General features: G+C 58.1%; 103 protein-coding genes (2 of these 103 running past the window's edge). 54 read left to right on the top strand and 49 right to left on the bottom strand.

Features of this window, described 5'->3' with window-relative positions; translation table 11 throughout:
- The 7 genes in view from G6N80_RS05230 to G6N80_RS05260 are tightly spaced (at most 54 nt apart) and all read right to left on the bottom strand, a layout consistent with a single transcriptional unit that may run on beyond the window.
- Nucleotides 1-614: the 5' portion of a sugar kinase gene (locus G6N80_RS05230; protein ID WP_165131808.1), read on the bottom strand. Its footprint begins 316 nt before the window's first position; the window shows 614 of its 930 coding nt (coding positions 1-614); the start codon lies at nucleotides 612-614; its stop codon lies beyond the left edge, outside the window.
- A gap of 6 nt (nucleotides 615-620) precedes the next feature.
- A complete protein-coding gene (locus tag G6N80_RS05235; RefSeq protein ID WP_165131811.1) occupies nucleotides 621-1676 on the bottom strand; it encodes an ABC transporter ATP-binding protein in 1056 nt (351 codons plus the stop codon).
- A gap of 43 nt (nucleotides 1677-1719) precedes the next feature.
- A complete protein-coding gene (locus tag G6N80_RS05240) occupies nucleotides 1720-2541 on the bottom strand; it encodes a carbohydrate ABC transporter permease (RefSeq protein ID WP_183898045.1) in 822 nt (273 codons plus the stop codon).
- Nucleotides 2542-2555: 14 nt separating this feature from the next.
- A complete protein-coding gene (locus tag G6N80_RS05245) occupies nucleotides 2556-3491 on the bottom strand; it encodes a carbohydrate ABC transporter permease (protein ID WP_062557123.1) in 936 nt (311 codons plus the stop codon).
- On the bottom strand, nucleotides 3491-4822 hold the full coding sequence (locus G6N80_RS05250) for an ABC transporter substrate-binding protein (RefSeq protein WP_165131814.1): 1332 nt from the start codon (nucleotides 4820-4822) through the stop codon (nucleotides 3491-3493). The genes G6N80_RS05245 and G6N80_RS05250 overlap by 1 nt, the downstream gene beginning before the upstream one ends.
- A 54-nt stretch (nucleotides 4823-4876) precedes the next feature.
- Nucleotides 4877-5536, bottom strand: a complete 660-nt coding sequence (locus G6N80_RS05255) for a GntR family transcriptional regulator (protein WP_062557121.1) — start codon at nucleotides 5534-5536, stop codon at nucleotides 4877-4879.
- A 26-nt stretch (nucleotides 5537-5562) separates the two neighbouring features.
- Entirely contained in the window at nucleotides 5563-6447 is an 885-nt protein-coding gene (locus tag G6N80_RS05260) for a dihydrodipicolinate synthase family protein (RefSeq protein WP_165131817.1), read from the bottom strand.
- 383 nt (nucleotides 6448-6830) lie between these two features.
- On the opposite strand from G6N80_RS05260, the gene G6N80_RS05265 reads away from it, so the two are divergent.
- From G6N80_RS05265 to G6N80_RS05305, 9 genes are all read left to right on the top strand, one after another.
- A complete protein-coding gene (locus G6N80_RS05265; RefSeq protein ID WP_165131820.1) occupies nucleotides 6831-7484 on the top strand; it encodes a TetR/AcrR family transcriptional regulator in 654 nt (217 codons plus the stop codon).
- Nucleotides 7481-7984, top strand: coding sequence for an anthrone oxygenase family protein (locus G6N80_RS05270; protein WP_165131823.1), 504 nt, complete (start codon nucleotides 7481-7483; stop codon nucleotides 7982-7984). The genes G6N80_RS05265 and G6N80_RS05270 overlap by 4 nt, the downstream gene beginning before the upstream one ends.
- A gap of 611 nt (nucleotides 7985-8595) precedes the next feature.
- A complete protein-coding gene (locus tag G6N80_RS05275; RefSeq protein ID WP_246251403.1) occupies nucleotides 8596-10155 on the top strand; it encodes an ABC transporter substrate-binding protein in 1560 nt (519 codons plus the stop codon).
- A 103-nt stretch (nucleotides 10156-10258) separates the two neighbouring features.
- Complete coding sequence (locus G6N80_RS05280; protein WP_165131829.1) at nucleotides 10259-11212, top strand: ABC transporter permease; 954 nt, start codon at nucleotides 10259-10261, stop codon at nucleotides 11210-11212.
- Nucleotides 11213-11214: 2 nt separating this feature from the next.
- Nucleotides 11215-12108 carry an ABC transporter permease gene (locus tag G6N80_RS05285; protein WP_062557118.1) on the top strand — a complete coding sequence of 298 codons (894 nt, stop codon included), beginning with the start codon at nucleotides 11215-11217 and terminating at the stop codon, nucleotides 12106-12108.
- Nucleotides 12105-13166, top strand: coding sequence for an ABC transporter ATP-binding protein (locus G6N80_RS05290; protein WP_165131832.1), 1062 nt, complete (start codon nucleotides 12105-12107; stop codon nucleotides 13164-13166). Before G6N80_RS05285 ends, G6N80_RS05290 begins: the two co-directional genes overlap by 4 nt.
- A gap of 4 nt (nucleotides 13167-13170) precedes the next feature.
- Nucleotides 13171-14133 carry an ABC transporter ATP-binding protein gene (locus G6N80_RS05295; RefSeq protein ID WP_062557116.1) on the top strand — a complete coding sequence of 321 codons (963 nt, stop codon included), beginning with the start codon at nucleotides 13171-13173 and terminating at the stop codon, nucleotides 14131-14133.
- A gap of 12 nt (nucleotides 14134-14145) precedes the next feature.
- Nucleotides 14146-14823 carry an aspartate/glutamate racemase family protein gene (locus G6N80_RS05300; protein ID WP_165131835.1) on the top strand — a complete coding sequence of 226 codons (678 nt, stop codon included), beginning with the start codon at nucleotides 14146-14148 and terminating at the stop codon, nucleotides 14821-14823.
- Nucleotides 14824-14882: 59 nt separating this feature from the next.
- Entirely contained in the window at nucleotides 14883-15722 is an 840-nt protein-coding gene (locus G6N80_RS05305; protein ID WP_062557114.1) for a MurR/RpiR family transcriptional regulator, read from the top strand.
- A 13-nt stretch (nucleotides 15723-15735) separates the two neighbouring features.
- On the opposite strand, the gene G6N80_RS05310 is transcribed toward G6N80_RS05305, so the two are convergent.
- From G6N80_RS05310 to G6N80_RS05330, 5 genes are all read right to left on the bottom strand, one after another.
- Nucleotides 15736-16398: a hypothetical protein gene (locus tag G6N80_RS05310; protein WP_165131838.1), complete on the bottom strand. Its 663-nt coding sequence runs from the start codon at nucleotides 16396-16398 to the stop codon at nucleotides 15736-15738.
- 124 nt (nucleotides 16399-16522) lie between these two features.
- Nucleotides 16523-16765 (bottom strand): hypothetical protein, encoded by a 243-nt coding sequence (locus tag G6N80_RS05315; RefSeq protein WP_062557112.1) that lies wholly within the window; start codon nucleotides 16763-16765, stop codon nucleotides 16523-16525.
- 38 nt (nucleotides 16766-16803) lie between these two features.
- A complete protein-coding gene (locus G6N80_RS05320; protein WP_062557111.1) occupies nucleotides 16804-17427 on the bottom strand; it encodes a hypothetical protein in 624 nt (207 codons plus the stop codon).
- Nucleotides 17428-17614: 187 nt separating this feature from the next.
- Nucleotides 17615-18337, bottom strand: a complete 723-nt coding sequence (locus G6N80_RS05325) for a helix-turn-helix domain-containing protein (RefSeq protein WP_165131841.1) — start codon at nucleotides 18335-18337, stop codon at nucleotides 17615-17617.
- 203 nt (nucleotides 18338-18540) lie between these two features.
- Complete coding sequence (locus tag G6N80_RS05330) at nucleotides 18541-22563, bottom strand: Pls/PosA family non-ribosomal peptide synthetase (protein WP_165131844.1); 4023 nt, start codon at nucleotides 22561-22563, stop codon at nucleotides 18541-18543.
- A gap of 563 nt (nucleotides 22564-23126) precedes the next feature.
- On the opposite strand from G6N80_RS05330, the gene repA reads away from it, so the two are divergent.
- The 17 genes from repA to G6N80_RS05415 all read left to right on the top strand — a co-directional run bounded on the left by repA (nucleotide 23127) and on the right by G6N80_RS05415 (nucleotide 45052).
- Nucleotides 23127-24302: a plasmid partitioning protein RepA gene (gene repA, locus G6N80_RS05335; protein WP_062557109.1), complete on the top strand. Its 1176-nt coding sequence runs from the start codon at nucleotides 23127-23129 to the stop codon at nucleotides 24300-24302.
- Nucleotides 24299-25285, top strand: coding sequence for a plasmid partitioning protein RepB (repB, locus tag G6N80_RS05340; protein WP_062557108.1), 987 nt, complete (start codon nucleotides 24299-24301; stop codon nucleotides 25283-25285). Before repA ends, repB begins: the two co-directional genes overlap by 4 nt.
- Nucleotides 25286-25442: 157 nt before the next feature.
- Complete coding sequence (gene repC / locus G6N80_RS05345; RefSeq protein WP_165131847.1) at nucleotides 25443-26780, top strand: plasmid replication protein RepC; 1338 nt, start codon at nucleotides 25443-25445, stop codon at nucleotides 26778-26780.
- A 123-nt stretch (nucleotides 26781-26903) separates the two neighbouring features.
- Nucleotides 26904-27992, top strand: coding sequence for an RHE_PE00001 family protein (locus tag G6N80_RS05350; RefSeq protein ID WP_165131850.1), 1089 nt, complete (start codon nucleotides 26904-26906; stop codon nucleotides 27990-27992).
- A gap of 84 nt (nucleotides 27993-28076) precedes the next feature.
- Nucleotides 28077-29219, top strand: coding sequence for a hypothetical protein (locus G6N80_RS05355; protein WP_246251365.1), 1143 nt, complete (start codon nucleotides 28077-28079; stop codon nucleotides 29217-29219).
- Nucleotides 29220-29225: 6 nt separating this feature from the next.
- Nucleotides 29226-31190: an asparagine synthase (glutamine-hydrolyzing) gene (asnB, locus tag G6N80_RS05360; protein ID WP_165131853.1), complete on the top strand. Its 1965-nt coding sequence runs from the start codon at nucleotides 29226-29228 to the stop codon at nucleotides 31188-31190.
- Nucleotides 31180-31434 (top strand): acyl carrier protein, encoded by a 255-nt coding sequence (locus G6N80_RS05365; protein WP_062557103.1) that lies wholly within the window; start codon nucleotides 31180-31182, stop codon nucleotides 31432-31434. The genes asnB and G6N80_RS05365 overlap by 11 nt, the downstream gene beginning before the upstream one ends.
- A 7-nt stretch (nucleotides 31435-31441) precedes the next feature.
- Complete coding sequence (locus G6N80_RS05370) at nucleotides 31442-32950, top strand: class I adenylate-forming enzyme family protein (RefSeq protein ID WP_165131856.1); 1509 nt, start codon at nucleotides 31442-31444, stop codon at nucleotides 32948-32950.
- Nucleotides 32951-32955: 5 nt separating this feature from the next.
- Nucleotides 32956-33936 (top strand): NAD(+) synthase, encoded by a 981-nt coding sequence (gene nadE, locus G6N80_RS05375; protein ID WP_062557101.1) that lies wholly within the window; start codon nucleotides 32956-32958, stop codon nucleotides 33934-33936.
- An 81-nt stretch (nucleotides 33937-34017) separates the two neighbouring features.
- Nucleotides 34018-34617 (top strand): ANTAR domain-containing response regulator, encoded by a 600-nt coding sequence (locus G6N80_RS05380; protein ID WP_376748636.1) that lies wholly within the window; start codon nucleotides 34018-34020, stop codon nucleotides 34615-34617.
- 40 nt (nucleotides 34618-34657) lie between these two features.
- Entirely contained in the window at nucleotides 34658-35941 is a 1284-nt protein-coding gene (locus G6N80_RS05385; RefSeq protein WP_425503861.1) for a CmpA/NrtA family ABC transporter substrate-binding protein, read from the top strand.
- 347 nt (nucleotides 35942-36288) lie between these two features.
- Nucleotides 36289-37590: a CmpA/NrtA family ABC transporter substrate-binding protein gene (locus G6N80_RS05390; protein ID WP_425503862.1), complete on the top strand. Its 1302-nt coding sequence runs from the start codon at nucleotides 36289-36291 to the stop codon at nucleotides 37588-37590.
- A gap of 69 nt (nucleotides 37591-37659) precedes the next feature.
- Nucleotides 37660-38556: a nitrate ABC transporter permease gene (ntrB, locus tag G6N80_RS05395; RefSeq protein ID WP_165131862.1), complete on the top strand. Its 897-nt coding sequence runs from the start codon at nucleotides 37660-37662 to the stop codon at nucleotides 38554-38556.
- Nucleotides 38557-38570: 14 nt separating this feature from the next.
- Nucleotides 38571-39371 carry an ABC transporter ATP-binding protein gene (locus G6N80_RS05400; RefSeq protein WP_165131865.1) on the top strand — a complete coding sequence of 267 codons (801 nt, stop codon included), beginning with the start codon at nucleotides 38571-38573 and terminating at the stop codon, nucleotides 39369-39371.
- Nucleotides 39372-39376: 5 nt separating this feature from the next.
- Nucleotides 39377-41827 carry a nitrite reductase large subunit NirB gene (nirB, locus tag G6N80_RS05405; RefSeq protein WP_165131868.1) on the top strand — a complete coding sequence of 817 codons (2451 nt, stop codon included), beginning with the start codon at nucleotides 39377-39379 and terminating at the stop codon, nucleotides 41825-41827.
- 25 nt (nucleotides 41828-41852) lie between these two features.
- The gene (gene nirD / locus G6N80_RS05410; protein ID WP_062557096.1) at nucleotides 41853-42185 is read left to right on the top strand and encodes a nitrite reductase small subunit NirD; all 333 of its coding nucleotides are present in this window, start codon (nucleotides 41853-41855) and stop codon (nucleotides 42183-42185) included.
- A 209-nt stretch (nucleotides 42186-42394) separates the two neighbouring features.
- Nucleotides 42395-45052, top strand: a complete 2658-nt coding sequence (locus G6N80_RS05415; protein ID WP_165131871.1) for a nitrate reductase — start codon at nucleotides 42395-42397, stop codon at nucleotides 45050-45052.
- Here G6N80_RS05415 and G6N80_RS05420 read toward each other — a convergent pair.
- A complete protein-coding gene (locus tag G6N80_RS05420) occupies nucleotides 45036-46205 on the bottom strand; it encodes an HPP family protein (RefSeq protein ID WP_246251366.1) in 1170 nt (389 codons plus the stop codon). The two genes, G6N80_RS05415 and G6N80_RS05420, sit on opposite strands and share 17 nt — an antisense overlap.
- 124 nt (nucleotides 46206-46329) lie before the next feature.
- Nucleotides 46330-47019, bottom strand: a complete 690-nt coding sequence (locus tag G6N80_RS05425) for a GntR family transcriptional regulator (protein ID WP_165131877.1) — start codon at nucleotides 47017-47019, stop codon at nucleotides 46330-46332.
- A 268-nt stretch (nucleotides 47020-47287) separates the two neighbouring features.
- On the opposite strand from G6N80_RS05425, the gene G6N80_RS05430 reads away from it, so the two are divergent.
- The 8 genes from G6N80_RS05430 to G6N80_RS05465 are packed head-to-tail and all read left to right on the top strand — an operon-like array spanning nucleotide 47288 to nucleotide 54832.
- The gene (locus tag G6N80_RS05430) at nucleotides 47288-48415 is read left to right on the top strand and encodes a BMP family ABC transporter substrate-binding protein (protein ID WP_062557092.1); all 1128 of its coding nucleotides are present in this window, start codon (nucleotides 47288-47290) and stop codon (nucleotides 48413-48415) included.
- A 17-nt stretch (nucleotides 48416-48432) separates the two neighbouring features.
- Nucleotides 48433-49578: an ABC transporter permease gene (locus G6N80_RS05435; protein WP_165131880.1), complete on the top strand. Its 1146-nt coding sequence runs from the start codon at nucleotides 48433-48435 to the stop codon at nucleotides 49576-49578.
- The gene (locus tag G6N80_RS05440) at nucleotides 49578-50504 is read left to right on the top strand and encodes an ABC transporter permease (protein ID WP_165131883.1); all 927 of its coding nucleotides are present in this window, start codon (nucleotides 49578-49580) and stop codon (nucleotides 50502-50504) included. The genes G6N80_RS05435 and G6N80_RS05440 overlap by 1 nt, the downstream gene beginning before the upstream one ends.
- A 21-nt stretch (nucleotides 50505-50525) precedes the next feature.
- Nucleotides 50526-51542 carry a formamidase gene (locus G6N80_RS05445; RefSeq protein WP_165131886.1) on the top strand — a complete coding sequence of 339 codons (1017 nt, stop codon included), beginning with the start codon at nucleotides 50526-50528 and terminating at the stop codon, nucleotides 51540-51542.
- A 10-nt stretch (nucleotides 51543-51552) separates the two neighbouring features.
- Entirely contained in the window at nucleotides 51553-52254 is a 702-nt protein-coding gene (biuH, locus tag G6N80_RS05450) for a biuret amidohydrolase (protein ID WP_062557088.1), read from the top strand.
- Nucleotides 52255-52285: 31 nt separating this feature from the next.
- On the top strand, nucleotides 52286-53830 hold the full coding sequence (locus G6N80_RS05455) for an ABC transporter ATP-binding protein (RefSeq protein ID WP_165131889.1): 1545 nt from the start codon (nucleotides 52286-52288) through the stop codon (nucleotides 53828-53830).
- The gene (locus G6N80_RS05460) at nucleotides 53830-54498 is read left to right on the top strand and encodes a cysteine hydrolase family protein (RefSeq protein WP_062557086.1); all 669 of its coding nucleotides are present in this window, start codon (nucleotides 53830-53832) and stop codon (nucleotides 54496-54498) included. The genes G6N80_RS05455 and G6N80_RS05460 overlap by 1 nt, the downstream gene beginning before the upstream one ends.
- Nucleotides 54491-54832 carry a cupin domain-containing protein gene (locus G6N80_RS05465; RefSeq protein WP_165131892.1) on the top strand — a complete coding sequence of 114 codons (342 nt, stop codon included), beginning with the start codon at nucleotides 54491-54493 and terminating at the stop codon, nucleotides 54830-54832. Before G6N80_RS05460 ends, G6N80_RS05465 begins: the two co-directional genes overlap by 8 nt.
- Nucleotides 54833-54892: 60 nt before the next feature.
- On the opposite strand, the gene G6N80_RS05470 is transcribed toward G6N80_RS05465, so the two are convergent.
- From G6N80_RS05470 to G6N80_RS05480, 3 genes are all read right to left on the bottom strand, one after another.
- Complete coding sequence (locus G6N80_RS05470; protein ID WP_165131895.1) at nucleotides 54893-57670, bottom strand: EAL domain-containing protein; 2778 nt, start codon at nucleotides 57668-57670, stop codon at nucleotides 54893-54895.
- A gap of 22 nt (nucleotides 57671-57692) precedes the next feature.
- Nucleotides 57693-59069: a FecR domain-containing protein gene (locus G6N80_RS05475; RefSeq protein WP_165131898.1), complete on the bottom strand. Its 1377-nt coding sequence runs from the start codon at nucleotides 59067-59069 to the stop codon at nucleotides 57693-57695.
- Nucleotides 59070-59628: 559 nt separating this feature from the next.
- Nucleotides 59629-60279 (bottom strand): GntR family transcriptional regulator, encoded by a 651-nt coding sequence (locus tag G6N80_RS05480; RefSeq protein ID WP_165132396.1) that lies wholly within the window; start codon nucleotides 60277-60279, stop codon nucleotides 59629-59631.
- A 149-nt stretch (nucleotides 60280-60428) separates the two neighbouring features.
- On the opposite strand from G6N80_RS05480, the gene G6N80_RS05485 reads away from it, so the two are divergent.
- The 9 genes from G6N80_RS05485 to G6N80_RS05525 all read left to right on the top strand — a co-directional run bounded on the left by G6N80_RS05485 (nucleotide 60429) and on the right by G6N80_RS05525 (nucleotide 70607).
- A complete protein-coding gene (locus tag G6N80_RS05485) occupies nucleotides 60429-62003 on the top strand; it encodes an ABC transporter substrate-binding protein (RefSeq protein WP_165131901.1) in 1575 nt (524 codons plus the stop codon).
- 56 nt (nucleotides 62004-62059) lie between these two features.
- On the top strand, nucleotides 62060-63001 hold the full coding sequence (locus tag G6N80_RS05490; protein ID WP_062557081.1) for an ABC transporter permease: 942 nt from the start codon (nucleotides 62060-62062) through the stop codon (nucleotides 62999-63001).
- The gene (locus G6N80_RS05495) at nucleotides 62998-63855 is read left to right on the top strand and encodes an ABC transporter permease (RefSeq protein WP_062557080.1); all 858 of its coding nucleotides are present in this window, start codon (nucleotides 62998-63000) and stop codon (nucleotides 63853-63855) included. The genes G6N80_RS05490 and G6N80_RS05495 overlap by 4 nt, the downstream gene beginning before the upstream one ends.
- A complete protein-coding gene (locus G6N80_RS05500) occupies nucleotides 63852-64871 on the top strand; it encodes an ABC transporter ATP-binding protein (protein ID WP_165131904.1) in 1020 nt (339 codons plus the stop codon). Before G6N80_RS05495 ends, G6N80_RS05500 begins: the two co-directional genes overlap by 4 nt.
- Nucleotides 64868-65854 (top strand): ABC transporter ATP-binding protein, encoded by a 987-nt coding sequence (locus tag G6N80_RS05505; RefSeq protein WP_165131907.1) that lies wholly within the window; start codon nucleotides 64868-64870, stop codon nucleotides 65852-65854. Before G6N80_RS05500 ends, G6N80_RS05505 begins: the two co-directional genes overlap by 4 nt.
- The gene (locus G6N80_RS05510) at nucleotides 65847-66473 is read left to right on the top strand and encodes a GDSL-type esterase/lipase family protein (RefSeq protein WP_165131910.1); all 627 of its coding nucleotides are present in this window, start codon (nucleotides 65847-65849) and stop codon (nucleotides 66471-66473) included. The genes G6N80_RS05505 and G6N80_RS05510 overlap by 8 nt, the downstream gene beginning before the upstream one ends.
- Nucleotides 66474-66563: 90 nt before the next feature.
- Nucleotides 66564-67823, top strand: a complete 1260-nt coding sequence (locus G6N80_RS05515) for a malonyl-CoA decarboxylase (protein WP_062557076.1) — start codon at nucleotides 66564-66566, stop codon at nucleotides 67821-67823.
- Entirely contained in the window at nucleotides 67816-69327 is a 1512-nt protein-coding gene (locus G6N80_RS05520; RefSeq protein WP_165131913.1) for a malonate--CoA ligase, read from the top strand. The genes G6N80_RS05515 and G6N80_RS05520 overlap by 8 nt, the downstream gene beginning before the upstream one ends.
- 269 nt (nucleotides 69328-69596) lie before the next feature.
- Complete coding sequence (locus G6N80_RS05525; RefSeq protein WP_165131916.1) at nucleotides 69597-70607, top strand: porin; 1011 nt, start codon at nucleotides 69597-69599, stop codon at nucleotides 70605-70607.
- Nucleotides 70608-70946: 339 nt separating this feature from the next.
- Here the strand turns inward: G6N80_RS05525 and G6N80_RS05530 are convergent, their stop codons facing one another.
- From G6N80_RS05530 to G6N80_RS05545, 4 genes are all read right to left on the bottom strand, one after another.
- Complete coding sequence (locus tag G6N80_RS05530; RefSeq protein WP_165131919.1) at nucleotides 70947-71708, bottom strand: ABC transporter ATP-binding protein; 762 nt, start codon at nucleotides 71706-71708, stop codon at nucleotides 70947-70949.
- Complete coding sequence (locus G6N80_RS05535) at nucleotides 71705-72727, bottom strand: FecCD family ABC transporter permease (RefSeq protein ID WP_165131922.1); 1023 nt, start codon at nucleotides 72725-72727, stop codon at nucleotides 71705-71707. Before G6N80_RS05535 ends, G6N80_RS05530 begins: the two co-directional genes overlap by 4 nt.
- A gap of 23 nt (nucleotides 72728-72750) precedes the next feature.
- A complete protein-coding gene (locus tag G6N80_RS05540; RefSeq protein ID WP_062557072.1) occupies nucleotides 72751-73782 on the bottom strand; it encodes an ABC transporter substrate-binding protein in 1032 nt (343 codons plus the stop codon).
- A gap of 91 nt (nucleotides 73783-73873) precedes the next feature.
- A complete protein-coding gene (locus G6N80_RS05545) occupies nucleotides 73874-74572 on the bottom strand; it encodes a FadR/GntR family transcriptional regulator (protein WP_062557188.1) in 699 nt (232 codons plus the stop codon).
- Nucleotides 74573-74728: 156 nt separating this feature from the next.
- Here G6N80_RS05545 and G6N80_RS05550 point away from each other — a divergent pair, with 156 nt between their 5' ends.
- From G6N80_RS05550 to hydA, 5 genes are all read left to right on the top strand, one after another.
- A complete protein-coding gene (locus tag G6N80_RS05550) occupies nucleotides 74729-75526 on the top strand; it encodes a transporter substrate-binding domain-containing protein (protein WP_165131925.1) in 798 nt (265 codons plus the stop codon).
- 63 nt (nucleotides 75527-75589) lie between these two features.
- On the top strand, nucleotides 75590-76261 hold the full coding sequence (locus G6N80_RS05555; RefSeq protein WP_165131928.1) for an amino acid ABC transporter permease: 672 nt from the start codon (nucleotides 75590-75592) through the stop codon (nucleotides 76259-76261).
- Nucleotides 76261-77010 carry an amino acid ABC transporter ATP-binding protein gene (locus G6N80_RS05560; protein ID WP_062557069.1) on the top strand — a complete coding sequence of 250 codons (750 nt, stop codon included), beginning with the start codon at nucleotides 76261-76263 and terminating at the stop codon, nucleotides 77008-77010. The genes G6N80_RS05555 and G6N80_RS05560 overlap by 1 nt, the downstream gene beginning before the upstream one ends.
- Nucleotides 77011-77037: 27 nt before the next feature.
- A complete protein-coding gene (locus G6N80_RS05565; RefSeq protein ID WP_165131931.1) occupies nucleotides 77038-78303 on the top strand; it encodes a cysteine desulfurase-like protein in 1266 nt (421 codons plus the stop codon).
- A gap of 12 nt (nucleotides 78304-78315) precedes the next feature.
- Nucleotides 78316-79728: a dihydropyrimidinase gene (gene hydA / locus G6N80_RS05570; RefSeq protein WP_165131934.1), complete on the top strand. Its 1413-nt coding sequence runs from the start codon at nucleotides 78316-78318 to the stop codon at nucleotides 79726-79728.
- A gap of 19 nt (nucleotides 79729-79747) precedes the next feature.
- Here the strand turns inward: hydA and G6N80_RS05575 are convergent, their stop codons facing one another.
- The 5 genes from G6N80_RS05575 to G6N80_RS05595 all read right to left on the bottom strand — a co-directional run bounded on the left by G6N80_RS05575 (nucleotide 79748) and on the right by G6N80_RS05595 (nucleotide 85019).
- Entirely contained in the window at nucleotides 79748-80656 is a 909-nt protein-coding gene (locus G6N80_RS05575; protein WP_062557066.1) for a polysaccharide deacetylase family protein, read from the bottom strand.
- Nucleotides 80657-80670: 14 nt separating this feature from the next.
- The gene (locus tag G6N80_RS05580; protein ID WP_246251367.1) at nucleotides 80671-82401 is read right to left on the bottom strand and encodes a dipeptide ABC transporter ATP-binding protein; all 1731 of its coding nucleotides are present in this window, start codon (nucleotides 82399-82401) and stop codon (nucleotides 80671-80673) included.
- On the bottom strand, nucleotides 82398-83273 hold the full coding sequence (locus tag G6N80_RS05585) for an ABC transporter permease (protein WP_062557065.1): 876 nt from the start codon (nucleotides 83271-83273) through the stop codon (nucleotides 82398-82400). Before G6N80_RS05585 ends, G6N80_RS05580 begins: the two co-directional genes overlap by 4 nt.
- Before the next feature lies 1 nt (nucleotide 83274).
- Nucleotides 83275-84246 (bottom strand): ABC transporter permease, encoded by a 972-nt coding sequence (locus G6N80_RS05590; protein ID WP_062557064.1) that lies wholly within the window; start codon nucleotides 84244-84246, stop codon nucleotides 83275-83277.
- 71 nt (nucleotides 84247-84317) lie between these two features.
- Entirely contained in the window at nucleotides 84318-85019 is a 702-nt protein-coding gene (locus G6N80_RS05595; protein ID WP_062557063.1) for a creatininase family protein, read from the bottom strand.
- Nucleotides 85020-85216: 197 nt separating this feature from the next.
- Here G6N80_RS05595 and G6N80_RS05600 point away from each other — a divergent pair, with 197 nt between their 5' ends.
- The 3 genes from G6N80_RS05600 (at nucleotide 85217) to G6N80_RS05610 (ending at nucleotide 88411) form a co-directional block, all read left to right on the top strand.
- The gene (locus tag G6N80_RS05600; RefSeq protein WP_165131937.1) at nucleotides 85217-85783 is read left to right on the top strand and encodes a MarR family winged helix-turn-helix transcriptional regulator; all 567 of its coding nucleotides are present in this window, start codon (nucleotides 85217-85219) and stop codon (nucleotides 85781-85783) included.
- The gene (locus G6N80_RS05605) at nucleotides 85780-87372 is read left to right on the top strand and encodes an ABC transporter substrate-binding protein (protein ID WP_165131940.1); all 1593 of its coding nucleotides are present in this window, start codon (nucleotides 85780-85782) and stop codon (nucleotides 87370-87372) included. Before G6N80_RS05600 ends, G6N80_RS05605 begins: the two co-directional genes overlap by 4 nt.
- A gap of 85 nt (nucleotides 87373-87457) precedes the next feature.
- Complete coding sequence (locus G6N80_RS05610; protein ID WP_165131943.1) at nucleotides 87458-88411, top strand: isoaspartyl peptidase/L-asparaginase family protein; 954 nt, start codon at nucleotides 87458-87460, stop codon at nucleotides 88409-88411.
- Nucleotides 88412-88456: 45 nt separating this feature from the next.
- On the opposite strand, the gene G6N80_RS05615 is transcribed toward G6N80_RS05610, so the two are convergent.
- Genes G6N80_RS05615 through G6N80_RS05625 form a run of 3 tightly spaced genes read right to left on the bottom strand, consistent with a single transcriptional unit; the run spans nucleotide 88457 to nucleotide 91220 of the window.
- Complete coding sequence (locus tag G6N80_RS05615; protein WP_165131946.1) at nucleotides 88457-89203, bottom strand: SDR family NAD(P)-dependent oxidoreductase; 747 nt, start codon at nucleotides 89201-89203, stop codon at nucleotides 88457-88459.
- On the bottom strand, nucleotides 89200-90222 hold the full coding sequence (locus G6N80_RS05620) for a ketopantoate reductase family protein (protein ID WP_165131950.1): 1023 nt from the start codon (nucleotides 90220-90222) through the stop codon (nucleotides 89200-89202). Before G6N80_RS05620 ends, G6N80_RS05615 begins: the two co-directional genes overlap by 4 nt.
- Nucleotides 90223-90269: 47 nt before the next feature.
- Nucleotides 90270-91220 (bottom strand): GntR family transcriptional regulator, encoded by a 951-nt coding sequence (locus G6N80_RS05625; protein WP_165131953.1) that lies wholly within the window; start codon nucleotides 91218-91220, stop codon nucleotides 90270-90272.
- A gap of 175 nt (nucleotides 91221-91395) precedes the next feature.
- Here G6N80_RS05625 and G6N80_RS05630 point away from each other — a divergent pair, with 175 nt between their 5' ends.
- Nucleotides 91396-92910, top strand: a complete 1515-nt coding sequence (locus tag G6N80_RS05630) for a carboxypeptidase M32 (RefSeq protein ID WP_062557186.1) — start codon at nucleotides 91396-91398, stop codon at nucleotides 92908-92910.
- Nucleotides 92911-92919: 9 nt separating this feature from the next.
- Here G6N80_RS05630 and G6N80_RS05635 read toward each other — a convergent pair whose 3' ends face one another.
- From G6N80_RS05635 to G6N80_RS05645, 3 genes are all read right to left on the bottom strand, one after another.
- The gene (locus tag G6N80_RS05635; protein ID WP_165132402.1) at nucleotides 92920-93846 is read right to left on the bottom strand and encodes an MYG1 family protein; all 927 of its coding nucleotides are present in this window, start codon (nucleotides 93844-93846) and stop codon (nucleotides 92920-92922) included.
- 139 nt (nucleotides 93847-93985) lie between these two features.
- Entirely contained in the window at nucleotides 93986-94948 is a 963-nt protein-coding gene (locus G6N80_RS05640) for a dihydrodipicolinate synthase family protein (protein WP_062557056.1), read from the bottom strand.
- Between the two features lie 99 nt (nucleotides 94949-95047).
- The gene (locus tag G6N80_RS05645; protein WP_062557055.1) at nucleotides 95048-95749 is read right to left on the bottom strand and encodes a GntR family transcriptional regulator; all 702 of its coding nucleotides are present in this window, start codon (nucleotides 95747-95749) and stop codon (nucleotides 95048-95050) included.
- Nucleotides 95750-95857: 108 nt separating this feature from the next.
- Between G6N80_RS05645 and G6N80_RS05650 the strand changes: the two genes are divergently transcribed.
- The gene (locus G6N80_RS05650; RefSeq protein WP_165131956.1) at nucleotides 95858-96277 is read left to right on the top strand and encodes a GNAT family N-acetyltransferase; all 420 of its coding nucleotides are present in this window, start codon (nucleotides 95858-95860) and stop codon (nucleotides 96275-96277) included.
- A 2-nt stretch (nucleotides 96278-96279) separates the two neighbouring features.
- On the opposite strand, the gene G6N80_RS05655 is transcribed toward G6N80_RS05650, so the two are convergent.
- The 9 genes from G6N80_RS05655 to murA all read right to left on the bottom strand — a co-directional run bounded on the left by G6N80_RS05655 (nucleotide 96280) and on the right by murA (nucleotide 106772).
- The gene (locus tag G6N80_RS05655) at nucleotides 96280-97395 is read right to left on the bottom strand and encodes an anhydro-N-acetylmuramic acid kinase (protein WP_165131959.1); all 1116 of its coding nucleotides are present in this window, start codon (nucleotides 97393-97395) and stop codon (nucleotides 96280-96282) included.
- A gap of 10 nt (nucleotides 97396-97405) precedes the next feature.
- Nucleotides 97406-98419, bottom strand: coding sequence for a serine hydrolase domain-containing protein (locus tag G6N80_RS05660; RefSeq protein ID WP_165131962.1), 1014 nt, complete (start codon nucleotides 98417-98419; stop codon nucleotides 97406-97408).
- A 15-nt stretch (nucleotides 98420-98434) separates the two neighbouring features.
- Nucleotides 98435-100186 (bottom strand): ABC transporter ATP-binding protein, encoded by a 1752-nt coding sequence (locus G6N80_RS05665; protein WP_165131965.1) that lies wholly within the window; start codon nucleotides 100184-100186, stop codon nucleotides 98435-98437.
- Nucleotides 100183-101025 carry an ABC transporter permease gene (locus G6N80_RS05670; protein WP_165131968.1) on the bottom strand — a complete coding sequence of 281 codons (843 nt, stop codon included), beginning with the start codon at nucleotides 101023-101025 and terminating at the stop codon, nucleotides 100183-100185. Before G6N80_RS05670 ends, G6N80_RS05665 begins: the two co-directional genes overlap by 4 nt.
- Nucleotides 101022-101984: an ABC transporter permease gene (locus G6N80_RS05675; RefSeq protein WP_165131971.1), complete on the bottom strand. Its 963-nt coding sequence runs from the start codon at nucleotides 101982-101984 to the stop codon at nucleotides 101022-101024. The genes G6N80_RS05670 and G6N80_RS05675 overlap by 4 nt, the downstream gene beginning before the upstream one ends.
- Nucleotides 101985-102006: 22 nt before the next feature.
- On the bottom strand, nucleotides 102007-103467 hold the full coding sequence (locus tag G6N80_RS05680) for an ABC transporter substrate-binding protein (RefSeq protein WP_246251404.1): 1461 nt from the start codon (nucleotides 103465-103467) through the stop codon (nucleotides 102007-102009).
- A gap of 124 nt (nucleotides 103468-103591) precedes the next feature.
- Complete coding sequence (gene murQ / locus G6N80_RS05685; protein ID WP_165131977.1) at nucleotides 103592-104515, bottom strand: N-acetylmuramic acid 6-phosphate etherase; 924 nt, start codon at nucleotides 104513-104515, stop codon at nucleotides 103592-103594.
- Nucleotides 104516-104640: 125 nt separating this feature from the next.
- The gene (locus G6N80_RS05690) at nucleotides 104641-105519 is read right to left on the bottom strand and encodes a glucosamine kinase nucleotide-binding domain-containing protein (protein ID WP_165131980.1); all 879 of its coding nucleotides are present in this window, start codon (nucleotides 105517-105519) and stop codon (nucleotides 104641-104643) included.
- Nucleotides 105516-106772, bottom strand: coding sequence for a UDP-N-acetylglucosamine 1-carboxyvinyltransferase (gene murA / locus G6N80_RS05695; protein ID WP_165131983.1), 1257 nt, complete (start codon nucleotides 106770-106772; stop codon nucleotides 105516-105518). The genes G6N80_RS05690 and murA overlap by 4 nt, the downstream gene beginning before the upstream one ends.
- 122 nt (nucleotides 106773-106894) lie before the next feature.
- Here murA and G6N80_RS05700 point away from each other — a divergent pair, with 122 nt between their 5' ends.
- Nucleotides 106895-107743 carry a MurR/RpiR family transcriptional regulator gene (locus G6N80_RS05700; protein WP_165131986.1) on the top strand — a complete coding sequence of 283 codons (849 nt, stop codon included), beginning with the start codon at nucleotides 106895-106897 and terminating at the stop codon, nucleotides 107741-107743.
- A 10-nt stretch (nucleotides 107744-107753) separates the two neighbouring features.
- On the opposite strand, the gene G6N80_RS05705 is transcribed toward G6N80_RS05700, so the two are convergent.
- The 8 genes from G6N80_RS05705 to G6N80_RS05740 all read right to left on the bottom strand — a co-directional run.
- Complete coding sequence (locus tag G6N80_RS05705; protein WP_165131990.1) at nucleotides 107754-108602, bottom strand: carbohydrate ABC transporter permease; 849 nt, start codon at nucleotides 108600-108602, stop codon at nucleotides 107754-107756.
- Nucleotides 108599-109519 carry a carbohydrate ABC transporter permease gene (locus G6N80_RS05710; protein WP_165131993.1) on the bottom strand — a complete coding sequence of 307 codons (921 nt, stop codon included), beginning with the start codon at nucleotides 109517-109519 and terminating at the stop codon, nucleotides 108599-108601. Before G6N80_RS05710 ends, G6N80_RS05705 begins: the two co-directional genes overlap by 4 nt.
- 62 nt (nucleotides 109520-109581) lie before the next feature.
- Complete coding sequence (locus tag G6N80_RS05715) at nucleotides 109582-110820, bottom strand: extracellular solute-binding protein (RefSeq protein WP_165131996.1); 1239 nt, start codon at nucleotides 110818-110820, stop codon at nucleotides 109582-109584.
- A 43-nt stretch (nucleotides 110821-110863) separates the two neighbouring features.
- Nucleotides 110864-111934: an ABC transporter ATP-binding protein gene (locus tag G6N80_RS05720; RefSeq protein ID WP_165131999.1), complete on the bottom strand. Its 1071-nt coding sequence runs from the start codon at nucleotides 111932-111934 to the stop codon at nucleotides 110864-110866.
- Between the two features lie 24 nt (nucleotides 111935-111958).
- A complete protein-coding gene (locus G6N80_RS05725) occupies nucleotides 111959-112597 on the bottom strand; it encodes an HAD-IA family hydrolase (RefSeq protein ID WP_165132002.1) in 639 nt (212 codons plus the stop codon).
- A 173-nt stretch (nucleotides 112598-112770) separates the two neighbouring features.
- A complete protein-coding gene (locus G6N80_RS05730; RefSeq protein WP_062557182.1) occupies nucleotides 112771-113568 on the bottom strand; it encodes an inositol monophosphatase family protein in 798 nt (265 codons plus the stop codon).
- Between the two features lie 11 nt (nucleotides 113569-113579).
- Nucleotides 113580-114641: an ABC transporter ATP-binding protein gene (locus G6N80_RS05735; protein WP_062557040.1), complete on the bottom strand. Its 1062-nt coding sequence runs from the start codon at nucleotides 114639-114641 to the stop codon at nucleotides 113580-113582.
- Nucleotides 114638-115343: the 3' end of an ABC transporter permease gene (locus tag G6N80_RS05740; RefSeq protein WP_165132005.1), read on the bottom strand. The gene runs 1526 nt beyond the window's last position; only the last 706 of its 2232 coding nucleotides appear in the window; its start codon lies off the right edge, out of view; its stop codon occupies nucleotides 114638-114640. The genes G6N80_RS05735 and G6N80_RS05740 overlap by 4 nt, the downstream gene beginning before the upstream one ends.

Here is a 115343-nt window from a genome sequence, read left to right on the forward strand (position 1 = left end):
TCCGCCAACTCCCGCACCAGGTCAGTCTCCGCCTTCGCTTGCGCGAGTGAACGGGCGGCAGGCTCGGAAAAGATAATATGATCAGCCACCTCAGCCAATAATAGAAGAGTCTCAACGGGCGCCACATCACCATCCAGAATGGCGGGAATACCCACGCGACGCGCAGCCTGCAGCACTTCACGGGCAAGCCTTGCCCAGCGCACATCGACCAGAACTGCATCGAAGCCAGCAATCATCTCATCGGAGATTTGCGGAATGGTGTGATGAAGGCGCGGGTCGTAGAACGGCACGATCAGCCGGTCGCCCCGGTCATCGACGAGAATGGTAGACAGCGCGGACGGCGCACCGGCCACAACAGTCATGGCCGTGGTATCGATCCCCGCTTGCGCGAGGTCATCGCAGATACGCCTTCCGGTATCATCATCGCCGACAGCGCCAAGAAGTGTAGCGCTGCCACCCAACCGCACAATGGCATAGGCTGCACTGGAGGCCATGCCTTCCGCAACCTGCACCATCTCGTAAGGCAGGATCTTGCCCTCCCCGCTTGGCAGAGCGCGAACGCGGAAGATGGTGTCGAGCACGGCAGCACCGACGCAAAGAATGCGCTTGCTCATTGCGCCTTAAATCCGACGACCGGTCTGCTTATCGAAAAGATGGACCTTCGACGGATCAATTTCGATGAAAACGGTATCGCCGAACCGGACATCGAAACGTTCGCGGAAAAGACACGCGATGTCTTCGCCATGGGCATCCAGACGCGTGAAGATTTCCGATCCCGTGCCTTCCACCAGCGTCACGCGGCCTTCGATGCCCTGCGTCGATGCCCGGATATGTTCGGGACGAATGCCGTAGACGAGATCCCGGCCACCCATCTTCTCCGCGACGGCTTGCGGAAGCGGCAGGATGAGCCCCTTTGTGGTGCGGAACACGCCCTCTTCCACCCGGCCGTCGATGAAGTTCATGGCAGGCGAACCGATGAAGCCTGCAACAAAGATATTGGCCGGGCGATCATAGAGTTCGAGCGGTGCGCCGATCTGCTCGATGAAACCGCCGTGCAGAACAACGATCTTGTCGGCCATGGTCATGGCTTCCACCTGATCATGCGTGACATAAACCGTCGTGGTACCGATACGCTGGTGCATGGTTTTGATTTCGCCGCGCATCTGCACGCGAAGCTTCGCATCGAGGTTCGACAGAGGCTCGTCGAACAGGAAGACCTGCGGATCGCGCACGATGGCGCGACCCATGGCAACGCGCTGGCGCTGGCCGCCGGACAATTGCTTCGGGTAGCGATCCAGCAGGGCTTCGAGCCCCAGGATTGAGGCGGCCCGCTTGACCTTCGCCTGGATTTCCGCAGCCGGAACCTTCTTGAGCTTCAGAGCAAAGCCCATGTTGTCCGCAACGGTCATATGCGGATAAAGCGCGTAGTTCTGGAAGACCATGGCGATGTCGCGATCACGCGCCGGCATATTGGAGACTTCGCGCGAACCGATATGGATCTCGCCTCCGCTCACCTCTTCAAGGCCCGCAATCATGCGCAAAAGTGTGGACTTGCCGCAGCCGGACGGGCCGACCAGCACGACGAATTCTCCATCAGCGATATCGATATCGATGCCGTGAATGACCTTCACCGCGCCGTAGTTCTTCTGGATGTTCTGAATATTGACGGTTGCCATGTGCGTTTCCTGAATTTGAGAATTGAGGGAGGGCGGCAAGCCCTCAACCTCCCTTGACGGCACCGGCGGTGAGACCGGCCACAATCTGTTTCTGGGCAAACATCGTCAGCAGCAGCACCGGCAGCGTCACGATGAGGGCGGCAGCGGCAAGCGGGCCCCAGCTGACCTGTTCAAAGGACAGCATGTTGTAGACCGCAACCGGTAGCGTGCGCGTTTCACGGTTGGCCAGCACGATGCCGAAGACGAAGTTGTTCCACGAGAAGATCAGCGCCAGAATGAAGGACACCACGATGCCGGGCTTGGCGATGGGCAGTGCCACCAGCCGGAAGACCTGCCACGGGGTGGCACCATCGATGCTGGCTGCCTCTTCCAGTTCCATCGGCGTCGTTTCGAAATAGCCAATCATGATCCAGACGACGATCGGCACCGTGACGACGAGGTGAATGATGATCTGCGGCCAGAGCGTGCCGATGAGCCCTGTCCACTGGAAGAGCAGAAACAGCGGAATGAGGAAGGAAAGTCCAGGCGTCATGCGGGCAATCATGATGACGACGGCAGATTTCTCAGCCTTCAGGCGCGCAATGCCGTAGCCGGAGGGAACGCCGATCACCAGCGCCAGCAAGGTCGCGGTTCCGGTCACCAGCACCGAATTCCAGAAGTAGAGAAGGAAATTGTTTTCCTCGAACACTTTCAGGTAGTTCGACCAGGCGACATTCTCGGGAAACAGGATCGGCGGATAGGCACCGTTATCGATCTCGTATTTGAGCGAAAGCGAGATCATCCAGAGAAAGAACAGGATGACCGGCGACACCATGATGAAGGCCACGAACAGCAGGCCCAGACTATCCAGCGTCTTGCGTCGAATAAGGCGCTTTGCCATCACTTCGTCTCCATGTCGGACCAGTTGGCGCGTTGCCTGACCATGAGCAGGACGAAGGAAAGCGCAATGATGATGAAGAAGAACACAACCGCCATGGCTGAACCGTATCCGATATCGTAATAGGCAAAGGCGGTGTTGTAGAGATAGATGTTGATCGTCTCGGATGCCGTTCCCGGCCCACCCTGCGTCATCGCATAGATGATGTCGAAGCTTTTGATCGCATCGATAGACCGGATGATGACGGCAATCATCAGGAAGGGCGCAATCATCGGCATGGTCAGATAACGGAATTTCTGCCAGGCATTTGCGCCATCGATTTCAGCGCTTTCGTAAGGCTCACGCGGCACGGCGGCGAGACCACCCAGAACAATCAGCATGACCAGCGGTGTCCACTGCCATGTCTCGACGAGCACCAGCGAGGGGATGACAGTGAACTGGTTGTAGATCCACTCCTGCGGTCCGATGCCGAGGAAGGAGAGAAGATAGTTCAGAACGCCAAGCTGCGGGTGGAACATCATCGTCCAGACCAGCGCGACGGCGACCGGTGTCGCCATCATCGGCATGACGAAGACACCGCGAAGAAGCCCGCGGAACGGAAACTTGGCATCGAAAATCAGCGCAGCCAAAGTTCCGAAGAAGAGCGGCAGCACAACCGAGAGCGCCGTGTAGGTCGCGGTATGCCAGAGCGATTCCCAGAAGCGCATATCCTGCGCCAACCGCACATAATTGGCAAAACCGATAAATGTTCTCGGTTGGCCAAGCGTCCAGCTATTGACGCTCATCCAGAGGGTGAAGACCCATGGAAAAACGATGACGGCAGACACGACAAGCAGGGCGGGCAGGACAAACGGCCAGTAGTTGGGAGCAAGCCGTGACGGCTTGCTCCTTTTCTGCTTGGCGTCAGCAACGCTGTTTTCGATACTCACGGATGCCATTATCCCTCGCTTCGCGCCAGAACCGGCTCGAACTGCGCTGTTGCATTCTTGAGTTCAGTTGCAGGATCAGCGCCGCCAATCATGTTGGTGAGAGCAACACCGTAGATGTCGCGGAACTCGGTGACGGGAATGACGACCGGCAGCGCGAGCTTGGAGATCTTGCCAGATCCTGCCACCGCATCCAGCCAGGCTCCCGGCATCTTCACGCCTTCGCGGACCTTGGCATCGGCCAGGATCGACTGGCGGAACGGAACGCCGGCACCGGCCTGCAACAGACGCGCGCCCATGTCATGCGAGATTGCCCACTGGCAGAACAGGTAAGCCGCCTCCTTCTTGGTGGAAGCTTCTACGACGCCGAGACCATCGCCGAAGGTGCCTGCTGCCTGCGCGGCCGGACCCTTTGGCATGACGCCATAGCCGGTCTTGCCAACAACACGCGACTTCTGCGGATCTTCGATCGGCGGCGCAAAGCCAACACCATCAAACCACATACCGATCTTGCCCTGCAGGAAAGCCGATTGCGCTTCTGCCCAGTTAAAGCCGGAAACGCCGGGAGGTGCTGCCTTGGTCATGAGGCGCTGATAGAGCTTGGCAGCCTCAACTGCTTCCTTCGAAACCGCATCAACCTTGCCCTGCCCGTTGATCGGGGCTGCACCATAGCCCAGCATGAAGGATGTCCAGACCGGCGTGTTGGCGTTCTTCAGACCGCGTGCGACGAAACCATAGGTGTTGGTGGACGGGTCGGTGATCTTTTCTGCCGCATTGACCAGTTCTTCGAACGTGGTCGGATAGGAAAGACCCTTCTTCTCGAAGAGTTCCTTGTTCCAGTAGACGATCCAGTAATCCACCGAGAAGGGCAGCGAGCGGAGTACGCCCTTGGAATCCTTGGCGAACAGCAGGCCTGCCTCGGCAAAATCCTTTTCCGTCAACGAAGCATCGGTCAGCGATGGATCCTTGAGGAAGCCGCTGATGTCTGCCAGCCAGTTGCCCTTTTCGAACTGACGCTTCTGTACGTGATAGCTGAGGTGCACAACATCGAAGCTCGGCTTGCCTGTGCTGAGTTCGATCACCGTCTTCTGGCGCTGTTGTTGTTCCGGCGTTGCCTCGGCATTGACCTTGATACCGGTCAGGCTCTCGAACTCGGAGAGATATTTGATGAGCGTTTCGCTGCGTGGGCTTTTCACGAGGTTGACGTTGATGGTCTGGCCCGAAAACTTTTTCCAGTCGACGGCAGCAGACGCGGGGCGGCCACCCAGCATTGCGGCACCGCCCAAGGCAGCGCTGGCTGCCAGAAACCCACGGCGGGTTGGCTTCAAGATTGAAGTCGTCATTTCTATCCTCCCGTTTTGAAAGTCGCATCTCCTCAGAGCGACAGATGAAAACTTCTAGATTGCGAGGGCTCGATCCCTTGCATTTCCGATATGCGCCACGAGGCGCTGAACCGCGTCATCCACGGATCGGCTTTCGATAGCTTCGAGAACAGCCAAATGCTCCCGCATGACGGGACCGACCCGACCCTCAATGCGGACGCGTTCCTGATTGATCAACCGCATCTTGATGGCATTGACCCGATAGGCATTCGAAATTATCGAATTGCCCATGGCGTCGATGAAGGCGTTATGCATGCCCCAGTCGGTCGCCTGCGCCCTCTGCTCGAGTTCAGGTGACGGACCGCTTTCCTCGATTTTCTGAGCAATCTCGCGATGCGCGCTTAAGAGACGATGAACCTCCTGATCGCTTGCATTGCGTGTGAACAGGGCAACAGCCTCTTTCTCAAGCAAGATGCGAAACTGAAAGGCCTCCCGGATCAGGCTGAGATCGATATGGGCAATCTGCAGCCCGCGTTGAGGAACAGTCTTGATCAGCCCTTCCGTTTCGAGCCGAGGGATCAACTCCCGGATCGCGCCAAGCGTCAGCCCGGTCAACTCCACCAACTGCCTTTGGGAAATGAACTGGCCGGGACGAACATCACGTGCCAGCAGGTGGCGTGTGAAGCTCTCATACGCCTTTTCCCGCAGTGGCACCTGTTCGTTCGTCTCGTCCATGACGTCCCCTCTTCGGCAGGTTTGAATCAGGCAGCCTTTTCGGAGAAAGCCTGATCGAATACGCTGCAAATCCTGTCGCGATCCTGAGCCGCAATTGTAATCAGCGGAGGCCGCACGTTCAGCCATACCCCGTTGCCGCTGGTGTGAGCAACCAGGACTTTGACGGCAGGCGTAACCGGATAGTTAAGCAGGACCTCGACAAGACCTGTTACCCGATCATCGTCACGACCATCCACCGCCATGGCCCGCACGTCTGCGCCCAAGAGGTTGGCCATGCCGGAAATCGCGCCCTGTCCGCCCAGACGGGTTCCCTGGGCCAGATGCCGCTCATCACCGATCATGATGGCAAGATCGCCGTGCTCTTTCAAAAGGCGCTCGGTGTGCGTCCAATCGCCACCGGAATCCTTCACGCCCGTGACGATACCGGGAAACGCTGAGCGTAGTCTTGCAACGAGGTCGACGGAGATCTTGACCATCGTGACTGATGGAATGTTGTAGACGATGATATCCCGAGCCTTGGACCCGAGACCGGCGAATACCGCCGAAAACCAGGTGAACAGACCATCATCCGATACGTTCTTGAAATAGGATGGCGGCGCCAGCAGAATGTTGCGCGCTCCCAGATCAAGTGCCTGGGCGGACTGTTCGACAGCGTCGATGACGGAATCGACCAGGACGCCAGCGACAATATTGGCGCCAGAAATTCCAGACGCCTGAAGAGCAGAGAGAACCTTCCCGCGTTCGCTATGCCCAATGGAGCTTCCCTCGCCCGTCGTACCAAAGACAGTCACGCTGTCGCAGTGATGGTTGAGACAGAAGCGAGCATGCTCGGTCAGCATCGGCAGAAGAATATTTCCGGTCTCATCGAACGGCGTGGTCAGGGCGGCCGACAGGCCAAACTTGCGGGACAATTCTGTGCTCCTCCAACTAACATCATCACCGTACTACGGTAACATGTTAGTCGTAAAGAGGCGATTGCACGCTTTTAACAATCTTTTCGAAGAGACTGATCTTTTGTTATGGGTCGGTACAGACAGAGGGCGAAATGACACCGTCAGGAGCGAAATCAGCCTTCGGCCCAAACCCGGCAGCCGCCGTCGCATAAGTCGGTCGCGAACTTCTGAAATTTGCACCTGTGTTTCGCAACGGAAATTCCCTCTGATATTCAGGCAGGGTCGATCTGTACCAGATCTCAGGAATTTTGCGACAAGACGCCGTTTCGCTGATCCTTTTCCATCTTACCTCATTGACAAAATCGTATATTTTTGTACGCTTTTGTCAATGAGGTAAGATAATGGCTACACCCAAGCAGATCGCTCGACGCGAACGCATAGAAGAAGCCGCTTATGCGGTGCTCAAGGAGGCCGGATACAAGGCCGCGTCCATGCTCGCCATCGCCCAGCGCGCATCAGTTTCCAATGAAACGCTCTACAACTGGTATGGCAACAAGCAGGCCCTTTTCCGATCGTTGATCGAAGCGAATGCCAAAGAGGCCAGGGAACTGCTGGAATGTGCGCTTCAAACGGGAAGCGATCCGCTCCAAACGCTCGCCGCACTCGGACCAATCCTGCTGTCCCTTGTAACCAGCGAGAAAGCCGTCGTGCTCAACCGCGCGGCGGCCGGTGACATCAGCGATACGAACACACTCGGCCCGGCGATTGCACAATTTGGACGCGATACCATTGCACCTCTCGTTTGCGACCTGCTGAAAGCCGCAGGCCGGTCCGGGCTCATCATCTGCGACGACCCGACCTCTAGTGCCGACATCTATTTTCGCCTGTTGATTGGCGACCTTCAGGTTCGCCGAGTTATCGGTGCCTTGGACGAACTGCCGCCCACGGAAATCGAGCAACGGGCGAGAGAGGCTATGGCCCTGTTCTTGGAACTTCATGCGCCCGCCGCTGGCGAGCACTTTTTGCCATCCGCTCACGGGAAACCTTCACAATGACGCTCTTCCTTTACGTTTTTTCACTGCTATCGCTGCTGTCGAGCGGGGCGATATTTGGCTTTTTCTATGCGTGGGTTTGTTCGACGATGTGGGGGCTGGATGCGGCCGATCCGGCGCTTGCGATTGGTGCGATGCAGGCCATGAACGCATCGGTCAGAAACATGGTGTTTGCGCCAGCTTTCTTCGGAACACCTTTTGTCCTGATCGCGACCGCAGTGCTTGCTTGGCTATCCCGGATGAAGGCCGCAAGCCTTATCTTCGCGATCGCCGGCCTGCTTTACCTATTCGGCGGCATGATCCTTACCATCATCGTAAATGTACCGATGAACGAAGCGCTTGCGGCCGTCGCCATCCCGCAGGATGCAGCCGAGGCGCAACGCATCTGGGAAAATTATTCGGGGCCTTGGCAATTCTGGAATACTGCCCGCACGATTGTCAGCGGCGTCACACTGGCGCTGACCGGCATCGCAATCTTCATATTGAACGCAAAGGCGGCATGATTGCCTGTCCGCAAATCTCCCGAGTAAAACGATCCCTGTTCTCCTGACGTTTGCAACGTCGAAGAATAGGGAGTTTTGCGACAGTCGCAATATTCGCCCTTTGCGGGAACCGGCCAGATGCGGGTTGTCCCAGAAGGACTACAGCCTGTTTGCGACGGTAACAAGGCTATGCAAACCAAAGCTTTCCAGCATTGAGATCCGCCAGGGTTCGATTGGGACAGCGGAGCGAAGGCTTACAGTGTTATTTGGCCCTCAACCTGAACCGACCGCTTGTTATGGAGACGTGGCGGAACTCCAGATGAGTACACGCAATTTATCGGGTGATTGTTTGTGCACTTGCTAACAATCCGCATAGAAAGATTGCAGTCGCCGATCCCACATTCGACGTGCCGAAACTGGTAAATCAACTAATACACTGATTAGTCGATGAAATTTCAGTTTCATCTGGTCTGGCATGAAATCTGCTTTGTTTTCGTCGACTGGGCAGAAGTCCGGCATCCACAACGAAAAGAGGGAACGGCATGACGAAGACACCATCCAAGCCCGAGGGCTCGCAAGCATTTTTCAAGCTGTTGCAGGTGAGCACGATCTTGGGCGCAGCCACTTTTGCAATGTTTGCGACGACGGTCCAGGCTGATGCTGCCGGCACGTTGCGGATCGGAATGACGGCGTCAGATATCCCCCTCACGACCGGTCAGACGGACCAGGGCGGCGAGGGTCAACGCTTCATGGGCTACACGGTCTACAATGCTCTGGTCGAATGGGATTTGACAAAGGCTGACAAACCGTCGGGCCTCGTTCCAAGCCTTTCGACATCCTGGCAGGTCGATGCGAGCGACAAGACCAAATGGATCTTCAAGCTACGGGATGGCGTGAAATTTCATGATGGCAGCGCCTTCACGGCCGAAGCAGTCGTCTGGAATCTCGACAAGCTTCTGAAACAGGATGCGCCGCAGTTCGACAAGCGTCAGTCTGCGCAGGGCAAGTCTCGTATTCCCGCTGTCGCATCGTATAAGGTCATCGATCCCCTGACTGTCGAGATCACCACCAAATCTCCGGATGCTACGCTCCCCTATCAGTTGAGCTGGATCCTGATTTCCTCTCCCGCAAACTGGGAAGCGCAAGGCAAGAACTGGGACAATGTTGCCCAGAAGCCTTCTGGAACTGGCCCCTGGAAGATGGAAGGCGGCTTCGTTCCACGCGAACGGGCCGAACTCACGCCCAACAAGGATTATTGGGACAAGGCCCGCGTGCCGAAGCTGGACAAGCTCGTACTGATCCCGCTGCCCGAGCCGAATACGCGCGTTGCGGCCCTGCGCTCCGGCCAGGTGGATTGGGTGGAAGCCCCTGCCCCGGATTCCGTCAAGTCACTGAAGGATGCCGGTTTCAAGATCGTCACGAACTCCTATCCGCACAACTGGACCTGGCATCTTTCCCGTGTCGAAGGCTCACCATGGAATGACATCCGTGTTCGCAAGGCCGCAAACCTGGCAGTTGACCGTCAGGGTCTGAACGAGTTGTTGGGCGGACTGTCCGTTCCAGCACAGGGCTACATGCCGCCCGGTCACCAGTGGTTCGGCAAGCCAAGCTTCAAGCTGGACTACAACATCGAAGAAGCCAAGAAGCTGATGAAGGAGGCCGGCTTCGGTCCTGAGAATCCAATCAAGACCAAGGTCGTCATCTCTTCATCCGGCTCCGGGCAGATGCTGCCGTTGCAAATGAACGAGTATATTCAGCAGACGCTCGGCGAAATCGGCATCAACGTCGAATACGAAGTGATGGACTGGAACACGGTCATCAATGTGTGGCGCGCAGGGGCCAAGGATGCGAGCGCCAAGGGCGCGACCGCCGTCAACTACAGCTATTTCATCCAGGATCCCTTCACTGCCATGATCCGCCAATCGCAGTGCAATCTGGCACCGCCAGCGGGCACAAACTGGGGCTATTATTGCGACAAGGATATGGATGCCCTGTTCGACAAGGTGCGCAACACCTTCGATGCGGCGGAACAGGACAAGGTGATGCAGCAGATCCATGAGAAATATGTCAACGATGCGCTCTTCCTCATGGTGACGCATGACGTTGCCCCACGCGCCATGACGGGCAAGGTCAAGGGCTTCGTCCAGGCGCAGAACTGGTTCCAGGACTTCTCGACCATCTCGATGGATTGAGTGACACACGGGCGCGCCGGTCTTCCCGATTCCGGCGTTCTGCTGCAGCCGCCCGGCGCGCCCGACTTGTTTGTGCCAATTCAACCGATCGAGTGAGACCCTTATGCTGCTTTATGCGCTCAAACGAATTTTGCATGTCATCCCGGTCACGATTGGCGTCAGCATTGTTTGCTTCATGCTGATCCACATCGCGCCGGGAGATCCCCTCGCGGCGATCCTTCCGTCGGATGCTTCCGCAGAGATGCAGGCGCAAATGCGCAGCTTCTACGGTCTTGATCAGCCACTTCCGGTTCAATATCTGCTCTGGGCATGGCATGCACTGAAAGGTGACCTTGGCACATCGATCGCCAGCGGACGTCCAGTCCTCGGCGAAATTCTCGATGCCTCGGTAAACTCCATCATCCTGGCTGTCGCTGCTGCCGGCATCGGCTTCATCACCGGTTCGGTGCTGGGGTTTCTGGCAGGCGTCTTTCGCGGAACATGGATAGATCGCGCGGCCTCTGCTGTTTCGATGCTTGGTGTCAGCGTGCCTCATTACTGGTTGGGCATGGTTCTCGTCATCGCCTTCTCGGTCACGCTTGGCTGGCTGCCGGCCATGGGCGGCGGTCCGGAAGGATCCACGGGACGCGGATTCAGCTGGGCCTATCTCCAGTTTTTGATCCTGCCTGCCGTCACCATGTCAGTCATTCCCATGGGCATCATCGCCCGCACGATCCGTTCGCTCGTTGCAGACATTCTTTCGCAGGATTTCACGCAGGCGCTCGCGGCCAAGGGGCTGATGAGCAGGCAGATCATGCGTCACGTCATTCGCAATGTCGCCCCAACGGCGCTTTCGGTCATGGGCCTGCAACTTGGATATCTTCTCGGCGGGTCGATCCTCATCGAAACGGTCTTCTCCTGGCCTGGCACCGGATTTCTTTTGAACGGCGCCATTTTCACCCGTGACCTGCCGATACTGCAGGGCACGATCCTCGTACTCGCGATGTTCTTCGTGCTGCTGAACCTTGCCGTCGACGTGCTCCAGAGCGCCATCGACCCCCGTATCCAGAGGAGCTGACCATGAGCGCAGTCACTGCAGAAATCGGCGCGCCTGTTCTCGTCCCCGTCGCAAAATCCCCTGGCTTCTGGAGCAATGTTCTGCGTCGGCTCGCCCGCGATCCGGTGGCCATGATTGCTCTGGCAATCATTGTCATTCTGGTTCTTATCGCGATTTTCGCGCCTTACATCGCACCATACGATCCATCAAAGGGCAGCGTAATCCGCCGCCTGAAACCGATTGGAACGCCCGGATATCCTCTCGGCACCGATGAGTTGGGCCGAGATATGCTCTCCCGCCTGATCCACGGCGCTCGCCTGTCCTTGATCATGGGCGTGATCCCGGTGCCGATTGCTTTCATCATCGGCTCCACCATTGGCATCATCGCCGGCTATGCTGGCGGCATCGTCAACACGCTTATCATGCGAACGATTGACGTATTCTACGCCTTTCCATCCGTCCTTCTCGCGGTGGCATTGTCGGGCGCGCTGGGATCGGGTCTGACCAATGCGCTCGTTTCGCTGACTGTCGTCTTTATCCCCCAGATTGCCCGCGTTGCAGAAAGCGTCACCACCCAGGTGCGCAAGCTCGACTACGTGGATGCCGCCCGCGCATCGGGAGCTTCCGCAGCAACGATCATTCGCGTTCATGTTCTGGGTAACGTACTTGGGCCGATCTTCGTTTTCGCGACCAGCCTGATTTCCGTCTCGATGATCCTCGCATCGGGCCTCTCCTTTCTGGGCCTGGGCGTAAGACCGCCCGATGCGGAATGGGGTTTGATGCTCAACACGCTTCGCACCGCCATCTACAGCAATCCGTTTGTGGCAGCGCTTCCCGGCGTGATGATTTTCATCACCTCCATTTGCTTCAACCTTTTCTCCGACGGGCTTCGTACAGCCATGGATGTGAAATCATGATCAACCTTGTCGGAGAACCCACACATCTCCTTCCCGTGGGCGAGAGGGGCGGTCCGGCTCAGCCTCTCATTTCCGTAAGGGGCCTGCTGAAGCATTTTCCGGTCAAGGGCAGCGGCTTCCTGAAGCCGAAAAAAGTCGTCCACGCAGTGGATGGCGTGAATTTTGACATCCTGAAAGGCGAAACGCTGGGTGTTGTGGGTGAGAGCGGCTGCGGGAAGTCAACCACCGCCCGCCTGCTGATGCAGCTCATCACGCCGGATCGCGGAGAAATCCTGTTCGATGGTGAGACGGTTGGCGAGACGCTACCGCTCTCGGAATACCGGCGTCAGGTGCAAATGGTGTTTCAGGACAGCTATGCCTCCCTCAACCCACGCCTGACGATCGAGGAATCCATCGCGTTCGCGCCCCGCGTTCATGGCGTTCCGGCCGCCAAAGCCATAGCAAGGGCTCACGATCTGCTGCACCGGGTAGGACTTGAGCCGGTTCGGTTTGCCGGACGCTATCCGCACGAATTGTCTGGCGGTCAACGCCAACGCGTGAACATTGCCCGCGCTCTGGCACTGGAACCGCGTCTGGTCATTCTCGACGAAGCGGTCTCGGCTCTGGACAAGAGCGTGGAGGCACAGGTTCTCAATCTGCTGCTGGACCTCAAGCGCGATTTTGGCCTGACCTATCTCTTCATCTCCCATGACCTTAACGTCGTCCGCTTCATGTGTGAGCGAGTGATGGTGATGTATCTGGGAAAGGTGGCGGAGATCGGCGAACGCGATGCCATCTTCGAACGGACTCGCCATCCTTACTCGTCCGCCCTGCTGGCCTCGATGCCGAAAATGGACCCCGGTGAGAGGACGCTCGAACCGCCTCTTTCCGGAGATCCGCCGAACCCTATCGATCCGCCTGCGGGCTGCCGCTTTCATACACGCTGCTCCTTCGCGGAAGATATCTGTCGCCAGACCCTTCCGCCCCTCGCCCGCATCTCTGGCGCACAATCCGCAGCCTGCCTGATGGCCATGCCGAATTCAGGCCATAGCGGCGCACCGGTACAAATGGAGGCATGACCTGATGACCGATCCAATGATCGATATCCGTAACCTCTCCGTGACATTCAACCGCGGACGAAAGCCGGTCAAGGCCGTCAACGGTGTCAGCCTTTCGGTAAACAGTGGCGAGGTTGTTGCACTTCTGGGAGAGTCCGGATCGGGCAAGAGCGTGACCATGAGATCGCTTCTCCGGCTCCATCCGAAGGGAACCAGCATAGAGGGGTCCATGCGCGTGGCAGGCAAGGACGTGACAGAACTTTCTGCGCGCGAACTCGCAGACTATCGCGGTGCGACCGTTTCCATGGTGTTTCAGGAGCCGCGCCTTGCGCTCGATCCGGTCTACACTCTCGGTCAACAGATTGAGGAAGCGATCATGCGCCACGAAGGCGTCTCCCGACGAGAGGCAGCTTCGCGGGCTCTTGGGCTTTTCGAAAAAGTCCGTATCCCCTCCCCCGAGCGAAGACTTATGAACTACCCGCATGAAATGTCAGGCGGCATGCTGCAACGCTCGATGATCGCCATGGCGATTGCCTGCAATCCGAAGGTTCTGCTTGCAGATGAACCGACGACGGCGCTCGATGCGACTGTCCAGATCCAGATTTTGCTGCTGATCCGCGAGCTACAAAAGGAATACGGGCTATCTGTCATTTTCGTAACGCACGATATCGGTGTTGCCGCGGAGGTCGCTGACCGGATCGCAGTCATGTATGCCGGGCGGATCGTGGAAGAAGGCAAGGTGGCCGACGTCATCCAGAATCCGAAGCATCCCTATACGAGAGGTTTGCTGGGCGCGCGCGTCGAGCTCGCACACGGACGCGACCGGCTGATCACCATCCCCGGCGCGCCTCCGGACCTCGCAGCCCTGCCGCCGGGCTGTGCATTTGCGCCACGTTGTGCAGAGGCCGCCGCACAGTGCCTCACCGATGTGCCTCGCTTGACAGCGATCGACGGTACGGCAAGTGTCGCCTGCGTAAGATACGCCTAGACGATCCTCGCCATGCCCCAAATCACCTTGATCAATCCGAATACATCGCAGGATACCACGGCGATGATGACGGAAATCGCGCGCAAAGAGCTTCCGCCGAGCTTCAGTGTCGAGGGAAGGACCGCTCGCCACGGCGTTGCCATGATCCTGAATGCGTCCCAACTTGAGGATGCTGCCGAAGAGACAATCTCGATCGGGCTTCTGGCATCAGCGAAAAGCAATGGCCTCATCATTAGCGCCTTCGGAGATCCGGGACTGCAGAAACTGAGAGCCGGATGCAGCATCCCGGTCGTTGGCATTTGCGAAGCGAGCATGATGGAAGCCACCATTGGAAAAAGGCGCTTTGGAATTGCCACGGTAACGCCGGAACTGGTTCCAAGTTTTGCGGCAAAGGCGGATGCCTTGGGTGTCGCCAATCGCTACACCGGAACCCGGCTGACACCGGGCGATCCTGTGGATCTGGCCGGATCTCCCGAGCGGCTGTTTGAAGCGCTGGAGAAGGCTGTGAGGGAGTGCGTTGAACTGGACGGTGCCGATGTCGTCATTATAGGCGGGGGCCCTTTGGGACAGGCCGCCCACGCGCTCCAGAAAGCTTTGGCCGTTCCCGTCATCGCCCCTATCGGATCGGCTGTCCGCTCTATCGTTGCCGAGATCACGAAACGCGCCGCTCCCGCAGAACATCCAACATAGACCTTGCGGCCGCTCGAATTGAGCGGGAAGATCCTGTGCAACGGCAGTATGGAGCGCGGATGCCAAAAGATCGATCTTTTCTTTTCAGGGTAAGGGAGGCCTTACCTGAACTGCGCCCTGCCGAACGACGTCTGGGTGAATTCGTTTGTGACTTTCCGGGCGAACTGGCCAGCTATTCTGCTCAGGAACTGGCATTGCTTGCCCATGTCTCCAAGGCGACGGTCACCCGTTTCATCCAGCGGCTGGGCTATGCCAACTATGAAGAAGCTCGACGCCATGCCCGGATAGACAAGCAGAGTGGATCGCGGCTTTTTCTGAACAGGGCTGAGGAACCGGGGAGACCGCAAACGATAGAAGCGCATGTTGCGCAAGCCATTTCCAACCTGGAAACGACATTCCTCACCATCTCCGAAAGTCAGATCGAGGCTGCGAGCCAGGCGATGATGACAGCCCGCAAGGTATGGGTGCTCGGGTTTCGCAGCAGCTTTCCCTTCGCCTCCTATCTGCAGTGGCAGTTGACGCAAGTTCTGGAGGAGATCGTTGCCATCCCCGGCCCTGGCCAGACACTTGGGGAACACCTTGTGAGTATCGCTCCCGATGACATGGTCGTATTCTTCGCGTTACGCCGCAGGGTGGCGCAGGGGGAAAACATTCTCGCGCATATTCGGAAGACCAAAGCACAGCTTCTCTATATTACCGATGAAAGTGCCCAGTTCGAGAGCGGGCCGACATGGCATTTTCAGTGCCAGACGCTGGCACCAGGGCCTCTCTTCAACCACACGGCTGTCATGACGCTCTGCCATCTGCTGATCACCCGCTGTCTTGAAAAGGCCGGCGTCGAAGGCAGGAAGCGCCTGCGGCAGATCGAGACGTTAAACGAAAAGCTCGATGAGCTGTAGGATCGAAACCACATCAGCTCGAAACTTCAAATTGACCTTTGGCATCGCTGTACGTGATGCTCTGTGTTGCATCGGATGCCGAAAAGCTCAACGTGATGGGAGGCTGCACGGTCACCCCCTCAGCGAGACTGATGTCACAAGTCGCGGAAGATGGGGGAAACGCATAGGTCGGCACTGCCATTCCGACTGCGGCATTTGACATGACCGTGACCATGATGTCGTTTGTTGGCCAGAAGGTCGCCAGACCTTGAACGAGAAGCGACATCGCGGTGGTAATTGCCAGTGATTGCGTTTGGCTGTTCACTGTGAAGGTATTCGCCAATCCAGTCGTGATCGTACTGCCAGAAGCATTCGTCAGCTGTACAATACTTTGCGCGCCTGCAGCTCCGGCGGAACTGATCAGACTTCCATTGAAGGTATAGGCATTTCCGAGAACAGCGCTCTCCCAGGAATTGATAGGGACGACCTGATTTGTCGAAAGCTGCGTCGATGACGTGTAGACCGTGAGGGTATCGGACCAGGTCACCTGAATGTTCATGAGCGGTGCAGTCAGGACTGCAACGACCTGATATTGGGATGAGGCTTGCGGCACGAGAATGGCAACTGAGCCACCCGTTGTGCTAAGCGCCTGGATTCCATCGACATCGAAGGCGATGTTCAGCAGGAAGTTTGTCACGCGTTCTCCTAATGGTAGAGGTGGCCGACCCCTCCCCCGAGAGATCGGCCACCAGCCCTGTAAACCCTCTGCCCGAAATGCCAGGTTTTCCGAGCAGGAAGCTCTAAAGCGTCAGGAAGACACTTTACCAGGACAGGGTCAGGTTATCGGGACCGGGCGCGGGTGTCGTATTTGACACCTTAACGCTCCGGCCACCGACGTTATAGGTATGGATCTCGCCCAACGGGATGACGTGCGGCTCAGGCTCTCCTTCGCCAATCGCGATGGTGTAGGGCGTCATGACGCCCGTCACCTGGAGTGGTCCCCGAACCTGCCCTTCCCTCAGAAAGGCAGACTGCCTGCGCGGCACTGTTATGACCGATAGCATGACCGATACCTCAATCCATTGATGCTTCGATTGCCGCCTCAGCTCATGATGAACTGATTGTTCTGGTCGTTATATGCGACGCTCGCAGTGGAGTTGGTGGTATAGGTTACCGTCAGTGCGTTGCCAGCAACCTGCGAGATGACGATACCGTTGTTCGAATAGCTGGACGTATAGATCTGAATCGTCTCGATCGGCGTGAAGATCGCCTGCTGATTGAAAAGGATGCCAACAGCGCAAATCGGAGCGGAAAGCGCCGCGCCGTTGACCGTCGCACCCTGTACGAGACCGCCGGTCACCATCGCCACGTTGTTGATCTTGAGGTTCGGATCGCCGTTGTTGATCTCATACTGCGTAGTACCGACAGATCCGGGGACACCCGCATCGAAATATCCAGCAGTGTTGAGGTTATAGCTGCTACCGGCAATCGCTGTTGCCTGCGAGCTGGTGATGATCTGGGCACCAGCCTGGGCATTGGTCGTCGATGCGTAGACCGAATACTGCTCCGTCCAGCTGACCACGTTGTTGAGCTGAGGCTGGAAAGTGATCCATGCGGTCTGGAGGCCACCAGCTGATTGCTTTGCAATCGTAACGCTCTGCCCTGCCTGGCTCAAAGCCTGCAGACCTGCCTGATCGAATGCAATATTGAGAGTATAATTTGGCATGGTAATATCCTTATCAAGACTTATGTTGGCGGTATGGGGAGGACTCCCAGGCGTCTCGTCATGAGCTCCTCCCCGTTGGTGGCTGCATTCCTTTAGATCAATCACTATGAATCAACCTAAAGGTTTTTTATTTGGATATGCAACCTGAAAGAGAAGCTAGAGGTCTTCTCTGACGGTTTCTTCTTCGTCAGTCATCCTGACGTTTGCGTGCTTCATCTCTTCGGTATTGAAGGGGTGATTTGCCGAAATGACGCTTGAACGCCGTCGCGAAGTTGTTCGGCGATGGATAGCCAAATTCGGCTGCGATTTCGGTGATCGAATCCATGCTTCGCATCAGACGGTAGGCTGCACCTTCCAATCTGAGTTTCCGTTGCCAGGCGAGAGGCGGAAGTCCGAACTCCTGCTTGAAAAGGCGGTTTATGGTGTTGTGGTTGCTATGGAAATTTCTGGCTAGCGACCGGACAGATACAGTCCGCTGCGGATCCTCGCTCATGAAGTTGCAGATGCGTTCTACAAGTGGGATGGGCGAGAAGCGGTGATATCCTCCTTCATGAGACCAGATCCCGCAACGACCGAGAATCCGAACGCTTAGTTCGTCCGGCGTTAGGGGCCATGCGATGAAGTCGGTAAATCCGGACGCATAGGTTGTTTCACGATTGGCCAGCGCGGGGGGTACGAGAGCTAGATTATGGACATTCGACGAAACCTTCGTGGGGAATTCGTGTCTGCAGTCGAAGATAGCAAAACCCCAGGACCTTGCCTGGTTCTGCGGTTCTCCGTGGTATAGCTGCAAGCCATTCAACGACTGGATTGCAGTGGTGATGATCCCCACGAGATTCTGGTCGGTCGAATGAATTTCGAGCGCGATGGAGGTTCCGGTAATTTTGTGAGTGAAATAGATTGAGTGCATGTTACTACCAAATTGCTGTTTAAACAATTTCTGGTAGCAGATTAGTTGTACTACTCTCGATAGCTGGAATCGATCAAATTTATCACTGGTTGCAATTTGCCGTTCTGCACATATGGAAAATCCGCTGCCACAGGGTGACAGCGGATAGAATAGGTCCGGTGAGAAAGACTGTCATGCGTCTCTCTAATCGCTCTGAGGTCGGCTCAATCGCCCGGCGCTTTGAAAAAGCCATAGAGTTTGCCGGGATTGCCGCGCCAGATGGAATTCTTCTCCAGAATTTCACCCTTCATGATGAAGCAATCCAGATCCGCAGTAGAACCTTCCTGCATGACGACGCCATAGTGAATGAACGCGCCTGTGGCCAGGGTGCATCCGTTGCCGATACGGATATGGTCTGATTTGAATGCCCCCTCCTCCAGAGAGTGAGCCTGGATGACACAACCTTCGTTCAACGTTACATCGTCACCAATTTGGACCAGCGAACGCTCGGTCAGATTCGCGCCGCCATCATAGACGCGCTTGCCCATTTTGACGCCAAGCGCTCTCAAGATCATGGGCCTGAATGGTGTTCCCGTAAACAGGTTGGTGATTGGCGAGTCCGCCAGTTTCCAGTGCCGTTCATGCCGCCAGAACGAGATATCATAGATCGTTGTCATGTTCGGCTTCAGAGGGCGGAAACGCAGGCTTGCCCATTCGATGAAGATGTGCAGCACAACGGTGACCCCGGCAGTCAGGACGACAGCGCCGAACAAGGCGAGGTGCCCCCAGTCTGTGTAGTAGTTCAGCGCGCGATCCCAGATTGCGAGCGTTGAAAACAGCATGATCCATTGAACCGCAAAGAATGTCAGGCCCGTTGCCGCATTGTGCCTGTTCTTCCTCGGCAGTTGCGCGCGTCGCTCGGCCTCGGTGACCCCTTGGATCAGGTCGACATCGCGTTGAACGATACGGGGGATTTCGAAGGGTGGGGAACCCAACAGTCCTGCATTCTCGCGCATCGGGCCATCAACCGGGATCATGACCTTGGTTCCGAGAAGAACATTCTCCCCCGTGCGGCCATTCGGCGGATAGAAGATGTTGTTTCCAAGGTAGTTGCGTTCACCAATCTTGGTCTTTTCCAGGCGGAACGCGGTTGCAGACTTGTTGACGTTGATCATGTACAGACCGTCCGAAACCATTGTCCCGGAGCCGATCTCGCAAAAAAGCGGGTTATCCTGCTGTTGATTGCTGCCAAAGTTGGAACCGGTCTGAACCACCTTGTTCAGTTTCCATCCAAGAGCTCGAATGTAATGAACGATGGCGGAGCTGTCGCCAAAAAGAAGGTTGAGCAATCGCGCATTGGTGACAACTTCAACAATGGACTGAAGCCAGAAATGGAAACCATAGAGCTTGTAGGTCCGGTTCGGTCGCAAGACGAAGCTGAATAAACGAGGCAGAATGAGCGCGGCAGCCAATAGACCCGCGAACAAGGCAACCAGCGTTACGGTCGTGCCAATCGCCACGACGCCGATGGATTCCTGGTAGTCGTCGGAAACATTCTGCCAATAGCTGTGGAACCACAGCGGGATAGGAGTGACAAAGACGAACAGCGTAATGACCTGGACGATTTCGTACAGAATACGGCGGGTCGTCGAAATTTGGACCGGAGGAACGGGGCAGTAATTGGCAGTCGTCTGGCTGGCAGGAGAGCCGTGCCAATGCTGATCATCAGGTATCCGCTGCCCCCTCAGGAGCGAGGAGGCATGGCCGAGTTGCGACCGATTACCAATACTCGTATCGATGTCGATCATGCAGCCCATTCCCACAAAGGCATTATCGCCAATCGAGATAGGGCCTGTGTGAATGTATCCCGACTGCGCGCGATAGCCCATGAGCATGGACTCCTTCCGCAGGATGGAATTGTCACCAATCGAAATGAGGTCTGTACAGACAGGAATTGAGCGGCATTCGATCGTCGTATTGTCGCCCAGACGGGCACCTAGCAAACGCAGGTAGAGGCTGTAGAGCGGACTTCCTCTGAAAAGGACGACAGGTGCCGTTTGTATGAGCGTCTTGACGACCCAGAAGCGGTAATATCGCAAACTCCAGATGGGGATGCTTTCTGGTTTCCAACGTCCGATCAGCAGCCACTTCATCAGAATCGCAAAGCCGGACATACCGAAGAAGATAGCAAGCGATAGAAGCGCGCATCTCGCATAGAGCTGGGCGGGATCATCCAGCTTGTCATAGACCCAGTTCAATCCACGATTTAGCAACCATAGATCTACATATGCATAGAGTCCATAGAACAGGAGTTGCGCCGCGCCACAGGTCCAATAGGCGAGATTGCTGGCTCGGTGAGGGGGATAGGTTTCCTCAACCGCGGCAACCTCCTCCTCTGGTCCCTTGAGGTGTTGCGCCAAACTTGCAACAGAAGGATGCATGTAGATGTCGCGCATCGAGGTGGTGGCCCACTCTTTGCGCATTCTCAGCTTTGCGCAAAAGCGCGCCAGAAGGAGAGAGTTGGCGCCCAAATCGTCGAAGAAATGATCTTCGATCGAATTGACCTTCATGTTCAGCGCTTCCGACAGCGCATCGGTGATGAACTGTTCTTCATCGTTTGATGGAGGAACATGCGGCCGTTCCTTGCTAACCCTCAAGCTCACGGGCCGCGGCAACTTGCGCGTATCGACCTTGTCGGAAACCGTCATTGGCAATGCCGGCAATTCCTCAAGAAAAGATGGTACCATATAGTCTGGCAGCCGCTTTCGCAGCTCTGCGGCAATGGCGCTCCGAGACATCGGATCGACGCCGGACTTGTATGCATAGTATCCGACGAGCTCCACCCGCCCTGGCTCGATCTCCCAGGTGGTCACGGCAGCCTGTGCGATGGACGACTGCTCCAGAAGCACCGACTCAATTTCGCTCAGCTCGATGCGATAGCCACGGATCTTCACCTGAGTATCGATGCGGCCGTGATATTCGATATCGCCTTGTTCATTGATCCGGCCGAGGTCACCTGTCCGGTAGATGCGATGAGAGGGATTGTTCGGCAGTCCAATAAAGTCGGGAATGAATTTCTGCTCGGTCAGATCCGGACGGTTGAGGTAACCAACAGCAAGTCCGATACCAGCAATACCGATTTCACCCAAGTCTCCCGGAGAAGCAAGCTCGGGAAATTCCGGGTCGAGAAGGACGATTGAGTATGTGGGTAACGGCTTTCCGATTGTGACCGGATGATCAGGAGACAGATAGCACATCGTCGCTGTGACGGTGGCTTCCGTCGGCCCATAGGTGTTCAGGATCTGCCGATCGGGACGCCACCATCGCTGCACCAGATTTTGCGGACAATGCTCCCCCCCAACCAGAATAGCGCGAAGTGACGGAACATCGCTCTCGATGGATGACAGGAGGGTTGGTGAGCACGCCATGCAGGTGATTTCGTTGGCACGGAGGAATTCTGCCAGTTCCTCACCGACAAGCGTCATACGGCCGGGTGCCGGCACAATGGTCGCACCGGCGGCGAAGGGAACCCAGATCTCCTCTGTGGAGAAATCGAAGGCAATCGTCATGCCCTGATAGATGCGGTCTTGCGGGCGATAGCCGTAAGCATCGGCTGCAACGCGCACGAAATTGCAGATGCTTCGATGCGCTACAGCCACCCCCTTTGGGCGGCCTGTCGTGCCTGAGGTATACAGAATGTAGCACAGATCATCGAGGGCTGGACTAACTTCAACCGGCGTAGCCTCGAACCTGGACAAATGCTCGCGGTCGAGCGCGACGACGAGATGGGGTACGGACAAGTTCCTCGCACGATCAGCATAGGCCTCCATCGTCACAAGGAGATTGACATTGGCATCCTCCAGAATGAGTGCCATGCGCTCATCGGGGAAGGCCGTCGCAAGCGGAACAAAAACCGCACCAGCCTTTATAATGGCGAGAATGATGATGTATGTTTCAGCTGAGCGATCAACCAGAAGCGCCACGCGGTCGCCCGGCTTCACATTTTGCTCCATCAACATGCGCGCAAACTGATTGGCGCACGTATCGATCTCCGCATAGGTCCACTGGCGGCAGGCATCGATGACCGCCACTGCATCGCCGCCGGACACGGCGCGTTCCGCAAAGATATGCTCGAGCCTCTCGCCATGCCGGGACGGGGTGGGAGATACTGGACCAAAAAGGATCGGGGCATTCTCTCCGACGTCGGAAAGGACAAGTCCGCGCAAATGTGTCCCAATCAAATTCATAATGTCCACCTGCCTACGCTGCGCCACCGCTGATCATATTTGAGGAGACGGTATTACCGGTTCAGGACTCATAATGATTGCAATGAATTCTTGCAGACTCTCGCCTATTCTAGAGCTGCGCCACACCTATGTTTCGGGGCGCCCGGTTCGGTCAAGACTTCTGTTTGGTTCGCCACTTTTTTTTGCATAGTGTGCTAATTCTTCAGCAGATCGACCAAGATCCTTTTACACATGCCCCGATTCTGACCTTTCGTTTTCACACATTAGCCAGCGCTTCAGCGGAACGAGATATCGGTAGATCCCATCATCAGATGTAGACCTCGACCAAGGCTTAAACAATGAGGCTATGGGTCATGTTCCCCGCGGGGAACTACGACCGAAGGCGAGCTATAGCGAGTTCCCCGCGGGGAACTATTGCCCATTCACCCCCGCTCCGAATCGATATAGGTTTGTAGTTGCGCATAATTGCCGCAGTTCCGGTTTTTTGCGAAACATCACCCTCGTTAGAGACATGTTAACCAAGGCTGCTTCTATCTATCGCAATGCAATTGAGGACCCGAATCGTGAACCGCCATCTAAGTAGCCTTGACTTCATGCAAAGCTTTTCGAGCAAGCTTGACAGCGCGCTTCAGAGCTTGACGCTTGCGCAGTACCCTCCGGACTCGCGTCGCGAAATGCGACTTTTTCCTGCGGCAGAAGTGGCAACCCTGCTCGATGTTTCGGAAGCCTATATTCGCCAGATCGTCCAGAAGGAGAAGGGGCCCACTCCGGAGGTCAGCGGCAATGGGCGCCGTATGTACACTCTTGAACAAATTCTAGAGTTGAGAATGATGCTTGCGGAAAACGGCCGCAAGAAGTGGATGAACCCTCGCCGCGTTTCCGGCGAAGCCTGCCAGATCATTTCGGTCACGAATTTCAAGGGCGGCTCCAGCAAGACCTCGACGACGGTGCATCTGGCCCATTACCTCGCCTTGCGGGGTTACCGCGTGCTGCTGCTGGATCTCGATCCTCAAGCCTCGCTCACCAGTCTTCATGGAGCGCTGCCAACCTTTGATCCACGGACAGATGACACTTTTTATGCCGCCATCCGGTTCGATCAACCGCGTCCAACACGCGAGCTCATTCACAAGACGCACATCACCGGTCTCGACGTCATCTGTGCCGGACTTGAACTGACGGAATTCGAAACCGCTGTCGCACTCGAGATGCGCAAAAGCGGCACAAGCTTCCTGCTGCGTGTCTCTCAAGCTCTGGAGCAGGTAACGGACGATTACGACATCATCCTGATGGACTCAGCACCGTCATTGAACTTCCTCACGCTCTCCTCGCTGACAGCGGCAACCGGCGTCATCATTCCGGTGCCGGCCCATATGCTGGACGTGGACGCGACCGGTAAGTTTCTGGAACTGGCATCGTCCTACATGCAGATCCTCAACGATGTTGGCGCATCCGTCTCATGGGATTTTGCGAGGTTCCTGATTACCAAGTATGAGCCGAACGACCATCCGCAGGCCAATATGGCTGCCCTCATGCGTCAAGTCTTCGGTGAGAACCTGCTGCTGAACATGATCATCAAATCAACGGCAGTGGCCGACGCACTGACCTGGAAGCAAAGCCTCTATGAAGTGCAGCGTTCGAGATTTTCGTCACCCAAGACCTACGACAGAGCAATTGAGTCGCTGAACGCATCCAATGAAGAAATCGAAAAACTCATCTGGACTGCATGGGGTCGCCAATGAGCCGTAAAGATTCAAAAGGGATGTTCGCCAATGTGCTGGGACAGATGCAGGCTCCGGCCCCTGCCATTCCGACACAGGCGCCGAATTCCCAGTCTCCACATCTGAAGAAAGTCGCCGACGGCATTCGCCAGATGCAGGAGAGGGGAGAAATTCTCGACCGACTGCTGAAGGAAGGCGACCGCATTGCTGAAATCGATGTAGAAGATATCGCCCAGTCGGCAATTCAGGATCGCTTCGAAGGCGCCTATGACGATAGTGCCATGGCAGAGATGCTGGAGTCGATCAGGCAGCAGGGCCAGATCGTACCTGGCCTTGTTCGACCGACTTCGGACGGAATAAAGCCTTTTCAAATCGTCTACGGTCGGCGCCGTCTGGCTGCCGCCAAGGCTTTGGGTCTGAAGTTTCGGGCGATCGTCAAGGATCTGACCGATGAACAGGCAATCATCTATCAAGGCGAAGAAAACACCAATCGAGATGACCTTACCTTCATCGAAAAGTGCAGTTTCGCTCTGGCCCAACAAGAGGCAGGTTTCAATCGCGATGTTATCTGCGCCTCGCTTTCTACGGGCAAGTCGCACATCTCCGAAATGATCCGCATCGCAACAACAGTGCCGGGAGATATTCTGCGTCTTATCGGTCGTAGCCCCGATACCGGTCGGCGACGCTGGATGGAGTTTGTCGAACACTGGCATCAGGCTGACAATGCCGATGGACAGGTGAGGGCGGCTCTTGCCTATGTCAAGGATGGCGCGGACCGTTTCGCGCTGGCGCTCAACGCGCTGAAAACCCAACAGGTCAAGCAGAATACGTCTTCAGTTCACGAGATCGAAGCGAGTGGATTGATTATCGGAACGCTTGCTCATGCAAAATCGGGCTCGAAAATCAATTTCAACAAGTCTGTTCCGACCGACTTTGCGGAATTCATCGCCGAGCAGCTCCCGCTGCTGCATGCCCAGTATCTGAAGAAAAACAGGAAGGAATAGTCCGCAAAAGAAAAAGGCCCCCGAGACGTCGCCGTCGTGGAAGCCCTTCTCATATCCTTAAGCAAGACAGAGAATCGCACTTTCACGAATCGCAGTCAAGAGTTTTTGGCACCGTTTTGGTGAGCGGATTTCTTTTGCCTATTGAAAGGCAAGGAAGATGCATCTCGAATCTATAACGACGCCCTTTGGGCGGCGGCCGTTGACGCGTGCTCAATTGAAACACCAAGCGACCGCGAATTCCGTCGCTGGGTCTCAGATTGTCGATAAGTGGAAAGTGTTCCGGCACATCGCCGAAGCTCGCTCAAAGCTTGGCCTTCAGGATCGGGCACTTGCAGTGCTGAACGCGCTTCTGTCATTTCTTCCAGGAACCGACATGGACCCCAAAGCGCCATTGGTCGTGTTTCCTTCAAACGAACAACTCTCGCTTCGCGCCCACGGCGTCTGCGCCAGAACGCTACGGAGAAGCATAGCCTCGCTTGTTGAGGCCGGACTGATCTGCCGGAACGATAGTCCAAACGGTAAACGCTATGCCCATCGTTCGCGCAGTGGCGAGATCGAATGTGCTTATGGCTTCGATCTGCGCCCTATGGCGTTACGGGCTACGGAGTTTGCCGAAATGGCAGCCAAAATCGTGGAAGAAACGATGCGCCTGAAGCGAACAAAGGAAGCGATAACAATTTGTCGCCGGGATATGAGAAAGCTCCTGCAGTTCTACATCGACGAAACACGCTCGGAAGAACTCGTTGCGATTTCCTTGCGCCTGGATGAAATCCTGGCTCATCTTCCACGCCAGGCAACAGCGGCAAACTTGGAAGCGTCGTTGCGCGCGCTTGAAGCTCTGCGCTCTCAACTGCTCAACAGTCTGAATAACATCGAAAAATCGGTTAATACGTCCGCCAATGAGGGACAGGATGACCGCCACAAAGAGGAGTCAGAATCCGAATCCTATATTGAAAGAAGGACCAAAAACCTTTGCGGAGAAAGGACGCAGGCTCAGCTCCACACGAATACGCTCCAGCAGACCGTCGTCAAAGGAAGCCGCATCTCACTGGACGTGATTTTGAAAACGTGCCCCAAAATCCATGAATGCAGTCCTGCAAGACCCTTTAGGGACTTGATATCTCTGTCGCATGCCTGTGAAATTGCACGGGTGGTTCTGGGTATAGACAAGGAACAGTACCTTCGCTGCGTTCGGCTGAGCGGCGAACTGACAGCAAACATTCTTGTGTGCATCGTATACCAACGTCAGGAACAGATCAGATCACCGGGCGCTTATTTCTGCGAATTGCTCAAGCTCCTGATCTCGAATCGCCTTGATGCCGAACAGCTTCTGTTGTCGATGCTGAAACGGAGCTACACCACGGCGCAGGTGAAGCCAGTTCCATCCGAACAGCCAATCGCGGTCTCTCACCAACTTCTGAAGCTCTGTAGCCGAGGAGCACGTGCAGGGAGCACAGAGGAGAAAAGGATGGTTCGAATCAGCACAACAAACTAGAGTAACTCAGCTTGGAGCGTTTGAAGCGCTTGGGACGGTCGGTCAGCCTCGATACCAGCGAAAGCGGAATCCTAGCAGCGGACATTAAATGTCATTTCATGTCTGTTTAACGAGTTATTCACCATGACATCAACGGCTTGGCTTTCTTCCAAAATCGACGTCGATGGCTTGTTGAATGATCTAATATCCGCTGATGCTGCGCTGGTGCGACTTGACGAACGCCTCGGGAAATCGCCCATCCGGGAAGGCTTTCTTGAACGGTTTCATTTCCTCGATGCCTGTGCCTCTTTGTGGATCGATGGTGAACTGGTTCATCTGGAAGATCTCGTTTTGCATGATGCCTCCCAAGACAGCCGGACTCCCAGCCACGAGTTGACGATTGCAAACGACGTTCTTAGGCAACGCAGACGAATTGCGGCCAACAAGATTGACTGGGCGTTGACAGCCTCTGGCATCACTTCATTGCGTGGGAAAAGCCTCATGGAGGACACTCCACGGCTGGAACTGAAATCGCTGATAGTTGACGACGACCGCGAACAGGATGATCTGGACAGCAGCATCGCTGCCATGGATGCTTTGCTCGCAAAGAGTGAAGCCGTGCTGCATGATATCCGCTTCACCAAGCCAGAAGCCAAGGGAAACCTGATCTATGACGAAGATTGGGACGAGGAAGAGCGTCTCGGTGAATGGCTTCAGGTCGTTTCCAGAAATGCGCACTATCCCGCGCTGCTGCAATGTGTCATCGCCCTGGATAGCTGGAATACGCTCCAGGTTTTCCAGCATGGAAACTGGCTTGGGCGTTTGCTTGCCGCCTCACTGTTGCGACAGCGACATCTCGTTACGTGTCAGCATCTTCCCGCGCTGAACCTCAGTCTGAAATTGGTGAGCCGGGAAGATCGCACCACGCGCGATACGAATGTCCGACTTCGGAACCTTCTGGGTGGCATCCGTGCAATGGCAGAATTCGGGTTGAAAGAGCACGATAGACTGTCACTCGCGCATCAGATGATGTCCCGCCATCTGGTTGGACGACGATCATCTTCGAGGCTTCCGCAACTGATCAATCTTGTTTTGTCCAAACCGATCGTTTCGACGGACATGGCTGCACGTCATTTGAAAATCACACAGCGTGCGGCATTGCGCCTGATCGAAGAACTCAACCTTCGGGAAGTCACGGGGAGAGGGCGTTTTCGCGCCTGGGGCATTCTGTAGCATGGCTGGGTTGAGACACTCGGGTTTCTGAGCCAGGCTCGCGCTTTACGCTTTCTACACGGTCCACAGGCTAGGAATGGCGCGATGGCCCAAGTGTTCCGGGCCTTGCGAGAGGCTATGTCGAAGGTCAGGACGTTCGAAGAAGCAGATTTGGATGACGTTGCGAACTTGTTCCAGCGGCTTCTTCGAAAGACGTCGCAACCTGCAAACGACGACCTGAGATCCTACTTCCGCCAGATCTTTCTCGATAATGCGCGGCCTGAACCGGCTTTCAGATCACGGGTTCATCTGCGAGACGATGGAAGCGTATCGGGTTTTATCGGGGTTCTCCCGGTTTCGATGCAATTCAAGGACAGGCAGATCCTTGCACTTGATTGCGGGAGCTTTGTTTCCGATGATCGGGATGTCGATCCATTTGCGGGCGCACGCCTGTTGCGGGACGTTCTATCCGGTCCCCAGGATCTCTCCTTTACAGAGACTGCCAATGATATCTCGACAGAAATGTGGAAATCCATGCGGGCCACGGTCCTGGGGTCATACAGTCTCGGCTGGCTGAGGATCTTGCGTCCGGCATCATTCGCCATAGAGGCTGCGACAAACCATATGCGCGCTCTCAAAGTGATGAGGCCATTTGGCCATGCGTTTGATGGCGTCCTGTCTCGCGCACTTGGGCCCTCAAGTTGGCTCGGCTACGAGCGGACACCGGGTAAGGCAGACGCCTTCTTGACCGAGCCGATTTCAGATTCGGACTTTGCCGAGCTGCTGCCAGGACTACTGACCCAGTACGCAATCCGACCCGTCTGGAGCAACGGACAACTGGAGGCGATGCTTCAGCATGCGACTCGCAAACGCAATTATGGAGAACGTCACCAGCGCGCCGTGAAAAATCGTGGTGGGAAGATCATCGGGCTCTATCTCTTGTATGGCAACAAGGGGGATATCGGCAGAACGGTTCAAGTCGTTTCGGAACCGGGCCTCGAATCCATCGTCATCGATTGCCTGTTGAGAGATGCATCCGCCTTGGGGCTTGTGGCCATCCGAGGCGCCAGTCAGCCGAGTATCATTCAGGCGATGATCGGCAAGAAATGCGCATTCGTTCCTTCCGCGGCAACCATCGTTCATACGCATGATCGGGAACTTCTGGAGGCGCTGAAGAGCGGTCAGGCGTTTATCAACGGTCTGGTGGGCGAGGGCTGGACCCGGTTCATCGGCGACAGGTTCGAGTGATCCGTGATGTGCGCTATCGCAGGCTACTTTGGCGGAAACTTTTCAGGTGAAACCGGCGCTTCCTATCTGCGTCTCATGCTCGACCATCTGAACCATCGCGGACCCGATGGAAATGGCATTCTGATCAATGGCGATGTCGGGCTGGCCCATGCGCGGCTCTCGATTGTCGGACTGGCAGATGGCGCTCAGCCTATGGTCAGCACGGATGGCAATCTTTCCATTTCCTACAATGGAGAGGTGTTCAACTACGTGGAATTGCGCCAGGAGCTGAACAGGAAAGGCCATAACCTCAGATCGAGCTCCGATACGGAGGTCCTTCTCGCGTCCTTCGGTGACAAGGGGCTGAATTGCCTTGCGGATCTTAATGGCGATTTTGCTTTCGCGATCCATGACAGATCCCGGCAACGCCTGATCCTTGCGCGAGACAGGATGGGCGTAAGACCCCTGTTCTACACACAATGTAACGGTGCGGTTTTCTTTGCTTCCGAGGTCCAGGCTTTGCTCGCACTGCCGGGCGTCTCCCATGAGCTGGATCCGATCGCTCTTGATCAAACCTTCACCCTGTGGTGCCCCATATCGCCGCGCACGGCCTATGCTGCGATCAAGGAGGTACCGCCCGGCCACGTCATGGTTCTGGAGGCGGGTATGCAGCGGGTCGATGCCTGGTGGAAGGCAGAATTCCCCGATCGATCCGATCTCGCAATCGACGCGTCTCCTGAAGACCAGCTCGAAGAGCTTGAAGCACTGCTGATGGACGCCATTCGCCTTCGGTTACGTGCGGATGTTCCGGTGGGAGCCTATCTGTCCGGCGGTCTGGATTCCTCCCTGCTGTCGGCATTGGCTGCCAAAATCCATGGCCACGAGCTTCGGACCTATTCGCTGCGTTTCGACAGTGTCGAACATGACGAAGGACGATGGCAGGAAATGATGGCGCAATCGATCGGTTCCCATCATGTCAGCGTAACGTCCTCGCATGACCAGATTCGGGATGACCTGCCGAGGGTCATGCGTTTGATACGTCAACCAATTCTACGCACCGCGCCGGTGCCGCTTCAGGGGCTTGCCCGGTCCGTCAGGGACGATGGCATGAAGGTTGTCCTCACAGGGGAGGGGGCTGACGAAATCTTTGCCGGTTACGACCTGTTTCGAGAGGCGAAGGTAAGGCGGTTCTGTGGCCGCCAACCGTCCTCGACGAGGCGTCCACGACTATTCCAACGTCTGTATTCTTACCTTCCGGGCGTTCAGCAGCAGACACCGGAGTATCTGGCTCGCTTCTTCGGTGTCGGTTCGGAAGATCTTCAGGATCCGCTCTATTCTCATCGGCCGCGGTTCAAATCGACAGCATCGGCAAAGCTGTTCTTTTCGTCCGAACTTCGTGGGATCCTTGGCAATTATGATGCAGCGGAAGAACTGGCAAGCCAACTGCCGGAAGACTTCAGGCGCTGGCATCCTCTCAATCAGGCGCAGTATCTGGAGACTCGATATCTCTTGCCGGGTTACATCCTGTCAGCGCAGGGCGACCGGCCGATGATGGCCAACGCGGTGGAGGGGCGTTTTCCGTTTCTCGATCATCGCGTTGTCGAATTCGCCTCACGGCTGCACCCGGATCGCAAACTGAAGGGGTTGCGCGAGAAGCATATCCTGAAGGACGTTGCCCGCCGCCATATACCCGGCGGAATAATCGACAGGCCCAAACAGCCCTATCGCGCTCCCGATGCTGCCAGCTTCGCCAAACCAAAAGGTTCTGACTACCTCAGGACCGTCCTCTCGCCAGAAAAACTGAAAGCCTCTGCATTCTTCAATCCTGCTGCCGTCGGCAAACTTGTTGACAAGGCGATGCAGGGCGAAATTGCAAGCTTCAGAGATAACTCCGCATTCATCGGAATCTTGTCCACGCAGATCCTGGCCGTCGGAACGAGCGACAGCCTCTCCAATTCCAAGAACGGGACCGACCTCAATCATGTCAGATGACACCAAAGCCATCCTTCGCGCCTTCATTGTCGAGAACTTTCTCTTCGGCGACGAGTCACAGCCGCTGACGGCGGACACATCGCTCATCGACAGTGACTATGTGGACTCAACCGGTATCCTGGAGCTTGTGAGCTATCTGGAGGAGAGGTTCGGTATCAAGGTTGCAGATACCGACATCATTCCGGCAAATCTGGATAGCTTGGCCCGGATCACAGCATTCGTCGAGCGAAAGCAGGCAGGTTGACCGGTATATGACGCGGATCGAGCAGTATCTGGTTCACAGCGCACAGCTGCATGCGGGCAAGAACGCAATCATCTCAGATGGAATGCGACTGAGTTATGCTGATCTGCTGGATCGGTCCGCGCGATTGGCCCAGTCGCTCGCCAAAGGCGGCGTCGGCGAAGGTGATCGCGTTATCCTGTTTCTTGATAACGGCTGGGAGCTTGGTATAGCCGTGTTTGCAGTCTGGAGGGCGGGTGCCGTCATCTGTCCGGTCAACCCGTCAACGAAGCCAGCGGGTCTGCAACAGATCGTTCAGGATTGCCAACCATCTCTCATCATCACCGAGCCCAGGCTTGTCGGACACCTGGAGGCGATGGACGGAGGCATTCCTTGCATTGTCGCCGGGGAAGGTGGCAGCCTGAGACAGACGTTCGAGTCAGATCCATTGCCTTTCCTGTCGCGTTCGCCAGAGGCGCTGGCGGCCATTATCTACACCTCCGGCTCTACGGGATTGCCGAAAGGCGTGATGCTGTCCCATGCAAATCTCGACGCTGCCGTCACCTCCATCACATCCTATCTCGGAAACACCTCCGATGATGTTATTCTGGTGGTGCTGCCAATGTCATTCGGTTACGGGCTCAACCAGTTGATGAGTTCAGTGAAGGTCGGCGCGACGCTGGTTATCGAAAAATCCTTCGCCTTTCCGGAACAGATCTACCAGACCCTCGAGAGGGAGGGTGTAACGGGCTGGCCGATCGTTCCCTCGATCGCCGCGATCATGGTGCAGGCGCGTGAACTCGACCCCCGACGGTTTGCCAGTCTGCGCTATGTGACATGTGCCGCCGCGCCTTTGCCGCTTGCCCACCAGGATTGGTTACACGCTTTCCTGCCGCGCGCTGACCTCTTCATCATGTACGGTCAGACGGAATGTACGCGTGCAACATGGTTGCCGCCCGCTCAACTCAACCAACGCCGCGGTTCGGTTGGAATTGCAATCCCCGGGGTGAAGTTGAAGATCGTCGACGAGGAGGGGAAATCTTTGGCCCCGGGCCACGTGGGTGAGCTTCTGGTTTGTGGACCGAACGTCATGCAGGGTTATTGGCAAAACGAAGAGGCCACTGGCCGCGCGCTTTCCATTGATCCGTCCACCGGAAAGCGCTGGTTGCGAACAGGTGATCTCTTTAGCGCCGATGGAGACGGTTTCGTCAGTTTCGTTTCCCGCATGGACGATGTCATCAAATGTCGCGGCGAGAAGGTTGCGCCGCGTCTGGTGGAAGAGGTGCTTTGCCAGATGCCTGGTGTTTCCGAGGCCGTCGCAATGGGTGTACCCCATGATCTGCTCGGCCAGGCGATCAAGGCTGTCATCGTCAGCCAGGAGGCTCAGATGACGGCACGCGATGTTCAGCGATTTTGTGCGCGGCATCTTGAAGAGCATATGGTGCCGAAGCTCGTCGAGTTCAGAAACTCGCTACCAAAAACGCCTTCGGGCAAGGTCAGCCGCAGGCTCCTTATCGAGCCGGAACAGCCCATGGAGTAAGCTGAATGGGACATCAATCAAATCATATCCCTTCTTTTGCTCCGCTGATCCTGGATGCAAAGGCTGAAATTGAGGCGACTGCTAACTGGTTGCGCGAGCGACTGCGCACGGACCTGCGTAAACGCGGACTGGTGCTCGGTCTGTCCGGCGGTATCGATTCCAGCCTCTGCGCGGCCCTGGCTGTCGAGGCGCTCGGAGCAAAGAACGTTTTCGGAGTCTTCATGCCGGAGAATGACTCCGATCCGGAAAGTCTGCGTCTTGGTCAAAAGCTTGCCGCCCGGTTTGGCATCGAGACGATCATAGAGGATATTGGTCCCGCTCTTGCCGCAGCCGGATGCTATGAGCGGCGCGACGGCTTCATTCGTGAAGCGGTGCCGGAATATGGGCCCGGGTGGAGCTCCAAGATCGTCTTCGACAATCCGTTGACCAGTGGCGGCTACAATATCTCCTCGCTTGTTGTTCGGACACCGGACGGAGAGATGCAAAAGGTTCGCTTGAGCGCGAAGGCCTATCTCGGCATCGTGGCTGCAACAAACATGAAGCAGCGCACGCGCAAGCAGATCGAATACTACCATGCCGATCGTCTGAACTTTGCTGTTCTGGGAACCCCCAACCGGCTCGAATACGATCAGGGTTTCTTCGTCAAGAATGGCGACGGAGCTGCTGACATCAAGCCAATCGCGCATCTGTACAAAAGTCAGGTGTTTCAATTGGCAGCCGAACTCGGCGTGCCAGAGGAAATTCTATCACGACCGCCGACGACAGATACTTACTCCCTGCCACAGACGCAGGAAGAGTTCTACTTTGCGCTGCCATACCAGAAGATGGATATCTGTCTATTCGGTCTGGAAAGCGATTTGTCTTCGCAAGAGGTCGCTGGTGCAGTCGGCTTGTCTCCCAAGCAGGTCGACCTCGTCTGGCAGGATATAAAGGCGAAGCGCAAGGTCGCCCGATATCTCCACGCAGCACCGCTGACGCGGCTTTGATCGGAATGATGAAAATTAAGGCATTATCATCGATGCCTTAATTTTCATCGATTGATCTTGTCAACTATGCTGCGTTGCGGCATGGTTGCGGCCATGAACCATCTCGACCTCACCATTCTTGTCATCGATGAAAACGCTGTGCGTGCGGCGATCATTGATGAAGGTTTGCGCGAGGCTGGGCATCACCGTGTGACGGTCGTTCATGAAGTTCACGGCATCGCCCGGTTGATCGAGAATCTGAAGCCCGACGTCATCATCATCGATATCGAGAATCCCAACCGCGACATGATGGAGCATCTGTTCCAACTGACGCGCTCGATCAGCCGGCCGATTGCCATGTTTGTCGATCGTTCGGATACGGCATCCATCGAAGCAGCAGTCGATGCCGGCGTATCTGCCTACATCGTTGACGGTTTGCGGAAGGAACGGGTGAAGCCCATCCTCGATATGGCGGTGTCTCGCTTCAACGTCTTCAACCGTTTGCAGCGAGAATTGGCAGAGGCTAGATCGGCGCTGGAAGAGCGCAAGGTCATTGAGCGCGCGAAGGGCATTCTGATGAAGATGCGTAATCTTTCCGAAGAGGAAGCCTTCACGCTTCTGCGTCAGACCGCGATGAATGAAAAGAAGCGATTGGCAGACATTGCCCAGTCGGTCGTGACTGCGGCCGGGATGTTGCTGTGATGACAGGTGATCGCTGCACGTCAAAACCTAAGGGCGCGCAATGTACAGGATGACGAACGTGCCGGACAGCAACAGCAATCTCACGGCTCCAGCTTTGGGCGGAGAGCCTCAGCAGAAGGTCCTGCGAGCCGGTTTCATTCCCTTGATGGATGCCTCCGTCCTGATTGCTGCGGTCGAGATGAGCTTTGCTCAGCGCGAAGGTCTTTCCATCGAATTGGTTCGGGATGTCTCCTGGGCCAATGTGCGCGATCGTCTTGCTTTCCGGCAATTTGACATTGCCCATATGCTGTCTCCCATGCCGGTCGCGGCAAGCCTCGGGCTGGGCTCCAATCCATCGCCGACGATGACACCGTTCTCGCTTGGGAGAGGTGGCAATGCCATAACGCTGTCCACGCGTCTGTTCGAGAGGATGCAAGCCGTTACCGGGTTGGGAGAAGACGCATCCGCTTTGGGAAATGCCCAGGCGCTTGCGGCGGTTCTCGCTGATATGCGTGATAGAGGCGAGAGCCCACCGACACTGGGCATGACTTACCCGTTCTCGTCGCACAATTACGAGTTCCGCTATTGGTTGGCAGCAGGAGGCATCAATCCGGATCGTGACGTCAAAATGGTCGTCGTGCCGCCGCCGCTGACATCAGATGCTCTGGAGGCTGGTGCTATCGACGGGTTCTGTGTTGGTGCACCCTGGAACATGGTGGCGTCCGAACGCGGGGTCGGGCGTATCGTTGCCGCCAAGCAGGATATCTGGCCCTCGGCACCGGAAAAGGTGATTGGCATGCGCCCGGAATGGGCGGAGGCCAACAGAGACACCGTTCTGCGTCTGATCGTTGCACTGGATCAAGCCGCGCGATGGTGCGACGAACCGGCAAACCACGCGCATCTCGCGGAAATCCTGTCGGCTGACCGTTACATCGCAGCGCCCGTCGAGATTATCCGTCAGGTTCTCGCAGGCCGCTTCTCGCTAGATGCCAAGGGAAATCGCCGCATCATTCCAAACTATTTTACCTTCCACCGCCAGGGCGCCAACATTCCGCAGCCGCGTCAGGCGCTCTGGATCTTCAGTCAGATGGTGCGTTGGGGCCAAGTGCGATTCTCTCAACAGGCCGCGGATGCTGCTGCATCGGCATTCCGGCCAGATCTCTATCAAGCCGCGCTCGGGCAGGTCGGCGATCATGACGGCGATCTCGCGCCTGCGGGAAGCGAGCCCGACGATATTTTCATGGACGGCAAGATTTTCGATCCGGCCGCCATCGAGGCTTACGTCAAAAGCTTTGCGGTGCGGGCAGAGGAGAATGGGACGCTGCCGTCGACGCTGGAAACTTGAGGCCTCCTCTTGCTGCGCCTGCTCAGAATGGCAGCAGCTGACCAAGCTCGACGCTTCCAAATTAGGCACACGGACGAGTGCCCAAATTTTGGATCGTCCACTTCAAATCGAAAATAATTCAATCTTTACAGTGTCATGTATTTGACTGCCAAAACTGGCACGCAGCTTGCAAGGATAACAACGCACCGGTCAATGGCGATCGGCAGGCAGATGAGCGTCCGACAGGGCATCATATAGATCATCAGACAACGACGTCGCAGGCTTCCTTGCCGTCCGGCTCCTCCCGCCCGGATGCTGCATTCAAGCACGCGGCGTTTTTTCGTTTTGGCACTCCGTCACAGAGGGGAATGAAAAAAATGACGAAGGCATCCGATACCGGCATCAGCCGCCGTACGATTTTGAAGACGTCCGCGACCGCCGCCCTTCTTGGCGCAGTCAAGACCGCATTTCCCTCGGGAGCATTTGCGCAAGGGGCAGGCCCTGAAACAACCAAAGCCGTACTGGGCTTCATCGCATTGACTGATTCCGCGCCGCTGATCGTCGCAAAGGAAAAGGGACTTTTCGCCAAGCACGGAATGCCGGATGTCGAAGTCGTCAAACAGGCCTCCTGGGGCACGACGCGAGACAACCTCGTTCTCGGATCTGCAGGCAGCGGCATAGATGGCGCCCATATCCTCACCCCGATGCCCTATCTCATTTCCACCGGCAAGGTGACGCAGAACAACCAGCCCTTGCCCATGGTTATCCTGTCGCGTCTCAACCTCGATGCGCAGGCCATCTCTGTGGGTTCTGCCTATGCGGACCTCAAGGTCGGGCTCGATTCAGGAGCGCTGAAGGAAGCCTTTGCCAAGAAGAAAGCTGCCGGTACGCCTGCCAAGGTTGCCATGACCTTCCCCGGTGGCACGCATGACCTCTGGATCCGTTACTGGCTGGCTGCTGGTGGCATCGACCCGGACAAGGATGTGGAAACGATCGTTGTTCCCCCGCCGCAGATGGTGGCCAACATGAAGGTTGGCACCATGGACTGTTTCTGCGTGGGCGAGCCGTGGAACGAACAACTGGTCAATCAGGGCATCGGCTACACGGCGGTCAACACCGCTGAGATCTGGAACAAGCATCCGGAAAAATCCTTCGCCATGCGCGCCGACTGGGTGGAGAAGAACCCGCGTGCGACGAAAGCGCTCTTGATGGCCGTTCTGGAAGCGGCGCAGTGGTGCGACGACATGAAGAACAAGGATGAACTGGCCGAAATCGTCGGCAAGCGCAGCTGGTTCAACGTTCCGCCGAAGGACATTACCGACCGCATCAAGGGTAAATACAATTACGGCAACGGCAAGCTGGTCGAAAACAGCCCGCACTTCATGAAGTTCTGGAGAGACCACGCCTCCTATCCCTACCAGAGCCATGACGCCTGGTTCCTGACGGAAGACATCCGCTGGGGCAAGTTCGAGCCAACGCTCGATATCAAGGCGCTCATCTCCAAGGTCAATCGCGAAGAACTCTGGCGTGACGCCGCAAAGGCCCTCGGCGTGTCCGACATGCCCGCCTCGTCATCCCGCGGCAAGGAAACCTTCTTCGACGGCAAGGTCTTCGATCCGGAAAATCCGGCTGCCTACCTGAAGAGCCTCAGCATTTCCCGCATGGCCTGAGCAAACCTGCTTCGAGGGCGCTGACTGCATTGCGCCCTCGCACTCGGAATTCAACAAAGGAAAGCGGCCATGTCCGTTACGCAACTGAACATCAAGGAAAGCAAGCAGGTCAGCCCGAAAGCACAGGTGGTGGTCTTTTCCCCTGCCAAGCCGACCCGGTCGATTGCCTCGAAGGTGATCGAAAAGGCTCGCCGCATGAATGCGACTGTCCTGCCGCCGCTTCTGACGCTCGCGCTTCTGGTGCTTGCCTGGGAAATCCTCTGTTCCTCGCCCACCTCAAGCCTTCCGTCGCCGAGCCGTGTGCTCAGCGAAAGCTGGGAACTGATCATTCATCCGTTCCATGTAGGGCAGGGGGTTGATCAGGGGATGTTCTGGCATATCGCCGCCAGCCTTCAGCGTGTCGCACTGGGCTATGCCCTGGCCGCGATCGCTGGCATCGCGCTCGGTGTTCTCGTCGGTCAGAGCCAGTGGGCCATGCGTGGCCTGGACCCAATCTTCCAGATCCTTCGCACCGTGCCGCCGCTTGCCTGGCTGCCTCTGTCGCTAGCCGCCTTCCGGGATGGGAATCCATCCGCAATCTTCGTCATCTTCATTACAGCAATCTGGCCGGTCATCATCAATACGGCTGTGGGCATCCGCAACATTCCGCAGGATTACCAGAACGTCGCAAAGGTGCTGCGCCTCAACGGTTTCGAATATTTCGGCAAAATCATGCTGCCTGCAGCAGCGCCCTACATCTTCACCGGCCTGCGTATAGGCATCGGCCTCTCCTGGCTTGCCATCGTTGCAGCGGAAATGCTGATCGGTGGCGTCGGTATCGGCTTCTTCATCTGGGACGCGTGGAACTCGTCGCTGATCAGCGACATCATCGTGGCCCTTGTCTATGTCGGCGTCGTCGGTTTCCTGCTCGACCGCCTCATTGCTTTCGTCGGGCGTCTTGTCACCCGCGGCACTGCCAACGCCTGAGGAGGATAACGACCATGGCACAATCCTATCTCTCGCTGGAATTCATCGACAAGACCTTCGAGCGCAACGGCACCAAAAGCGAAGTGCTGAAGCAGGTCTCGCTCGGCGTCGACAAGGGTGAGTTCGTTTCCATCATCGGTCATTCCGGCTGTGGCAAATCCACCGTCCTCAACATCATCGCCGGACTGATCGACGTCACATCCGGTGCCGTTTTCCTGGATGGAAAGCATGTCGATGCACCCGGTCCGGAGCGCGCGGTCGTGTTCCAGAACCACTCGCTTCTACCGTGGCTCTCGGTCTACGAAAACATCAACCTTGCCGTCTCCAAGGTCTTTCGTGGCAAGAAGAGCAAGTCCGAGCAGCATGACTGGGTGATGCACAATCTCGATCTCGTGCAGATGGCGCATGCGAAGGACAAACGTCCGGCAGAAATTTCCGGCGGCATGAAGCAGCGCGTCGGTATTGCCCGCGCGCTCGCCATGGAGCCGAAGGTGCTGCTGCTGGATGAGCCTTTCGGTGCGCTGGATGCGCTGACCCGCGCCCATCTGCAGGATGCGGTGATGGAGATCCATGCGCGCCTCGGCAATACCATGATCATGATCACACACGATGTGGACGAGGCGGTTCTTCTCTCCGACCGCATCGTCATGATGACCAATGGTCCGGCAGCAAAAATCGGCGAGGTGCTGGAAGTTCCCATTCCCCGTCCCCGCAACCGCATCGAGCTGGCGTCTGACCGCACCTATCTTAAGTGCCGTGAGGCCGTTTTGAAATTCCTCTACGAGCGTCACCGCTTCGTGGAAGCGGCGGAGTAAGCGAGATGACCCAGAGACTCGTCATCATTGGCAATGGCATGGCGCCGGGCCGAATGCTGGAACATCTGTTTGAACAGGCTCCCGGTGCCTACGAGGTTACGATCTTCAACGCGGAACCCCGCGTGAACTATGACCGCATCATGCTTTCCCCGGTTCTGTCCGGTGAAAAGACCTATGAAGATATCATCATTCATGGTGACGCCTGGTACGAAGCCCATGGCGTGACGCTCTATCGCGGCGACAGGATCGTGGAGATCGACCGCGCCAAGCGCACCGTGACCTCGCAAAAGGGTGTGGTCGCTGACTACGACCGGCTGATCATTGCGACCGGCTCCAACCCCTTCATCATTCCGGTGCCGGGCAAGGACCTGAAAGGCGTTGTCGCCTATCGCGATCTGGATGACGTGGATGCCATGCTTGCTGCTGCCGAGGCGGGAGGAGACGCCATCGTGATTGGCGGCGGGCTGCTGGGCCTTGAGGCCGCTGCCGGCCTCAAGGCTCGCGGCATGAACGTGACGGTTCTGCATGTCATGCCCAGCCTGATGGAGCGCCAGCTTGATCCTGCTGCCGGTTATCTGTTGCAGAAGGCACTGGAGGATCGCGGCATCCATGTTCTCTGCAAGGCCAATACCAAAGCGATACTTGGCGATGGCAAGGTGGAGGCCGTGGAACTCGAGGATGGCCGGATCATTCCCGCATCCATCGTCATCATGGCGGTGGGCATCCGTCCGAATGTGCAACTGGCAAAGGATGCAGGCCTCGCGGTTAACCGCGGGATCGTCGTCGACGATGGCATGATGACTTCGGATGGTCACATCATGGCGCTCGGCGAATGCGCGGAAGTTGGCGGCCAGGTCTACGGGCTTGTTGCACCACTTTATGAAATGGCCCGTATCGCTGCCTCCCATCTTGCAGGCGACAAGACCCCGGCCTTCGTTCATTCCGATACACCGACGAAACTCAAGGTCACCGGCATCGATCTCTATTCGCTGGGTGACTTTGCCGAAGGGCCGGACCGGGAGGAGATCGTGCTGCGCGACGCGACGGCTGGCATCTACAAGCGGCTGGTCATCAAGGAGAACCGTATCATCGGCACCGTGCTCTACGGTGAAACAGCTGATGGCGCCTGGTTCAACGACCTGAAGAAGAAGCAGACCGATATTTCGGAGATGCGCGATACCCTTATTTTCGGCCAGGCCTATCAGGGAGGGTCTCCGCTGGACCCTATGGCGGCCGTTGCAGCCTTGCCGGATGATGCGGAAATCTGCGGCTGCAACGGCGTTTGCAAGGGAAAAATCACCTCGACCATCACGGCTAAAGGCTTGACCTCGCTGGATGAGGTGCGCGCCCACACTAAGGCTTCCGCCTCCTGCGGGTCCTGCACAGGTCTTGTCGAACAGCTGATGACACTGACGCTGGGAGACAAATATAACCCGGCAGCCGTGACGCCCATGTGCACCTGCACCGAGCTCGGGCATGACGATGTGCGCCGCCTGATCAAGGCCAAGGGGCTGAAAACCATTCCCGCCGTCATGCAGGAGCTGGAGTGGAAAACCTCCTGCGGCTGCGCCAAATGCCGACCGGCGCTGAACTATTACCTCGTTTGCGACTGGCCGGATGAATATGCCGACGACTACCAGTCCCGCTATATCAACGAGCGTGTTCACGCCAATATCCAGAAGGATGGCACCTATTCCGTCGTGCCCCGCATGTGGGGCGGCGTGACAAACGCGAAGGAATTGCGGGCCATTGCCGACGTGGTCGACAAGTTCCAGATCCCGATGGTGAAGGTCACCGGCGGCCAGCGCATCGATTTGCTTGGCATTGAGAAGGAAGACCTCCCCGCCGTCTGGGCGGATCTCGGGCAGGCCGGTTTCATCTCCGGTCAGGCCTATGCCAAGGGTCTTCGCACAGTCAAAACCTGTGTGGGTTCAGACTGGTGCCGCTTCGGCACGCAGGATTCCACCGGCCTCGGCATCCGCATCGAAAAGTTCATGTGGGGTTCGTGGACACCGGCCAAGCTGAAACTCGCCGTTTCGGGCTGTCCCCGAAACTGTGCTGAAGCCACCTGCAAGGATATAGGCGTCATCTGCGTCGATTCCGGCTTCGAGATCCATTTTGCCGGTGCCGCTGGTCTCGACATCAAGGGCACGGACGTTCTGGGTCTGGTGAAGACCGAGGATGAGGCCTTGGAGGTGATCGTGGCGCTGACCCAGATGTATCGCGAACAGGGCCGCTATCTGGAACGCATCTACAAGTGGGCGAAACGCGTGGGCCATGACGAGGTTCGCGCTCAAATCCTTCACGATACCGAGCGGCGCAAGGCCTATTACGACCGCTTCGTCTTCAGCCAGCAATTCGCGCAGGTCGATCCTTGGTCGGAGCGCGTATCGGGCAAGGACAAGCACGAGTTCAAACCCATGGCAAGCGTCGGTTACGGCGAGGCTGCAGAGTGATCTGGTTTGCGAAAGGATTCATTCCATGAACTGGAAAACCATTGGACATATCGACGATATCCCGCTGCGGGGCGCACGTTGCATCAAGACGCCGGGCATGAACATCGCCGTGTTTCGCACCAGCGAGAACGAGGTTTTCGCGATTGAAAACCGCTGCCCGCACAAGGCAGGACCACTGTCGGAGGGCATTGTGCACGGCAAGTCGGTCACCTGCCCGTTGCACAACTGGGTCATTTCGCTGGAAAACGGGATGGCGCAGGGTGCGGATGAGGGGGAGGTGCGGACCTTCGAAATCAGGAATGAGGACGGTCTGCTGTCGATCCTTCTCGATCAGCCGATGATGGTTGCGGCGGAGTAAGAGCTTGAATATGGCCGGTTCACTCCTCTCGACAGCATGGATTGACCGCGACGGCGGTGCTTTGGCGCGTCATCCTCGGGCTTGTCCCGAGGATCTACAGAGGTCGCAAGTGTTGCAATGCTGGCAGATGGTCGGGACAAGCCCGACCATGACGAAAGGAGCATGCCAGAGAGTAGAGGGCAAAGCTCTCCTGTTATGGAGCACACCACATGCCAACTGAAACACGCACCACCTGCCCCTATTGTGGCGTCGGCTGCGGCGTCATCGCCAAGGTCGAGGATGACGGTCGGGTGAGCGTGAAGGGCGATCCCGATCATCCGGCCAATTTTGGCAGGCTGTGTTCCAAGGGCTCGGCACTGGCGGAAACTCTGGATATGGAAGGCCGTGTTCTGGCTCCGATGGTCCATGGCAAGCCCGTCAGTTGGGATAATGCGCTTGATCTGGTTGCCGAACGCTTCTCTTCCGCCATCCGCGACCATGGACCGGATTCGGTCGCTTTCTATCTCTCCGGCCAGCTTCTGACCGAGGATTACTACGTTGCCAACAAGCTGATGAAGGGCTTCATCGGCTCTGCCAACATAGACACGAACTCGCGGCTCTGCATGGCCTCGTCAGTTGCGGGTCACAAGCGTGCCTTCGGTTCCGATACGGTTCCCGGCACCTATGAAGATCTGGAGCTTGCAGATCTGGTCGTTCTCGTCGGGTCGAACATGGCGTGGTGCCATCCGGTGCTTTATCAGCGCCTTTCGGCCGCAAAGGCGAATCGCCCGCATATGAAGGTCGTGGTGATTGATCCTCGCCGAACCGCCACTTGTGACATTGCAGATCTTCATCTGGCGGTGAGGGGCAATGCCGATGTGGCCCTTTTCAATGGTCTGCTTCATCATCTTGCGCAAGAGGGCCATGTGGATGAAGCTTATGTGGCGCAACACACGACCGGGTTTACTGAGGCACTGATGGCGTGCCAGCACACCAGCCTTAGCGAACTTGCGGAAGTAACAGGCGTATCCACCCTGCAATTGCGGCTGTTCTTCCAGTGGTTTGCAAATACGCGGAAGGTCGTCACCTGCTACAGCCAAGGCGTGAACCAGTCTTCGGTGGGAACGAACAAGGTCAATGCCATCATCAATTGCCATCTTGCCACAGGCAGGATCGGTAAGCCGGGATCTGGACCCTTTTCCCTGACTGGCCAGCCTAATGCCATGGGAGGACGGGAAGTCGGTGGTCTATCCAATATGCTCGCCGCGCATATGGATATTGCCAATGATGCAGATCGTGATCGTGTCCAGCGGTTCTGGGCATCGCCGATAATGGCTCAAAAGCCGGGCCTGAAGGCGGTAGAACTGTTCGAGGCCGTGGCAGCGGGCAAGATCAAGGCGCTGTGGATCATGTCCACCAATCCTGTCGTCTCCATGCCGAATGCCGATTTCGTCAAGGCGGCCATCGAGGCCTGCCCGTTTGTGGTTGTGTCGGACATGTACGGCAGTACCGACACGGCAAGACTTGCCCATGTTCTGCTTCCCTCCGCCGGATGGGGTGAGAAAAGCGGAACCGTTACCAATTCCGAGCGCCGCATTTCGCGCCAGCGCCCGTTTCTGGCCGCCCCTGCCGAGGCGCGAGCCGACTGGTGGCAAATGGCGCAAGTGGGCTGCCGGATGGGTTTCGGTGCCGGATTTGCCTATCAGAACGCCAGCGAGATCTTCCAGGAGCATGCAGCTCTTTCAGCCTTCGAAAACGATGGCAGCCGGGATTTTGATATCGGTGCTCACGCCGCGCTGGAGCGGCAGAAGTATGATGCACTCGAACCCTTCCAATGGCCCCAGCCAGCAGGATCCAAGCCTGACGAGACGCGCTTCTTCGCCAACGGTCGGTTCTATCACCCGGATGGCCGTGCCCGCTTCGTAGCGGTTCCAGCAAATCTCGACCATCGTCCTTCCGCCGAGTTTCCACTCATTCTGAACACGGGACGTATCCGGGATCAGTGGCACACCATGACCCGTACGGGAAGAAGTGCCCGCCTTTCGTCGCACATGGCCGAGCCCTTTGCAGAGATCAGCCCCTCCGATACCCGGCAGTTTGATCTGGAGGATGCGGATCTGGTGGAACTGACAGGGACCACGGGCGCCAGATGCGTGGTCCGTGCCCTGATCACGGATCGACAGGCTCCGGGCTCGGTGTTCGTCCCCATGCATTGGAACGACAGCAATTCGGCGCGCGCGCGTGTCGATTCCTTGGTATCCAATGAGCGCGATCCGATTTCCGGCCAGCCTGCACTGAAGAACGCTGCCCTTACAATGCAGAAGTTCGAGGCATCCTGTCATGCCTTCCTGATCTGCCGTGAAAAGCCTCTCGAGCTCGATTTCGACTATTGGGCTATAGCGCCGTGCGACGGCGGGTATCGATTGGAACTTGCAGGTCATCCGCCAACAGATGGCTGGCAATCATGGCTCGTAAGAACACTTCGGCTTCCCGAAAACATAGACATCGTCGGACTGTCTGACGAGCCGACCGGTGCCGTGCGCATGGCCGCATTCGCCGCACAGCAATTGCTGGCCGCGCTCTTCGTGGCATCTCGACCGGTTGCCGTGTCACGTCAATGGGCAGTAGGCCAGTTGATGGAGACGCATGACAGGCGGTCACGCATTGCCTTGATCGCCGGGCGACCACCTGCGGATCAGCCAGACAAGGGCGCCATCATCTGCTCCTGCTTCAATGTCGGGCTTAACGAGATCGCGGCAGTGGCACAAACCGGATGCAACACGGTTGACGCCATCGGAGAGATGCTGAAGGCGGGAACAAATTGCGGTTCCTGCCGTCCCGATATCCGCCGGATCATCGCTGAGCGTCAGGTCATCGCCGCCGAGTGATGGCCATCTGGTCCAGTTCGCTTTGAAACAGGGCTGCGAGCAGGTCCGATTGGCTGACGATACCGACAAGCCTATTGTCGGCATCTACCACGGGCATCTGGTCAAGGCCCTGGTCGACCATCGGCGAAACCAGCGACGTGATCCGCGTTCCGGGAATGGCTGATTGAACCCGCGTCTGCATGATTTCGTCCACCCTGGTGGGCAGCTGCCGCTTGCTGAACAGCGCAAGCATGCGATGGCCAAGCCCAAGTTTCAGCGATCCGTCACTGGAAAGAACGGAGTTCTCGAGGAAGTCTTCCAGACCCACGATCCCGGCGAGCTTACCGTTGGCGTCCACGACCGGCAGTGCCTTCACATGGCGCGTCATGAAAATTCGCCAGACGGATTTCAGGCTTTGGCCCATCGTTGCGAAGATCACATCGCGAGACATGATATCGCTGCAGGTCACTGCGCTGGTCTGCCGCTCGAATGCACGGATCTGCGCCTTGTGAAACAGGAGATCCAGATCCTCCGGGCTCACATCGATGAACTCATCCTGCTCCTGTATCACCGCCTCGATGTCCGATGCCACGACACCGATGCGATGAGAGGGCGCGGGATCTGCCGTTCCCTGTCGGGATGGCTGGCTGCCGGGTGTTGCATGCGGATAGCGCCGGCCCGTCACATTGTTGAAAAGCAAAGCGATCACGAGCAGGATGACGGAATTGAGCGCGATTGGCGAAAGAACGAACCAATAGCCCGCCTTCTGGATTGCCGGACCGCCCAGAACAGCCGTCAGGGCCACGGCGCCGCTTGGCGGATGCAGGCAGTTCAGCATCAGCATGATGGCAATTGCGGCCGAGACGGCTATGGCAGCCGCCAGCAATGGTGCGCCGAGAAACTTCGCGCATGACACGCCAATGATTGCAGCGATCAGGTTGCCGCCGAGGATCGACCAAGGCTGGGCCAGAGGGCTGGCGGGTGCTGCGAAAAGCAGCACGGCGGACGCGCCCATTGGCGCGACAAGCAGTGGAACGCTGGCATCGGACTGGAGGGCGATTGTGCTGACCAGTCCGGTCGCAAGGATGCCGGTCAGTGCCCCCAGCGATGCGCGAAGCTTTTCGCGTGGGCTGGTCGGCACGATTGCCGGATTGAGTTTATGAAAAAGCGACATGCCTGGCATCTCTGCGCAACGGAACGATGCGCTGCAATAGCATGTTGCCCATCCCTTAGGCAGAAGAGATTTTCTAAACTTCAGGGATTGCTGAAATGTTTGATTCGGAGCGGGGCAGGTGGCATCAGTTGCGCGTTGCCGTGCTGGAAGCGAAAGTCCTGCTCGCATCCCCAACAATCGACACGTGGGAGTAGGCGGCGCAGGAGGCCGCTGCTCCATCCCGGTTCAATATGGCTCTGACGATACCCTCGTGCTCATCCCAGGAGTGCTGCAAGCGGCCCTCCAGGCGAAACTGTGCGCGACGAAAGGGTGCGAGGCGTGCCCTTGTCTGGAGCACGGTTTCCTGAATATGCGCGTTGTGGGCGCCGGAATAGAGCCGGTTATGAAACTCGGTGTTAAAGGCTGCGTAGTCTTCCGAAGCTCCGGTCTTTACGATGTCGAAGCTGTCGCGATGCAGAGATTCCAGCTCCTCGCGCTCCTGCGTAGTCATGCGTTCTGCGGAAAGTCTAGCGCAGATTGCCTCCAGTTCAGCCATGGCCTCGAACATCGAGCTCAGAAAATCATCGGAAACATTGGTCACGATAGCGCTGCGGTTAGGCGGACGCTCAACCAGCCCCATGGCGCAGAGTTGTCGAAGCGCTTCACGAACGGGCGTTCGCGAGACTTGGAAGCGGCTGGCCAGCCCACCTTCGTCAAGCTTTGCGCCAGGTTGAAGATCACCACTGATAATGAGGTCGGAGATCGCGCGGACCAACTGTTCGACCGTGTCTCCTGTTCTGACCAGTTCCCTCACAATACCGATGACCTTCTCCAAGCTGCATGCACTTATCCGAGCTTAGCGGAGATTCGGTTAAAGCGAAACGCCATCCTGCACAGCAGCTGGAGATAATGCGTGAATTTTGCGCAGACTAAAATTTTGCCTCAAAATACAGCGCCTCAATTAAAAGTGCATACAGTTTGCGCATTGAACCTGAGCCTTCAAGGGAATTGATGCCGGTTTAGCGGCTGTTTCAGGCTGGCATAGGGATTGCATACACTTTTTTAGAGCCGGCAGAAGCCGGATTGAAAAAGGGGAACGACCAATGATCAAGTTGCCTTCCGTATCTCGCAGACAGTTTCTTCAGACGACCTTGGCGGGCGCCGCCGCAGCAGCCACGCCGGGCCTGCTTTCCTCCGCAGCCTTTGCTGCGACGCCGTTGACGATCGGCTTCATCTACGTCGGACCCAAGGATGACTACGGTTATAATCAGGCGCATGCCGAAGGTGCAGCCGCCCTGAAATCCATCGAAGGCATCACGCTGGTGGAAGAGGAGAATGTGCCCGAGACCGTGGATGTCCAGAAGACCATGGAATCCATGATCAACCTTGATGGCGCGAAATTGCTCTTCCCGACATCCTTCGGTTATTTCGACCCCCATGTACTGGCCATGGCGAAGAAGTATCCAGATGCGCAGTTCCGCCATTGCGGCGGTCTCTGGACCAAGGAAAAGCATCCGGCCAATGTCGGCTCCTATTTTGGCTATATCCATCAGGGCCAATACCTGAACGGTATCACCGCCGGTTACGCATCGAAGAGCAAGAAGATCGGCTTCGTTGCGGCCAAGCCCATTCCGCAGGTTCTCCAGAACATCAACGCCTTCCTGCTCGGTGCTCGCTCTGTTGATCCGTCCATCACCTGCCAGGTCATCTTTACCGGCGAATGGTCGCTGGCTGTGAAGGAAGCGGAAGCCACCAACGCTCTCATCGATCAGGGCGCCGATGTCATTACCTGCCACGTCGATAGCCCGAAAGTCGTCGCCCAGACGGCTGCCGGTCGCGGCGCTTTCGTCTGCGGCTATCACGCCAACCAGTCGGCTCTGGCCGGTGACAAGTATCTGACCGGTGCCGAATGGGCCTGGGGCAATGTCTATACGGACTTCATCAAGACGATGCAGGCAGGCAAGCCAATCGGCAACTTCGTGCGCGGCGGCCTGAAGGACGGCTTCGTGAAAATGAGCCCGCTCGGCAAGGCAGTTTCCGCCGATGCGCGCGCCAAGTTCGAAGCGACGCAGAAGACTATGCTCGGCGGCAATTTCGCGGTCTTCAAGGGCGGCCTGAAGGACAACAAGGGCAATGTCGTCGTGCCCGCTGGCAAGGACTATACCGAGCAGGCGATCGAGCTTGAAAGCATGAACTATCTCGTTGAAGGCGTCATCGGCTCCGTCGCCTGATTGAAGGAGCGGAAGTCATGGCTGCCGAGATCGACATATCCTCCGTGGCTTCCGCCACCCGCAGGTTCACGCTGTCGCGCCTTCAGGAAGAACTCGCGCGCAGGCTGGAGCCACTTGCTATCACCTTTCTCGCCATTCTGGCGGGAATGGGCCTTTTCAGCCTCTTTCTTCTGGCGCTGGGCAAGTCTCCCCTCCAGTTCGTGCAACTGGTCTATGCGGGAGGTTTCGGCACCTGGTTCTCGCTGCAAAACGCATTCAGCCGCGCGGCACCCTTTCTACTGACCGCTCTGTGCGTCGCGCTTCCAGCGCGTCTCGGGCTTACCGTCATCGGTGGGGAGGGCGCGCTGGCTCTCGGTGGGCTTGGCGCCGCTGCAATCGCCGTGCCCATGCTGTCTGTTTCGCACGGCTGGCCGCTGTGGATTGCAATGGGTATTGCCGGTTCCGTGGTTGGCGGTCTGTGGATCGCCTTTGCCGGTGCCTTGAAGCACTACCGGGGTGTGAACGAAACGATCTCGTCGCTTCTGCTCACCTATATCGGCATTGCGGTGATGAACCACCTGATCGAAGGTGTGCTCCGCGATCCGGCAAGCCTCAACAAGCCTTCCACCTTTCCGCTGCCAGCAAATGCCATGTTCGGCAAGATCTGGGGCATGGATGTCCACTGGGGTTTCGCCATTGGCATCGTCTGCTGCGTGCTCGCCTGGGTCTTGATCGAGCGAACCACAATCGGCTTTGCTGCTCGCGTTTCCGGCGGCAATCTCCGGGCCGCGCAAATCCAGGGATTGCCCGTCGGCAAGCTCATCGTCGGCTTCACCTTTCTTGCCGGTGCCTTCGCGGGTCTCGCAGGCATGATCGAGGTGGCGGCGGTACAGGGCAGCGCCAATGGCTCCATCATTGCCGGTTACGGTTACACCGGAATTCTCGTCGCGTTTCTTGCACGGCATAACCCGCTCGCCATCATCCCGGTTTCCATTTTGCTCGGCGGTGTGGCGGCGGCAGGCGGCTTGATCCAGCGGCGCATGGGCCTGCCGGATGCAACGGTTCTCGTGCTGCAAGGCACTCTTTTCATCAGCGTGCTGTTCTTCGAAACGCTCTATGGCCGCTTCAAGCTCTTCAACCCGGAGATGTGGCGCACGACACGCGCCGGAAAGGATGGCGAGTGATGGAAGAGACCGCACTTGGGCTCTGGGGCGTGCCGCTTGCCATTCTGGCAGGTGCTATTCGCGTATCCACCCCGTTCATTTTCGTCAGCCTCGGCGAAACCCTGACCGAACGCTCCGGCCGGATCAATCTTGGCCTTGAAGGAACGCTCGTTTTCGGGGCCATGTCTGCTTATGCCGTGGCCGTTCTAACCCAGTCCGCATGGCTGGGCGTGCTGGCCGCCATGATGGCCGGTGCCGTGTTCGGCCTGCTGCATGGCTTTATCTGCAAATTCCCGAAGGTGAACGATATCGCCATCGGTATTGCCATGATGCAGTTCGGGCTCGGGCTTGCCTTCTTCCTCGGCAAGCCCTTCATCCAGCCGGTTGCGCCAAAGCTTCCGTCCATTCCGCTGGGCGGCTGGTCGGCTTTGCCGCAGGTGCAGGCGGCGCTCACCATCAATGTGCTGTTCATTGTCGGGCTCATCCTGACATTTTCCATCGCCTGGATGCTCAAGAACACGCGCATTGGCCTCATTCTGCGCGTGGTGGGTGACAGTTCCGATGCCGCGCGCGCCATGGGCATCAACCCTAATACGGTGCGCCTGCTGGCAACTGCTGCGGGCGGGGCACTGGCGGCAATCGGCGGGGCCTACCTGTCGCTGTTTTATCCCGGCTCATGGAACGAACGCATTTCGTCTGGCCAAGGGTTGATGGCCGTTGCGCTCGTCATTTTCGCCCGCTGGAACCCCAAGGGCTGCCTGTTTGCCTCGCTGCTGTTCGGCGGGGCCGGCGCGCTCGGTCCCGCGCTTCAATCGGTCGGCATCACGCAGGGCTACTACCTCTTCTATGCGGCACCTTACGTGCTGACCTTGATCATTCTCATCATGACCTCTTCGCCGACGACGCGCCTTTCGGGTGCGCCGGAGGAACTTTCGCTGACCAAATGAACATGTGACTGGAGATCTGCCATGAACGGCTTGGGCGGTTTGAACAAATCGGAACACGGTGTCGGTATCGGATTGGTGCAGTTGCAACTGCCCGTTACCGTGACGAAGGAAGACTTGGCGCGGCAGACGCAGCGCGTTGTCGAACTGGTGGGCAAGGCACGACGCAACCAGCCGGGCATGGATCTCGTCATCTTCCCGGAATATGCGCTGCACGGCCTGTCGATGGATATCAATCCCGAGATCATGTGCACGCTGGATGGGCCTGAGGTCGCGGCTTTCAAGGCAGCCTGCAAGGAGCACCATATCTGGGGTTGCTTCTCCATCATGGAGCTCAATCCCGGCGGCATGCCCTATAATTCCGGCATCATTATCGACGATCAGGGAGAGTTGAAGCTCTACTATCGCAAGATGCACCCCTGGGTTCCGGTCGAGCCGTGGGAGCCGGGCGATACCGGCATTCCCGTCATCACCGGCCCGAAGGGCGCGAAGATCGCGCTCATCATCTGCCATGATGGCATGTTCCCGGAAATGGCCCGAGAATGCGCCTACAAGGGCGCGGAAATCATGATCCGTACCGCAGGCTACACGGCGCCCATTCGGGACTCCTGGCGTTTTACCAACCAGTCCAACGCCTTCTGCAATCTCATGGTCACGGCCAATGTCTGTATGTCCGGGTCTGACGGCACCTTCGACAGCATGGGCGAGGGCATGATCTGCAACTTCGACGGCTCGATCATAGCCCATGGCACCAGCGGACGACCGGATGAGATCATCACCGCCGAAGTACGGCCCGATCTGGTGCGCGAGGCAAGGCTTGGTTGGGGTGTTGAAAACAACATCTACCAGTTCGGTCATCGCGGCTATGTGGCGGTCGCCGGTGGCGCGCAGGATTGCCCCTATACCTACATGCACGATCTGGCCGCCGGTCGCTATCGCCTGCCCTGGGAGGACGGCGTGAAAGTGACGGATGGAACTTCATGCGGGTTTGAAAAGCCCACACGCCGCTTTGGCGAAATCACCAAAACAGCAGCGGAATAGGGATATCGTCATGGACACGCTGACCAACACAGCCACCAACTTCGTTTCTGCCGATCCCTATCCATGGCCCTATAACGGCAAGCTGCGGCCGGACAATACAGTCTTGATCATCATCGACATGCAGACGGATTTCTGCGGTCCGGGCGGCTATGTCGATCATATGGGCTATGATTTGTCACTGGTGCGTGCGCCCATCGAGCCGATCAAGGCAGTGCTCGCTGCCATGCGCGACAAGGGCTACCACATCATTCACACGCGCGAAGGCCACAGGCCGGATCTGGCGGATCTGCCCGCCAACAAGCGCTGGCGTTCGCAGCGCATCAATGCAGGCATTGGCGATGCCGGACCCTGCGGACGCATTCTTGTGCGTGGCGAACCGGGCTGGGACATTATCGACGAACTGAAGCCCCTCGAAGGTGAAACCATCATCGACAAGCCGGGCAAGGGATCCTTCTGCGCCACGGATCTGGAGCTGATCCTCAATCAGCGCCGCATCGAAAACATCATCCTGACCGGCATCACCACGGATGTCTGCGTGCACACCACCATGCGCGAGGCGAATGACCGCGGCTTTGAATGCCTGCTGCTGGAAGATTGCTGTGGCGCAACCGATTACGGCAACCATCTGGCCGCGATCAAGATGGTCAAGATGCAGGGCGGCGTGTTCGGCTCGGTGTCGAATTCCAAGGCGCTGATCGAGGCGCTGCCATAACCGACGTTCGGCCAGGGAAGGATCGATACCCATGACAGGCATCACGGCAGGCCCCACAACAGGCAAGGCACTCTCGCTGGAAACGGTTGGCATGACCATGCGTTTCGGCTCCTTCACGGCGCTGGATGATGTCTCCATCAAGGTCAAGGCAGGCTCGTTTCACGCACTTCTGGGGGAGAATGGCGCGGGCAAATCCACGCTCGTCAAATGCATCATGGGTTTCTATCGCCAGACAAGCGGCCAATTGATGGTGGAGGATCGCGAGGTCTCGGTTGCTTCGCCGAAGGATGCCGCAGCTCTCGGCCTCGGCATGGTCTACCAGCATTTCACGCTGGTGCCGTCGCTGACAGGTGCGGAAAATCTCGTCATCAGCCGCAATGATGTTCCCGGCGTCATCTCCTGGAAAATGGAGCGTGAGGCGCTGGATGCCTTCATCCAGACCATGCCGTTTCGCATTCCGCTGGATCGTCCGGTACGGGAGCTGGCGGCAGGTGAAAAGCAGAAGCTGGAGATTATTCGCCAGCTTTATCTCGGTCGCCGCTTTCTGATCCTGGATGAGCCGACCTCCGTTCTCACACCTGCCGAAGCGGATGATATGCTGGGCCTTGTGCGCGGCATGACGCAGCAGGGGGATTTGAGCGTTCTCATGATCTCCCACAAGTTCCACGAGGTTATGAAGTTTGCCGATGCGGTATCGGTGTTGAGACGCGGCAAACATATCGGCAGCGGCAGCACTTCCGAGCTTAACCCGCATGATATGGCCGCCATGATGATCGGGAATGTGAAGCTTGCCGAGCTGGATAGCCGCCTGCCGATCAAGAATGACGCCCGCACCGTTCTCGAACTGAAGGACTTGCGCGCGAAAGACCGCAGTGGCCTGAAGACCATCGAGGTGGAAGCGCTCGGCATCAAGGCGGGAGAGATTGTCGGCATCGCCGGGATTTCCGGTAACGGGCAGAAGGAGCTTGCCGAGACGCTGGCCGGTCAGCGCAAGGCAGAAACCGGTGAAATTCTGGTGGAGGCAAAGCCTTATCAGGCCACACGTAAGGAGTCTCGCCAGTTTCGAGTCCGCTTCATTCCCGAAGAGCCGTTGCAGAACGCCTGCGCGCCGAAAATGTCGGTCATGGAAAATCTCTCGCTGCGCAGCTTCGATATCGATCCGTCAGGCAAGCCCCGCTTTTTTCTCGATCGCGCCGCCATGCGTGCAAAAGCCGACGCGCTGATTGCTGCCTTCAAGGTCAAGACCGCCTCGCCATCCTCTCCCATTGCCTCTCTATCAGGTGGCAATGTGCAGCGGGCCGTGCTGGCCCGCGAACTCACAGGCGAAGTCGATCTGCTGATTGTCTCCAATCCCTGTTTTGGACTGGACTTCTCGGCGGTGGCCGAAATTCGGGCCCGCATCATGAAAGCGCGCAATAGCGGCACGGCGGTTCTGCTGTTCTCGGAAGATCTGGATGAGTTGATGGAAATGTCGGACCGCATTCTGGTGATGTCGGATGGCAAGCTCGTCTACGAGACGCCGGCACGCGGCGCAGATATCTCCATCATCGGTTCCCACATGGCAGGACATGGCTGATGCCCACAATCAAGGCGCTTCCCTTCGACTTCCGTTTCGAACCGGCGTCCACGGCGCTGATCGTCATCGACATGCAGCGGGATTTCATTGAGCCGGGCGGCTTTGGCGAAACGCTGGGCAATGATGTGAGCCGCGTTTCGGTCATCGTGCCCGATGTGAAACGGTTGATAGAAGGCTGCCGCAGGGAAGGACTCACCGTCATTCACACCATGGAATGTCACAGGCCCGATCTTTCGGATTTGCCGGACGCCAAGCGAAACCGGGGGAACCCAACCTTGCGGATTGGCGATGCGGGGCCGATGGGCCGCATTCTCATTGCAGGCGAGGCGGGCACTGAAATCGTGACGGAGCTTGCGCCGCTACCGGGTGAGATCGTCATCGAAAAGCCGGGCAAGGGAGCCTTCTATGCCACTGGTCTTTCGCAGGTTTTGGCGGAAAGGGGCATCACGCACCTCATCTTTGCAGGTGTCACCACGGAGGTTTGTGTGCAGACGACCATGCGCGAAGCCAATGACCGCGGCTTCAACTGCCTGCTCGTGGAGGAGGCGACCGCCAGCTACTTCCCAGAGTTCAAGCAGGCTGCGTTGGAAATGATCCGCGCTCAGGGCGGCATCGTCGGTTGGACCGCCCACCTCGCAGATTTCCTGGAAGGAGTGAACCATGGCTGAAACCATACGGTCGGGCTTTCATGCCGGTGGTTGGAAGGAACTGGCGTTTGAAGCGTTCCGCGAGGGCGTGACAATCCACTGGATCAGGCGTTTCGAGGGTGAGGCGCCGGGTGTCGCACTCTTGAAGTATGAAGCTGGAGCATCTGTGCCGCGCCACCTTCACGTTGGGCTTGAAACCATTCTCGTGCTGGAGGGCAGCCAGTCCGACGAGACGGGCCGGTATCCCACGGGTTCCTTCATCGTGAATGCACCTGGTAGCGAACATTCTGTCTGGAGCGAGGATGGCTGCGTGGTGCTGATCCAGTGGGACAGACCCGTCCAAATCCTCAATTAGGTTTATCTCGGCGAGTTTTCACGTGAACTCAGATCGCTGCGCTTTTGGCCACACCGCGCTTTATCCGGCGAGCCTCTGATGCAGCTGATCGCTCGGGATGGCGAGTGCAACCAGATCCTCAGACCGCATCGGCCGACCAAACAGGTAACCCTGTCCTTCCTGGCAGCCCAAAGCTTTCAAGATGTCCCATTCCTCACGTGTTTCTATGCCTTCGGCGATTGCCCGCAGGTTCAGCCCATGTGCCATGGACAGCACGGACTGGATGATGACGAGGCTTGCGGGGTCGGTGGAAAGCCGCTTCACGAAGGACTGGTCGATCTTCAGCTTGTCGAGCGGCATCGCGGTCATGTAGCTGAGGCTTGAATAGCCGGTGCCGAAATCGTCCAGCGCGACTGAAATGCCCATGGCGCGGATGTTTCCGATCAGGTCCAGAACTGCGCGCGAACCCTCCACGAAGGCGGATTCGGTAATTTCCAGATGCAGCCGCTTCGGCGCGAGGCCGCTTTCCAGAAGGGCCAGCTGCACCTCCTCCAGGAGGCCAGCGTCCTGGATCTGGATACCGGACACGTTTACGGCAACCGTCATGTGGTCCGGCCATTTACTTGCCTGTCTGCAGGCTTCGAACAGGGCAAAGCGCCCGAGTTCGCGGATGAACCCACTGGCTTCCGCCACCGGAACGAATTCTGCGGGCGAAACCGGCCCGGCATCGCAATGATCCCAGCGCAAAAGCGCCTCCGCGCCACGCACGGCACCGGTCTTCAGGTCCACCTGGGGCTGATACAAAAGATGAAACTCTCCGCGTCGCAAGCCTTCGCGCATGTCATTTTCGAGCTTGCGCGCCCGTTCCTGGCGACGGGCGAGCTCCGGATCGAATGCGCGCCACCAATGGCTGCCGATCTTGTAAGCACTCTCCAATGCTGCCGCGCAATAATCGAGAATGAGCGAAGGATGTTCGGCAAGGGTCTGTGTTCGAAAGAGACCGATCCTGACATCTACCGGAATGGGCGATGATCCGAGATCGACAGGCTGCGCGAAGGTTTCAGCGATGGCGTCGATAAGCCTTGTCGCGGCGCCCTCTTCATTCAGCGATGCAGACACCACAAAGGAATTGGGGCCAAGCCGTCCCACCAGATGGATTTTCGGCAGCGAAGCCAGGCGTGCTGCTAGGGCCTGTAGCAGTTGGTCGGAGAGCGCACTGCCCAGCACCTTGGCGACCACCTCGAAGCGGTGAAAACCGATGGCCGCGACGATGACAGGCGTATCCTGATTGCCGAGGCGCGAAGCAAATTCCCGGCGGTTGAGCAGGCCCGTCAATTCGTCGGTCTGTGAAAGGCGCAGAAGCTCCAGCTCGTGCAGTCTCTGGGCCGTCTGGTCCCGGACAATCAGACTGCCGACAAAGGAGGAATGATCGGTACGACCGCTTTCAAGATGGAGGATGCGCGGTGAGAGTGTCAGCGCCGCTTCGAAATACCGGGTCTCGTCTCCAGCCTCGGTGGAGAAATGCACGGTCTGCGTAAGCGATTTGCCCTGGTCCAACCCATAGGCGGTGACCATTCGCTTCACTGCCTCAAAGAGATCGGATGGGATGCAATCACCAAGCCGCGACCCTTTCGCGTTGCCGCGCTGCCAGTGCAATTCGGTCGACTGGCTGGCCTCGATGATGTTCAACTGATCATCGAAGACGATGACGGCATCCGAGCTTTCCGCGATGATCTGCTGCAGGACCGTGCGCGCCAGACGGCGGTCCGCAAAGGCGCGACGCAGCAGAAAGCGATTGAAATCGAATTTCTCGCCGATAAAGAGACAAAGTCCGATCAGGACGATCATCCAGATCTGACCCGTCTCAAGATACATCCGGCCCGATTGCTGGACCCAGAATGCTGCGGCTTCCACGCCAAGCACCGCAAGTCCGGCGGCTGCGAGCGCCACCAGAACCGAGGCCCTACGCGCAGCCAGTGCAAGGACGACGACCATTGCGGCCAGAAACAGTTCGGCGCCATGCTGGTCTGGCGCCGTCAGCAGGCGGTTCTGCAAAATGGTTTCTGTCGCCAGAATATGGATCAGTGGGCCAGCCAGCGCTCCGTGAACCGGGACCGGATAAATGTCCTTGAGTTCGGTCGCATAGGCACCGATGACCACGGTCTTGCCGTCCAGCCGCGAGGGCGGAACCTTTCCAGACAGTAGATCGGAAACGGAATAGGTCGGGACGGTCGACGGCCGAATGGAAAAGTCGATTGGAAAGACGCCATCCCTGCCGCTGTAGCTGGCCAGAGCCGCTGCAACCGATTGCACACGAAGACCGTCCGCTTGGTCGGATGTGGAAAAATGGCTGACGAGACCCGCATCATCAAGCTCGACATTGGCGAAGGCCGGCCAGGCCACTTTTCCAAATTGATCAATCGGACGTGTCAGCTCGACGGTCGAGGTTTCTGCGGCTTTTGCATGCTGCTTGAAAATGGGGAGAATGACGCCCCCTCCGGCATTCTCCAACGCCTCGGCGAGCTTGCCATCTTCCTGTGGCGCAGAAGGGGTGCTGAAATCAATATCGAAAAAGATATCTTTGGGATCGGACTGTGAAAGAACAGTCAGGATGTCGGCATAGACGCTGCGCGGCCAGGGCCAGACGCCGACCTTGTCCAGGCTCTCCTTGTCGATCGCCAGGAAGACGACCTGTTGCGAAGCATTTCGCTGAAGCAGGGAGAAGCGAAGATCCGACAGGAGCTGATCGACGAGACCGGTGACGGGTCGAAAGGCTCCAACCGGAATCAGCAGCATCAGCATGATCAGGCCAATGCGCGGAATGTAGGATAGAACGCTTCGCAATCTGCCCGTTGTCATCGTCTCTGTTCCCTACGCGCTCCTACTTACCGTTCCCACCGCCGTTACCGCCGCCATTGCCGCCGCCATTGCCGCCACCGTTGCCGCCGCCGTTGCCGCCGCCGTTCCCACCGCCATTGCCGCCGCCATTGCCGCCACCATTGCCGCCACCGTTGCCGCCGCCGTTGCCGCCGCCGTTCCCACCGCCATTGCCGCCGCCATTGCCGCCACCATTGCCGCCGCCATTGCCGCCACCATTGCCGCCGCCGTTGCCGCCGCCATTGCCGCCACCGTTGCCACCGCCATTGCCACCGCCGTTGCCACCGCCGTTACCGCCGCCATTGCCGCCACCGTTACCGCCGCCATTGCCGCCACCGTTGCCGCCGCCGTTCCCACCGCCGTTACCGCCGCCGTTCCCACCGCCGTTACCGCCGCCATTGCCGCCGCCATTGCCGCCGCCGTTGCCACCGCCATTGCCACCGCCATTGCCGCCGCCGTTACTACCGCCGCTACCGCCGCCATTGCCGCCACCGTTCCCACCGCCGTTGCCGCCGCCGTTACCGCCACCGTTGCCGCCACCGTTGTTGCTGCCGCCGTTGCCGCCGCCGTTACCGCCGCCGTTGCCGCCGCTGTTGCCACCGTTTCCGCCGCCGATGGCGCTATTCTCGTTTCGGTCGCCGCTCTGCTTGCCCGAGCTGTTTCCACTGCCTGAACCGCTGCCCGTCGAACTTGAGGCTGCACTGCCGGTGGAGGATGCATTGTTGCCGATGCTTGCTGGGGCATTGTTTGCCTGGGACGCCCCTTCAAGCGCTGTGGCGCCAGCTGCCCGCACTCTTGCGGACGATGGTTCGCCGACGGAAACAGAAGGTGCCGAGGCCGCGCCAGCAACGCTCATGCCTTTATCCCTATCAACCGCTGCGCTCTGGCGTGGACCCACATTGGTTTCCTGGCCCGTCGCGAACGCCTTGACATGGACCAGCCCATGCTCGACCGAGACCTTCGCCGACTTCTTGCCGACGGAAACCCGGAAGCTGGTGCCCTTGACCACGGCGGCAAGATACGGAGTCTGGACCGTTGTATGCGGGCGTGCGCGTTTCTCGATTTCCAGATCGAGCGTTCCGCTTTGCTGGAAGACTTCCGTCGTCGTTTCGAAAAAGCCGGATGTTGTTATACCAGCCATTGTATTGGGCTGGAAGGTGACGCTTTCCTGTCCGCGTGTCAGTTGGACCCGTCCTTTCGGACCGGTGGAAATCCAAGCCTTGTTGGGAATGGTGTCGCCGGCGCGCACCGGTAACCAGTTCGTCTTGTCGACCGTGAAGTTGACCTGACGCGTTGCCATGGCAACCTGCCAATCTTCGGCAGCTTTTCCGGGCGAGGCGAAAAGAAACGCCAGCAAAACGACAAGCAACAGACGAACCATGTTTCTCTCCCACATTCACCGTCAATCTGTGGGAGAGCTCAATTAAGATCTGCTGAATTATGTGTGACAATCTATCAGATTGCCGTTTAATTGCTGCACAGGGTTAAAGAACAGGCAATTTATACTTCGGAACGTCACAAGCGGGAGACTGCCCGCCTCCCGGAGCTGTTTAGTCTAGGGCGGGGTTTGACGTTCGGCATCATGGAATTGACCACCGCCCAACAGCATGGCCATTGCCCGGCGCTGGCTTCCAACAGCAGGAGGCTGCGACATCAGCGGCATTGTCCTTCATGACATGCGCAAAAACCCAGCAGGGCGAGCCAATGGTCCTACATGATATCTCGATCGAGTCCACTCGGCGAGATTAGGGTCATCGTCGGGCTGGAACGCCCTCTGGGAGCAAGACCGGTGGTGCAAGCCCGCAGCATCTTGGCTCCCACACCCTCGTTGACCAGATGCGCGGCGTCTCGACACCCTAGTCCATCAGCAGTTCTACCAAGTCATCACGGTGCTCCGTAGGCAGAACAACGGCGATGGCACGAGGCTGAAGTTTTCCATTCTATCCTTCGCGTGATAAACCCGCCAGAAAGTCGTGAAAACGATCCGCTTGGATCGTGATGTGATCCCAAAGCGCCTGTTCGGCTTCATTTGAATTGCCGTTGACAATAGCGGTGACAATCCTGTCGTGCTCGGCAAACGACTGCTCAATTCGATTGAGCGAGCGTAGCTGGATGCGGCGATAGGGCTTCAATCGACGATGAAGTGCGCGGGCCTGTTCCTCCAGAAACGGATTTCCGCTGGCCTTGTAGATGGCCATGTGGAAGCGCTCGTTCTCGTAATAATAGGCATCTGACCCCTGGTTGACGGCAGCCCGGCATGCTTCGTGCGAGTCCAGCAGTTCCTTCCTTGAAGCCTCGTCCAACCGGCGGGAGGCGAGACGTCCCGCCATGGCTTCCAATCCTCCCATGACCTCGAACATGTGGATCAGCTCAGATGGGCCGACGATGGTGACCGCCGCTCCCCGGCGCGGCTTGATGTCCACCAGGCCAGCCTCCTGCAACTGGCGCAGAGCCTCCCGCACAGGGGTGCGGGAAACACCATACTGTTCAGCAAGGCTCTGCTCCTCCAGCCGATCGCCGGGCCGATAGGTACCCGACACGATGGCTTCCTCAATCTGGTCACGAAGCGACGGGGTGCCATTGGATCTCATATTCATGTCACGCATACCTATCTAATTTTCATGTATACACGAGATTGACATCTGCATGCTTGAAGCGATACCTATCCATATCATCATTGAGCGATCGTACGCAATTATCGTGTACTTTAATCCGACAGGTTCTTGGGAGGAGCCGACACATGATATCGAAGGCCTTGAAAACGTTAACGGCAGCGACAGTCCTGTCGCTCGGCATGCTGGCGGCAGCGCAGGCGGAAAGCGTCCTGCGTATTCGCGATGTGGGCGATATCCAGCAGATGGACCCGTTGCTGAGCACGAATTACCCGATGCGCGACATGTCCTATCTGCTTTGGGACACCCTGTTTGCGATGGACGCCAATTTCGAGGTCAAGCCTCAGATGGTGGACAAGTATTCGATGAGTGCGGACGGCAAGGTCTATGATTTCACCTTGCGCGACAAGCTGGTTTTCCACGATGGCGCACCGGTCACCTCGGCAGACGTAATTGCCTCCGTCAATCGCTGGATGACCAAGGATAGCCTTGGCCAGGAAATCGCCAAGCGTCTGGACAAGATTGAAGCAACGGGCACCAACTCCCTCCGCATCACGCTGAAGGAGCCCTTTGCCCAGCTTCTGAACGGGCTTGGCCGCATGACGGCCTATCCGCTCTTCATCATGCCGGAGCGAATTGCCAAGACACCCATTGGCGAGAAACTGCCGGCACTCGTGGGCTCTGGTCCCTTCAAGCTTGTGGAATGGCAGCCCGGCGTAAAATTCGTCGTCGAGAAATTCAAGGACTATGTGCCGCGTAGCGAACCGGCCAGCAATCTGGCGGGCGGCAAGGTCGTAAAGGTCGATCGCATCGAGCGTATCACGATCCCGGACGACACGAGCGCGGTCAACGCACTCCTGGCCGGAGAGATCGACTTCGTCACCGAGGTCCCCTACGATCAGCTCTCCATCATCGAATCCGACAAGAACTTTGTTGTGGCGTCCAAGCCGCTGCTTGGCAAGAGCCTGCAGATCGTGCTGAACCACACGCAGCCGCCGCTCAACAACATCAAGGTTCGCCAGGCTGTGCAGCTTGCCTTGAACCAGCAGGATTTCATGTCGACACTGCTGGGAGACCGCAAGGATCTCTATAAGCTGTGTGCGGCCATCTTCATGTGCGATGCGCCCTATGCGACCGATATCAACAGCGATCGCTACATGAAGCCAAGCGTCGAAAAGGCCAAGGCGCTTCTAAAAGAGGCTGGCTATGACGGCACGCCGATCACCTTCCTGCATCCGACCGACCAGCTGTTCCAGCGAGACATGGGAACGGTTCTCGTTCAGGCGCTGCGCAAGGCAGGGTTTACCGTAGACGACCGCCAGATCGATCTGGCCACCATGTTCTCGCGCCGCAACAACAAAGGTACCCCGGCCGAGGGTGGCTGGAACATGTTCCTGACCGCATTCGGCGGTGACGCCATGATGGACCCGTTGACCAATCCTTATGTGACCGGCGCCTGCGAGAAGGCATTCGTCGGCTGGCCCTGCGACCAGGATCTGCAGGCGCGCTGGAAGTCCTTCCTGCTGGCTGATGGTCAGGCCGCGCGCAAGGATGCGGCGGTCAAGATCCAGGAGCGAGCAAACGAGATCGTCACCTTCATTCCGATGGGGCAGTATTACGGTGTCTCAGGCTGGAGCAAATCGGTTTCCGGCATGATCTCGAGCCCGCTGCATCTCTACTGGAACATTGAGAAGAAGCAGTGACATGAAACGGCGGCGTCATCCTGCGGGATGGCGCCTGCTGTCTTCAGGAGGCAAACATGTCCAATTTCGTCGTCCGGCGGCTTCTGTCGGTCATTCCGATCGCGTTCATCGTTCTGATCACCGTCTTCCTGCTGCTGCATATCGGACCGGGCGATCCGGCCGCGCTGATTGCGGGCGAGAATGCAACGCGAGACCAGATCGAGGCCATCCGCGAACGCCTTTTCCTTGACAGGCCGCTGCTGGAGCAGCTCTTCCTTTACCTGTCGAACGTTGCCCGCTTCGATCTTGGACAATCCGTCTATTCCGGTTTTCCGGTGGTGCAGCTCATTCTTCAACGTGTCGAACCAACGGCAATGCTGGCCGTATCGACGCTGACGCTGTCCGTCCTGATCGCCGTTCCCATGGGCGTCTGGGGCGCATGGCGCGCCGGTTCTGCCATCGATACCTTCCTCATCGTCGCTTCGGTCATCGGCTTTTCAGTCCCGGTCTTCGTGATCGGCTATGTGCTGGTGGACCTGTTTGCACTGCGTGCCGGATGGCTGCCGGTACAGGGCTACAAGCCGCTTTCCACCGGCCTATGGAACTGTCTGCGCAGCATCACGCTGCCATCCATCACGCTATCCTTTCTGTTCTCGGCCCTGGTCGCGCGCATCACCCGCGCCACCATGCTGGAGGTGCTGGCGGAGGATTATATTCGCACTGCCCGGGCCAAGGGCGCCGGCAATGGCCGCATTCTGATGGTTCACGCTCTCAAGAACATTGGCGTGCCCGTGGTGACCGTGGTCGGAACCAGCTTTGCAGCGCTGCTCGGCGGCGTCGTCATCACGGAATCCGTGTTCAACATTCCCGGCATGGGCCGGTTGACGGTCGATGCCATCCTGACCCGCGATTATCCCGTCGTGCAGGGTGTGCTGATCGTGTTTTCCTTCGTGCTGATCGCGGTCAATCTGCTGGTCGATCTTTCCTATGCTCTCTTTGATCCACGGGTGCGCCAATGACGACCGTCCCTTCTCCGGCTACTCCACTGGCCAGATTGCGGCGCCCGGGTCTGGCCGTGTCGCTCAGCATCGCCGCCCTTTCGATCGTCATCCTGATGGCAATTTTCGGACCGCTCATCTTCGGGCTTGGCAATGACCTCAATCCGACCATGCGCCTCAAGCCGCCAAGCGCGCTGGCATGGTTCGGCACCGACAATCTGGGCCGCGATGTCTTCGTCAGAACCATTTCCGGCGCCCGGAATTCGGTCACCGTCGGCGTGTCGACCGCAATCGTGGTGCTTGCCATCGGCGGAACGCTCGGCGTCGTCGCAGGCTATTTCAACTGGGTCGATCGCATCGTCATGCGGCTTGCCGACGGCCTGATGGCCATTCCGGGTATCCTGCTGGCAATCGCTCTCGTATCGGTGCTGGGCGGTGGTCTCGTCACCGTCATCATTGCCATATCTGTTCCGGAAATTCCGCGCACTGCGCGGCTTATGCGAAGCGTGGTGCTGAGCATCCGCGAGCTTCCCTTCATCACTGCGGCGATCTCCGTCGGTTCCTCCACACCGAAGATCCTGCTGCAACACATCGTTCCCAATGCCATCGGCATGCTGAGCGTACAGGCGACCTATGTGTGCGCAGCCGCCATTCTCTCGGAAGCGGCACTGAGCTTCCTGGGTGTCGGCACACCGCCGGACGTTCCAAGCTGGGGCAATGTGATTGCCAGCGGCAAGGAATACTTCCGCCTCGCGCCGTGGATCATCGCATTTCCGGGCCTGCTTCTCTCCATCATGGTCCTCTCCATCAACATTCTGGGTGACCGCCTGCGTGACCGGTTTGACCCGCGCCTGGCGGCAAGGAGGGCCTCATGACCGTTGAACCGTTCCTTAGTGTGCGCAACCTGACCGTCGGCTTCGGCCCCCAGGGTGCCATCCGGGCCGTGCGGGAGGTGTCCTTCGATCTCCAAGCAGGCAAGACGCTCTGTCTTGTCGGCGAATCCGGCTCCGGGAAGAGCGTCACCGCAACATCGATCATGGGCCTGCACAAGCCGGGAAGCGCCAGAGTCGAGGCCGATCGCATGCGTCTCGATGGCATTGACCTGCTGGACTGCGACGAGAAGCAGCTTGCCCGCTTGCGCGGCTCTCTGATGGGCATGATCTTTCAGGACCCCATGTCTTCGCTGAACCCGGCTCTGACCATAGGCTTCCAGTTGCGCGAGGCGCTGCTGCTGCATGAAAAAATGAGCACGCGGGCAGCGAATGCGCGAGTGATGGACGTTTTGCAGCTTGTGCGCATTCCCGATGCCACGCGCCGCATGACGGCTTATCCGCACCAGCTTTCGGGCGGGATGCGTCAGCGCATCATGATTGCCATGGCCCTGATCTGCCGGCCACGGCTGCTGATCGCCGACGAGCCGACAACCGCGCTCGACGTGACGGTACAGGCGCAGATCCTGTGGCTGCTTTCCGAACTGCAGCGGGAGTTCGGCACCGCCATCATCTTCATCACGCATGATCTCGGCGTGGTGGCGGAAATCGCCGATGATGTCGCCGTCATGTATGCCGGTTCGCTTGTCGAACGTGGTCCGGTTCATTCGATTTTCCAGCAACCGGCGCACGGATATACCGCCGGTCTCTTGCGCGCCACGGCGGAATTCGTTCCCGGCGAACCGAGCCGCGGCAGGCTGGAAGAAATTCCGGGCAATGTACCGAGCTTCTCTCTTCTGCCCAAAGGTTGCAGTTTCGTGGATCGCTGCCGCTTTGCCGCGCAATCCTGTCGTCAGCGCATGCCGGACTGGCGCGATGCAGGCGCGGGCCATTCTTCGCGCTGCGATCAACCCGTGGTCTACGGTGCCGCTGCAATTTCAAATGTCGAGGCCACCACATGACTGCTGACACAAATGTATTGCGGGCGGAAAATCTGGTCCGGCATTTTAAGACCGGCAAGGGGCAGACCGTTCATGCCGTGAACGATGTTTCGCTCTCAATTGCGCCGGGTGAAACCTTGGCACTGGTTGGCGAAAGCGGCTGCGGCAAATCTACCCTTGGGCGCATGATCATGGGGCTTGACCGCCCCGACAAGGGTTCCGTGAAATTGCTGGGCCAGGATCTCTCCGGCATGGGTCGCCGGGAACTGCACGAGGCGCGACGGTCCGTGCAGATGATTTTTCAGGACCCGTCCGCTTCGCTCGATCCGCGCTGGACGGCGGAAGCGATCGTGCGCGAGCCCCTGGACAATTTCCGCATCGGGACCTCCGCCGAACGGCGCGAGCAGGTGTTGCAGCTTCTCGGCAAGGTCGGGTTGCGGTCCGACCAGGCAAAACGCTATCCGCACGAATTGTCCGGTGGACAGCGCCAGCGGCTGGGCATTGCCCGCGCCCTTGCGACACGGCCCCGTCTCGTTGTTGCCGACGAGCCGGTTTCCGCGCTCGATGTCTCCATCCGCGCCCAGGTCATCAATCTCCTTTGCGACCTGCGCGATGAAATGGAGCTTTCGCTGCTCTTCATTTCACACGATATCGGCGTGGTATCCCATATCAGCAAGCGAATTGCGGTCATGTATCTGGGGCGGATCGTGGAGGCTGGGGAGACCTCGGTAGTACTGAATGCTCCGCAGCATCCCTACACGGTCGGACTGCTGCAATCCGTGCCGAGGCCGCGTCCTGCCGAGCGCCGCCAGCGTGCCCCGCTGGAGGGTGATCCGCCAAGTCCTATCAACCTGCCCTCCGGCTGTGCCTTCCGCACGCGATGTCCACTAGCGGTCGACCTGTGTGCGAGCGTTGTTCCGCCGCTGCGGTCGATAGCGCCGGGCCGCTTCAGTGCCTGCCATCGCGCCGAAGAGATGACGAACAAGGAGTTGCTGAATGTTTGAATTTCCGACGCCGCTTGCCACCAATCGCTTCGAGGACGATGTTGTTGCGATCCTGACACGGCTGCAGCGTGGTCATCTGCCGGAGCGTCCGATCGCTTTCTACGGCTCATCGTCGTTTCGCCTCTGGGGCACGATGCAGCAGGACCTGCGCTCGCTCGACATCGTGAACCTCGGTTTCGGTGGCGGCACGAACCTGTCCGGGCGCCATTATCTGCACAAGCTTCTGATTCCGCTCCAGCCTCAGCGCGTCGTTCTCTATTTTGGCGAGAACGACATTGCCAATGACGGGTTGACAGGAAAAAGCACCTTCCAAAATCTGCAAGCGCTTCTCGACGACATCCGGCGTGCGCTGCCCTCTGCGGCGATCTTCGTGCTGGGCACGAAACAGAGCCCCACGCGCTGGATCTATGCCGACGAGGTCGACGAATACAATTCCCTGACCGCAAGCTGTTGTCAGGAACGCGGCGATGCGACCTTCGTCGACGCCTCTGCAGGCCTGATCGGAGAGAACGGCAGACCCATGGGACGCTATTATCAGCCGGACTTCATCCATCTGAATGCTGGTGGCTACGCGGTTTGGGCCGATATCCTTCGGGACGTTCCGGGTCTTTTGACCTGACGCGGGCAGTATCTTTGAGACAGTCATGGCGGTGAACCCGCCATGGCCCATCCGCCTTGTTTTCACCCTTGCCCGAAAGAGAGTGGACCAATGAGTGTCTTGTCCGACGTTCTGGACCTGGTCTTCCGCCGCACGATGAGAGTGACGGTTCCTGCGCAGGCAACCGCTGCCGCGATGCCGAGGCTGATCGAGGATCTTCTGTCTTCGAAGGGCGAAATCACCGGAGTGATGACCGCCAGACACATTCTCGACCGCTACAACGTCATGACGGACGCAGAGAAGCTGCAGTTCTTCACGCATCTGGCAGAGGATCTCGATCTGGATCATGCAGACCTGGAGACGGCTCTCCATGCCTTGAAGGCAAAGCCTGACCGGAAAAGCTACGACCGGTTTCTGGCCGCTGCCGAACCACGACGCCAGGAACTGGCGCGGCGCCTGAACCGAATGCCCGGCGCCACGCGGCTGCTGGTCGACATGCGCGCCGATCTGCTGAGACTGGTACCGCCGGACGACCCCATCGCCCGCATCGACAGTGATTTCCGCCACCTGTTCGCAAGCTGGTTCAATCGCGGCTTTCTGGTGCTGCGGCGCATCAGTTGGGAAAGTCCGGCCCATATTCTCGAAAAGATCATCCGCTACGAGGCCGTACACGCGATCACCTCTTGGGAAGATCTGCGCCGACGTGTCGAACCGGAGGATCGCCGCTGCTTTGCCTTCTTCCATCCGGCCATGCCCGATGAGCCCCTCATCTTCGTCGAGGTTGCGTTGACGAAGGGTATTGCAAGTTCCGTCCAGTCGCTGCTCTCGGATGATCGCACGCCGCTTGCGGCACACGAAGCGGATACGGCGATCTTCTACTCCATCTCCAATTGCCAGGTGGGGCTTGCGGGCATCTCCTTTGGCAACTCGCTCATCAAGCAGGTGGTGAACGATCTGACTGCGGAACTGCCGGGGCTCTCAACCTTCTCCACCCTTTCGCCCATGCCGCTCTTCTCACGCTGGCTTCTGGAGCAGGGCTTCGATGCGTCCGACTGGACCAAGCCACAGCTTCTGGCAGCGGCCGCGTATTACCTGACGTCGGCAAGACGGAACGATGGTCATCACTATGATCCCGTGGCACGCTTCCATCTCGGAAACGGGGCTCTGGTTCATGCCGTGCATGCACAGGCTGATACCTCGCAACGTGGAAAGAAGGATAGCCTTGGGGTGATGACCAACTACCTGTACGATCTTGCCCGGCTCGAACAAAACCATGAAAGCTTCGCCAATCAGAAGCAGGTCGCCGCATCACCGCCAGTGCAAACTCTTACCCAGTCATTTCAGTCCGTCGAGGTTCTTCAAAATGCCTAATCTCCTTTACGATACATTGTTTGCACCCGGCCGGGACAGCGATCGAACCTTCCTCACGGATGTGAGCGGGCAGGCTCTCAGCTACCGTGATTTCCATGCGCTGGCGGCGCGACAGGCTAATGTACTGGCCTCGGCGGGTCTGGTACCGGGAGACAGGCTGGCGGTGCAGGTGGAAAAGACGCCAGAAGCGCTGGCGCTCTACGCAGCCTGTGTCATGGCGGGGATCGTCTTCCTGCCGCTCAACACTGCCTATACGCTGAGCGAACTCGATTATTTCATCACCGACAGCGGTGCACGAGCCGTCGTGTGCGGAGCTGAGACCGCGGCGGACCTGAAGGCGCGATCCGCAGCGAGCATTTCCGTTCTGACCCTGGACGCCGAGGGCAAGGGCTCCCTCACGGATCTCGCCGCAAGCCAACCGCCGACATTTGCAGTGGCCGAACGGGTTGAAAGTGATCTCGCAGCGCTTCTCTATACGTCGGGAACGACGGGCCGGTCGAAGGGGGCAATGCTCAGCCACTCCAACCTCCTGTCCAACGCGCGGACGCTGGCCGATCTATGGCGTTTCGACAGCCGCGACGTTCTCCTGCATGCGCTGCCGATCTTCCACACACATGGCCTCTTCGTCGCCTGCAACGTGACACTGATCGCACAGGCTTCACTCATCTTTCTTCCGAAATTCGATCTCCCCACCATAATGCGCATGCTGCCACAGGCAAGCGTACTGATGGGTGTTCCGACCTTCTACACCCGGCTTCTTGGTAACGCTGCTTTCACGCGTGATCTCGTTGCGCATATGCGACTGTTCATCTCTGGTTCTGCGCCGCTTCTGGCTGAAACGCACGTCGAATTCGAAGCGCGCACTGGCCACCGGATCCTCGAACGTTATGGCATGACGGAAACAAACATGTCGGTCTCGAACCCGTATGACGGGGAGCGGCGCGCCGGAACAGTGGGTTTTCCTCTGCCGGATGTGGAACTTCTGATCACCGACCCGGAAAGCGGCGCCATTCTGCCGGCAGGCGAGACAGGGATGATCGAGGTGCGAGGTCCGAATGTGTTCAAGGGCTATTGGGGCATGCCGGAAAAGACGAAAGCGGAACTGCGCGAAAACGGCTTTTTCATTACCGGAGATATCGGTCGTGTGGATGAGGATGGTTATGTCCATATCGTGGGCCGCGCCAAAGACCTCATCATATCGGGTGGGCTCAACATCTATCCGAAGGAAATCGAGATGCTTCTGGATGAGCAGCCCGGCGTTCTGGAAAGCGCCGTCGTCGGCGTGCCTCATCCGGATTTCGGCGAGGCGGTACTTGCCTTCATCGTTGCCCGTCCCGGACAGAGCCCCGACACGAAGGCCATCTCCGAGGCCGCATCGACCAACCTTGCCCGCTTCAAGCAGCCACGGGATATCATTTTGCTGGACGAACTGCCACGCAATACCATGGGCAAGGTCCAGAAGGCAGCCCTTCGCGAGCGCTACAAAAACCGGTACGTGGAATGAAGCAGGCTGTCGTTTTTCAAGTCCGATTGCAATTATCGCTTGTCTGTAGCCAGGATGTGTCGTTAGGCATCTGCAATGTTTGATATGTTGCTAATTTACGACATGCCCATGCTAAGGCTCGCCATTTCAGATTATGATCAGCAATCACATATTTCCATGCAACCAGACCTATGCCAATAAGCAGTCAGCGCAAAGAATCGGGGGACGCGAAAGCGATCTGGATTTGGCGCTCCTTAAAACACACAGATGACTGTGAACTGGAGGTCATTATGAACATCAAGAGCCTTCTTCTCGGCTCCGCTGCTGCCCTTGCAGCAGTATCCGGCGCCCAGGCTGCCGACGCTATCGTTGCTGCTCAGCCGGAGCCGATGGAATACGTTCGCGTTTGCGACGCATTCGGCGCTGGCTTCTTCTACATCCCGGGTTCTGAGACCTGCCTGAAGATCGGTGGCTACGTTCGTTTCCAGACGGGCTTCGGTCGTGACCTGTCGGGCACGTCTGACTGGGATAGCTTCACACGCGCACAGCTCGAAATCGACGCCCGTTCGGACACCGAACTCGGCACGCTTCGTGGCTTCATCGGCCTGCGTGGCGACGCTGACAACTCTTCCAACCGCGGCGTAAACGTCGACCAGGCCTTCATCGAACTCGGTGGCCTCAAGGTTGGTTACTTCTACAACTGGTGGGATGACGGCCTTTCTGGCGAAACCGACATTCTGGCTTCCCACACGACCCAGTATAACGCAATCCGTTACACCTACACGGCTGGCGCATTCTACGCTGGCGTTGCTGTAGACGAGCTGGAAGGCGTTATCCACGGCACGAACCGTGACAACAATGTTGGCATCGAAGGCATCATTGGTGGCGCATTCGGTCCGGCAAAGGTTGCTCTTCTCGGCGGTTACGATACCGATCAGGAAGAAGGCGCAGTTCGCGTCATCGCCACTGCTGAACTCGGCCCGGGCACGCTCGGTCTCGCAGCAGCATGGGCTTCCGGCCAGAACGCTTACTACGACACCTCCGAGTGGACTGTTGCAGCTGAATACGCTGTGAAGGTTACCGATCGCTTCAAGATCACCCCCGGCGGCCAGTACTTCTGGAACCTCGATTCCACGGCAACCGGTGGCTTCAACGGCGACCGCGACGGCTGGAGAGCTGGCCTGACGTTCGACTACCAGCTCGCAACCAACCTCTCCACGAAGGTTGCTGTGAACTACCAGGACTTCGACAATCAGCAGGAACAGTGGACCGGCTTCGTACGTCTGCAGCGCGCATTCTGATCTGATCGAACAGATGCTGTTTTGGAGCCCGGCACTCGTGCCGGGCTCTTTTTTGTCTAGGCTGGGCCGGTGTCTTAAACGTGCACTTATCCCCCAATTGACCACAGGAAATAGTTTGGCTGACTTAGTTTTTTCGAGACAGAGGCACGGTTTCGATGTAAATATGATAATGAGTTAGATGTAAGCATTCAGAGCAATTTGTCCCTGCCGATGAGTGTATTCCTGCTGGGAAATGACATTGAACTCCAGTCACGCCATCGATCTCTCCAGTCGATGACCTTAATCTCCTCGGTCACTCCGAGGAGATTTCTGTTTCCGAAGCTTTCATCAGTCGGTTCGTCAGACCAGGAAGTGCAGGTGCGGCTTCGTATGATATGGTGACGTGTCAACGCGCGCCTCGACGCAGAACACCTCTTTGAGGAGGCGCTGGGTCAAAACGGCCTCCGGCGTTCCGCATGCCACGATGCGTCCCTTGTCCAGCACGATCAGTTCATCGCAAAAAAGTGCTGCATGATTGAGATCATGCAACGCGATCACCGTCGTCAGCGGCAATTGCGACACGAGTTTCAGCAGCGAAATCTGATGCTGGATATCGAGATGGTTCGTCGGTTCGTCCAGAATGAGTTCCTGCGGCGATTGAGCCAGCGCCCGGGCGATCTGGACGCGCTGCTTCTCGCCGCCGGACAGGCTTTGCCATCTGTCCAGACGCTTGCCGTGGATCCCAGTGTTTTCCATCGCCCGTTCGACCGCATCCTGATCCTCAAGCGACCAGCCGGAAAACAGGGACCGATGCGGAAAGCGGCCAAGCCGGACGACGTCGCTCACCGTCAGGCTCGCATTCGTCGCTGCATGCTGTTCAACGAAGGCAATTCTGCGGGCCAGTTTCTTGCGCGGCATGGTCTTCAGGTCAGAACCTGCCAAGCTGATGCTGCCCGAAGTTGGGGTCTTGAGACCAGCAAGAAGCCTCAGAAGCGAGGTCTTGCCGGAACCGTTGGGCCCGATAAGACCCACCATCTTGCCAGCGGGAATGTTGACAGAGACATCCTTCAGAATGGTTTTCGAACCGATCCCCCAGGTAATGTGTTCTACGACGAAGCTCATGAGGCGCGCTGGAATCTGTAGAGGATGACGGAGAAGAAGGGTACACCGACCAGGGCTGTCACCACGCCGATCGGCAGAACCTGACCTGGGATCAGCGCTCGAGACGCGATATCCGCCAGCACCATGAAGATTGCGCCGACAACGGCGCATGTCGGCAGCAATCGGATGTGCAGCGGCCCGACAAGAAAACGCGCAACATGGGGCACCACCAGGCCAACAAAACCGATCGTGCCGACCATGCTGACAATGGTCGCCGTCATCATTGCGGTCAGCGCAAAGAGGACCACGCGGGTCCGGCTGACATTCACGCCAAGCGAGGCTGCCGCCTCGTCGCCGAAGGCAAAGGCGTCGAGAACCCGCGCTGACAGCAGACAGAGGACGAGACCCGCTCCAATCACGAGGGATATCAGGGTAAATTCCGGCCAGCGCACGCCGCCGAAGCTTCCCAGCAGCCAGAACATGACATCCCGCGCCTGCTGGGCATTGCCGGACGTGGTCACCACATAGGATGTAGCGGCATTGAACAGTTGTGAGGCAGCCACGCCTGCCAGAATCGTTCGGTCTGCGCCACCGCGAGTCCCGTTGGAGAGCAAGGCCACGAACAGGAATGCCAGAAAGGCTCCGGCGAATGCGCCCACAGACAGCGAAACGGCTCCGGCTCCAACGCCCAGAATGACGATTGCGACTGCCCCGGTCGATGCTCCCGCCGAAATGCCCAATACATACGGCTCGGCCAGCGGATTGCGCAGCAACGACTGGAGAATGGCACCCGACAATGCGAGGCCCGCGCCGCAGAAGACAGCGACCAGTGCCCGGCTCAGCCGATAGTCCCAGATGACCGCCTCATGAATGCGGTTGAGCGTGACATGTGTCCATCCAAGCTTGTTGGATACGGCCAGGAGCGTCGTGGAGATCGGTATCGGAAGATCCCCGATACCGACGCTTAGCGAGACGACGAGCAGGATCAGGCCGAGAGATGCGGCAAGAAGCAGACCCACTCTGACTGCGTTGCTGATCATAAACCCGGCACGATCCGTTCAATTCACTTCTGAAGACCGAGCGTCTTCAACTGTTCGGCGATCTGCTGGGCACCATAGATCGTGCGGATCGTCGGATTCATGGCCTGTCCGTCCATGACGACAATCGCCCCGTTCTTCACAGCGGTGATCTGGCTGACGGCCGGATCGGTCTTCAGGAACTTGATCTTGGCCTCTGGCTTGTCGAGTTCCCAGCGGTTGCGATCAAGGCTGGCAACGACGATCACATCCGGATTGGCTGCGATGATGCTTTCCCAGCCAACGGTTGGCCAGTCGGCTTCGGAGGCAATCGCATTCTTTCCGCCGAGAATATCCGCAATGTAGCCGGAGGGGCTATTCTTGCCGCCGAGATAGGCATCGGCAGTCGGAGAGGGGCTGGAGAACCAGAAAACGTAGGAGAGCTTCTTCTCGCCCGGCGAGATGCTGGCACGAAGATCGGCTTCCCGTTTCTTGAGATCGGCGATCAGGGCCTGTCCACGGTCCTGGACGTCAAAGATCTTCGACAGCTCATCGATCTCCTGAAACAGCGAGGACATGTCCCAAAGCGCGCTGCGGTTTCCATAGCCGTACTTGTCTTTTGCGGCATCCGGGCTCACGCAGGTACTGGGCGAGATATAGCTTGGCACGCCCACCTTTTCGAAGTCTTCGCGTTTCGCCACCTTGCTCGAAGGCCCGATCAGGGTTGGCAACATGGCTGCAACGAAATCAGGATTTTCTGCAAGCAGCGCTTCGAAGGTGGGAAACTCCACGGTCAGCAGTTTCACCTTGGCATTGTCTTCTGCCAGCTGTGGCATGACCTTGCTTGGCCAGAAGGCGGTTGCCGCCATTCTGTCCTTTAGACCCAGCATCAGCATGATCTCGGCACTGTTTTGACCAAGACCAATCGCACGGCTTGGTGCCTTGTCGAAGGTGACCTTTGCGCCGCAGTTTTCGATCGTCAGCGGATACTGGGTCGATGCCGCGTGCGCTGATCCAGAAGAGATGATGGCCGCGAGCGTGAGCCCCGCGACGGCTGCGATCGATCGTGTCAGGTACATTTGTCACCCCAAAATTAGAATGACGGCACCCCTAACCAAGTCCAATCGAAAAAACAAGATAATTTCAATCCACTTTCACCTGATCCCGGAACTACGGATTCAGGCCCGCGCAGCGAGCTGTATTGCGAATATGCGTCTCCATCTCTTCCTTGGCCAGGGCGCCATCATTGCTGCGAAGCGCCTCTATAATGCGCCGGTGCTCGGCAATGGATTGCTTCATTCGCTCGGGATCCGTCATCGGGATCGGCTGACGCTGAGTCTCCGTGATGAGTTCCCGAACTGTCTGATAGAGTGCCTGAAGCATCTGGTTGGAGCAGGCTGACACGATGGTGCCATGAAACTGCAGGTCCGCTTCCACATTCGAAAGAACATCCTGGCTAGCCCAGCACTCTTCCATCGTCGCCGTGGCGGTTTCCATCTCGCTCAGTTGTCGCTGGGTGAGGCGGCCGGACGCCAGCCTTGCTATCTCACCCTCCAGGAATATGCGCGTCTGGAACACGTCGAAAGCCGAATAGCTGTGAGAATATCGCCAGGGCGCCATGTTGGCCGCTGGACCCGCCGCCCGCTCACTGGGAGAGGTAACGAATGTGCCGCGGCCTGCTTCAGTTTTCACCAGCCCCAGTGTTTCCAGCGTCAACAGGGCTTCCCGCAGGGACGCACGGCTCACCCCGAAACGCTCTGACAGCTCACGCTGTGACTGGATCCGCTCACCCGGTTTAAGGGCGCCGGTCTGGATCAATGTCTGGATTTCCCGTGCCACGGTTTGCGGCAAAAGCGTCTTGTTGAGCATTTCCTGTTGTACCCGCAGCCCTTCGTTCAACTCGGTCAATCTATTTTCCGCCATCCATCTTGCAAAGCGGAAAGAGGCATGCTTGTTTGGCCTTACTGGTCTGACCAGTTAGACCATTGTATGTGACATCGTGCATCAAATAACAAGGGGAACCTCATGACACGCGTGACTACATTCGCCGCCGCAATCGTTTCCGGCGTTGCAGCCTTCTTTACCTTGCAAACCGCTCAAGCGGCAGATCTTACCGTCGGTGCCAACATCGGCAACGTGCCGTGGGAATTTCAGGATGCGAGCGGTAAGGTCGTCGGCTTTGAAGTCGACCTCGTCAACGAAGTGGCTAAACGGTTGGGCAAGACGGTCGAATTCGTCAACACGCCCTTCAACGGTCTTTTCCCGGCTGTACAGTCCGGCCGTATCAATATGGCAATCTCCTCGATCACCATCACCGAAAAGCGTCTGGAATCGGTGACCTTCGCCCAGCCCTATTACGATAGCGACCAGTCGCTGACGGCAACGGCGAAATCCGGCATCAAGGGCCTGAAGGATATGACCAGCAAGGTCGTCGGTGTCGACACGGGTTCGACGGGGGACATGTGGGCGGAAAAGAACAAGGCGCAGTATAAGTTCAGCGACATTCGCCGTTTCGAGGGCCTGTCTCCGGCCATGCTCGATCTCGTGGCTGGCCGTATCGATGGCTACATCAGCGATATCCCGGCGCTCCTTTACTACGTGAAGGACAAGCCGGAGCTGAAAGTGGTTGAGCGTATCCCCACGGGTGAGAAGTATTCCATCATGTTCAACAAGGGCGACAAGCTGGCGACCCAGGTGAACGATGTGATCACCACGCTCAAGAAGGAAGGTTATATCGCCAAGCTGCACGAAACATGGTTCGGCGCCAAGGCTGAAGCATCCACCTCGACTGTAATGGTCGCGGACATGCCGAAGGGCAAATAAGGCCTGACAGAGCGGCGGTCTCTTCAACCGGAGAGGCCGCCAGCCAAACGGAGCCGCACCGGCATGAATCTCATCAATACATTCTTCAATCTCAAGGTCTTTCTTGAGAGCCTCCCCCAACTGCTTTGGGGCCTCGTCGTCACGCTCGAAATCGGCATCGTCAGTATTGTGGCGGGACTGATCGGCGGACTTTTTCTGGCGGTCGCGAGGCTATACAGCCCTGCCTTCATCAAGCTCCTCATCCGCATCTATATCGATATCTTTCGTTCGATCCCGCTGCTGGTGCTGCTGATTGTCGTCTACTACGCGCTGCCTTTCGTCGGTATCCGGCTGTCACCATTCCTGTCTGCCGTCACCGCTCTCTCTCTTGTGTCTGCGGCCTACACGGCGGAAATTTTCCGCGCCGGAATTGAAGCCATTCCGCATGGTCAATTCGAGGCATCCGAGGCGCTTGGACTGTCCAACCGGCATACGATGGTGGATGTCATCCTCCCACAGGCCATTCGCATCGTCATTCCGCCGCTCACCAACAACTGCATCAACGTGCTGAAGGATACCGCACTGGCCTCCGTCGTTGCCATGCCGGACCTTTTGAAGCAAGCCACACAGGCGCAGGCGCTTGCCGCCAACCCCACACCGCTGATTGGCGCTGCCGTCATCTACATTCTGCTTCTCTGGCCCCTGGTGGCTGTGGTCTCGCGCCTGGAGAAACATTTCAGCCGGGGGAAACGCTGATGTCCGCGCAAACGAAAAACATCATTTCCGTGCGCGGGCTGGTGAAGTCATACGGAACCTTCACCGTGTTGCACGGCATTGATCTCGATATTGCGGAAGGCGAAGTGGTCTGCGTCATCGGGCCATCCGGCTCCGGCAAATCGACCCTGATCCGCTGCATCAATCATCTGGAGGCCTTCTCTCCCGACAGCACGATTACCGTTGACGGCATTCGTGTGGAGCCCGGGGCGGCTCTCGCCAAGGTGAGAGCAGAGGTCGGGATGGTCTTCCAATCCTTCAATCTCTTCCCGCATATGACGGTTCTGAAAAACGTCATGCTGGCCCCCATGCGTGTGCGTGGTACGTCGGAAGCGGAAGCGGCGCGCAAGGCCCGCGAACTTCTGGCCCGCGTTGGCATTTCCGAGCAGGCCGAAAAATATCCCGGCCAGCTATCCGGCGGCCAGCAGCAGCGTGTGGCGATTGCCCGCGCACTCGCCATGGAGCCGAAGGTGCTGCTGTTCGATGAACCGACTTCGGCGCTTGATCCGGAAATGGTGGGTGAGGTGCTGGATGTCATGCGGCATCTTGCAGGCACGGGCGTCACCATGGTGGTCGTTACCCACGAAATGGGTTTTGCCCGGCAGGTGGCCGATCGCGTTATCTTCATGGATGGCGGCAAGCTGATTGAAATGGGGTCGCCTGCCGAAATCTTCGACAATCCCCGTGAAGAGCGCACGCGCGGCTTTCTGCGCGCAGTGCTCAATCATTGAACTCTTGAAGTCACAAGGAAATTCATCATGGCCGACCAACCCTCGCTCGATCTCGACTTCGTCCGAAGCCAGTTTCCGGGTCTCAATCGCGGCTGGACCTTTTTCGATAACGCCGGGGGTTCACAGATCCTCCAGCCCGCGATGGACCGGATCAACAGCTTCCTGATCGAGCGCAATGTGCAGATCGGCGGCTCATACGAAGTCTCACAGAACGCAGCCAAGGCGCTTTATGAAGCCCGCACAGCGGCCATGCATTTGGTCAATGCCACCCGGCCGGAAGAAATCGTGTTCGGCAGTTCGACGACGTCGCTCTTGCAAAACCTCGCTCGCGCCATGCAGAGCCAGTTGAACCCAGGCGATGAAATCATCGTCTCGATCAGCGATCACGAATCCAATATCGGCCCCTGGGATCGGCTGCAGGATGCGGGCGTCGTGCTGAAATTCTGGCCGCTCAACAAGGATACGCTGACGCTGGAACTGGCCGATCTCGAAGCCCTGATGAGCGAGCGCACGCGACTTGTCTGCGTCACCCATGCTTCCAATATTCTGGGCTCGGTCAATCCTATCCGCCAGTTTGCCGATTTCGTTCATGAGCGCGGCGCGCGGATCTGCGTGGATGCGGTGGCCTATGCCCCGCACCGCCTTGTCGACGTCCAGGCTTTCGATGTCGATTACTACGTCTTCAGCCTCTACAAGACCTATGGCCCGCATTACGCGCTGATGTACGGCAAGTACGATCACCTGCTGGACCTGGATACGCTGTACCACTACTTCTACGGCAAGGATAAGGTGCCGGGCAAACTGGAGCCGGGCAACCCCAATTACGAGCTTGCCTATTCGACCTGTGGCATCGTGGATTATCTCAGCAAGCTCGGCGAACAGGCGGGCGATACGGGCAGCGTTCGAAGCCGGATCGAAACGGCATTCAAGGCCATTACCGCGCAGGAAGATGCGTTGACGGAGCGGCTGCTCTCCTATCTCCGCTCCCGCAACGATTGCCAGATTGTTGGCCAGAGCCACAACCGCGAGAGCCTGCGCGTTCCCACAATTGCCTTCCGTTTCGATGGCCGCAACGCCGCCGATCTCTGCAAGGCCATGGATGAGTACAAGATTGCCATGCGGTTCGGCGATTTCCATTCCCGCCGTTTGGCCGAATATCTCGACCTGACCGATCAGGGCGGCATGTTGCGTGTCTCTATGGTGCATTACAATACGCTGGAAGAGGTGGATCGCTTCACGGCGGCGCTGGACCGGATTCTGTCCAGCAATGCCGGCTTGGCCAAGGCAAGCTGAGGGGCGGGCGAGATGCGTTTTGACACCATCATTCGCAATGGCACCGTTGCGACGGCCAGCGACACCTTCGTCTGTGATATCGGTATCCGGGACGGGCGGATCGCGGCGCTTTCCACTGAACTGGAGGATGCAGACGAGGTCATTGATGCGACCGGTCTCTTCGTTCTTCCAGGCGGCATAGACAGCCATGTGCATCTGGACCAGCCATCCGGCGATGGCATCGTCATGGCGGATGATTTCGATAGCGGCACGCGCTCGGCAGCCATCGGCGGCAACAGCACGGTTCTCGCCTTCTGCATGCAGGAGAAAGGACAGACGCTTCGCGAGGCGCTAAAGGTCTATCACGAAAAGGCGCAAGGCAAATGCCATGTGGACGTCGCCTTCCATCTGGTGATTACCGATCCGACGCCGGAGGTTCTGGGGCAGGAACTGCCTGCCCTCGTGGAGGACGGCTACACCTCTCTGAAAGTCTTCATGACCTATGAAGGCCTGCGCCTGCGCGACGACCAGATCCTCGATACGCTGGATGCTGCCCGTCGCACCGGGGCCCTCGTCATGGTCCATTGCGAGAACGAGGATGCTATCCGCTACCTGATTGGACGGCACGAGGAAGAGGGCAAGTTCGCGCCTAAATATCATGCGACGACCCGGCCCATTCCCGCCGAGCGGGAGGCCACGCACCGCGCTCTCTCACTCGCGGAAATCGTGGATGTTCCAATCGTCATCGTCCACGTGTCCAACCGGGAAGCCATGGAGGAAATCCGGCGCGCCCGCCAGCGCGGCCAGAAGATTGCCGGGGAAACCTGCCCGCAATATCTGATGCTGACGGCGGATGATCTCGACCGTGATGCGCTGGAGGGAGCCAAATATGTCTGCTCTCCGCCTCCGCGTGACAAGGCCAGTCAGGATGCGTGCTGGGAAGGGCTGGAGCAGAATGTCTTCGACCTCTTCTCATCCGATCACTGCCCCTTCCGCTATGAGGATGTGCACGGCAAGCTGAACGAGAAGGGCAAACGCCATTTCCGCTGGATACCGAATGGCATTCCGGGTGTTGCGACACGCCTGCCGATCCTGTTTTCGGAAGGTGTCATGAAAGGGCGTATCACCCTCAATCAGTTCGTGGCGCAGACTGCAACCAACCATGCCAAGCTTTATGGTCTTTATCCGCGAAAGGGCACGATCTGCGTTGGTGCTGATGCGGATCTGGCGCTTTGGGATCCGAACCGTCAGGTCACCATCACCAATGATATTCTGGCCCACGGCTCGGATTACACACCTTACCAAGGTGTGGAGGTACGCGGTTGGCCGGTACGCCTTTTCGTTCGCGGAAATTCGGTGATGGAATCCGGTGCAATGGTCGAGGAGGCGCCGAGCGGCCATTATCTTAGCCGTCAGCGCTCTTCTCTGGTTTCGAAACCCGCCTGAAACCCTGTATGAGGAATGGTCAGCCGGTGCTGACCATTCTTTCGTCCTCTGCCGCGGCATTCTTGACGAAGCCAGCAATATCGGCATGCGTTGCAAACCACACATCGTCATGCTGCTGGATGTGGGCGATCAACTCTTCAAGAATAAAGATGCGTGAGCGATAGCCCGTGACATGCGGGTGCATGGTCAAGAGAAACAGCCCGCCCTCCTGATAGGCGCGATCGAACTCCCGCTTGAAGATATCCAGTACTGCCGGTGGCGGCGTGTATGGGCGGTGCGCGGTAAACCGGTTCATATTGAAATAGACCGCATCGTCGCGGATCCATTCGACCGGCAGTTCCACCATGCCGGTCGCTTCCCCATCTTCCACGAGTTCATACGGATCATCGTCCGCCATCAGCGATGAATCATAGAGCAGCCCGAGTTCGCGCTGGATCTTGAGCGTCGCGGCGGAAAAATCCCATGAGGGTGTGCGCATGCCGACCGGGCGAATGCCGGTGATCTTTTCCAGCGTATCAGCCGCGCGGAAGTGCAATTCGCGCTCTTTCTCTGGCGGAACCTTGGTATTCACCTCGTGGATCCAGCCATGCAGGCCGATTTCATGGCCTTCTGCGATGACCTGGCGTTGCTCATCCGGATAGAGCAGGGCGGCTACGGCTGGCACGAAGAAGGTGGCCGGAACTCCCGCCTGTTTCAGCACCTGAAGAATGCGTGGCACGCCGACGCGATTTCCATATTGTCCCTGCGACATGCGGCCAATGGATTCGCCGCCATCGCGCAACTCATTGGTCTCGTGGTCGCTATCGAAGGAGAGGGCAACGGCGCAGCGCGCACCGCCTTGCCAGACCTTCGGCTTCAGCGAGCGCCCAGCGCGCACCTTTTCCACCTTGCCGCGCCAAGTGGCCTCATCCCATTCCCAGGGTTCCATTGTAGAATTCCTCTTTATTCAGCCGCCACGGGCAAGGCAGGGACCGCCGCCAGCAGGCGGCGCGTATAATCATGATGCGGGTTGTCGTAGATCGCAGCCGCATCGCCTTCTTCGACAATCTGGCCGCGATACATGATGGCGACCCGATCGCACAGATGCCGCACGACCGAGAGATCGTGGCTGATGAAGATCAGCGAGAGATCGAGTTCCGAGCGCAGGCGGATCAAGAGATTGATGATCTGCGCCTGGATAGACACATCAAGCGAGGCAACCGGCTCATCACACACCACGACATCCGGCTGCATGGCAAGCGCCCGCGCAATGGCTATGCGCTGGCGTTGCCCGCCGGAAAACTGGTGCGGGAAGCGGTTTGCAAGAGATGGATCAAGTCCAACGGCAGCAAGCCAGGATTGGACGTAGGCGGCGGACTCCGCCCGTGTCACCAGACCATGAGCAATTGGCCCTTCCGCCACGATATCACCAATGCGCATACGCCCGTTCAGCGAGGCAAACGGATCCTGAAAGATGGTTTGGACCCGGGTGGTCACTTTGCGTGGGCTTCGGCCCGCACTCATGACCGGCTGGCCATTCAGGCGAATACTGCCGGAGGTGGGAACTGTAATGCCCGCCGCCATGCGCCCCAGCGTCGATTTACCCGAACCAGATTCGCCAACCAGTCCCAGAACTTCGCCGCGCTTTAGGACAAGGCTGACATCGCTTACCGCATGCACCGAGGGATGCGGCTGCGCAATGCCCGATTTGATAGCGAGTTTGAGGAGGAAGCCAGTTGGTTTCTCGAACCGTTTCACCGCATGGTCGATGACGAGATAGGGGCTGCCGAGCGGTGGCAGGTTGGCCGTCTTTTCCTTGCGGGGCGGCGGGGCTGCATCCTCAATGCCGCTGCCGCGCAACAGCAGCTGACCCGGTTTGGCGCGAGAGGGTAGGGCATCCAGCAGCGATTTCGTATAGTCGTGCTGCGGTTTTGTGAGAACGCCCATGGCAGGGCCGATTTCGACAATCTTGCCCGTTTTCATCACGGCCACGCGATCCGCGATGGAAGAAACGATTGCGAGGTCGTGACTGATCCAGATCAGCGTCGTGCCAAGCTCTGCCACCAGTTCCTTCATTTCCGTCAGAATTTCCGCCTGAATGGAAACGTCGAGCGCCGTCGTCGGCTCGTCGCAGATGATGAGTTTCGGGCGATGGAGCAGGGCGATAGCAATGGCCACGCGCTGGCGCATGCCGCCGGAAAACTGATGCGGAAAGAAATCGATCTTGCGTTCCGGTTCCGAGATCCGGACTTGGCGCAATGCCTTGATCGCCCGTTCACGGGCATCCGCAGCGCTGATCTTTTCGTGGGCCTCCAGTGCCAGCCGGATCTGCGTTCCGATGGAGAGCACGGGGTTCAGCGTCATCATCGGGTCCTGAAAGACCATCGAAATCGTCTTGCCGCGAATGGCACGCAGTTCATGCGCAGAGAGGCCGACGAGTTCGCGACCCTCCAGCTTGATCGACGAGCCTTCGACAATCCGGCCCGGTTCATCGATCAAGCCGATAATCGAAAAGCCGGTGATGGATTTGCCTGAACCGGATTCGCCCACCAGACCCAGCACTTCGCCGGATGCGAGAGAGAACGAGACCCCGTCCACGGCCTTGATTTCGCCGCGTGCCGTCGCAAACCAGGTGTTGAGATTGCTGACTTCCAGCAGCGGTGTCTGTGTTGCAGCCATGTTTTGCACGGTCATCGGCGAAGCCTCGGGTTAAGCTGGTCGCGGATCTGGTCACCAACGAGGTTCAGCGACACGATGAACAGAATGAGCGCTATGCCGGGATAGATCGAAATCCAGTAGCGGCCGGACAAGAGATACTGGAAGCCGTTCGCGATCAGCATGCCCAGCGAAGGTTCGGTTGGCGGAAGGCCCACGCCCAGGAACGAAAGCGTTGCTTCCAGCGAGATGGCGCTTGCCACCTGCACCGTTGCCACGACGATGAGTGGCGGCAGTGAGTTCGGCAAAATGTGCTTCAGCACGACCCGCAGCGGCGAAAGGGGAATGGACAGTGCCGCCTCGACATAATCCTTCTGCCGTTCCGCCGATGCCGCACCATGGGCTGTCCGCGCGAAATAGGCGTATTGCGCGAAGATCAGCGCCATGATCAGCTGATAACGCCCTTGGCCCAGCAGAGCCGCGATCACGAAGGCCAGCAGAATGGCCGGGAACGAAAGCTGAAGATCCACAATCCGCATGACTATGCTCTCGTAGCGCCCGCCGATATAGGCCGCCGAGCAACCGACGAGCGCTCCAACCACGAAGGCAACCCCGCCGGCAATAACGCCCATCTGCAACGAAATGCGCAGGCCGTAGATGATGGCGGACAACAGGTCACGTCCTTGCGAATCCGTGCCCAGCCAGTGCGTATAGCCACCGGTGCCGACATAGCCGGGCGCGCGGCGCGCATCGCGCAGCACCAGATTGGCGAGATCATAGGGGTCTTGCGGGGTCACCAGCGGCGCGATCAACGCGATGAAGACGATGGCGAACACAACGATTGCCGCGCCCGTTGCGACCTTGTTGCGAGTGAATTCCTGAACGAAGCGTCCAAACAAGGTGTCTCTCATATCAGGCGCGTCCCTTTCTCAGGCGGGGATCGAGCAGGGCATAGGTAAGATCGACCACGAGGTTTATGACGATGAAAAGAAGGGCAACGAGCATCAGGTAAGCCACCATCACCGGCCTATCGAGCGAGGTAATGCTGTCGATGATCAGCTTGCCGAGGCCCGGCCAAGAGAAAATCGTTTCCGTGACGACCGCGAAGGCGAGCGTGGAAGCCAGCTCCAGACCGAACACGGTGACAAGCGGGATCGAGATCAGCCGAAGGACATGGCGGCTCAACACGGTGAACTCTGTCAGCCCGGCAGCGCGGGCAAATTTCACCGTATCGCTCAGCATCAGTTCGCGGGTACCTGCCCGTGCAAGGCGGATCATCAACGAGAATTTGAAGAGAGCGAGATTGAGAGCGGGAAGTACCAGATGCTTCCACCCGTCAGCCGTCAGGAAACTGAATTCGAAGCCGCCGATGCTGACGGTTTCTCCACGCCCGCCTGCGGGCATGATGCCGAGCTGAACGGCAAACACCATGATCAGCATCAGGCCGAACCAGAAGGTCGGTACCGAGAAACCCAGAATGGAAATCGCCATGATGGCGCGGGAGATCGGGCTGTGCGGCTTGTAGCCGGCATACATGCCAATCGGTATTCCTACCAGACTGGCGAAGATAACCGCCGTCAAAGTCAGTTCCAGCGTTGCGGGCAGGCGCGACAGGATCAACTCGCTGACCGGCATGTTGTAAACCAGAGAGCGCCCGAAATCGCCATGGAAAACGCGACCGAGAAAAGCGAAATACTGCTGCCAGAGCGGTTGATCCAGTCCGTATTGCGCAATGATGGCGGCGCGAATGTCCTGTGTGGCATCCGGCGAGATGAGCACATCGATCGGATTGCCCACGGCGTAAACACCTGTGAACACAAGCGCAGACATCGCAAAGATCACGATGACCGCCTGCCACAGTCGCTGCAGGATGAAAGCAAGCATAAGTTCCCGTCCTTCAATGGTGAGACCCGTCTTGATGCGGGCTTATCGTTCAGCTGATATGCGACGTGAGATCAGTGCCACTCGTCTTCCAGAAGCGCGCGCGTCTCGGCAACGGCAACGTCCCAGATCGCCAGCATATCTTCGTCCGGCCTCTGGTAGAGCCCGTGATAGTTGCCATCGCCCAGCATTTCCCGCTTGCGGGCCGCATCCACCCGCGCCAGCCGTGCATAATCGGCTTGCGGCTTAGCACCCGTCGGCTGGCGGGGATCGTTGGTTCGGGTCCAGGGAAAGTTTTCCATCCAAGAGGCATGCGATGCTGCCGGGTCCGTCGCCTGCACCTTGGCCCAGGTCTTGGGCGCGCGCCACCAGTCGTGGAACTTCACGGAACAATCCGGATGCGCGTTCAGCCATTCGGAGATCACGGCTGTTGCAGGCGTGTTGCCGCCGTGACCGTTGACGATCAGGATGCGGCGAAAGCCTGAGCGGTACATGCTGTCAAGCAGATCGCGGATAACGCCGATATAGGTGGAAAGCGTCAATGTCAGGGTGCCGGGATAGGTCGCGAAGGATGATGCGAGACCGTAGGGCATGACGGGAAAAACCGGCACGCCCAATGGTTCGGCAGCATCCACCGATACTTTCTCGGCCAGGATCATGTCGACCGCGAGACTGAGATAGGCGTGCTGCTCCACGCTGCCGATCGGCAAGATGCAGCGATCATCCTTGGCGGCACGCTCCTCGACCTGCATCCAGTTCATTTCTGCGATTTTCATGAAAGCTCCCACCTTGCCATGACGCCCGCGCTCACTGAGCAAAAAGCAGGCACTCGGCACAAAAAATGACGGGTCGGCGAAGGCTGCCCTCCCCAACCATGATGTTCCATACGGAACTAAAAAAAGAGATTGACAGTCTATTAGCCTACCGTCAAGTTCCATACGGTACAAAATTGAATTGGGGCCAAGCACCGATCATGACCTCGCTGCCGCAACAGTCGTCGTTCGAGACCCTGCTTCGTCAGGGAGGAAAATCATTGGCAGGCGATGTCGATGTCGACCCGCTCGTGGGCGTCAAGCTGTGGGAAAACCCGTGCTGGCTTTCCTTCCGGCTCAACTTTCTGGCGCTCCAGTTCAACGTGCCGGTGTACCGCTGGACGGAGAAAGAATTCGGCCTTCCAAGACCGGAATTCGTGGTGCTCTACTCGCTGGGTCTCGCGGATGGCCTGACAGCCAGTGCCATCTGTGCCTCATCCGGCTTCCCGAAGAATACGATCAGCCGCGCCATCCAGAAGCTGATCGACAAGGACATCGTTCGTCGGGAAGTGGACCCGGCGGATCTGCGCAGCTTCGTCCTCTACATCACGGACGAAGGCAAGCGCATCGTTGATGCGGCCATGCAAATGATGGTGGAACGGGAGCGGTCCATGATGTCCGCCCTCACGCCAGCCGAGATGCTGATGCTCTCGGAACTGCTTGCAAAGGTCGTGGTGAATTCCCCAGTTTCGCCCCCAACAATAAACAATGAGGAGAACGAAGAATGAGCATTTTCAGGGTATTGCGCACCGCCTCGCTGGCAGCTGCGCTTCTGGGCAGCGTGTCTGCCTCCGCACTTGCGGCAGATCTGACCATTGGCGTTCGCGCCGGTCCGCTGTCCGTCGATCCGCATTTCACCGCAGCAGGCACCCATGCCGAAGCCGTGAAACACATCTTCGATTCGCTGGTGAAATCCGGTAACAATCTGGAGCTTGAGCCCGGGCTTGCTACCAGCTGGACGGCGGTTGACGCCACCACCTGGGAGTTCAAGCTGCGTCAGGGCGTCAAGTTCCACGATGGTTCCGATTTCACGGCTGAGGACGTGAAGTTCTCCATCGAGCGTATTCCGGCGGTTACCGGCCCGAACCCGACAACGATTTATGTGCGTCGTGTGCGCGGCATCGAGATCATCGATCCTTACACGATCCGCATCAAGACCGACGGTCCGGCACCTACGCTGCCGAACGATTTCATCCGTCTCTTCATCGTCTCGCACACGGCAGCCAAGGATTTCTCGGCCAGCGCGGACAAGGCGGCTGAAGGCTTCAATTCTGGCAAGGCCGCCATCGGCACCGGTCCTTACAAGTTCGTCTCCTGGACGCCAAAGGAACAGCTGGTTCTTGAAAAGTTCGATGGCTATTGGGGTCCTAAGGAGCCTTGGGACAAGGTAACCCGCAAGGAAATTCCAAACGATGCGGCGCGTGTTGCGCAGTTGAAGGCCGGTCAGGTTGATATCATCGCCCGCATTCCGTCTTCTGATGTCCCGACGCTGGAGAAGGATACCAAGCTTTCCATCGTTCGGCAGGAGAGTGTCTATCTCTTCAACATCGCGTTCGACTTCCGCGACAAGCCACCGCAGGTCAGCGCCAAGGATGGTTCGCCACTGCCAAAGAACCCTTTCCAGGACCCAAAGGTGCGTGAAGCCTTCGATCTCGCCATCGATCGTGAAGCGCTGACTGAAGTGGCCATGGAAGGCATGGGTGCTGTACAATCGCAGTTGGTCACGCCTAACATCTTCGGCTGGAACCCGAATGTGAAGCCGACCAAGGCAGACCCGAAGAAGGCGAAGGCGCTGCTGGCGGAAGCCGGTTATCCGAACGGCTTCAAGGTCACCTTCTCCTTCACGAACGACCGCCTGCCGGGTGACAAGGATGTCGGCACGACGATCGCGCAGATGCTGACGGCGGTTGGCATTCAGGTTGAAGCCAATGCCCAGCCGGGTGCGGTGTTCTTCCCCGCCAATACGCGTGGCGATTACTCCATGACCATGTCCGGCTGGGGAACGCTGACGGGTGAGGCGAACTACACGCTCTCTTCGCTGACGCACTCCAATGATCCGGCCAAGAAGCTCGGCGCTTTCAACCTGCGCGGCTACGTCAACCCGACCATGGACAAGCTGATCGAAGATGCAGCCGTGGAAATGGATACCGCAAAGCGCGAGAAGTTGCTGATGGATGCCAATGCACTGGTAGCGACGGATCGTCCCTATCTGGCCGTCGCCTCCACCATCTCGGCCTGGGGCATGAAGAAGACCATCTCCATCGTGCCACGCTCGGACGAGGATACGCTGGCGATGAACATTCGTCCGGCCAAGTGACATTCACTCAATAATGACAGGAGCCAGGCACCCCGCCTGGCTCTTTTCGTTTCGAAACAGGCAAGATGGTTGAGGAGAACAATCAATGAGCAGAATCGCGCTCGCAATTCATGGCGGCTGTGGCGTCATGGCCAAGCTGGATCTGAGCGAGGAGGAATGGGCAGCCGCCCGCGTGGATCTGGGCAAAGCGCTGAAAGCCGGCTGGGCGGTGTTGACGGCGGGCGGTTCGGCACTGGATGCCGTGCAGGCTAGCGTCGTTGTCATGGAAGATTCACCGCACTTCAACGCGGGCTACGGTGCCGCTTTGAATACGAATGGCAAGCATGAACTCGATGCCTCGATCATGGATGGCAGGACGCTTGAATCCGGTGCCGTCACTCTCGTTCAACGCATTCGCAACCCCATCAAGGCGGCCCGCAAGGTCATGGAACATGGCGATGCCGTTCTATTGGGTGGACCTGCGGCGGATGAGTTTGCCGCTGAGGCTGGTCTCGATATTGTCGAGCCTGACTACTTTACCACCGAGCGACGGGTGAAAGCCTTGGCGGCCATGAAGGCGCATGCGGCAGCCGGGACCGCGGCAAAGGCCAGCGAAGCGGAAAAGCACGGCACCGTGGGCGCTGTTGCGCTCGATGCCCAAGGTCATCTTGCCGCGGCCACGTCCACTGGCGGCTATAACAACAAGCCGGAAGGTCGCATTGGCGACACGCCGATCGTCGGCGCCGGAACCTATGCACGGGATGGCGCATGCGCCGTTTCCGGCACCGGCAAGGGTGAATATTTCATGCGTTATGCCGTGGGGCATGAAGTGGCAAGCCGGGTGAGCTATCTGGGAGAAAGCCTCGAAAAGGCGGCGTCCAAGGTCATTCAGGAGGATCTCAAGCAGCACAATATCGGCGCTGGTCTTGTTGCCGTCGGTGCCGATGGCTCCATCACGGCACCCTACAACACCGATGGCATGTTCCGAGGCTGGGTGACGCCGGAAGGTGAGTTCTATGTCGGCACTCACTCAGAGGTTTTCCACGTTCAGCCTGAGTGATGGAAATCGGGAGGCCGCTTATCATGCGCAGCCTCCCGCCATTACTTACTTGCCGCCGTCGACGCTGATCACCTGACCAGAAACCCAGTTGGCGTAGTCGGAGGCGAAGAACATGACCATGTTGGCGATGTCATCGGCTTCGCCCAGACGCTTGAGCGCAATATTCTGGATCAGCCTCTGCTGCCCTTCTTCTCCCATGGCCATCCACTGACGCTCGGTCGCCGGGTTGGAACGGACAAAGCCGGGCGCAACATTATTGACGGTAATGTTCCAGGGACCGAGCTCATGGGCGAGCTGCCGTGTCAGGCCAATCTGGCCCGCCTTGGCGCTGGCATAGGATTGGATACCCGTCAGCGAAATGCCGAGCCCTGCGCCGCTGGAAATATTGATGATACGGCCAAAGCGCCGGGCCTTCATGGACGGGGCGACCGCCTGCGCCATGAAGAATGCGCCGGAGAGGTTCACATCCAGAATAGCCTGCCAATCGGCTTCGGAGATTTCCTCGATTGGGCGACCCACCTGACCGCGCACGCCACCCGCATTGTTGACGAGAATATCCACATCGCCAATCGACGCGACCGCTGCCTGCACCGCTGCCCGATCACCGACATCAAGCACATGGACCTGTGCGTTCGGTCCGCAAAGCGCGGCAGTTTCCGCCAGAGCTTCGGCATTGATATCACAGAGATGCACACGGGCGCCGCGGCTGGCGAAACCTTGCGCAATTGCGCGGCCAAAACCATGTGCCGCGCCAGTTACGATGGCGACCTTGCCTTCGAAGGAAATGTTCATGCGGATGCCCTCGCGAGATCGTCGAGGTTGGATAGCTGCAGAGGACGATGGCCCTCTTCGATCTCGTGGATCATCTCCACCAGTTTCTGCACCATGGGTGTCGGCACATGCGAATCCTTGCCGACCTGAGCAATCGGAAGCACTTGCGCATCCACCTCCGTCTTACGCTTGCGAATCGCTAGATCCCGCCAGATGCCGGAATGGGATTTCACCGAGCGACGGTTGTGCGCGACCATCTCGTAGAAGGAGCGATCGGTTTGTTCCTGTGTCGCAAGCGGCCCGAAGGCCGTAGGGTCGAAGCCGTCAAAGGCCTCCGGTTTGATGTTGTTGATGGCGGCGACGGTTGCCACTTCCAGAGCCAGCTTGCGCAGAACCGGACGCGCCTGCGGATTATCCAGCACATCGGCGATGCTGTCATTCGTCAGCGCGGTGCCAAACAGAAGCGCGCCATAGATCAACTTGCCCCAGAGAAAGCCCCAGATGTTGTTGGTGATCAGCGCCTTCGGTTCGAATTGTTTCAACAGGTCGTAAATGCGTTCAGCGCGCTCCGTGAAACGCCCATCCAGTTCGCCGATGACCACCGCGCCGTGGCCGCTATATTGCACAACGCCCGGCTCCAGATAGTCCGCGCCAAAATTCACGAAGCAGCCAACGACGCGGTTTTCGCCCGTAATCCGGGCGATCACCTGCTCGTTCAGACCGTTCTGGGCAGAAACGACGTAGCCGTCTGACGCCAGATGCTCCACGAGATCACGCGCCGCCGCTTCCGTATGATGTGCCTTCACGCAGAGATAAGCCCGTTCGAACTGGCCCTCCACTTCTTCCGGAAGGCAAGCTTTGGCCTTGAATGTTCCTTCGAAGATCGGGCCGGTAATCGTCAGCCCCTTCGTGTTGATGGCGTCGACATGCTCCTTGACGTTATCGACGAAGAGCACGTTCTCTCCGGCACGAAGAAAAGCGGCTCCCAGTGTGCCGCCGATAGCCCCGGCGCCCCAGATCAGGATTGGTTCTTGGCTCATACTGTGCTCCTTCATGCATGCGGCATGTCTTCAACGGGGTAATGGTTCTAAGAGGGTAATGCGGGTATGATAATCCGCTCGATGTCGACCTCATCAGGCGCATGGCGGTATTCGATGCGGGGGAGTTGGGGGTAGCTATCCTCCAACGTCTCGTCTGCTCCGGTCGCATGGATGATGACGTCAGCCTCTGCGAGTTCGGCTCGAAACGCGGGCATGTCCATAGTCCCCGCGGTGATGTGGGATACATGCGGTGCGAAACGCTCGATTCCGGCTTTCAGGATCGGCAAGAATTCAGGGAAAAGTGAAACCGCTGCGACCTTCGTACGCGAATCCAGCGATGCGAGCGCGCGGCGGGTTTCTTCAGACGGGGTAAAACGTATGGCCATCACATTCGCATCCGGCAGCAGGGTCTTCACCTGCTGCAGCCGGTTGACGATGGTGACGACCAAGTCTGCCGAACGCGCCTCCAGAACGTCTTGCGGGTTTTGCTCCAGCGCGGAAATCGTTGTGAATTCTACGCGTGCATGATTTGCAAGCTTGCGGCCTAGAAAATCCGCATAGCTTCGCGTGGCATCCGGAAAGAGCCCCACCACAAGAACACGAGGTCTGGCTGGGCCATGATCGGACTGGCGAAGGCGCGTGTTGATGGCCGCGATCAGTTCTGTTGGCTGGAAGCCGAGTTTTCTGCTCTGCTCAATTAGATTGTCTATTTGTCTATACAGGTAGACATGTTTCGTTGGATCCGTTGCGCCGCCGCTTTGTCTATCGGCGACGAATGTGCCGGAACCCGGCCGGGTCTGCAGCAGTCCTTTCTCCTTCAGATCCGCGTAGACCTGAGCCACTGTCATCGGCGCAACGCCAACCATATCCGCAAGCTCGCGTACCGACGGCAGTATCTCGCCCGGTGCGAGTTCGCCGCAGCTGATGCCGTACTCGATCAACCCGTGGAGCTGATTGCGCAAAGGAAGCGGCAGGTTTCGATCAACGGCGAACTTCATGATGATAACTGTGATAATAGAATAATACGATTATTCTCCATTTGGGGAAGATCGTCAATGAGACGCTGTCAATTTGGATTGACATAATGCACTTCCGCTGAAATCGTATTATTCAATCATTACGATTTATCTCGTGCTTCTGGTCATGAGTCAGAAGCTCGCGAAGGAGCACAAAATGAGCTATGCCGCATTCGAAGCAGAGATTGCCCGCGTCAATGATGTTCTCTGTTCGGTCAATCTGCTGACTTGGGATTCGCGCACGATGATGCCGCCCGGCGGGCTGGAAGCGCGAGCCAAGCAGATTGCAACACTTGTCGGCATTGCCAGAGACATGGCGACCAGCGACACGCTTCAGCGTTCCATCGAGCATGCGCAAGTGGAACTGGAGGGCGTTGCGCCAAGCGATACCCGCCGTCTGGCCGTCGAACAGGCGAAAGACGCGATTGCCGTGCTGTCCCGAATTCCGGCGGACCTCATCAGTGCAGCGGCGGAACTCAAGACGGTCGCCCAAGGGTCTTGGACCAATGCCCGTGCTGCGAATGATTTTGCGACCTTTGCGCCTTATCTCGAACGCACCATGGAGATGCAGCGGCAGATCGCGCAAGCAATCGGTTACGGTGAGCATCCCTATGATGCGGCGATTTCGGCTTACGAACCGGGCATGAGCTGGTCGCGGCTGAAAACCGTCTATGACGATCTGAGCAAGGGACTGCTGCCGCTTCTGGAGCGGGCCAAGCAGGTGCGAACGCGTGGCAATATTCTGGAACGCAGCTATCCGGTCGAGAAGCAGCGAGACTTTTCCAGCAAGATGGCGGCGCGCTTCGGCTACGATTTCAATCGCGGTCGTCTGGATGATGCCGTACATCCGTTCGAGATTTCCTTCACCAGTTCGGATGTGCGCATTACCGGACGTTTTCGGGAGAACTGGCTGCCGGCGGGTCTGTTCGCCGTCTGGCACGAGGCAGGTCACGGCATGTACGAGCAGGGCGTGGCACATGCCTTCTCACGCTCGGTCTTTGCCACCGATTTCATCAACCTTTATGCCGTTGGCGGCGCAAGTTTCGGTGTTCACGAATCCCAATCACGCCTGTGGGAAAACCGCGTTGGCCGCTCGCGCCGCTTCTGGGAACTTCACTTCAAGGAACTGCAAGCCAGCTTCCCGGATCAGCTGGCGGATGTTGATGCAGATGCCTTCTGGCGGGCCGTTAACGCCACGCGGCCCGGCTTTATTCGCGTTGAGGCGGATGAGCTGACCTATGATTTTCACATCATGCTTCGCTCGAAGATCGAGGCTGGATTAATGGCCGGAGACATTCGTGTGTCGGATCTGCCCGCAATCTGGCGGGAGGAGGTGAAGGCCTATCTGGGTCTTGACGTGCCGAATGATACGCTGGGCGTGCTGCAGGATGTTCACTGGTCGTCGGGGCTGGTCGGCTCGTTCCCCACCTACACGCTGGGCAACATCATGTCATCGCAGTTCTTCGCCGCTGCCAATCGTGAAACGGAGGTCTCGGGTGGTCTGGAGACAGGCGATTATGAGCCCTTGAAAAACTGGTTGAACTGCAATGTTCATCAGTTCGGGCGCTCTAAGTCGCCCAGCCAGTTGCTTATGGATGCGACAGGCTCCGATTTGTCCGTGACAGCCTATCTAGATGATCTCACGCGCAAGGTCCAAGCGCTGGAAAGCTGAAACTGTTCGTCAAACTGCTTTCAGATGCTCTGCGACGGCAAGTTCTGCCAGTTGCAGAGCTGCTTCCCGCGTGGCTGCTGCGGCAATGAAGCGGCCGTTGTGGCAGAAGGTGGCACCTGCCACGCCGCTTACATCGGCCAGTGCCTGACCGGTCAGGCCTGCCCAGGCTTTTGGCAGATCCGCGCGCAATTCGAAACTGTCACTGACCCGACGGATGCCAGTGAGGCACCAATCCTGATCGCGCGGGTGCACGACGAAAAGGAGATGCTCCGCGCCCGCTTTTAAGATGGCGGGGCGGAAAGGCATTCCCATGGGCAGTTCCAGAACCTGGCTCTCTCCGGCGGCGGCGATCGCCTCCATCACCATGGATTCGGCGCGCAGCTTGGCGGCGTCTTGCTTCAGGTTCGCCTCCACGAAGCTGCGAGCAATGACGAGCGCGACATGAAACGCCCGGTCGTCGGCTTCCGGTGACTTGTCATCGAAAACCGGCTTCAGCGTTTCCAGAAGAACCGGCAAAGTGAGATCGGCCAGCGGTCCAGCTGCCGATGGGTTCAGTGCCCCATTGTCCATGAGATCGATCGGCAGAACGAAGTCCTGATCGAAGCTTTGATGAAGGGTGACGACGTCCTTTTCTGGAACCTGCAAGGCACGCAGATAATCCTGCCCGTAATGCCGCCAGACCAGACCAAAAGAGCTGAACGGTTGACCGTCATCGCGCAAGGGCGCGCCGCGCTGGTGATGATCGAATATGCGGGCGTCCGGATCGAATGCCCCGCCGACATCGTAGATGATGCGGTCGCTCGCGGGCGTGATCCAGTCCGGTGCGCGGCTGCGAACGATGCGAGCCTGCGGATACAGGCGCGTGAGGACGACACTCGACAGAAGCTCATCCGCGTGGAAACCGCCGGAATGCGTTACGAGGAATTCTGGAGCCATGCCGAAACGCCCGATTGAGTTGAGGTCATCAAGGTCGTTATCGGCTGACGCTTCAGAGTTCAAGAGGTTTGCTGCCGAAGGGTGCTCCGTCAATCTTGATATTTATCAAATTTGACGTTGCTCACCCCGGCGCAATACATCAAGGCATGTAGGTCTGGACGGCACCCGACTGCTGGCTCCAGCCTGCGTACCAGGTGTTGAAGAGCTTGAACTGCGCCTCCACATAGCCGCGCTGGCTTTCCGTCAGTTCGTCGGTTTCGTTGAAGTGCAGCGTGTATTCGCTCTCACCCTTCAGCACCATCATGTACTTGAAGAAGAGAACCAGATCCGGGCCTTCGTCGAAGGAGGAGAGTACGCCGAGCGCGCTTTCCAGTTCGAGTGCTCGGGTGCGAGCGTCGAAATCGCCTGCAGCGGCGGCCTGTGAAAGCTTGCAAAGGTGAAGAACTTCCTTCGGCAGCACATTACCTATGCCCGTGATGGCACCGCTTGCGCCGCAATTGACATAGCCGTGGAAGACGGCCGTATCGACGCCGATCATCAATGTCACCTCGTCAGCGCGGCTGGTGATGTTCTCCGCCGCATAGCGCAGGTCGTCAGCGCCGCCGAACTCCTTGAAGCCGACGAGGTTCGGGTGATCGGCGCGTAGCGCGAAAAACAGGTCGGCGCGGGTGGCAAAGCCATAATAGGGGCTGTTGTAGATGACGGCCGGAAGATCGGGTGCTGCAGAGAGGATCGCCTTGAAGTGCGCCTTCTGTGCGGAGATGACGGAGCCGCGCGACAGGACGCGAGGAATGACCATCAAACCCTTTGCGCCAACCTTCTGCGCATGAGCCGCATGGGCCACTGCCGTTGCCGTGTTGACCGCACCGGTGCCGACGATGACCGGAACGCCAGCCTTGGCCAGACGCTCCACGCCTTCCATGCGCTGCGCATCCGTCAAAAGCGGCCAGTCACCCATAGAGCCGCAGTAGATAACGGCTGACATTCCCGCTGCAATCAACTCCTGACCCTTGCGCACCAGCGCGTCGAAATCTGGCGTGCGATCTGCTTTGCAAGGAGTCATCAGGGCAGGCATGACGCCTGAAAATACGGAAGTTGCCATGCGTCTATTCCCTCTGTTCGCCCGCGCAAGGGCGGCGGCTATCCTCTGGCCGCATTTATAGATCTTTGTATTTTATTTGTCGACAAGAAATTTAGATGATCAGATTTCTATCTTTAGCCGCTCGCCTTGTACCAGCAGCTTCTGAACCTGAGCGACGATCTGCTCGGCATGATCGCGGGCCAGGCGTTCGGCCGCATCAAGATCCCGTTGCTCCAAAGCTTCGATAATGTCCTCGTGTTCTTGAACGAACCGCTGGGGCAAACGGTCGTTGTAAGACTGGTAATAGAGCCGGAGTATGCGCCTTCCCTCATCCAGCAAGCGCTTGAAAAGGCCTGTAAAATAGGCATTTTTTCCCGCTTCCGAGATCGCCAGATGGAATTCCGCATTTGTCGCTATCATCGCCAGCGCATCCTGTGCCTGAACGGCAGCTGCAAAATGCTGCTGCTTTTCCCGGATGACGCTCAGATCCTTGGGGTCATGATTCTGTGCCGCCAGTTTGGTCGTGACGCGATACATCAGCACCAACGCATCGAAATAGGTGTGCATGTTCAGGAAATCGATCGGCGCGACAAGCGTCGACCGATTGGGCAGAGTGTGGATCAAGCCTTCTGCTGCTAGTCGTACCAGTGCCTCGCGGATCGGCGTTCGCGACATGTTGAAGCGTTCGGCTAGTTGAACCTCGTCAATCGCGCTTCCCGGTTGCAACACGAGATCGAGAATTTCATCGCGCAGCACATCATAGGCCAGCTTGACGCCTGAGCCTCTCTTGCGATCGCTACCTGTTGCAGCTTCTGGTTCCATCCGCCCTTACACCCCGTCCGTGATTTGGGGCGAAGCTAGGCATTCACGCGTGTGGTGTGAAGCGTTTTGTCTCTGGTCAGCGTAGTGAATGCCGCTTACAACACAAAAATGAACACGAAACTCGTTGTAACGGATAAACCAGAGCCGAATGAGCTTGGCGCCATCGGTGAAAACCTCTCAGCCTTCAACGACGCCGATGTCGGGCCGTCGGAGCGCAGAACTCTGGCAATTCTTGTTCGGGACGAGGCAGGCGCTCTCAAGGCGGGCATCAATGGCTATACCGGCTGGGGCTGGCTTTTCACGCAATGGCTGTGGGTGGATGAAAGCCTTCGCGGCCAAGGCATGGCAGGCCGCATGCTGCAGGCGGCAGAGGATGAAGCAAGGGCCCGAGGCTGCCATTCCGCCTGGATCGATACTTTCAATCCCGTCGCTGAAAAGGCCTATACCCGTCAGGGATATGAAGTGTTCGGCGAACTTCCGGATTTCCCCATCGGGCGCACCCGGAAGTTTCTGAAGAAGAAGCTTTGACCCTATCCAGCCAGCCGACCGCCCTTTAGCGGTTCCGGCGCGCCTGTTGTGGTCGGGAAACTGATCGGCAGGCCGCGAAGCACGCGCACGGCGAGGAAGGCGAAGCATTCCGCCTCCACCGCATCGCCGCGCCAGCCCAGAGTTTCCGCCGGTTGAACCTCGACCTTGGCGCGCTCGCCCAGCATTTTCATCAGCGTTGGATTATGGCGACCGCCGCCGCTGACGAAGAGTTTTTGAGGTCGCTGCGGCAGAAGATCCAGCGCCTTGTCAACAGCCGATGCCGTGAAGGCCGTCAGCGTGGCCGCGCCATCCTCCAGCGAAAGCCCGTCTGCCATGGAGGCACCAAAGTCGAAACGGTCCAGCGATTTGGGGAACTTCGCCGTCAGATAAGGATGTTGCAGAAGCTGCTGCAGGCGCTCCTCGTTCACCGTGCCTGAAGCTGCTATCAGGCCGTCGTGATCCATATCGCCGCGACCATGCTGCTTGATCCAGTCGTTGATCGGCGCATTGGCTGGACCGGTGTCGAAGGCAACGACATGGCCTTTGCCGTCACTCCAGGTCGTATTGGCAACGCCGCCGAGATTGAGGATAGCCGCAGAGCCATCCTGCGAAACGCCTTTCAGCAAAGCGGAATGATAGGCAGCGGCGAGCGGCGCACCCTGTCCCCCGGCGCGCACATCGGCGCTGCGGAAATCATAGGCAACCTTGCAGCCCAGAAGCTCTGCCATCAACTCGCCATCGCCCAGCTGGCGCGTCGCGCCAATGCGGCCCGGCTGCGGGGCGCGGTGCAGAACCGTTTGACCGTGGAATCCGACAACGCCGATCTCTGCCATGGAAAGGCCGGTGCTTTCCACGAGTTCACGCACGGCTGTCGATTGCGCCCGTGTCAAAGCTTCCTCTGCACGAGTGAAGATCTCCGGTTCAGGCCCTTCGAAATTCCATTTGCGCGCCTGAGCAAGCGTTTCCTCCAGCAGATCACGAACCGACTGGTCGTAGGGTGCCAGCGTATAGGCACCGAATTCCTCGATCCGCTCGCCATCGGTTTTCAGGAGAGCAACGTCGATGTTTCCATCGAGAACGGTTCCGGTCATCAAACCTACAGCCCAGATCGGTTGCATCAGTCTCTCCTTAGTATCGGTTGATGACATCGCTTAACGCTGCCCTTAGCGCAAAAATACCGCTGTCGAAATGGCGGGTGGGGTGAACGCGGTTGGTCAGAAGCGTCCAGGCCCGACCGCGCTCGAAATCGATCCAGAGAGCAGTGCCGGTAAAGCCCGTATGGCCGATGACGCTGTCATTGCAAAGCGATCCGCCGGACCAACCGGCATAGGGGCGTTCCCAGCCATGAGTACGTTTCTGCGACAATGGCTGGCGCATCCATTTCACCACAGGGTCATTCGTCAGGTCGCGCTGCAGAAGATCGCGTGCATAATCCAGAACCGCATCAGCCGTGCCGAACAGCCCTGCGTGGCCAGAGCCTTGCAGCGCATAGCAGTTCTCGTCATGCACATCGCCGCAAATCATGCGGTTGCGCCAGGCGCAGAACTCGGTCGCGGCTGTAACCTTAGGGTCGCCTGAAAAGGCAAAGCCGGAACCGGCATCCATTTCGCGAATGTGTTTTCCTGCCAGCCGCTCCAGCGCAATGCCGAGAAGGATATAGTTGATGTCGGAATAGGCCGGCTCCCCCCGTTTCCACTGGCGTTGAAGCACGAAAGCCCGCAAGCGGTCAGGGTCATCGCCATAGGTATAGATCGGCTCGACAGCCGGAAAGGGCGTCTGGTGGCCGAGACATTGGCGGAAGGTAACCGTGCGCTCCCAGCAGTTCGGCGCATATTGCCGAAAATCCGGAATGACGGTGGTGAGCGGCGCATCGAGATCGATGGTGCCAGCCGCTGCCAGTTCCAGAATGCGACGCGTCGTGAATATCACTTTGGTGAGCGACGCAAGATCGAACCATGTATCGACGGTCATGGGGCGTTCGCCGCCGACCTTTTGCGCCAAGCCAATGGCGCGGGTCAGGCGATTGCCTTGGATGTCGATCATGCCAAGTGCGCCGCCGGGAATCCTGCCTTCGTCGATGGTGGTCTTCAGCAGTGCGAAGGCGGCTTCGAACGGGGCGGCAAGATCGGCAGTTTCTGGCATGGTCAAATCCGGGTTTCAGGCATTGGCGGCTGGTTGAATGCGCACGCGATGATCCTGCGCGAGGGTGAACCATTGCGCGGGCTGAGGCTCATATCCGGCTGGACGCAGAAGCGTTGGCACGGCTTCCAGGTTCAGCTTGAAGCCTTCGCGACGACGCTCCATGGTCGGCACCGCCGCAATCAGCTTCTTCGTATAGTCATGTTGCGGGTTGGAGAGAACCGAGCGCGCATCGCCGATTTCCACGATCTGCCCGCCGTAAAGCACGGCCACGCGATGGGCAATCCGCTCCACCACGGCCATATCATGTGAGACGAAGAGATAGGCGAGATTGCGCTCTTTCTGGAGATCGATCAGCAGGTCGAGCACCCGCGCCTGAACCGAGACATCCAGCGCCGACACCGCCTCATCCAAAACCAGAATGGAAGGATCGAGCATGAGAGCGCGGGCAATGCAGAGGCGCTGACGTTGGCCGCCGGAAAATTCATGCGGATAGCGGGCGAGGCTATCGCTCGGCAGGCCGACGCGCTCCAGCAGCGAGACCATCCGGGCTTGGACATCTTTCGTGATGCCTTGCCCGGTTGCAAGCACCGGCTCGGCCAGCAGGCTTTGCACGTCAAGGCGCGGGTTCAGCGAGGCATAGGGGTTCTGGAACACCATCTGCATCGGTTTTTGCGATTGCGTGGCCTGCTGTGCATCAGCACGGAATGTCCCACGCGTTGGGTTCACCAGACCCAGCAATGCCCGCGCCGTGGTGGACTTGCCCGAACCGCTTTCTCCGACAATGGCCAGCGTTTCCCCCGGCAGGATATCGAAATCGACGGATTCCACCGCATGAATGGCGCCAATGGAGCGGCGAAGAAGACCGCCAGTGGCGGGAAAGCGAACGGTGAGACCTTCCACCGAAAGGCAGGCCTTCGCTGCTGATGGCGAAAGGCGCGGCGCATCCTCCCGCACATGGTTGCCATTGGTGAAGTGCGGAACCGCCTTCAGCAGATGCTGCGTATAGGGGTGCTCTGCATGATCGAGGATCTGGTCCGCCGCTCCCTGTTCCACCACCTGTCCCGCCTGCATGACCATGACGCGGTCTGCAATGCCTGCGACGAGGCCGAGATCATGCGTGATGAAGATGAGGCCGGTGCCGGTTTCCCGCTGAAGTTCTGACAGCAGCGCCATGATCTGCGCCTGCACGCTGACATCGAGCGCCGTTGTCGGCTCATCGGCAATCAGCAGGCGAGGCGAGGCGGCAAGCGCCATGGCGATCATCACCCGCTGGAGCATGCCGCCGGACAGTTGATGCGGATAGTAGCCAAGGCGACGCGAGGCGTCGGCAATGCGCACGCGGTCCAGCGCACGAAGCGTCTCGATCCGTGCCTCTGATCCGCTCCTGCCCTGCAGGCGGAACACTTCCTCGATCTGCTTGCCGATGGTGAGGACCGGGTTCAGCGAGGTCATCGGCTCCTGAAAGATCATGCCGATTTCAGAACCGCGGACGCGCTCAAGCTCATGCTCGGCGAGTGTTGCGAGATCCACCGTGCGGCCGTTCGAGGCGGCAAAATCGATCCGCCCATTCAGAATCCGCCCGCCGCCGTAATCGATCAGCCGGTTGATGGACAGCGCAGTGACTGACTTGCCGGACCCACTCTCGCCGACAATGGCCAGCGTTTCACCGGCATCGAGCGTGAAGCTGGCATCGCGGATGATCGGCTTGACGGTGTTGCCTTTGCCGAAGCCAACGCTGAGGTTTTGAACCGAGAGAAGCTGTGTCATGCCGCGACCCTGCGCATACGTGGATCCAGAAGATCGCGCAGCGCATCTCCCAACAGGTTGAAGCCGAGGATGCCGAGCATGACGGTGAGGCCCGGAAAGATCAGCAGCCACGGTGCCATTTCCATGAGGTTTATGCTGTCGGCCAGCATGAGGCCGAGCGAAGAATTCGGCGGCTGTGTGCCAAGGCCGAGGAAGCTCAAGCCCGATTCCGTCAACAGCGACCATGCCAGCGCCAGCGTCACCTGCACGGTCAATGGTGCCACGAGGTTCAGCATGAGGTGCCGCGTCAGGATATAGCTGGTGGAACTGCCGAAGGTGCGGGCCGCATCGAGGAAATCCCGCGCCCGGATGGACAGGGCAGGACCGCGCACCACGCGGGTGAAGATCGGCGTATAGACAAAAGCAATCGCGAGAATGCTGGTAAAGGTGCCGGGGCCGACCACGGTAATGAACAGCAGCGCCAGCAGAATGGCCGGAAACGCCAGCAGAACATCCATCAACCGCATCACCACGCCATCCCACAGGCGACCGAACCATGCGGCAGTCAAACCAAGGATGGTGCCAACAATGGCTGCAATGCCCACCGAGGAAAAGGCAACGAGAAACGACTGGCCGATGCCGATCATCAACCGGCTCATCACATCGCGACCGAACATGTCGGTTCCCATCCAGTGAGCCGCACTTGGCCCCTGAAGCCGGTCAATGCGGAACTGTTTCAGCGGATCGTAAGGCGTGAGGCCAAACCATGCGGCAAGGGCGATCGCAAGATAGAGGCAGACGATGAACGCGCCGATCCGCCCGCTCGAATGGCCGAGCAGTCTCGTGAGGAAGCTTCTCATGACCGGCCTCCGAGACGAATGCGCGGGTCGAGCATGACATAGGCGAGATCAACCAGAAGATTGACGATCATGAAGTTCAGCGCCACGAACAGAACGGCACCCTGCACCAGCGCATAATCCCGCTGAAGAATGGCCTCCAGCGTCATGCGGCCAAGGCCGGGCAGCGCGAAAATCTGCTCCACCAGCACGGCACCGCCCAGCAGATATCCGAACTCGACACCGCTGAGGGTCACAACCGGGATCAGCGCATTGGGCAGGGCGTGCCGCCAGATGACATGGCGTTTGGATACGCCCTTGCTGCGGGCCGTTCTGACATAATCGTCGCTCAGCACATCCAGCATCGCGGAGCGGGAAATGCGGGTCACGGAGGCCGTGAAAGAAAGCCCAAGTGTCAGCGCGGGCAGTATCAGCTGGCTGAGATTGCCAAGCGGGTCCTGTGCGAACGGAATGTATTCGCCCATGGACGGCAGGATACCGAAGCCCGCCGAGAGAACGTAGATGATGCCAAGACCGATGACGAAACTGGGCGTCGATTGGCCGATCATCGCGAAAATCCGCACGCCGAGATCAGAGCCGCGCCCATTGCGCGTGGCGGCGAACACGCCAAGCGGCAGGCCGCAGCAAATGGCAATCAGCATGGAAAGAACGGCAAGCTCCAGCGTCAGCGGAAAGCGCTGGAGGATCACGTCCAGCACTGGCTTTCCATAGGTAACCGACAGGCCGAGATTGCCGGAGATCACGCCGGACAGCCATTTGCCATATTGAACGAGCCAGCCTTGATCGAGGCCGAAATAGGCGGCAAGCGCCTGGCGCTGATCCGGCGTCAGCAGGCCCGCTTCCGTGCCGAGCATGGCCGTGATGGAGTCACCGGGAACGAGGCGGATGGCCACGAAAACCAGAATAGAGACGCCCAGCATCACAAGAGGGAATGTGACGAGACGTCGTAGCAGGTAGTTCATCGTGTCATCCGCCTCGAACTCTTTACTTCAACGAAACCTTGGAAAGCCCAAACAGCGATCCATCAGGGGTTGCGACGAAGTTTTGTACGTTCTGCTGCTGTGCCGTGTAGGAATAGCCGGTGTAGAGCCAGATCCATGGCGATTTTTCAGCCAGATGCTTGTCGAAGGCGGCGAAGATTTCCTTGCGCTTGGCAATATCGGTTTCCACGCGGCCCTTCTGCATCAGATCATCCAGCGTGTCATCGACGTAGTTTGATACCTTTTGCAGGTTGCCGGCCTTGGTCCAGTAACGGTTATACATGGTGTAGGGATCAGCGCGGCCGCCGTTGAGAGCCACGGCCATATCGAAATCACCCTTCAGCCAGGTGTCGACATAGACGTTCAGTTCCATCAGCTTGATATCGAGCTTGATGCCGATCTCCTTCAGTTGCGACTGGATCACCTGCGCTTCGGAAGCAGCGGTTGGCGGCTCGCCGGTTGCTGCGATCACGGTAGCCGAAAAGCCATCCTTGAAGCCAGCATCAGCCATCAGCTTCTTCGCCTTCTCCAGATCCTTCTTGTAGCAGAAGAGAGAGTTCGGATCCGAACGATAGAGCGGCATGGTCAGAGGGCCGGTGATCTGGCCTTCACCCAGAAGGGCGGTATCCAGAACATCCTGCCGGTCGATGGCGCAGGAAATGGCCTGACGAACGGCAAGTTCCGTCATCGGCTTGCGCGATGGGTTGAGTTGCAGCACGTGGTAGGAGAGGACCGGCTTGCGGTTCAGCGTCAATCCGGCAACCTTTGGCACGAGCGTTGCGACCAGCGGATCGTTCAGTAGGGCGAAATCCACCTGCTTGGCGCGAAGGGCTGCGAGAATGGCGTTTTCATCCGGCAGAACGCTAATGTCGATACCATCGACACCCACCTTACCGCCAGCCCATTCGGCATTGGCTTTCAGCACTTCCTTCTGGTTCGGCTCCCACTTTTCCAGCTTGAAGGGGCCGGTGCCGACAGCTGCCGTGCCGATCTTGCCGCCGGTGATTTCGGACGCCGGGACGATGGCTGCATTGATGCTGCCCATGGCTGTCAGCAAGGGCACATCCGGCTGGGAGAGGTTGAAGACGACAGTCTTGTCATCGGGCGTATCGATGCTGGCGATCGACACATAGTTGGCGCGCGCGGCGGCACCGGTCGCCTGATCCAGAATACGGGTGAAGGAGGCCTTCACATCGGCGGATGTAACAGCTGTGCCGTTATGAAACTTCGCCGCAGGGTCCAGCTTGAAGGTCAGCGTCTTGGCATCGGAAGAGAAGGTCCATTCCTTGGCAAGAGCCGGAACGACCTTGAGATCACCATCAAGGCGCACCAGCGGTTCATAGATGAGTTCGAGCAGGCGAATGGAAGAAAATGCAGTCTGTTTATGTGGGTCGAGGCCCGTTGCATCCTGCGCCCAGGCCATTTTCAACGTTGCGGCAAGGCTTGGAGTGGCAGTGGCACCCATGAGGCCACCAACGACGGCAGCACAGGCCAGCCATTTACAGGCGATTTTCAGTGTCATGCTCATTCTCCCTCTGGTGAGCTGGTCCCGAAGCTTCTGAAGGCCGGGCACTCAGCGAAAAATTCGTTCAGGCCTGCGCCTCTGCAATTGCCTTGCGAAGAAAACCGTCATGCCGGGTCAGCGCGAGATCTGCATCCTGCGCTTCCATGCCTGTGAGGATCATCAGGATTGCGCGCTTCACGTTATTGCCGCTCTTCTTCAGGTGGCGCTCCGCAATGTCCGCAGAACACCCCGTTGCCTCGGCAATGATGCGGATAGCCCGCGCCTCGAGCTTCTGGTTGCTGATGGTCAGATCCACCATCAGGTTTTCATAGGTCTTGCCAATGCGGATCATGCTGGCCGTTGTCAGCATGTTCAAGACCAGCTTTTGCGCGGTGCCGGATTTCAGACGCGTGGAGCCGGTTACCACTTCCGGCCCGACGACCGGCGCAATAGCGATGTCTGCCATCTCGACCAGCGTCGAATGCGGATTGCAGGTCAGCGAAATGGTTTTGGCACCGATGGATTGCGCATAAGTCAGCGCACCGACCACATAAGGCGTTCTGCCGCTGACCGCGATGCCGACGACAACATCCTTGGCGGACAGGTTGATCTCTTGCAGATTGCGCCTGCCTTCCTCCACATCGTCTTCCGCACCCTCCACGGCATGCAGAATGGCCTTGGGACCGCCTGCGATCAGACCGACGACCATGCCCTCAGGCACGGAGAAAGTGGGCGGGCATTCGGATGCATCGAGAACGCCGAGCCGGGCGCTCGTTCCTGCGCCAATGTAGATCAGGCGGCCGCCTTCGCGAAACGCGCGGACGATCTCGTCCACGGCCTTCGCGATTTCAGGGATAACACGGGCAACCGCTGCCGGAACCAGTTCATCCTCCCGATTCATGACGGTTAGAATGTCTTCAGTCGGAAGCAGATCGATCGACATGGAATTGGGATTGCGAGCTTCCGAAACCAGCTGCTCTAGTTCGGCCATCAGGTGCTGGTGCGACATGGATCCTCGCTCATCATTTTTTAACAGACTATGATCGTATATTCCGACTGTCAACGAGAAAAGGAATATATTATTCCTTAAGGGTCATGTCCAAAATGGTCGCCTGATCAGTTCGTCGTCGGGGATTAAAGTCGCCTTGCGAGAATGATCGAGCCGCTCACCGCATCGCCATCGGCAGGCTTCAAGCGGCGGCGTACATCGGGTGAAAGCCACGGCTCAAGAGGGCCGGAAAGACCCCCCAGTAGGGTAACCAGAGGCGCACCGTATTCTATCAGCCTGCGCACCAGCGCATCGATCTGCTCGGCACCCGCCTGTACGATCTGCCGTGCTGCCGCATCCCCTTGATCCGCATGGCGCAGAACCAGCGGCGCGAAGGTGGCGTAGTCGGTCGCTGTTGCCTTATCCATCCAGCCGACGATCTTGGCTGGCGTTTGGTCGAAACGGTTCAGCACTTCGTTCAGCAGGGCTGTCTTTTCGCGCCGCCCATCGAAAGCCCGCAGAGAAAACTGGATGGCCTTCAGGCCGAGGTCGGCACCGCTGCCCTCATCGGAAATCGGAAAGCCATAGCCACCGGCGCGCAACTCCTGACCGCCGACAATGGCAAGCCCGATGGAGCCCGTACCTGCAATGACGATGCCGCCATCTTGGCCGGAATGGGCTCCTAAACAGGCGGCTGCTCCATCTGAGGTGAAGCATATGCTGCCGAAAGGATGTGGTAGTGCTTCCAGTTCTTCGCGGGATCCCGCCCGTGTGAGGCCTGCAATGCCGATCCCGGCTTTGACGTTGCGAGCCTCTAAGGGATTAAGGCCCGCTTCTTCCGCAGCCCCCGTCCAGGCCCGCATAACCGAGGCCCAGGCGTTTTCGACGCCCAGCCGCGTGGTGGCAGGGCCAGAAAGACCCTGACCCAGCACGTTTCCCGCCTCATCCACCAGTCTCGCACGGCAGCCAGTGCCGCCGCCATCGACACCGAGAAAGAGCACCTGGTCCTTCAACTCGGCTGTCATCGGGACACCCGCCGGATGTTTGCGCCGCATTGGGAGAGCTTGCGGTCCAACTGCTCGTAGCCGCGGTCCAGATGATAGACGCGCTTGATGACCGTTTCGCCCTCTGCCGCAAGCGCTGCCAGAACGAGACAGACGGAGGCGCGCAGGTCCGTCGCCATGACCGGCGCACCCTTGAGGAACGGCTTGCCTCGCACCAGAGCCACCGCTCCGTTCAGGGCGATATCGGCTCCCAGACGGCCCAGTTCCGGCACATGCATGAAGCGGTTTTCGAAAATGGTTTCGCGAATGACGCTTGCTCCATCCGCAAGGCAGGCCATGGCCATGAACTGCGCCTGGAGGTCTGTCGGAAAGCCGGGATAGGGCTCAGTGGTGATATCGGCATGTTTGATCCGTTCACTGCCGTTCACCACCACCCCCCGGTCTCCGGGCCATACGGTTGCACCCATGCTTTCCAGCACTTGCAGAACGGATGCCATATGCTCCATGCGCGCATTGACAAGCTCGATCCGTCCGCCGGTGATCATCGCAGCGGCGGCATAGGTGCCTGCTTCCACGCGGTCGGGAATGGCATGGTGGCTGGCAGGCCGCCAGTTCGTTTCTCCCTTCACCAGAAGGCGATGCGTGCCAGCGCCTTCGATCTCGGCACCCATGGCGGTCAGGCAGGCGACGAGATCCACCACTTCCGGCTCGCGGGCCGCATTCAGGATTTCCGTTTCACCCTTGGCACAGCAGGCCGCCATCAATGCAGTTTCCGTGGCACCAACCGATGGCCCTGATAGAACGATACGCGCACCTTTCAGGCCGCCATTGGTAGACGCAACGATGTAGCCGCCCTCGACGGAGATTGTGGTACCGAGTGCGGTCAGAACCTTCAGGTGCATATCAACCGGCCTTGCGCCAATCGCGCAGCCGCCGGGCAAGGAAACGCGGGCGGCACCGAACCGGGACAGGAGAGGGGCCAGCACAAGAATGGAAGCGCGCATTTTGCGCACCGTTTCATAATCCACTTCGCCCGGCGTCAGTTGCGCTGCGTGAATGGTGGTGCCTGCCGCATCCTGTCTCAGTTCCGCGCCATACTGGGAAATAATCCGCAGCATGTTCTCCACATCCGAGACCTTCGGCAGGTTCGTCAGCTCCAGCGGATGGGGAGAGAGGAGCGCTGCGGCGATTTGCGGAAGAGCGGCGTTCTTGGCACCGGAAATCGGCACTGCGCCATCCAGCCTGTTGCCGCCAGTGATATGCAGTTCGTCCATGGGCTCGTCATCCGGTCAAAGACTGCGACATGCAGGATTCGGGGGGTGACCGATCATAGGATAGGCGCTATAATATTCCAGATAATTTTTAAATTTCGAATAGCTTATTCCGTGGAGGGATCATGTCGGTTCTCAAGGTTATCCAGGCGAAGCTGGATTCCATGACGGATGCCGAGCGCCAGATCGGCCAGTTCATTATCGATGATCCCGACCGCATGGTTCAGCTTTCCTCGGCCGAACTGGCGGCTGCCACTGGGCGCAGCCAGTCCAGCGTGGTCAAGTTCTCGCAGAAGATCGGCTATGATGGCTATCAGCAGCTGAAGCTTGCCGTCACCAAGGCCAAGGCACAGGAATGGCGCGTGCCTTCCGGCATGATCCACGGCACGATCGATGCAGGCGATAATTTCGTCACCATTCAGCAGAAGCTGGTGGCGAGCAAGGTGTCTGCCATGCAGCAGACCATGCAGGTGAACGCCGAGGATGCGGTGACGCAAGCGGTTGCAGCACTTGCCAAGGCACGCCGTATTCATCTGGCGGGCATCGGTGCCTCATCGCTGGTAGCGCGGGACTTTTCCTACAAACTGCTGAAGCTTGGCCTGATGGTGCTGATGGACCGCGACCCGCACGTGCAGATGGCGAATGCTGCCTCGTTGGGCGAGCGCGACGTGCTTTTCGCCATTTCGCAGTCAGGCGGCAACAGTGAGACGATCCGGCTGGCGGAACTGGCCCGCACATGCGGAGCCAAGGTCATTACACTGACAGGCCTCCACGGTAACAAGCTGGCGCAACTGGCCGACATCTCGCTGCATACGGTGGCTGATGAGGAGCGGGTTCGCTCCTCCGCCATCACGTCACGCGATGCGCAGCTTGCCATCTGCGATCTCGTTTTCCTGCTGCTGATTGCCAAGCTTCCTGGCGCAAACGATGCCATTCACGCCAGCGAGGCGGCAGTTTCCATCCTCAAGACTTAGGTAGAGGGCGCTACTTGATAGCGCCCGCCGTCATGCCATTGATGAATTGCCGTGACAGAGCGATGTAGAGAATGATGATCGGCAGTGCCGAGAGCGTGAGGCCGGAAAACAGCACGCCCCAATCCGTGCCGAACTCACCCATGAAGGTCGTCAGGCCCTGCGGCAGGGTTTTCAGATTGTTGTTCTGGATGAAGATCAGCGGGAAGAAGAAGTCGTTCCAGATGGGTACCACGTTCTGGATCGCGGCAATCACCATGGCAGGACGCACCAGCGGCAGCATGATGGACCACATGATGCGGGCCTCGTTCGCCCCATCCATGCGCGCTGCATCTTCCAGCTCGTTTGGCAGGCTGCGAATGAAGCCGGTCATGATGAAGACGGTCGTCGGCAGGCCGGTGGCGACATAGATGAAGATCAGCGAGAGCCGCGAGTCGATCAGGCCGAAATCGCGCATCTGGATGAAGAGGGGAATGATGGCAAGCTTCAGCGGCAGGGTCAGGCCCGCAAGGAAGAACAGCAGAATGAGGCCGGAGCCACGAAATTCGTAGCGGGCAATGGCATAGGCCGCCATGGTGCCGAGGATCAGGATCAGCGCAATTGAGGCGCCGGTAACGATGAGCGAATTGCCCATGTAGAGCAGAAAATCCGTCTCGTTCCACACCCGCAAAATGCTCTTCACATTGGTGAAGTCTGGAATTGAGAACGGCGACTGGAAAATCTGAGCATTGGTTTTGAAGGCGGAAAACACCATGATGACGATAGGAGCCAGCATGACGATGCTGTTGCCGATCAGAAGAATCTGGATCAGCCCATCCCAGCCGAAGGTGCGGAATGTGCTGCTCTCGACGGATTTCCTCATAGCTGGATCTCCCGCTTGCGCAGCCGGATGGTGATGACGCTGGAAACCACGGCGATGAACAGGAAGATCAGCACAGCGAGCGCACTGCCGGGACCGAAGTTTTCAGCCGACGCAGACATGCTGCCGAAGGCAGTCCGGTAGAAGTAGAGGCCAAGCACGTCTGTTGCGCCATGCGGCGAGCCATCGACGCCACCCATGATGAAGGGCAGTTCAAACCAGTTGAACGCACCGACGAAGAGCAGGGTGAAGACAACGGTAGCGGAAGGCGCGACCAGCGGCCAGACGATCTTGCTCATCTTCACCCATTCGCTTTCGGTTTCCATCCGCACGGCATCCAGGATTTCTGAAGGGATGCGCTGCATGCCAGCAAGAAAAACCAGCGTCGGGAAACCCACCATGTGCCAGGCATTGGCAACGACAATCGCGGTCAGTGCTGTCGAATCCTGCCCCAGCCATGGCTGGGCCAGACTGCCAAGTCCGACCGCGCGAAGGCTCGCATTCACCGCGCCGAATAGCGGATGATAGAACAGTTTCCACAGCAGACCGACGATGACGGTCGAAAGCACGACCGGCAGAAACACAGCGATGCGGTGGAAGCGCGCACCCCAAAGCTCGCGCCACAGGCAATAGGCGAGAATGAAGCCAAGGCCGTTCTGCAACACCATCAGGGCGAAGAAGACGAAGATATTGTGTTTGAACGCGTTGATCGTTCGTTCCGAGAACGGAAACTCAAACAAAACGCGATGGAAATTATCAAACCAGATGAAATCGCCACGAGCCAGCCCGTGCCATTCATAGAAGGCATAGGCGAAGGCCGATAGGATCGGATAGACGAGAAACAGACACATGAAGGCAATGGGCGGCACGACGAGTGCTGCAATCCATAATCTTCGACCTGTCAACTGGCTGGAAATCATCAGACGATCCTGCACGGCCTGCGAGGGAAAGGGTCGCCCTATTCAGGCGACCCATTGAGATGTTACTTTTTGAACGGCGCGTACCAGGCAGCCAGACCATCGGTCATCGACTTGCCGACATCGGCGGGTGTCGCCTGACCATTCAGCAGCTTGGAAACGCCAGCCTGGATGAGGTTGGAGCCCGTGGGTTCGCCGTAACGGAAGTTCACCAGCGTCATATAGGCGATGGAGTTCTTGTTCAGCTCTGCCACCTTGGCCAGAAGCGGGCTGTCGAAGGTGACGCCCGGAACCGCGGACACATTGCTGAGGCGGTTGGCAAAGGCCTGCGCGAATTCCTTGCTGGCCGCGTAGTTCAGGAACTTGACGGCGGCAGCCTCATCCTTTGGCTTGGCATTGGCACCGAAACCGGAATCGAAGAACAGGCCGACGAGCTTCTCGTCTTCCGCCTTCAGGCCGGGGGCTGCGAAGACACCCATCTTCAGCGCCGGGTTCTGCTTGGCAAAGTTTGCCAGTTCGAAGGAACCGCCTGCGAACATGCCTGCCATGCCGGAGGTAAAGAGCTGCTGGGCGGAGGCGTAATCAAGACCGACGAAACCTTCCGGGAAGTATTTGGAGATTTCCTTCAGCTTCGTCAGCGCCTCGACGTAGCGCTTGTCGTTGAAGTCTGTCTTGCCCGCCATCAAGTCTGCATAAAATGCCTTGCCCATGATGGAGGAGGTGAGTGCCGAAACGATGGTTTCGTTCTGCCACGCGGTTGCCGTGCCGTTCGCGAAAGGCATGACACCCGCGGCCTTCAGCTTTTCGCAGGCAGCGATGAACTCATCCCAGCTCTTCGGCTCTGTGATGCCGTTCTTCTGGAAGATTTCGGTGTTGTAGATCACCAGCATGGTCTGGCTTGCAGCAGGCACCGCATACAGCGTCTTGTTGGAGCGCATGGTGACAGATGCGAGCGCGGCTTCGGAGAAGCCCTTGACCGCTGGAATCTTCTTGTCGTCGAGCGGCATCAGGTAGCCAGCGCCGGCAAGACTTTCGATGCCGCCATAGGTGCGCGTCATCATCAGGTCCGGACCCTTGCCACCGGCAAGTGCTGTGGAAAGCACCGTGTTGTAGTTGGTGGCCTCGAACGCCTCGAACTTGATGGTGATATCAGGGTTCGCCTTGGTGAAATCGGCGAAGAACTTTTCGTATTCGGCCTTGTCTTCCTGGCGCCAGGTCCAGAATGAAAGCTCGGTCGCGAAGGTCGCGGTTGCTGACAACAGGTTTGTGCAGGCGATGGCTGCTCCCAAAAGAAGTCTTTTCATGTGTTCCTCTCTCTTTGTTTTATCATTCACAGGGTAACCATCCTCACATCGCCAGGCGTTGTGAGGTCTTGCTGCTGAAGAAGTGGAGCTTGTCCGCCATAACGCGGATCTTGACCGGCGTATCGGGCGCGTATTGCGTATCCGGCGTGCAGCGAATGGAAACCGGTGCTCCTTCGCCCATCTTGACATAGACGTAGGCGCTGTCTCCCAGATATTCGGTGTAAACCACCTGTGCGGCAAAGCCTTCGCCCTGAAGATCGGGAGAAATGCTCATTCCATCCGGGCGCACGCCCATCATCAACTCACGATCTGCGGCAGAGGGCAGGCGTGTCAACGAAATCGCGCCAATGCCGGGCGCGATCAACCGATCTCCCTCGCGCTCGACACCAAGCATCGCCATGCGCGGCGAGCCGATAAAGTTCGCCACGAAGGTATTGGCCGGTGTCTCATAGAGTTCACGCGGAGAACCGAACTGCTCGATCCGGCCGCCATTCATCACCACAATCCGGTCTGCCAGGGTCATGGCCTCCACCTGGTCATGCGTGACATAGATGGTCGTGCCGCCGATCTCGCGGTGAAGGCGGGCAATCTCAAGCCGCACCTCCGAGCGAAGTGCTGCATCGAGATTGGACAGCGGCTCATCCAGCAGCAGAAGCTGCGGCTTGCGCACCAGTGCGCGCCCGATGGCCACACGCTGGCGCTGACCGCCTGAAAGCTCGCGCGGCTTGCGCTCAAGCAGAGGTTCAAGCCGCAGCATGCGCGTTGCTTCCGCAATGCGCGCCTCCACTTCCGCCTTGCTCAACCCCATCAGCCGCGCACCGAAGGCCATGTTCTCGTAAACGTCCATGTGCGGATAAAGCGCATAGGACTGGAACACCATGGCGATGCCGCGGCGTGAGGGGGCCACCTCGTTCATGCGCTTGTCGTTTAGCAGGAACTCGCCATCCGTAATCGGGTCCAGCCCTGCGATGAGGCGCAGAAGAGTGGATTTCCCGCAGCCGGAAGGGCCAACGAAGACGATGAGTTCGCGATCATTCACATCGAGATCGATGCCATGCAAGACCTCTACGGCCTTGAAACGCTTTTTGATTCCGCGCAGTGACAATCGAGCCAAGTGGCAAACTCCGTGTCTGATCGGTCAAAGCTGCTGGGCAGCGGTTGGCTGCCTCAGCACTTGTTCTATGTGGGAAATCGTTTCCGCCGCAGTGGTGTGATAGATGCTGTTCCACCCGAGGCGACGGGATGTGTGAATATTGTCCAGCGTATCGTCGACGAAAATGATCTGGTCTGCCGAAACATTCTCGCGCTCCTGTACAGCAAGATAGATGTCTTCGGCAGGCTTCTCCATGCCCATTTCATGAGACAGGTAGCAGGCGTCGAAAAACTCCGGCCCCAGAAGCTCTTCTATGATGTGCCGCCAGTGAATGGCTTGCGTGTTCGAAAGGCAGACCACCCGATGCGCCACCCGGAGCTGGCGCACATAGCTGGCCATCTCTTCCAGCACGCCGCTCAGAAGTGCGGTTTCCGCCGCAAGAACTTGTTCAATCTTGAGGCCGTAAATGTGCTGAACCCGGTCGAGATAATCACCTTCGCTGATCCGCCCAAGGCGAAATAGCATATTGGCTTCAGCTAGGCCGGCATCGGGAGCGGAACCGCCACTCCACCGACCGCCTGCCTCGAGCGCAGTCCTGCGCCTGTCAGCATTCAGCTCGATGAAAACTCCGCCGACATCAAAAACGAAGAGCAGCTGATCGCGCTGTTGTGTCTGCCCGCCCATCCAATGCCCTCCACAGGTCAAACCCGTAATGGGAAGGAGAACGCCCTACATCCTTCCGTTCTCGCTCACATTGGCAAATCGCGGAGGAATTATCAATTCCTAATATCGTAAAAATCTAGAATAAAATATTTTGAGTAAGGGGGCCGGTCCTACGACCGACCCGCTCAGGAGTTTCAGCTGTTGTGAACAGCCAGCAGATCCTCATAGCAGGAGGCATTGCTTGCCAGCACGGGATGACCGGCCATCAGGTTTTCACCCGATAATGGATAGGGCAACACGCGTCCGCCCGCTTCCTGCACAAGGCAGAAGCCTGCCATGCAATCCCACGCCCGCATGACAGGCTCATAATAGCCAACAAGCCTGCCGGATGCGACATAGGCGAGCATCAGGGCGCCGGAGCCATTGCGAATGAAGTTGCCGCCGCGTGCGAGAACATTCGTGATGATTTCGCCAACGCGCTCAGGCGTCACATGGTTGTTGCTGCCAATGCCCGTCAGTGCGTTCTGCATGTTGCGGCTGGGGTCCAAAGTCAGAACCTTGCCGTTGAGAGTAGCGCCCTGTCCGGCCGCCGCGGCATAGTGCTCCTCCAAGCATGGAACATAAATGACGCCGATGACCGGCTTTTCGTCCTTCACGACGGCAATCGAAATGCACCAGGTGGGCATGCCGTTGACGAAGGGTGCCGTGCCGTCGATCGGGTCGACGATCCATGTATAGCCGGACGTGCCTTCCTCAAGACCGTCTTCCTCGCCCAGAAATCCATCGTTCGGGAAGGCATCGGCCACACGCTGACGAATGAGCTTCTCGACATTGCGGTCTGCCACCGACACGACATCATGCAGATCGCGTTTCGTCTCAATCACCAGAGTATCGCGACGGTTGAAGTAATCGAGGGCCACTGCGCCTGCTTCGACCCCAAGCGTATTAGCCAAAGAAAAACGTGTCTCGAGGTCGTTATCCATTACAGTCATTTCCATTCCTTTTATGCATCGATCAACGCGATACCGCGATTCTTGAACCCGAGTGTGACGTCGCTTGCTGCCGCGAGGCTATGCTCCACATCATGATCGATGATAAACAAGGTGCCGACTTCCGTTTCCACTTCATATTCCACATGGCCGCCCAGATAGGCGGAATGCAGAACGCGACCGGGTAGGCCCGTACCGCCCGACGCACCAATCTGGATTGCACCGGGACGCACCGCGAGTTTGGCACTGCCGCTGCGGGGCTGGCGTGTCGGGACGCGATGTTCGATGCTGCCCACGCGGATCACTGCGCTGCTGCCCTCGAGACCAATCACCTCGCATGGGATGACATTTGCCTCGCCCATGAAATCGGCGATGAAGGAAGAGGCCGGCGTCTCGTAGAGTTCGCGCGGTGCGCCCGACTGTGCGATCTGACCATCCTTCATCACCACAATGCGGTCCGAAACGGCCAGTGCCTCGTCCTGATCGTGGGTCACGTAGACGGCTGTGAAACCGAGACGCTGCTGCAACTCCCGGATCTCGGTGCGAACCCGGCGGCGAAGCCGTGCATCCAGGTTGGAGAGCGGCTCATCAAGCAGCAGAACCTGCGGCTCCAGCACCAGCGCGCGGGCAACCGCCACGCGCTGCTGCTGGCCACCGGAAAGCTCTGCCGGCAGACGATGGCCCATTCCGCCGAGGCCAACAAGCTTCAGGCCCTCTTCTGCCTTTTCCTTCGCCTCATTCTTTTTGAGGCCTGAGGAGAGAAGACCGTAGGCGACATTCTCCACCGCGCTCATATGCGGGAAGAGCGCGTAGGACTGAAAGACCATGGAAACATCACGTTCATTGGCGGGCAGCATGGTGACATCCTTGCCACCAATCAGTATGCGACCGGAGGTCGGGTGTTCCAGCCCTGCCAACATGCGCAGCGTGGTGGTCTTGCCGCAGCCGGATGGCCCCAGAAGTGTGACCAGTGTACCCGGTTCGATGGTGATCGACAGATCGGGGATGGCCGTGAATGAGCCGAAGGTTTTGCGGACGTGTTCGAAAACGACTGAACCGGCTTTGACGTTGATCATGCGGTTTTCTCCTGACCGAGAGGAAGAGTTTGTGCCTTTTGCTGTCCTGCTACACGATTTTCGCGGCGCAGACGGCGTTCGCCTACCAGAAGCTGGAAGCCTGCGATCACGGTGATCATGACCACGATGAGCATGGACGAGTAAGCAATTGCCACGCCGTATTCGCCATTTTCGACCAGCCCGACGATATAGGACGTCGCCATGTTGTATTGCGCGCTGACGAGGAAGATGACGGCGCTGATGGAGGTGATCGCCCGCACGAAGGAATAGACCAGCGCTGCGGTGATTGCCGGACGAAGCAGCGGCAGAACCACCTTGCGGATGGTGCGGAAGCTGTCGGCGCGGAGCGTGAGCGATGCCTCGTCCAGGCTCTTGTCCAGCTGGCTCATGGCTGCGATGCCGCCGCGCACGCCAACCGGCATGTTTCGGAACACGAAGCAGGCGATGAGAATGAGGGCGGAACCTGTCATTTCCAGCGGCGGCAGGTTGAAGGCCATGATGTAGCTGACGCCGATAACCGTGCCGGGAATGGCAAAGCTCATCATCAGGGCAAATTCGAACAGGTTGCGACCTGCAAATTTCTGGCGGACGATGATGTAGGCGGTCAGCAGGCCAACGGCGGCCGTCAGCGGTGCCGAGATCAGGGCAATTTCCATCGTCGTCCAGAAGGAATTCCAGGCCACGCCGGTCCATGCGATCTGG

This window comes from Rhizobium rhizoryzae (assembly GCF_011046895.1).
Lineage (GTDB): Bacteria > Pseudomonadota > Alphaproteobacteria > Rhizobiales > Rhizobiaceae > Neorhizobium > Neorhizobium rhizoryzae.

Excerpts from the sequence above, each read along its gene's own strand:
- G6N80_RS05235 (WP_165131811.1), bottom strand. The coding sequence starts at position 1,676 with ATGGCAACCGTCAATATTCAGAACATCCAGAAGAACTACGGCGCGGTG.
- G6N80_RS05245 (WP_062557123.1), bottom strand. The coding sequence starts at position 3,491 with ATGGCATCCGTGAGTATCGAAAACAGCGTTGCTGACGCCAAGCAGAAA.
- G6N80_RS05250 (WP_165131814.1), bottom strand. The coding sequence starts at position 4,822 with ATGACGACTTCAATCTTGAAGCCAACCCGCCGTGGGTTTCTGGCAGCC.
- G6N80_RS05255 (WP_062557121.1), bottom strand. The coding sequence starts at position 5,536 with ATGGACGAGACGAACGAACAGGTGCCACTGCGGGAAAAGGCGTATGAG.
- G6N80_RS05265 (WP_165131820.1), top strand. The coding sequence starts at position 6,831 with ATGGCTACACCCAAGCAGATCGCTCGACGCGAACGCATAGAAGAAGCC.
- G6N80_RS05270 (WP_165131823.1), top strand. The coding sequence starts at position 7,481 with ATGACGCTCTTCCTTTACGTTTTTTCACTGCTATCGCTGCTGTCGAGC.
- G6N80_RS05275 (WP_246251403.1), top strand. The coding sequence starts at position 8,596 with ATGTTTGCGACGACGGTCCAGGCTGATGCTGCCGGCACGTTGCGGATC.
- G6N80_RS05280 (WP_165131829.1), top strand. The coding sequence starts at position 10,259 with ATGCTGCTTTATGCGCTCAAACGAATTTTGCATGTCATCCCGGTCACG.
- G6N80_RS05285 (WP_062557118.1), top strand. The coding sequence starts at position 11,215 with ATGAGCGCAGTCACTGCAGAAATCGGCGCGCCTGTTCTCGTCCCCGTC.
- G6N80_RS05290 (WP_165131832.1), top strand. The coding sequence starts at position 12,105 with ATGATCAACCTTGTCGGAGAACCCACACATCTCCTTCCCGTGGGCGAG.
- G6N80_RS05295 (WP_062557116.1), top strand. The coding sequence starts at position 13,171 with ATGACCGATCCAATGATCGATATCCGTAACCTCTCCGTGACATTCAAC.
- G6N80_RS05300 (WP_165131835.1), top strand. The coding sequence starts at position 14,146 with ATGCCCCAAATCACCTTGATCAATCCGAATACATCGCAGGATACCACG.
- G6N80_RS05305 (WP_062557114.1), top strand. The coding sequence starts at position 14,883 with ATGCCAAAAGATCGATCTTTTCTTTTCAGGGTAAGGGAGGCCTTACCT.
- G6N80_RS05315 (WP_062557112.1), bottom strand. The coding sequence starts at position 16,765 with ATGCTATCGGTCATAACAGTGCCGCGCAGGCAGTCTGCCTTTCTGAGG.
- G6N80_RS05320 (WP_062557111.1), bottom strand. The coding sequence starts at position 17,427 with ATGCCAAATTATACTCTCAATATTGCATTCGATCAGGCAGGTCTGCAG.
- G6N80_RS05325 (WP_165131841.1), bottom strand. The coding sequence starts at position 18,337 with ATGCACTCAATCTATTTCACTCACAAAATTACCGGAACCTCCATCGCG.
- G6N80_RS05330 (WP_165131844.1), bottom strand. The coding sequence starts at position 22,563 with ATGAATTTGATTGGGACACATTTGCGCGGACTTGTCCTTTCCGACGTC.
- repB (WP_062557108.1), top strand. The coding sequence starts at position 24,299 with ATGAGCCGTAAAGATTCAAAAGGGATGTTCGCCAATGTGCTGGGACAG.
- repC (WP_165131847.1), top strand. The coding sequence starts at position 25,443 with ATGCATCTCGAATCTATAACGACGCCCTTTGGGCGGCGGCCGTTGACG.
- G6N80_RS05350 (WP_165131850.1), top strand. The coding sequence starts at position 26,904 with ATGACATCAACGGCTTGGCTTTCTTCCAAAATCGACGTCGATGGCTTG.
- G6N80_RS05355 (WP_246251365.1), top strand. The coding sequence starts at position 28,077 with ATGGCCCAAGTGTTCCGGGCCTTGCGAGAGGCTATGTCGAAGGTCAGG.
- asnB (WP_165131853.1), top strand. The coding sequence starts at position 29,226 with ATGTGCGCTATCGCAGGCTACTTTGGCGGAAACTTTTCAGGTGAAACC.
- G6N80_RS05365 (WP_062557103.1), top strand. The coding sequence starts at position 31,180 with ATGTCAGATGACACCAAAGCCATCCTTCGCGCCTTCATTGTCGAGAAC.
- G6N80_RS05370 (WP_165131856.1), top strand. The coding sequence starts at position 31,442 with ATGACGCGGATCGAGCAGTATCTGGTTCACAGCGCACAGCTGCATGCG.
- nadE (WP_062557101.1), top strand. The coding sequence starts at position 32,956 with ATGGGACATCAATCAAATCATATCCCTTCTTTTGCTCCGCTGATCCTG.
- G6N80_RS05380 (WP_376748636.1), top strand. The coding sequence starts at position 34,018 with ATGGTTGCGGCCATGAACCATCTCGACCTCACCATTCTTGTCATCGAT.
- G6N80_RS05385 (WP_425503861.1), top strand. The coding sequence starts at position 34,658 with ATGTACAGGATGACGAACGTGCCGGACAGCAACAGCAATCTCACGGCT.
- G6N80_RS05390 (WP_425503862.1), top strand. The coding sequence starts at position 36,289 with ATGAAAAAAATGACGAAGGCATCCGATACCGGCATCAGCCGCCGTACG.
- ntrB (WP_165131862.1), top strand. The coding sequence starts at position 37,660 with ATGTCCGTTACGCAACTGAACATCAAGGAAAGCAAGCAGGTCAGCCCG.
- G6N80_RS05400 (WP_165131865.1), top strand. The coding sequence starts at position 38,571 with ATGGCACAATCCTATCTCTCGCTGGAATTCATCGACAAGACCTTCGAG.
- nirB (WP_165131868.1), top strand. The coding sequence starts at position 39,377 with ATGACCCAGAGACTCGTCATCATTGGCAATGGCATGGCGCCGGGCCGA.
- nirD (WP_062557096.1), top strand. The coding sequence starts at position 41,853 with ATGAACTGGAAAACCATTGGACATATCGACGATATCCCGCTGCGGGGC.
- G6N80_RS05415 (WP_165131871.1), top strand. The coding sequence starts at position 42,395 with ATGCCAACTGAAACACGCACCACCTGCCCCTATTGTGGCGTCGGCTGC.
- G6N80_RS05420 (WP_246251366.1), bottom strand. The coding sequence starts at position 46,205 with ATGTCGCTTTTTCATAAACTCAATCCGGCAATCGTGCCGACCAGCCCA.
- G6N80_RS05430 (WP_062557092.1), top strand. The coding sequence starts at position 47,288 with ATGATCAAGTTGCCTTCCGTATCTCGCAGACAGTTTCTTCAGACGACC.
- G6N80_RS05435 (WP_165131880.1), top strand. The coding sequence starts at position 48,433 with ATGGCTGCCGAGATCGACATATCCTCCGTGGCTTCCGCCACCCGCAGG.
- G6N80_RS05440 (WP_165131883.1), top strand. The coding sequence starts at position 49,578 with ATGGAAGAGACCGCACTTGGGCTCTGGGGCGTGCCGCTTGCCATTCTG.
- G6N80_RS05445 (WP_165131886.1), top strand. The coding sequence starts at position 50,526 with ATGAACGGCTTGGGCGGTTTGAACAAATCGGAACACGGTGTCGGTATC.
- biuH (WP_062557088.1), top strand. The coding sequence starts at position 51,553 with ATGGACACGCTGACCAACACAGCCACCAACTTCGTTTCTGCCGATCCC.
- G6N80_RS05455 (WP_165131889.1), top strand. The coding sequence starts at position 52,286 with ATGACAGGCATCACGGCAGGCCCCACAACAGGCAAGGCACTCTCGCTG.
- G6N80_RS05460 (WP_062557086.1), top strand. The coding sequence starts at position 53,830 with ATGCCCACAATCAAGGCGCTTCCCTTCGACTTCCGTTTCGAACCGGCG.
- G6N80_RS05465 (WP_165131892.1), top strand. The coding sequence starts at position 54,491 with ATGGCTGAAACCATACGGTCGGGCTTTCATGCCGGTGGTTGGAAGGAA.
- G6N80_RS05470 (WP_165131895.1), bottom strand. The coding sequence starts at position 57,670 with ATGACAACGGGCAGATTGCGAAGCGTTCTATCCTACATTCCGCGCATT.
- G6N80_RS05475 (WP_165131898.1), bottom strand. The coding sequence starts at position 59,069 with ATGGTTCGTCTGTTGCTTGTCGTTTTGCTGGCGTTTCTTTTCGCCTCG.
- G6N80_RS05480 (WP_165132396.1), bottom strand. The coding sequence starts at position 60,279 with ATGAGATCCAATGGCACCCCGTCGCTTCGTGACCAGATTGAGGAAGCC.
- G6N80_RS05485 (WP_165131901.1), top strand. The coding sequence starts at position 60,429 with ATGATATCGAAGGCCTTGAAAACGTTAACGGCAGCGACAGTCCTGTCG.
- G6N80_RS05490 (WP_062557081.1), top strand. The coding sequence starts at position 62,060 with ATGTCCAATTTCGTCGTCCGGCGGCTTCTGTCGGTCATTCCGATCGCG.
- G6N80_RS05495 (WP_062557080.1), top strand. The coding sequence starts at position 62,998 with ATGACGACCGTCCCTTCTCCGGCTACTCCACTGGCCAGATTGCGGCGC.
- G6N80_RS05500 (WP_165131904.1), top strand. The coding sequence starts at position 63,852 with ATGACCGTTGAACCGTTCCTTAGTGTGCGCAACCTGACCGTCGGCTTC.
- G6N80_RS05505 (WP_165131907.1), top strand. The coding sequence starts at position 64,868 with ATGACTGCTGACACAAATGTATTGCGGGCGGAAAATCTGGTCCGGCAT.
- G6N80_RS05510 (WP_165131910.1), top strand. The coding sequence starts at position 65,847 with ATGTTTGAATTTCCGACGCCGCTTGCCACCAATCGCTTCGAGGACGAT.
- G6N80_RS05515 (WP_062557076.1), top strand. The coding sequence starts at position 66,564 with ATGAGTGTCTTGTCCGACGTTCTGGACCTGGTCTTCCGCCGCACGATG.
- G6N80_RS05520 (WP_165131913.1), top strand. The coding sequence starts at position 67,816 with ATGCCTAATCTCCTTTACGATACATTGTTTGCACCCGGCCGGGACAGC.
- G6N80_RS05525 (WP_165131916.1), top strand. The coding sequence starts at position 69,597 with ATGAACATCAAGAGCCTTCTTCTCGGCTCCGCTGCTGCCCTTGCAGCA.
- G6N80_RS05530 (WP_165131919.1), bottom strand. The coding sequence starts at position 71,708 with ATGAGCTTCGTCGTAGAACACATTACCTGGGGGATCGGTTCGAAAACC.
- G6N80_RS05535 (WP_165131922.1), bottom strand. The coding sequence starts at position 72,727 with ATGATCAGCAACGCAGTCAGAGTGGGTCTGCTTCTTGCCGCATCTCTC.
- G6N80_RS05540 (WP_062557072.1), bottom strand. The coding sequence starts at position 73,782 with ATGTACCTGACACGATCGATCGCAGCCGTCGCGGGGCTCACGCTCGCG.
- G6N80_RS05545 (WP_062557188.1), bottom strand. The coding sequence starts at position 74,572 with ATGCTCAACAAGACGCTTTTGCCGCAAACCGTGGCACGGGAAATCCAG.
- G6N80_RS05550 (WP_165131925.1), top strand. The coding sequence starts at position 74,729 with ATGACACGCGTGACTACATTCGCCGCCGCAATCGTTTCCGGCGTTGCA.
- G6N80_RS05555 (WP_165131928.1), top strand. The coding sequence starts at position 75,590 with ATGAATCTCATCAATACATTCTTCAATCTCAAGGTCTTTCTTGAGAGC.
- G6N80_RS05560 (WP_062557069.1), top strand. The coding sequence starts at position 76,261 with ATGTCCGCGCAAACGAAAAACATCATTTCCGTGCGCGGGCTGGTGAAG.
- G6N80_RS05565 (WP_165131931.1), top strand. The coding sequence starts at position 77,038 with ATGGCCGACCAACCCTCGCTCGATCTCGACTTCGTCCGAAGCCAGTTT.
- hydA (WP_165131934.1), top strand. The coding sequence starts at position 78,316 with ATGCGTTTTGACACCATCATTCGCAATGGCACCGTTGCGACGGCCAGC.
- G6N80_RS05575 (WP_062557066.1), bottom strand. The coding sequence starts at position 80,656 with ATGGAACCCTGGGAATGGGATGAGGCCACTTGGCGCGGCAAGGTGGAA.
- G6N80_RS05580 (WP_246251367.1), bottom strand. The coding sequence starts at position 82,401 with ATGACCGTGCAAAACATGGCTGCAACACAGACACCGCTGCTGGAAGTC.
- G6N80_RS05585 (WP_062557065.1), bottom strand. The coding sequence starts at position 83,273 with ATGAGAGACACCTTGTTTGGACGCTTCGTTCAGGAATTCACTCGCAAC.
- G6N80_RS05590 (WP_062557064.1), bottom strand. The coding sequence starts at position 84,246 with ATGCTTGCTTTCATCCTGCAGCGACTGTGGCAGGCGGTCATCGTGATC.
- G6N80_RS05595 (WP_062557063.1), bottom strand. The coding sequence starts at position 85,019 with ATGAAAATCGCAGAAATGAACTGGATGCAGGTCGAGGAGCGTGCCGCC.
- G6N80_RS05600 (WP_165131937.1), top strand. The coding sequence starts at position 85,217 with ATGACCTCGCTGCCGCAACAGTCGTCGTTCGAGACCCTGCTTCGTCAG.
- G6N80_RS05605 (WP_165131940.1), top strand. The coding sequence starts at position 85,780 with ATGAGCATTTTCAGGGTATTGCGCACCGCCTCGCTGGCAGCTGCGCTT.
- G6N80_RS05610 (WP_165131943.1), top strand. The coding sequence starts at position 87,458 with ATGAGCAGAATCGCGCTCGCAATTCATGGCGGCTGTGGCGTCATGGCC.
- G6N80_RS05615 (WP_165131946.1), bottom strand. The coding sequence starts at position 89,203 with ATGAACATTTCCTTCGAAGGCAAGGTCGCCATCGTAACTGGCGCGGCA.
- G6N80_RS05620 (WP_165131950.1), bottom strand. The coding sequence starts at position 90,222 with ATGAGCCAAGAACCAATCCTGATCTGGGGCGCCGGGGCTATCGGCGGC.
- G6N80_RS05625 (WP_165131953.1), bottom strand. The coding sequence starts at position 91,220 with ATGAAGTTCGCCGTTGATCGAAACCTGCCGCTTCCTTTGCGCAATCAG.
- G6N80_RS05630 (WP_062557186.1), top strand. The coding sequence starts at position 91,396 with ATGAGCTATGCCGCATTCGAAGCAGAGATTGCCCGCGTCAATGATGTT.
- G6N80_RS05635 (WP_165132402.1), bottom strand. The coding sequence starts at position 93,846 with ATGGCTCCAGAATTCCTCGTAACGCATTCCGGCGGTTTCCACGCGGAT.
- G6N80_RS05640 (WP_062557056.1), bottom strand. The coding sequence starts at position 94,948 with ATGGCAACTTCCGTATTTTCAGGCGTCATGCCTGCCCTGATGACTCCT.
- G6N80_RS05645 (WP_062557055.1), bottom strand. The coding sequence starts at position 95,749 with ATGGAACCAGAAGCTGCAACAGGTAGCGATCGCAAGAGAGGCTCAGGC.
- G6N80_RS05650 (WP_165131956.1), top strand. The coding sequence starts at position 95,858 with ATGAACACGAAACTCGTTGTAACGGATAAACCAGAGCCGAATGAGCTT.
- G6N80_RS05655 (WP_165131959.1), bottom strand. The coding sequence starts at position 97,395 with ATGCAACCGATCTGGGCTGTAGGTTTGATGACCGGAACCGTTCTCGAT.
- G6N80_RS05660 (WP_165131962.1), bottom strand. The coding sequence starts at position 98,419 with ATGCCAGAAACTGCCGATCTTGCCGCCCCGTTCGAAGCCGCCTTCGCA.
- G6N80_RS05665 (WP_165131965.1), bottom strand. The coding sequence starts at position 100,186 with ATGACACAGCTTCTCTCGGTTCAAAACCTCAGCGTTGGCTTCGGCAAA.
- G6N80_RS05670 (WP_165131968.1), bottom strand. The coding sequence starts at position 101,025 with ATGAGAAGCTTCCTCACGAGACTGCTCGGCCATTCGAGCGGGCGGATC.
- G6N80_RS05675 (WP_165131971.1), bottom strand. The coding sequence starts at position 101,984 with ATGAACTACCTGCTACGACGTCTCGTCACATTCCCTCTTGTGATGCTG.
- G6N80_RS05680 (WP_246251404.1), bottom strand. The coding sequence starts at position 103,467 with ATGGGTGCCACTGCCACTCCAAGCCTTGCCGCAACGTTGAAAATGGCC.
- murQ (WP_165131977.1), bottom strand. The coding sequence starts at position 104,515 with ATGTCGCACCAGCACCTGATGGCCGAACTAGAGCAGCTGGTTTCGGAA.
- G6N80_RS05690 (WP_165131980.1), bottom strand. The coding sequence starts at position 105,519 with ATGACAGCCGAGTTGAAGGACCAGGTGCTCTTTCTCGGTGTCGATGGC.
- murA (WP_165131983.1), bottom strand. The coding sequence starts at position 106,772 with ATGGACGAACTGCATATCACTGGCGGCAACAGGCTGGATGGCGCAGTG.
- G6N80_RS05700 (WP_165131986.1), top strand. The coding sequence starts at position 106,895 with ATGTCGGTTCTCAAGGTTATCCAGGCGAAGCTGGATTCCATGACGGAT.
- G6N80_RS05705 (WP_165131990.1), bottom strand. The coding sequence starts at position 108,602 with ATGAGGAAATCCGTCGAGAGCAGCACATTCCGCACCTTCGGCTGGGAT.
- G6N80_RS05710 (WP_165131993.1), bottom strand. The coding sequence starts at position 109,519 with ATGATTTCCAGCCAGTTGACAGGTCGAAGATTATGGATTGCAGCACTC.
- G6N80_RS05715 (WP_165131996.1), bottom strand. The coding sequence starts at position 110,820 with ATGAAAAGACTTCTTTTGGGAGCAGCCATCGCCTGCACAAACCTGTTG.
- G6N80_RS05725 (WP_165132002.1), bottom strand. The coding sequence starts at position 112,597 with ATGGGCGGGCAGACACAACAGCGCGATCAGCTGCTCTTCGTTTTTGAT.
- G6N80_RS05730 (WP_062557182.1), bottom strand. The coding sequence starts at position 113,568 with ATGACTGTAATGGATAACGACCTCGAGACACGTTTTTCTTTGGCTAAT.
- G6N80_RS05735 (WP_062557040.1), bottom strand. The coding sequence starts at position 114,641 with ATGATCAACGTCAAAGCCGGTTCAGTCGTTTTCGAACACGTCCGCAAA.